The following is a 113,238-nucleotide window of genomic DNA, read 5'->3' as shown; positions in this document are numbered from 1 at the left end:
GCGTTGAAGTTGCACTGGCCAAGGTTCGTCGTGAGCGCATGGCGCACATCGAGCTGGCCTCGCCGGTTGCCCACATCTGGTTCCTGAAATCGCTGCCGTCCCGTATCGGCCTGCTGATGGACATGACCCTGCGTGATATCGAGCGCGTTCTCTACTTCGAGAGCTACGTTGTTATCGATCCAGGCATGACCACCCTGGAAAAGGGTCAGCTGCTGAACGACGAGCAGTACTTCGAAGCGCTGGAAGAGTTTGGTGATGACTTCGACGCCCGCATGGGTGCCGAGGCTGTCCGCGAGCTGCTGCACGCTATCGACCTGGAGCACGAGATTGGCCGTCTGCGTGAAGAGATTCCGCAAACCAACTCGGAAACCAAGATCAAGAAGCTGTCCAAACGTCTGAAGTTGATGGAGGCCTTCCAAGGCTCCGGCAACCTGCCAGAGTGGATGGTGTTGACCGTTCTGCCGGTTCTGCCGCCAGATCTGCGTCCACTGGTTCCGCTGGATGGCGGTCGCTTTGCGACTTCCGACCTCAACGACCTGTATCGTCGAGTGATCAACCGTAACAACCGTTTGAAGCGCCTGCTGGATCTGTCCGCTCCGGACATCATCGTGCGCAACGAAAAGCGTATGTTGCAGGAAGCCGTCGACGCCTTGCTCGACAACGGTCGTCGTGGCCGCGCTATTACCGGTTCGAACAAGCGTCCTCTGAAATCCCTGGCTGACATGATCAAGGGTAAGCAAGGTCGTTTCCGTCAGAACTTGCTCGGTAAGCGCGTTGACTATTCTGGTCGTTCGGTAATTACCGTAGGTCCGACCCTGCGTCTGCACCAGTGCGGTCTGCCGAAGAAGATGGCTCTCGAGCTGTTCAAGCCGTTCATTTTCGGCAAGCTGGAAATGCGTGGCCTGGCCACGACCATTAAAGCTGCCAAGAAGATGGTCGAGCGCGAGCTGCCAGAGGTTTGGGACGTTCTCGCTGAAGTGATTCGCGAACACCCAGTGCTTCTCAACCGTGCACCGACCCTTCACCGTCTGGGTATCCAGGCGTTTGAACCGGTACTGATCGAAGGTAAGGCTATCCAGCTGCACCCTCTGGTCTGTGCGGCGTACAACGCCGACTTCGACGGCGACCAAATGGCCGTGCACGTTCCGCTGACGTTGGAAGCCCAGCTGGAAGCGCGTGCGTTGATGATGTCGACCAACAACATTCTGTCGCCAGCCAACGGTGAGCCAATCATCGTTCCGTCGCAGGACGTTGTATTGGGTCTGTACTACATGACCCGTGAAGCGATCAACGCCAAAGGCGAAGGTCGTGTGTTCGCCGACCTGCAGGAAGTCGACCGTGTATTCCGCGCCGGCGAAGCTGCTCTGCACGCCAAGATCAAGGTTCGTATCAACGAAACCGTCAATGATCGCGATGGCGGCAGCGTGAGCACCACCCGTATTGTCGACACTACTGTCGGCCGTGCGCTGCTGTTCCAGGTTGTGCCAAAAGGCCTGTCTTTCGACGTCGTCAACTTGCCGATGAAGAAGAAAGCGATCTCCAAGCTGATCAACCAGTGCTACCGCGTGGTGGGTCTGAAAGAGACCGTGATCTTCGCTGACCAGTTGATGTACACCGGTTTTGCTTACTCGACCATTTCCGGCGTTTCGATCGGCGTTAACGACTTCGTTATCCCGGATGAAAAAGCCCGCATCATCGGTGCTGCCACCGACGAAGTGAAGGAAATCGAGAGCCAGTACGCCTCCGGCCTGGTAACCCAGGGCGAGAAGTACAACAAAGTGATCGACCTTTGGTCGAAGGCTAACGACGAAGTATCCAAGGCGATGATGGCCAACCTCTCGAAAGAGAAGGTCATTGACCGTCACGGCGAAGAAGTCGAGCAAGAGTCGTTCAACTCGATGTACATGATGGCTGACTCGGGTGCGCGGGGTTCCGCTGCACAGATCCGTCAGTTGGCCGGTATGCGTGGTCTGATGGCCAAGCCGGACGGCTCCATCATCGAAACGCCGATTACTGCGAACTTCCGTGAAGGTCTGAGCGTACTCCAGTACTTCATCTCGACTCACGGTGCTCGTAAAGGTCTGGCGGATACCGCGTTGAAAACTGCGAACTCCGGTTACCTGACTCGTCGTCTGGTAGACGTGGCGCAGGATCTGGTTGTAACCGAGATCGATTGCGGCACCGAGCACGGTCTGCTGATGACTCCGCACATTGAAGGCGGTGACGTTGTAGAGCCTCTGGGTGAGCGCGTTCTGGGTCGTGTTATCGCCCGTGACGTATTCAAGCCGGGTACCGAGGACGTCATCGTTCCTGCGGGCACTCTGGTCGACGAGAAGTGGGTTGAGTTCATCGAGCTGAACAGCATCGACGAAGTAATCGTGCGTTCGCCGATCAGCTGCGAAACCCGTTATGGCATCTGCGCCAAGTGCTACGGTCGCGACCTGGCTCGTGGTCACCTGGTGAACATCGGTGAAGCGGTTGGCGTAATCGCTGCCCAGTCCATCGGTGAGCCGGGCACCCAGTTGACGATGCGTACGTTCCACATCGGTGGTGCGGCAAGCCGTACCTCGGCAGCGGACAGCGTACAGGTGAAAAATGGCGGTACCGTCCGTCTGCATAACCTGAAGCACGTTGAGCGGGTGGATGGTCACCTGGTTGCCGTGTCGCGTTCGGGCGAGCTGGCAATTGCCGACGACTTCGGTCGTGAGCGCGAGCGCTACAAGCTGCCTTACGGTGCTGTGATTTCGGTGAAGGAAGGCGATAAGGTCGACGCTGGTGCCATCGTGGCCAAGTGGGATCCGCACACTCACCCAATCGTTACCGAAATGAAAGGTACCGTGACCTACGTGGGCATGGAAGAAGGCATCACGATCAAGCGTCAGACTGACGAATTGACCGGTATGACCAACATTGAAGTACTTGACGTCAAGGACCGTCCAGCTGCCGGTAAGGACATTCGTCCAGCCGTGAAGATGGTGGGTATGGATGGCAAGGATCTGCTGCTGCCAGGTACCGACGTACCGGCCCAGTACTTCCTGCCGGCTAACGCCCTTGTGGGTGTTGCCGACGGTGCGCAGATTGCGATCGGTGATGTTATCGCTCGTATTCCGCAAGAAACTTCGAAGACCCGTGACATCACCGGTGGTCTGCCGCGTGTTGCTGACTTGTTCGAAGCTCGTCGTCCGAAGGAAGCCTCGATTCTGGCTGAAGTCAGCGGCACCATCGCGTTCGGTAAAGAGACCAAGGGCAAGCGCCGTCTGGTCATCACTCCGAACGACGGTAGCGATCCGTATGAGGAGCTGATTCCGAAGTGGCGTCACCTGAACGTCTTCGAAGGCGAACAAGTGAACCGCGGCGAAGTTATTTCCGACGGTCCGAGCGATCCACACGACATCCTGCGTCTGCTGGGTGTGAGTGCGCTGGCCAAGTACATCGTTAACGAGATCCAGGACGTTTATCGTCTGCAGGGCGTGAAGATCAACGATAAGCACATCGAGACCATCCTGCGTCAGATGCTGCGTAAAGTTGAGATTGCCGAATCCGGCGACTCCAGCTTCATCAAGGGCGACCAGATGGAACTGACTCACGTACTGGTAGAAAACGAGCGTCTGAGCGCTGAAGACAAGTTCATCTCCAAGTTCACCCGCGTACTGCTGGGTATTACTAAGGCGTCCTTGTCCACTGAGTCGTTCATCTCGGCGGCCTCTTTCCAAGAGACCACTCGTGTTCTGACCGAAGCGGCAGTGACCGGCAAGCGCGACTACCTGCGCGGCCTGAAGGAAAACGTGGTCGTGGGTCGTCTGATCCCGGCCGGTACCGGCCTGGCTTACCACAGTGAGCGTAAGCGCCGTCGTGATGCAGACAAGCCACTGCGTGTAAGCGCAAGCGAAGTCGAAGCAGCACTGACTGAAGCGCTGAACTCCAGCGGTAACTGAGGTCTGCAGTAGATTGAGATGAGGCCCCGGTTTTTCCGACTGAGAATCGAGACATTTTTTGTCGCGGTTCACTGATCGGAGTGGCCGGGGCCTTGCCTTGACTGGGGACGGGATCCTCTTTAGACTCTTGTACCCCTAAATTTGGTGGAGCTCCTGCTCTGCCATTTTGTTTATGTCGAAAGACAACAGTGGAGCTAGTAGATGGCAACTATCAACCAGCTGGTACGTCAGCCGCGTAAGCGTATCGTCGAGAAATCCGACGTGCCTGCGCTGCAGAACTGCCCGCAACGTCGTGGCGTGTGCACTCGCGTGTATACCACTACGCCGAAAAAACCTAACTCGGCACTGCGTAAAGTATGCCGTGTGCGTCTGACCAACGGTTTCGAGGTTTCCTCGTACATCGGTGGTGAAGGCCACAACCTGCAAGAGCACAGCGTCGTTCTGATTCGCGGCGGTCGTGTAAAAGACTTGCCAGGTGTTCGTTATCACACCGTTCGCGGCTCCCTGGATACCTCCGGCGTTAAAGGTCGTAACCAAGGTCGTTCGAAGTACGGTACCAAGCGTCCGAAGTAATCGGCCGTTTTGCAGTTTTTAATTATATTGAGTCGATAAGAGTAAGGTCGGGCACGCGTCCATTGGATCAACTGTCCCGAGCTAACCTGAAGACCGTTTGAGGGCTTATCAATGCCAAGACGTCGCGTAGCAGCCAAACGTGAGATTCTGGACGATCCGAAATACGGAAGCCAGATCCTCGCCAAGTTCATGAACCACGTAATGGAGAGCGGCAAGAAAGCCGTTGCCGAGCGTATCGTTTATGGCGCGCTGGAAAAAGTTAAAGAGCGCAAGAACAGCGATCCCCTGGAAATCTTCGAGAAAGCTCTCGACGCCATCGCTCCGCTGGTCGAAGTGAAGTCGCGCCGTGTAGGCGGTGCTACTTACCAGGTTCCGGTCGAAGTTCGTCCGTCCCGTCGTAACGCTCTGGCAATGCGCTGGTTGGTAGACTTCGCCCGCAAGCGCGGCGAGAAGTCTATGGCTCTGCGTTTGGCTGGCGAACTGCTGGACGCTGCCGAAGGCAAAGGTGCTGCAGTTAAGAAGCGTGAAGACGTTCACCGTATGGCTGAAGCCAACAAGGCTTTCTCGCACTACCGCTTCTAATCTCAGCATCATTCATTTTGCGAGGGCTTTATGGCTCGTACTACAGCAATCAACCGCTACCGTAACATCGGTATCTGTGCCCACGTTGACGCGGGCAAGACTACCACTACCGAGCGGATCCTGTTTTACACAGGTCTCAGCCACAAGATGGGTGAGGTGCATGACGGCGCTGCTACCACCGACTGGATGGTGCAGGAGCAGGAGCGTGGTATCACCATTACCTCCGCTGCTGTAACTACCTTCTGGAAAGGTTCGCGCGGCCAATACGATAACTATCGTGTCAACGTTATCGATACCCCAGGCCACGTAGACTTCACCATTGAAGTAGAGCGCTCTCTGCGCGTACTCGACGGCGCGGTCGTTGTGTTCTGCGGTACTTCCGGTGTTGAGCCTCAGTCCGAAACCGTATGGCGTCAAGCCAACAAGTACGGCGTCCCACGTGTTGTTTACGTGAACAAGATGGACCGTGCTGGTGCTAACTTCCTGCGCGTTGTTGGTCAGATCAAGAATCGCCTGGGCCACACCCCGGTTCCGGTTCAGCTGGCTATCGGCGCTGAAGATAACTTCGAAGGTCAGGTTGATCTGATCAAGATGAAGGCTATCTACTGGAACGACGACGACAAGGGTACTACCTATCGCGAGGAAGAAATTCCTGCTGATATGCTGGACCTGGCTACCGAGTGGCGCTCCAACATGGTTGAAGCCGCTGCTGAAGCCAACGAAGAGCTGATGAACAAGTACCTTGAAGAAGGTGACCTGACTCCAGAAGAGATCAAGGCTGGCCTGCGTGCGCGCACCCTGGCGAGCGAGATCGTTCCGGCTGTCTGCGGTTCTTCGTTCAAGAACAAGGGTGTTCCCCTGGTTCTCGACGCCGTTATCGACTTCCTGCCTGCTCCTACCGAGATCCCGGCGATCAAGGGCATCCACCCGGACCTCATCGAGAAGCCGAAGGATGAGCTGGTAGAGGCGGATTACGACGAGCGTCACGCTGATGATGCTGAACCGTTCTCGGCTCTGGCATTCAAGATCGCTACCGACCCGTTCGTTGGTACTCTGACTTTCGTGCGCGTTTACTCGGGCTTCCTGAGCTCGGGCGATTCCGTGATCAACTCGGTCAAGGGCAAGAAAGAGCGCGTTGGTCGTATGGTGCAGATGCACGCCAACCAGCGTGAAGAGATCAAGGAAGTACGTGCAGGCGATATCGCTGCCCTGATCGGCATGAAGGACGTCACCACTGGTGATACTTTGTGCGATCTCGACAAGCAGATCATTCTTGAGCGTATGGACTTTCCTGAGCCTGTAATTTCGGTGGCAGTAGAGCCGAAAACCAAGCAGGACCAGGAGAAGATGGGTATTGCACTGGGCAAACTGGCTCAGGAAGACCCGTCGTTCCGCGTCAAGACTGACGAAGAGACTGGTCAGACCATCATTTCCGGTATGGGTGAGCTGCACCTGGATATCCTCGTTGACCGCATGAAGCGCGAGTTCAACGTCGAAGCCAACATCGGCAAGCCGCAGGTTTCGTACCGCGAGAAGATCACCAAGAGCAACGTTGAGATCGAAGGCAAGTTCGTTCGTCAATCGGGTGGTCGCGGTCAGTTCGGTCACTGCTGGATCCGTTTCTCGGAGCCGGACGTCGACGCGAGCGGCAACATCACCGAAGGTCTGGTCTTCACCAACGAAGTTGTTGGTGGTGTGGTTCCTAAGGAATACATCCCGGCTATCCAGAAGGGTATCGAAGAGCAGATGAAGAACGGCGTCGTTGCCGGCTATCCGCTGATCGGCCTGAAGGCTACCGTGTTCGATGGTTCCTACCACGACGTCGACTCCAACGAGATGGCGTTCAAGGTGGCGGCCTCCATGGCGACCAAGCAGCTGGCCCAGAAGGGCGGCGGTGTTGTGCTCGAGCCGATCATGAAGGTTGAAGTAGTAACCCCAGAGGACTACATGGGTGACGTGATGGGTGACCTGAACCGTCGTCGTGGTCTGATTCAGGGTATGGATGACTCGGTGTCCGGCAAGGTGATCCGCGCCGAGGTACCACTGGGTGAAATGTTCGGTTATGCAACTGACGTTCGTTCCATGTCTCAGGGTCGCGCGAGCTACTCCATGGAATTCTCCAAATACGCCGAAGCTCCGTCGAACATCGTCGAAGCTCTCGTTAAAAAACAAGGCTGATTCAGTCTCCCCTTTAGGCTAGGAGTTTATTGTCGTGGCTAAAGAAAAATTTGAACGTAACAAACCGCACGTCAACGTTGGCACCATCGGTCACGTTGACCACGGTAAAACCACTCTGACTGCTGCTCTGACTCGCGTTTGCTCCGAAGTTTTCGGTTCGGCTCGTGTTGACTTCGACAAGATCGACAGCGCCCCAGAAGAAAAGGCTCGTGGTATCACCATCAACACTGCTCACGTAGAGTACGATTCGCACATTCGTCACTACGCGCACGTTGACTGCCCAGGTCACGCCGACTACGTCAAAAACATGATCACCGGTGCTGCCCAGATGGACGGCGCGATCCTGGTTTGCTCGGCTGCCGATGGTCCGATGCCACAAACTCGTGAGCACATCCTGCTGTCCCGTCAGGTAGGCGTTCCGTACATCGTTGTCTTCCTGAACAAGGCTGACATGGTTGACGACGCTGAGCTGCTGGAACTGGTTGAGATGGAAGTGCGCGATCTGCTGAGCACTTACGACTTCCCAGGTGACGACACTCCGATCATCATCGGTTCGGCTCTGATGGCTCTGAACGGCCAAGACGACAACGAAATGGGTACCACCGCTGTTAAGCGTCTGGTAGAAACTCTGGATACCTACATCCCAGAGCCAGAGCGTGCTATCGACAAGCCGTTCCTGATGCCAATCGAAGACGTATTCTCGATCTCCGGTCGTGGCACCGTGGTAACTGGCCGTGTTGAGCGTGGTATCGTTCGCATCCAGGAAGAAGTTGAGATCGTTGGTCTGCGCGACACTCAGAAAACTACCTGCACCGGCGTTGAAATGTTCCGCAAACTGCTCGACGAAGGTCGTGCTGGCGAGAACTGCGGCGTTCTGCTGCGTGGTACCAAGCGTGATGACGTTGAGCGTGGTCAGGTTCTGGTTAAGCCAGGCACCGTTAAGCCTCACACCAAGTTCACCGCTGAAGTTTACGTTCTGAGCAAAGAAGAAGGCGGCCGTCATACTCCGTTCTTCAAAGGCTACCGTCCACAGTTCTACTTCCGTACTACTGACGTGACTGGTAACTGCGAGCTGCCAGAAGGCGTTGAAATGGTAATGCCAGGTGACAACATCCAGATGACTGTCACTCTGATCAAAACCATCGCGATGGAAGATGGTCTGCGTTTCGCTATCCGTGAAGGCGGTCGTACCGTCGGCGCCGGCGTCGTAGCCAAAGTCATCGAGTAATCGACGACTCATGAAGAAGCCCCCGCTTGCGGGGGCTTTTTTATTGGGTTGACACTCTGTGGGGCCGTCTATAGAATTGCGCCTCCTTTTAACGGGCGTATTGCGCCCGGTGGGAATAGCAGCCTGGAGTCTGAAATCCAATGCAAAATCAGCAAATCCGTATCAGGTTGAAGGCTTTCGACCATCGCCTGATCGACCAATCCACCCAGGAAATCGTGGAAACCGCGAAACGTACTGGTGCTCAAGTGCGTGGTCCAATTCCACTGCCTACCCGTAAAGAGCGGTTCACCGTTCTGGTCTCTCCGCACGTCAACAAAGACGCGCGTGACCAGTACGAGATCCGTACTCATAAGCGTGTCCTGGACATCGTCCAGCCAACGGATAAAACCGTTGACGCACTTATGAAGCTTGATCTTGCGGCAGGTGTGGAAGTGCAGATCAGCCTCGGCTAAGACTCGGTCTTAGTCGTGTAACGCTCTGAAATGGGCGGCCATAGCGGGTGAAAGCCCCGTACACTCATGAGGTTTACAACATGACTATTGGTGTAGTCGGTCGTAAATGCGGTATGACCCGTATTTTCACCGAAGAAGGTGTCTCCATTCCGGTCACGGTCATTGAGATCGAGCCGAATCGCGTCACCCAGTTCAAAACTGAAGAAACCGATGGCTATCGTGCAGTGCAAGTCACTGTAGGTGAGCGTCGTGCTTCGCGCGTGACTGCTGCTCAAGCAGGTCACTTCGCTAAAGCGAACGTTGCTGCTGGTCGTGGCGTTTGGGAATTCCGTCTTGAAGAAGGCGAATACCAAGCTGGCGATCTGATCAATGCAGAAATCTTCGCAGCTGGCCAACTGGTAGATGTTACCGGTCAGTCGAAAGGTAAAGGCTTCGCCGGTACCATCAAGCGTTGGAATTTCCGCGGTCAAGATAACACCCACGGTAACTCCGTTTCCCACCGCGTCCCGGGCTCTATTGGCCAGTGCCAGACTCCTGGTCGTGTATTCAAGGGCAAAAAAATGTCCGGTCATATGGGCGCTGAGCGCGTGACCGTGCAGTCCCTGGAAGTAGTGCGCGTCGACGCTGAACGCAATCTGTTGTTGGTCAAGGGTGCTGTTCCTGGCGCTACTGGCGGCAACCTGGTTGTACGTCCGGCGGCCAAGGCTCGCGGTTAAGGGGAAGCTGACATGCAATTAAATGTAAATGACGCTCAAGCGATCGAAGTTTCCGAACTGACATTTGGCGGCGAATTCAACGAGACGCTGGTTCACCAAGCAGTCGTGGCCTACATGGCCGGCGGCCGTCAAGGTAGCAAGCAGCAAAAGACCCGTTCCGACGTTTCCGGTGGCGGCAAGCGCCCATGGCGTCAGAAAGGTACTGGCCGTGCTCGTGCCGGTACTATCCGTAGCCCAATCTGGCGTGGCGGCGGTACCACTTTCGCAGCTCGTCCTCAGGATCACTCCCAGAAGCTGAACAAGAAGATGTATCGCGCAGCAATGCGTTCCATCCTTGCTGAGCTGGTGCGTACTGATCGTCTGGTCGTGGTTCAGGATTTCGCTGTTGAAACTCCGAAGACCAAAGATCTGCTGGGCAAACTGAACAACATGAGCCTGACCGACGTTCTGATCGTGTCGGACGCTGTTGATCAGAACCTGTACCTGGCTGCTCGTAACCTGCCTCACGTTGATGTACGTGACGTGCAAGGTTCCGATCCAGTTAGTCTGATCGCATACGACAAAGTGTTGATCACTGTGTCGGCCGTGAAGAAATTCGAGGAGCTGCTGGGATGAACCAGGAACGCGTATTTAAAGTTCTGCTTGGCCCGCACGTTTCCGAGAAGGCTACGGTTCTGGCAGACAAGAAAGGCCAGTTCGTTTTCAAGGTTGCTACTGATGCAACCAAGCTGGAAATCAAGAAGGCCGTCGAAAGCCTGTTCAGCGTGAAAGTGGAGCGCGTTACTACCCTGAATGTTCTGGGTAAGAGCAAGCGTACCGCTCGCGGTCTGGGCAAGCGTAATGACTGGAAGAAGGCAGTTATCTCCCTTCAGCCAGGCCAAGATCTCGATTTCAGCAGCAGTGCTGAGTAAGGAAGGGGTGCATCATGGCAATCGTTAAATGCAAACCGACTTCCCCTGGCCGCCGTTTTGTGGTCAAGGTGGTCAACCAGGAGCTGCATAAAGGCGCTCCTCACGCACCGCTGCTCGAGAAGAAGTCGAAGTCTGGTGGTCGTAACAACAATGGCCGTATTACCACTCGTCACGTTGGTGGTGGTCATAAGCAGCATTACCGTCTGGTCGACTTCCGTCGCAACGACAAAGATGGCATCGCTGCCACTGTCGAGCGTATCGAATACGATCCAAACCGTACTGCTCACATCGCTCTGCTGCTGTACGCAGATGGCGAGCGTCGCTACATCATCGCCCCTAAGGGTGTGAGTGCTGGCGACCAGCTGATCGCAGGTGCTTTGGCGCCGATCAAGCCGGGCAACGCTCTGCAACTGCGCAACATCCCAGTTGGTAGCACCGTACACGGCATCGAACTGAAGCCAGGTAAAGGCGCGCAAATCGCTCGTTCGGCTGGTGCTTCGGCTCAGCTGGTCGCTCGCGAAGGTGTCTACGTGACCCTGCGTCTGCGCTCTGGTGAGATGCGTAAAGTGCTGGCTGAGTGCCGTGCGACCCTGGGCGAAGTCTCGAACTCCGAGCACAGCCTGCGTTCGCTGGGTAAAGCTGGTGCCAAACGCTGGCGTGGCGTTCGCCCAACCGTTCGTGGTGTTGCCATGAACCCGGTTGACCACCCACATGGTGGTGGTGAAGGTCGTACCTCTGGTGGTCGTCATCCGGTATCGCCATGGGGCTTCCCGACTAAGGGCGCGAAGACTCGTGGTAATAAGCGTACCGACAAAATGATCGTCCGTCGTCGCAAGTAAATAGAGGGATACGACAGTGCCACGTTCTCTGAAAAAAGGTCCTTTTATTGATCTTCACCTACTGAAGAAGATCGAAGTGGCGGCGGAAAAGAACGATCGCAAACCAGTTAAGACCTGGTCGCGCCGTTCCATGATCCTGCCACAAATGGTCGGTCTGACCATTGCTGTGCATAACGGTCGTCAACATGTTCCAGTTCTCGTGAACGAAGACATGGTCGGCCACAAACTGGGCGAGTTCGCCGGTACCCGTACATATCGCGGGCACGTGGCTGACAAGAAAGCCAAGCGTTAAGGGGTAAGGAATGATGGAAGTAGCCGCTAAGTTGTCGGGCGCTCGAATCTCCGCCCAGAAAGCCCGCTTGGTCGCCGACCAGATCCGCGGGAAGAAGGTGGGCGAAGCGCTCAACCTGTTGGCTTTCAGCAGTAAGAAAGCCGCCGAGATCATGAAGAAAGTGCTGGAGTCGGCCGTAGCCAACGCCGAGCATAACGAAGGCGCAGACGTTGATGACCTGAAGGTCTCCACCGTTTTCGTCAACGAAGGGCGTTCGCTGAAGCGCATCATGCCACGTGCCAAAGGCCGTGCTGATCGCATCGTCAAGCGGTCTTGCCATATCACTGTCAAGGTTGCTGACAAGTAACGGAGTCGAAGAGATGGGTCAGAAAGTACATCCCATTGGCATTCGCCTGGGAATCGTCAAGGAGCACACCTCCGTCTGGTACGCAGACGGTCGGACTTATGCGGACTATTTGCTCGCAGATCTGAATGTGCGTGAGTATCTCCAAGACAAACTAAAAAGCGCGTCCGTAAGCCGTATCGATATCCATCGTCCGGCTCAAACTGCACGCATCACCATCCACACCGCTCGTCCCGGCATCGTGATCGGCAAGAAAGGTGAAGATGTTGAGAAGCTGCGTCAGGACCTGACCAAGCAAATGGGTGTGCCTGTGCACATCAATATCGAAGAGATCCGCAAGCCGGAGCTCGACGGTATGCTGGTTGCGCAGAGCGTAGCTCAGCAGCTGGAGCGTCGCGTAATGTTCCGTCGTGCTATGAAGCGCGCTGTACAGAACGCCATGCGCATTGGTGCCAAAGGCATCAAAATCCAAGTGAGCGGTCGTCTCGGCGGTGCTGAAATCGCACGTACTGAATGGTATCGCGAAGGTCGTGTGCCACTGCACACCCTGCGTGCCGATATCGACTATGCCACCTACGAAGCTCACACCACTTACGGTGTGATCGGTGTGAAGGTTTGGATCTTCAAAGGCGAAGTAATTGGTGGTCGCCAAGAAGAGCTGAAGCCGCAAGCACCTGCGCCTCGTAAAAAAGCTGCTAAGTAAGGGGTACGCCAAATGTTGCAACCAAAGCGTACGAAGTTCCGCAAGCAAATGACCGGCCACAACCGTGGTCTGGCATTGCGCGGTAGCAAAGTCAGCTTCGGCGAGTTCGCGCTGAAGTCTGTTGCTCGTGGTCGTCTCACCGCTCGTCAGATCGAGTCAGCGCGTCGTGCTCTGACCCGTCACGTAAAACGTGGTGGCAAGATCTGGATCCGTGTATTCCCGGACAAGCCTATTTCCAAAAAACCACTCGAAGTTCGGATGGGTAAAGGTAAGGGTAACGTCGAATACTGGGTTGCCCAGATTCAGCCAGGCAAAGTCCTGTATGAAATCGAGGGTGTTTCTGAAGAGCTGGCGCGTGAGGCTTTCGCCCTGGCTGCTGCAAAGCTGCCGCTCGCCACCTCCTTTGTTAAACGGACGGTGATGTGATGAAAGCGAATGAACTTCGTGAAAAATCCGCACAGCAGCTGAACGAGCAACTGCTCGGCCTGCTGCGCGACCAGTTCAATCTGCGTATGCAGAAGGCAACTGGCCAGTTGGGGCAGTCTCATCTGCTCTCGCAAGTTAAGCGTGACATCGCTCGCGTGAAGACTGTGCTCAACCAGCAGGCAGGTAAGTAATCATGGCTGAAGCCGAAAAAACTGTCCGTACGCTGACTGGCCGTGTTGTCAGCGACAAGATGGACAAGACCATCACCGTTCTGATCGAGCGTCGCGTTAAGCACCCTATCTACGGTAAATACGTTAAGCGTTCGACTAAGCTGCACGCGCACGACGAAACCAATCAGTGCCACATCGGCGACAAAGTCACTATTCGTGAAACTCGTCCGATGGCCAAGACCAAGTCTTGGGCCCTGGTTGATGTTCTCGAACGCGCTGTGGAAGTCTAAGGGCTAGGGGTCGGAGAAATTATATGATTCAGACTCAATCCATGCTCGATGTGGCCGATAACAGCGGCGCTCGCCGCGTTATGTGCATCAAGGTGCTGGGTGGCTCCCATCGTCGTTACGCTGGTATCGGTGACATCATCAAAGTGACCGTCAAGGAAGCAATTCCTCGCGGTAAGGTGAAGAAAGGCCAAGTGATGACTGCTGTTGTAGTCCGCACTCGCCACGGTGTTCGTCGTGCAGACGGCTCCATCATCCGCTTTGATGGCAACGCTGCTGTTCTGTTGAACAACAAGCAAGAGCCGATCGGCACCCGTATCTTTGGGCCAGTGACCCGTGAACTTCGTACTGAGAAGTTCATGAAGATCGTCTCGCTCGCCCCAGAAGTGCTGTAAGGAGATCCGACATGCAAAAGATTCGTCGTGACGACGAGATCATCGTGATCGCCGGCAAAGACAAAGGTAAGCGCGGTAAGGTGCTTAAGGTTCTGGCTGATGACCGTCTGGTCGTCGGTGGCCTGAACCTGGTCAAGCGTCATACCAAGCCTAACCCGATGTCGGGCGTACAGGGCGGTATCGTCGAGAAAGAAGCGCCACTGCACGCTTCCAACGTCGCCATTTTCAACGGCGAAACCAACAAGGCTGACCGCGTTGGTTTCAAAGTAGAAGACGGCAAAAAAATTCGTGTCTTCAAGTCGACCCAAAAAGCGGTTGATGCTTGAACACTGCTAGGTAGAAGACCATGGCACGACTAAAAGAGATTTACCGGAAGGAAATCGCTCCGAAACTTAAGGAAGAACTTAAGCTTTCGAACGTGATGGAAGTTCCGCGCGTTACCAAAATCACCCTGAACATGGGTCTGGGCGAAGCGATCGGCGACAAAAAAGTCATCGAGCATGCTGTTGCTGACCTGGAAAAGATCACCGGCCAGAAAGTCGTTGTGACCTACGCTCGTAAATCCATCGCTGGCTTCAAAGTCCGCGAGGGATGGCCGATCGGCGTCAAAGTGACCCTGCGCCGTGAGCGTATGTACGAGTTCCTGGATCGTCTGCTGTCGATCTCCCTGCCTCGGGTTCGCGACTTCCGCGGCCTGAATGCCAAGTCCTTCGACGGTCGTGGCAACTACAGCATGGGTGTCAAAGAGCAGATCATTTTCCCGGAAATCGATTACGACAAGATCGATGCTCTCCGCGGTCTGGACATTACCCTGACCACCACTGCTAAGAACGATGACGAAGGCCGCGCTCTGCTGCGTGCTTTCAAATTCCCGTTCCGCAACTGATTGGAGTAGGAAAATGGCCAAGAAGAGCATGAAAAACCGTGAGCTGAAGCGTCAGCTCACCGTTGCCAAGTACGCCACCAAGCGTGCAGCGCTGAAAGCTATCATCGTGGATCTGAACGCAAGTCCAGAAGCTCGTTGGGAAGCTACCGTAGCTCTGCAGAAGCAGCCACGTGACGCCAGCGCCTCGCGCATGCGTAACCGCTGCCGCCTGACTGGTCGTCCGCACGGCGTTTACCGCAAGTTCGGCCTGGGCCGTAACAAGCTGCGTGAAGCTGCAATGCGTGGTGACGTACCAGGTCTGGTTAAAGCCAGCTGGTAATAGCTATCGAAGTCGCGGTGTTCGGGCTCGCAAGATCTCGATCACCGGTGGCCTTGAACGTGAATCAAGCCCCTTTTGGGGCTTGATTCATTTCTGGGGTGTGTCTAGAATGACCGGCTCGCCTGAGCCCGTGTTTTTTGCCCGGAATTTCTCGGCGACAGTTGTAGCCGCAAGGCTAATTCTTTTTGTATCAGGAGCATCTAGCCCATGAGTATGCAGGACCCGTTAGCGGACATGCTAACTCGAATCCGTAATGCCCAGATGGCTGAAAAGTCCGTCGTAAGCATGCCGTCTTCCACGCTGAAGGTGGCTGTAGCAAAAGTCCTGAAGGACGAAGGTTACATCGCGGGTTATCAGATCAGCAGCGAAATCAAGCCTCTGCTGTCCATCGAGCTGAAGTACTTCGAAGGCCGTCCGGTCATCGAAGAAGTGAAGCGCGTTAGCCGTCCAGGCCTGCGTCAGTACAAGTCCGTTGAAGAGCTGCCGAAAGTTCGTGGCGGTCTTGGCGTGTCTATCGTCTCCACCAACAAAGGTGTGATGACTGATCGTGCTGCGCGCGCTGCCGGTGTCGGCGGCGAAGTTCTTTGCACTGTGTTCTAAGGGGGGATAAGCATGTCTCGCGTCGCTAAGAACCCCGTTAAGCTGCCAGCTGGTGTCGAAGTTAAATTCGCCGGCCAACAGCTTTCGGTGAAGGGTGCCAAGGGCACTCTCGAACTGAACGTTCACTCGTCCGTTGAAATTGTTGAGGAAGCTGGTGAGCTGCGTTTCGCTGCTCGCAATGGCGATCAACAAACTCGTGCAATGGCCGGTACCACTCGTGCTCTGGTAAACAACATGGTCCAAGGCGTAAGCCAAGGCTTCGAGCGCAAGCTCCAGCTGGTCGGTGTTGGTTACAAGGCACAAGCAAAAGGAACAGTGCTGAACCTGGCCCTCGGCTTCTCGCATCCAGTGGATTACGAACTGCCGGAAGGCATCACCGCTGAGACTCCTAGCCAGACCGATATCCTGATCCGGGGCATCGATAAGCAGCTGGTAGGTCAAGTGGCCGCTGAGATCCGCGACTTCCGTCCACCAGAGCCTTACAAAGGTAAAGGTGTGCGCTACGCGGACGAAGTCGTCCGTCGTAAAGAAGCCAAGAAGAAGTAGGGCATAGCAAATGACCGACAAAAAAGTTACTCGACTGCGTCGCGCTCGCAAAGCACGCCTGAAAATGCACGAACTCGAAGTCGTGCGTCTCTGCGTGTTCCGCTCTTCGCAGCACATCTACGCCCAGGTCATTTCGGCCGACGGCAACAAAGTCCTGGCAAGTGCCTCGACTTTGGATAAAGAACTGCGTGATGGCGCCACTGGCAACATCGACGCGGCCACTAAGGTTGGCCAGCTGGTCGCTACGCGTGCAAAAGCCGCTGGCGTCTCGCAGGTGGCTTTCGACCGCTCTGGCTTCAAGTACCACGGCCGCGTCAAGGCGCTGGCTGATGCTGCTCGTGAAGCTGGGCTGGAGTTCTAAGTTATGTCAAATAACGACCAAAAGCGCGACGAAGGCTACATCGAGAAGCTGGTTCAAGTTAACCGCGTAGCCAAAACCGTTAAAGGCGGCCGTATCTTCACTTTCACCGCGTTGACCGTGGTTGGTGACGGTAAGGGCCGTGTTGGCTTCGGCCGTGGCAAGTCGCGTGAAGTGCCTGCTGCGATCCAGAAGGCAATGGAAGCTGCTCGCCGCAACATGATCCAAGTTGATCTGAACGGCACCACTCTGCAATACGCTATGAAGTCCGCTCACGGCGCTTCCAAGGTGTACATGCAGCCTGCTTCTGAAGGTACCGGTATCATCGCTGGCGGCGCTATGCGTGCTGTTCTCGAGGTTGCTGGTGTTCAGAACGTTCTGGCCAAGTGCTATGGCTCGACTAACCCAGTAAACGTGGTTCACGCCACTTTCAAGGGTTTGAAAGCAATGCAGTCCCCTGAATCCATTGCCGCCAAGCGTGGCAAAAGCGTCCAGGAGATCATCTGATCATGGCTACCGTTAAAGTAACGCTGATCAAAAGCATGACCGGCCGTATCCCTAACCACAAACTGTGCGTTAAGGGTCTGGGTCTGCGTCGCATCGGTCACACTGTAGAAGTCCAGGATACTCCCGAGAACCGCGGGATGATCAACAAGGCTTACTACATGCTGCGTGTCGAGGGTTAATCGATGAAACTCAATGATCTGAGTCCAGCGCCGGGTTCCCGTCGCGAAAAGCATCGTCCGGGCCGTGGTATCGGTAGTGGTTTGGGTAAGACTGGTGGCCGTGGTCACAAAGGTCAGACTTCCCGCTCCGGTGGCACCATTGCTCCAGGCTTTGAAGGCGGACAACAGCCGCTGCATCGTCGCCTGCCAAAGTTCGGTTTCGTTTCCCTGAAAGCCATGGACCGCGCAGAAGTGCGTCTGTCCGAGCTGGCTAAAGTGGAAGGCGACATCGTCACTGTGCAGTCCCTGAAAGATGCCAACGTGATTAACCAAAACGTTCAGCGTGTGAAAATCATGCTGTCCGGCGAAGTTACTCGCGCTGTGACCATCAAGGGTATCGCCGCCACCAAAGGTGCGCGCGCGGCTATCGAAGCAGCTGGCGGCAAGTTCGAGGAATAAATGGCTAAGCAAGGTGCTCTCTCTGCGCTCGGCAAAGGCGGTATGTCTGAACTCTGGGCTCGTCTGCGTTTTCTGTTCCTGGCGATTATCGTCTACCGAATAGGCGCACACATCCCGGTACCAGGTATCAACCCTGACCGACTCGCAGACCTGTTTCGACAGAATGAGGGGACCATTCTTAGCTTGTTCAACATGTTTTCCGGCGGCGCGCTGGAGCGGATGAGCATCTTTGCGCTGGGGATCATGCCGTATATCTCGGCATCGATCATCATGCAACTGATGACAGCCGTCAGCCCGCAGCTGGAGCAGTTGAAGAAGGAAGGTGAAGCTGGCCGTCGCAAGATCAGCCAGTACACCCGCTACGGCACTGTCGTCCTAGCTCTGGTTCAGGCCATCGGCATGTCCGTTGGTCTGGCGGGGCAGGGCGTTGCGTTCACTGGTGACTTTGGCTTCCATTTCGTCGCGGTATCCACTTTTGTGGCTGGTGCGATGTTCATGATGTGGCTGGGTGAGCAGATTACTGAGCGTGGTGTTGGCAACGGTATCTCGATGTTGATTTTCGCAGGTATCGTCGCCGGTCTTCCGAGAGCGATCGGGCAGTCTTTCGAGTCTGCACGTCAGGGTGATATCAATATTTTTGCCCTGGTTGCGATCGGTTTGCTGGCAGTAGCGATTATCGGTTTCGTGGTGTTCATTGAGCGTGGCCAGCGTCGTATTGCTGTTCACTACGCCAAGCGTCAGCAGGGCCGTAAGGTGTTTGCTGCGCAGACCAGCCACTTGCCGCTGAAAGTGAATATGGCCGGTGTTATTCCTGCTATCTTCGCGAGCAGCATTTTGCTGTTTCCGGCTTCGTTGGGTGCCTGGTTCGGTCAGTCTGAAGGTATGGGCTGGTTGCAGGACATCTCGCAGTCGATCGCTCCTGGTCAGCCGTTGAATATTCTGCTGTTTAGTGCAGGGATTATTTTCTTCTGCTTCTTCTATACGGCGTTGATGTTCAATCCGAAAGACGTAGCGGAAAACCTGAAGAAGTCCGGTGCCTTTATTCCGGGCATCCGTCCAGGCGAGCAGTCGGCGCGCTACATTGATGGCGTACTGACCCGCTTGACCATGTTCGGTGCTCTATATATGACGGCCGTGTGCCTGTTGCCCCAGTTCCTGGTGGTTGCTGCAAACGTTCCGTTCTACCTTGGCGGGACCTCGTTGCTGATCGTGGTCGTGGTTGTTATGGACTTTATGTCGCAAGTACAATCGCACCTCGTTTCCCACCAGTACGAATCCCTGATGAAGAAAGCCAACCTGAAGGGTTACGGCAGCGGAATGCTGCGCTAATCCATAAGGTTCGAGGAGTTGGTGATGAAAGTTCGTGCATCGGTGAAAAAGCTGTGCCGTAACTGCAAGATTATTCGCCGCGAAGGTGTTGTTCGAGTAATTTGCAGCGCGGAACCGCGTCACAAACAGCGCCAAGGCTGAGTGTGATTGTGCTTCAAGCCCGGCAGCTAGTGCGCTGCCGGGTTGATTATTTGTTATTACAGCGATATTATCTCGCGCCCTATTTCTTGGCTTCCGGGGCGTAGGTAGCTGTCAATTGGAGTCCCACTGAATGGCCCGTATTGCAGGCGTTAACATTCCAGATAACAAGCATACTGTTATCTCGCTGACCTACATCTATGGTGTTGGTCGCACTACTGCACAGAAAATCTGTGCGGTGACTGGGGTCAACCCAGCTGCGAAGATCAAGGATCTGAGCGACGAGCAAATTGAACAGCTGCGTGGCGAAGTGGCGAAGTTCACCACTGAAGGTGACCTGCGTCGCGAAATCAACATGAAAATCAAACGCTTGATGGATCTGGGCTGCTACCGCGGTCTGCGCCATCGTCGTGGTCTTCCAGTGCGCGGTCAGCGTACCAAGACCAACGCGCGTACTCGCAAAGGTCCGCGTAAGCCGATCCGCAAGTAATCGCACCAGCGAATCGACAGGAATTTAGTCATGGCAAAACCTGCTGCTCGTCCTCGTAAAAAGATTAAAAAGACAGTGGTTGATGGCATCGCCCACATCCACGCGTCTTTCAACAACACCATCGTGACCATCACCGACCGTCAAGGTAACGCTCTTTCCTGGGCAACCTCCGGTGGTTCGGGTTTCCGCGGTTCTCGCAAGTCCACCCCGTTTGCTGCTCAAGTAGCTGCTGAACGTGCTGGTCAAGCTGCGCTGGAATATGGCCTGAAGAACCTCGACGTTAACGTCAAGGGCCCAGGTCCAGGTCGTGAATCCGCAGTCCGCGCTTTGAACGGCTGTGGCTACAAGATCGCCAGCATCACCGACGTGACGCCAATCCCGCACAACGGGTGCCGTCCGCCGAAGAAGCGCCGCGTGTAATCCAGGAGATTGTAAAGAATGGCTCGTTACATTGGTCCAAAATGCAAACTGGCTCGTCGCGAAGGCACCGATCTCTTCCTGAAGAGCGGCGTGCGCGCTATCGAATCCAAGTGCAACATCGAAGCAGCTCCTGGCATCCACGGCCAGCGTCGTGGTCGTCAGTCCGACTACGGTACTCAGCTGCGTGAAAAGCAAAAAGTCCGTCGTATCTACGGCGTACTCGAGCGTCAATTCAGCGGCTACTACAAACAAGCAGCTGGCAAGAAGGGCGCAACCGGCGAAAACCTGTTGCAACTGCTCGAATGCCGTCTGGACAACGTTGTATACCGCATGGGCTTCGGTTCTACTCGTGCCGAGTCCCGTCAGCTGGTATCGCACAAGTCGATCAGCGTAAACGGTCAGACCGTTAACGTTCCGTCCTACCAGGTTCGTGCTGGTGACGTGGTCGCTGTTCGCGAGAAAGCAAAAAATCAACTTCGCATTGTCCAAGCTCTCGATCTGTGTGCTCAACGTGGCCGCGTAGAATGGGTAGAAGTAGACACTGAGAAGAAGTCGGGCGTTTTCAAGAACGTTCCAGCTCGCAGTGATCTGTCCGCCGACATCAACGAAAGCCTGATTGTCGAGCTCTACTCCAAGTAAGGGCTAGAAAATAGGTGCATCCATGCAGATTTCGGTAAATGAGTTCCTGACACCCCGCCACATTGATGTGCAGGTTGTCAGTCCAACCCGCGCCAAGATCACTCTCGAGCCTCTCGAGCGTGGCTTTGGCCACACCCTGGGCAACGCGCTGCGCCGCATCCTGTTGTCCTCAATGCCCGGCTGTGCAGTAGTCGAGGCCGAGATTGACGGTGTGCTCCACGAGTACAGCGCCATCGAAGGTGTACAGGAAGACGTAATTGAAATCCTGTTGAACCTTAAAGGTCTGGCTATCAAGCTGCACGGCCGTGACGAAGTTACGCTGACCTTGTCGAAGAAGGGTTCGGGGGTGGTTACCGCTGCCGATATTCAGCTGGATCATGATGTCGAGATCGTTAACCCCGATCACGTAATCGCTAACCTGGCGTCTAACGGCGCCCTGAACATGAAGCTCGTAGTAGCTCGTGGTCGTGGTTATGAACCGGCCGACTCGCGTCAGAGCGATGAAGACGAAAGCCGCAGCATTGGTCGCTTGCAGCTCGACTCTTCGTTCAGCCCGGTTCGCCGCATCGCATACGTGGTGGAAAACGCCCGTGTCGAGCAGCGTACTAACCTGGACAAGCTGGTTATTGATCTGGAAACCAACGGTACTCTGGATCCTGAAGAGGCTATCCGTCGTGCTGCAACCATCCTGCAACAGCAGTTGGCTGCGTTCGTCGACCTCAAAGGTGACAGTGAGCCAGTGGTAGTCGAGCAGGAAGACGAGATCGATCCGATCCTGCTTCGCCCGGTTGACGATCTGGAACTGACTGTACGTTCGGCTAACTGCCTTAAGGCGGAAAACATTTACTACATCGGCGACCTGATTCAGCGTACCGAAGTAGAACTGTTGAAGACTCCGAACCTGGGTAAGAAATCCTTGACCGAAATCAAGGACGTTCTGGCCTCCCGCGGTCTGTCCCTCGGCATGCGCCTCGACAACTGGCCGCCTGCAAGTCTTAAGAAGGACGACAAGGCGACTGCCTGATCGTCGTAATCACCGAACGTTGTGTTTGGTAAGGAATGAACCATGCGTCATCGTAAAAGTGGGCGTCACCTGAGCCGCACCAGCTCGCACCGCAAGGCCATGTTCCAGAACATGGCGGTGTCGCTGTTCGAGCACGAGCTGATCAAAACTACACTGCCGAAAGCTAAAGAACTGCGCCGCGTTGCCGAGCCGCTGATCACTTTGGCCAAGACAGACAGCCTGGCTAACCGCCGTCTGGCTTTCGACCGTACTCGTTCGAAAGCTATCGTTGGTAAGCTCTTCAACGACCTGGGCAAGCGTTACGCTACCCGTGAGGGTGGCTACCTGCGCATCCTCAAGTGCGGTTTCCGCGCTGGCGACAACGCTCCTATGGCGTACGTTGAACTGGTTGATCGTGCTGTCGGCGGTGAAGCTGTATCCGCTGAGTAAGACGTCAGTCTGAAACAAGGAACCGGGCCTAGTGCCCGGTTTTTTGTGTCTGCATGTATTAGATATTTCTATCGTTAACTAATGTGTAATGCATTGGATGTTGTAACACTGGTGGTCAATACTCCTTGTCAGCCGATTAGCCGGCAGTTTCACAGACTGACAGAGGAAGATTGTGCATGAGCCAGACCAAAACTCTTACAACCGCTAGTGGCGCTCCTGTCGCTGACAACCAGAATTCCCGCTCCGCCGGCCCTCGGGGCCCGCTGCTTCTCGACGATTTTCACCTGATCGAAAAGCTTGCCCATTTCAACCGTGAGAATATTCCTGAGCGTCGTGTGCACGCCAAGGGTTCGGGCGCCTATGGCACTTTCACTGTCTCTCGCGATATCACCCAATACACCAGCGCGAAGCTGTTTGAAGCAGTTGGCAAGAAGACTCCGACCTTCCTGCGTTTCTCCACCGTGGGCGGTGAACGTGGCTCGGCTGATACCGAGCGTGACCCTCGCGGCTTCGCCCTCAAGTTCTACACGGAGGAAGGCAACTGGGACATCGTGGGCAACAACACCCCGGTATTCTTCATTCGCGACCCACTGAAGTTTCCCGACTTTATCCACACCCAGAAACGCCTTCCCCAGAGCAATCTGAAAAGTGCCCAGATGATGTGGGATTTCTGGTCGCACTCGCCTGAGGCATTGCACCAGGTGACCATCCTGTTTTCCGATCGCGGTATTCCAGACGGCTACCGTCATATGCACGGCTTTGGCAGTCACACCTACAGCCTGATCAACGCCAAGGGAGAGCGGCACTGGGTCAAGTGGCACTACAAGACCAAGCAGGGCATCAAGAACCTCGCGCCGACAGAGGCGGCACGCCTGGCCGGTACCGACCCGGATTACGCACAGCGCGACCTGTTCAATGCGATCGAGCGCGGCGATTTTCCGAAGTGGAGCGTGTGCATTCAGATCATGACCGAGGCACAAGCCGCGGCGCACTACGAGAACCCGTTTGATGTGACCAAGACCTGGTCGCAGAAGGAGTTCCCGTTGATTGAGGTGGGTGAGTTGGAGTTGAACCGCAATCCGCTGAACTACTTTGCCGAGGTCGAACAGGCCACCTTTGGCCCAAGCAACATGGTGCCAGGTGTCGGGCTTTCGCCGGATCGTATGCTGCAGGGCCGGGTATTCGCTTACGCCGATGCGCACCGCTACCGCGTGGGCACCAACCACCAGCAGTTGCCGGTGAACGCTCCATTGAGTCCGGTAAACAGCTACCAGCGCGACGGCTCCATGGCGTTCGGAAGCAATGGTGGTGCTGCGCCGAACTACGAGCCCAATAGCTACAGCGATGCCCCGAAGCAGGCTCCACGCTACGCAGAGCCGCCCCTGGCGCTTAGCGGTGCGGCAGACCGCTACGATCATCGTGAAGACACCGACTATTACAGTCATGCAGGGGCTCTGTTCCGCCTCATGAACGATGAGCAGAAGGCTCTGTTGATCAACAACATTGCCGGTGCCATGACCGGGGTAACGGCTGATGTGGTTGATCGTCAGCTGCAACATTTCTACAAGGCTGACCCGGCTTACGGCGAGGGTATCGCCAAAGCTTTGGGCGTATCGCTCAAGTAAGTCTAAATAAGAAGCAGAACCGCCCTCATTAGGGCGGTTTTTGCGTTATTTCTACTGGTTTTCTCGGATATTCTTCACTTTTATGGCTCTTTCTAAGTGACCTGCAAGTCAGCTTGGTTCAAACTACCCACTTTCAAGCAGGGAGATTTAGGGCGATGCAAGGTCACCCGGACGTAATCGATTACCTCAACACGTTGCTGACGGGCGAACTGGCAGCACGCGACCAATATTTCATTCATTCGCGGATGTACGAGGACTGGGGCTTCACCAAGCTCTACGAGCGTATCAACCACGAAATGGAAGAAGAGGCGCAACACGCCGATGCCCTGATACGCCGCATTCTGATGCTCGAAGGCACACCGCGCATGCGCCCCGACGATCTCGATACCGGAACCACGGTGCCGGAGATGCTGGCCAGCGACCTGCGTCTGGAATACAAGGTCCGCGCCGCGCTGTGCAAAGGCATCGAGCTGTGCGAGCTGCACCAGGACTATGTCAGCCGCGACATTCTGCGTATCCAGTTGGCAGATACCGAAGAAGATCACACCTACTGGCTGGAGAAGCAGTTGGGCCTGATCAAATCCATCGGTCTGGAAAACTACCTGCAGTCGCAGTTCTGATTGCGTGAGGTTTGGTTGCCGTTCGCGAGCGAGCTCGCTACTACGGGAAACGCAGCAATCCATAGAGACAAAAAAGCCCCTGGCACTGTGAAGTGCCAGGGGCTTTTTCATGGGCCTCAGGCGCGGTCGCGAGTCAGCAACGGCTTGAGGTAATGCCCGGTGTGGGATTGGGGCATTTCCGCAACCTGCTCCGGGGTACCGACGGCGATGATCTGGCCGCCTTTGGAGCCGCCTTCCGGCCCCAGGTCCACCAGCCAGTCGGCGGTCTTGATCACATCCAGGTTGTGTTCGATCACCACCACGGTGTTGCCGTGATCGCGCAGGCGGTGCAACACGTCCAGCAGTTGCTGGATATCCGCGAAGTGCAGGCCAGTGGTCGGCTCGTCGAGGATATACAGGGTTTTGCCGGTGTCGCGCTTGGACAGCTCACGGGACAGCTTGACCCGCTGGGCTTCGCCGCCGGACAAGGTGGTCGCCGACTGGCCAAGCTTGATGTAGGACAGGCCCACATCCATCAGTGTTTGCAGTTTGCGCGCCAGGGCCGGAACCGGATCGAAGAATTCACGCGCTTCTTCGATGGTCATTTCCAGCACTTCGTGGATGTTCTTGCCCTTGTACTTGATCTCCAGCGTCTCGCGGTTGTAACGCTTGCTCTTGCACACGTCGCAGGGCACGTAGATGTCCGGCAGGAAGTGCATCTCCACCTTGATCAGACCATCACCCTGACAGGCCTCGCAGCGGCCACCCTTGACGTTGAAGGAGAAGCGGCCAGGGCCATAGCCCCGGGAACGGGACTCCGGAACGCCGGAAAACAACTCGCGAATCGGGGTGAACAGCCCGGTGTAAGTCGCCGGGTTGGAGCGCGGAGTACGACCGATCGGGCTTTGATCGATGTCCACCACCTTATCCAGGTGCTGCAGGCCGTTGATGCTGTCGTGCGGTGCCGCTTCCAGAGTGGTGGCACCGTTGAGCGCTGTGGCGCTCAGGGGGAACAGGGTGTTGTTGATCAGCGTCGATTTGCCCGAGCCGGATACCCCGGTAACGCAGGTCAGCAGACCAATCGGAATTTCCAGGTCGACATTGCGCAGGTTGTTGCCGCGCGCGCCCTTGAGGGTCAGGGAAAGCTTCTTGTTGCGCGGCGTGCGCTTGGCCGGCACCACGATCTTCACCCGGCCGGACAGGTACTTGCCGGTCAGGGAGTCCGGGTGCGCCATGACTTCTGCCGCAGTACCTTCGGCAACGATTCGGCCTCCATGCACACCGGCGCCCGGGCCGATGTCCACCACGTAGTCGGCCAGGCGGATCGCGTCTTCATCATGCTCGACCACGATGACCGTGTTGCCGATATCCCGCAGGTGCTTCAGGGTGCCCAGCAGTCGGTCATTGTCCCGCTGGTGCAGCCCAATGGATGGCTCGTCGAGGATGTACATCACCCCCACCAGGCCGGCACCGATCTGGCTGGCCAGGCGGATACGCTGGGCCTCGCCGCCGGATAAGGTATCGGCGCTGCGATCCAGGGTCAGATAGTCGAGCCCCACGTTCACCAGGAACTGCAGGCGCTCGCGGATCTCCTTGAGGATCTTGTCGGCGATTTCGCCGCGTCGCCCGGTGAGCTTCAAGGTACCGAAGTAGTCGGTGGCATCGCCGATGGGCAGGCTGGTGACCGCCGGCAGGGTTTTCTCGCCGACCCAGACATGACGGGCCTCGCGGCGCAGGCGCGTGCCGCGGCAGTCCGGGCAGGGCTGGGTGCTGAGGAACTTGGCCAGTTCCTCACGCACCGTGGCCGACTCGGTTTCCCGGTAGCGTCGCTCCAGGTTCGGCACTATCCCCTCGAACGGGTGGGAGCGCTTGACGATATCGCCGCGGTCGTTGAGGTACTTGAAGTCGACATTCTGCGTACCGCTGCCCTGCAGGATGACTTTCTGCTGGTCCGCCGGCAGCTGGTTGAACGGCACCTCCAGGCTGAACCCGTAATGCGCAGCCAGCGAGCCGAGCATCTGGAAGTAATAGACGTTGCGCCGGTCCCAGCCGCGAATCGCGCCTTCGGCCAGGGTCAGTTCGCCATTGACCAGACGCTTGATGTCGAAGAACTGCTTGACCCCCAGGCCATCGCAGGTCGGGCAGGCGCCGGCCGGGTTGTTGAAGGAGAACAGCTTGGGTTCCAGCTCGCTGATGGCATGGCCGCAGATCGGACAGGCAAAGCGTGCGGAGAAGATCATTTCTTCCCCCGGCTCGTCGTCCATCGGCGCCACCAGGGCAATGCCGTCAGCCAGCTTCAGTGCGGTCTCAAAGGATTCCGCCAGGCGTTGCTGCAGATCGCCACGCACCTTGAAGCGGTCGACCACCACATCGATGGAATGCTTCTTCTGTTTATCCAGCTTCGGCAACTCGTCCAGCTCGAACAGCTTGCCGTTGACCCGCGCGCGGACAAAACCCTGGGCTCGCAGCTCTTCGAAGACCGACAGGTGTTCACCCTTGCGCTCGCGAATCACCGGGGCCAACAGCATCAGCTTGCTGCCTTCGGGCTGGGCCAGCACCAGATCGACCATCTGGCTGACGGTCTGGGCTTCCAGCGGGATGTCGTGATCGGGGCAGCGCGGAGTACCGACGCGGGCATAGAGCAGGCGCAGGTAGTCGTAGATTTCGGTGATGGTGCCGACAGTGGAGCGCGGGTTGTGGGAGGTGGATTTCTGCTCGATGGAAATCGCCGGCGACAGACCTTCGATGGTGTCCACATCGGGCTTTTCCATCATCGACAGGAACTGTCGGGCATAGGCCGACAGCGACTCGACATAGCGGCGCTGGCCTTCGGCATACAAAGTGTCGAAAGCCAGGGACGACTTGCCGGACCCAGACAGCCCGGTGATGACGATCAACTTGTCCCGCGGCAGGGTCAGGTCGATGTTCTTCAGGTTGTGGGTGCGGGCCCCACGAATCAGAATCTTGTCCAAAAGTGGCCTCGATCGGCGGGCGTAAAGGCAGGAGTATAAAACCAAATACTGGATGGATGCACACTATCGTGCGTGGCTTTTTCGGTTGCCGCTCAGGGCTGCGCGGCAAAGCGTCGCCATATACCCCCTCTACCGATCCGACTGGTAGAATCGCCGCCGGTTCACACGAGGTTTTTCCATGCACGATCCCCACAGCGAACGCATGAGCGGCAGCGAGACCCGCGCAGCAAGCGGCCTGGCCCTGGTGTTCGCCTTCCGTATGCTTGGCATGTTTATGGTACTGCCGGTCCTGGCAACCTATGGAATGGATCTCGCAGGAGCGACCCCGGCCCTGATCGGCCTGGCCATTGGTGCCTATGGCCTGACCCAGGCGATTTTCCAGATTCCCTTCGGGATCATTTCCGATCGCATCGGGCGCCGCCCGGTGATCTACCTGGGGCTGATCGTGTTCGCCCTGGGCAGCGTGCTGGCGGCTAATGCCGACTCGATCTGGGGCGTGATCGCCGGCCGGATCCTGCAGGGCGCCGGGGCGATTTCCGCAGCGGTGATGGCGTTGCTCTCGGACCTGACCCGGGAACAGCATCGGACCAAGGCCATGGCCATGATCGGCATGACCATCGGCGTCTCCTTTGCCGTCGCCATGGTGGTCGGCCCGCTGCTGACCCGCAGCTTCGGCTTGTCCGGGCTGTTCCTGGCCACCGGTGGCATGGCCCTGGTGGGGATCCTGATCATTGCCTTCATGGTGCCGCGCGCCACCGGGCCCCTGCAGCACCGCGAGTCCGGAGTGGCGCGTCAGGCGCTGATTCCCACCCTCAAGCATCCGGACCTGCTGCGCCTGGACCTGGGGATCTTCGTGTTGCACGCGATGCTCATGTCGAGCTTCGTTGCCTTGCCCCTGGCGCTGGTGGAAAAAGCCGGCTTGCCCAAAGACCAGCATTGGTGGGTGTACCTCACCGCACTGCTGATCTCCTTCTTCGCCATGATCCCGTTCATCATCTACGGCGAGAAGAAACGCAAAATGAAACGAGTTCTGTTGGGCGCGGTCAGTACGCTGCTGCTCACCGAGCTATTCTTCTGGGAGTTCGGCGACAGTTTGCGGGCGTTGGTGATCGGCACCGTGGTGTTCTTCACCGCGTTCAACCTGCTGGAAGCGTCCTTGCCGTCGCTGATCAGCAAGGTGTCGCCAGCAGGCGGCAAGGGCACGGCGATGGGGGTGTATTCCACCAGCCAGTTCCTCGGTTCGGCACTGGGCGGCATCCTCGGCGGCTGGTTGTTCCAGCATGGCGGTTTGTCGGTTGTGTTCCTTGGAGGGGCAGGTCTGGCTGCACTCTGGCTGGCCTTTGCTGTTACCATGCGCGAGCCCCCGTATGTGACGAGCCTGCGCTTGCCGTTATCGCCCGAAGCGATCCGCGAAGCCGGCCTGGTCGAGCGCCTGAAGGCCGTTGTTGGGGTAACAGATGCCGTAGTGGTGGCCGAAGAAGCCGCCATTTACATCAAATTGGACACCGAATTATTGGATCGCACGACCCTCGAGCAGCTGGTCAATCCAGCGCCGTCGGCGCGCGAAGCCTAGGAGAACGTTATGGCCCGTGGGGTTAACAAAGTCATATTGGTCGGCACTTGCGGCCAGGATCCCGAAGTTCGCTACCTGCCCAACGGTAACGCCGTGACCAACCTGAGTCTGGCCACCAGCGAGCAGTGGACCGACAAGCAGACCGGTCAGAAGGTCGAGCGCACCGAATGGCACCGTGTGTCGATGTTCGGCAAGGTGGCCGAGATCGCCGGCGAGTACCTGCGCAAAGGTTCGCAGGTCTACATCGAAGGCAAGCTGCAGACCCGCGAGTGGGAAAAAGACGGTATCAAGCGCTACACCACCGAGATCATTGTCGACATGCAGGGCACCATGCAGCTGCTGGGCGGCCGTCCACAGGGCGACCAGCAGGGCCAGGGCGGCATGTCCAACTCGGCACCGCGTCCTCAGCAGTCCCGTCCTGCGCCGCAACCGCAGCGTGAGTCGCGTCCGGCACCACAGCAGGCCGCTCCGCAGCCGGCACCGGACTTCGACAGCTTCGATGACGATATTCCGTTCTGAACCACCGCTTTTCAGCGTTCAGCACCGATGAAAAAGGGGCCCTGCAGGGCCCCTTTTTTATGCCTGGCTGATCAGGCGCAGGCTCATGGCTGCACCCGGCGCAAGCGCCCGCTCAGGGCCACCACCTGCTGATCCGCCGTGGGAATCGGGCGTCCGCTCAGGCCCATGCCTTCGCTCACCAGCACGGCATTCGCCACGCAGCACAGGTTGGACGGCGTATCCAGGCCCTGGGCCAGTACCTGCACCGAGCGTTGCTGCAGGTCGCAGCGCAGCAGGCGTCCGCTGAATCGGGCAAAGCCGCCGTGCAAGGTCTCGCCGGACCAGTCGGGCTGCAGGGGTTGCAACAGCCGGTCGCACAGTTCCAGCACCAGAATCCGTCCCTGCGGGTCCAGCGCCAGTCCGGTGGGCAGTTGCAGCCCGCGAATCAGCACCTCGATCCTGCCGCTGGCGGGCCAGACCCGAATCACCTGGCCGGCCTTGTCGGCGAAGTCGATGCCCTTGCGCGCCGGATCGCGATGCAATTCTCCGGAGAACAGGCTGATCAGCACCGCATCGGTCTGCGCTTCGTGGACCAGGGTCACGGGGACCGCTTCCTGGCCCTGATCCAGATCGGGCAACTGGGCCAGCACCTGTTCGCCGTCCTCGGTGAACTCCACCAGCTGGTTGGTATCGGGCTTGACCGCCAGCCAGCTGTGACGCGAGGGGTGATAGCACAACGAATTGAGGTTGCCGCGGCTGTGAAACACCGGCTCGGGCGGGCGGTATTGCAGGTCCAGCAGTTTGGAGCCGGCCACGTAATCGGTCTGGCTGGCCAGGTAGCGGCCGGCACCGAAGGCGATGTCCGACAACCCCATGATCTCGTCGCGCAGCATCCGCGCCTGCATGTTCATCGAGCGAAAGCCCTCGGCCAGGACCTCGGGCGGCAAGTAGGCGCCGGGGGCCTGGGGATCAGGTCGCAGGCGACTGATGCGACCACTGAATGCCTGGTCCGGCAGGCCTGAGCCAGCCTCCACCAGCAGCAGGCTGCCATCGTCTTCCACGCAGATACCGCGAGGGTTCAACAGCCCCTCGGCGATGATGCTGCTTGGGCACGACAGCCGTTGCGGCTGGGCGGGAATGAGTAAAGCAACGGGCATGATCGTCTCCTTGTTCAAGGCTGCCAGGGGGTGCCATTGAGATAGGCCGTCAGCAGGGCGCGCTGGCTCGGCGACATCGAGCGCACCACCGACATGTACAAGGTGGTGTTCTGATACTCGGGCGATATCCGGGCCAGGATCGCCTGCTTGTAGCCCATGACCGCGTCGGGCTGGTTGAGCTGGATGTAGCGCGACATGGCAGGGAAGGCCAGGTAATGGAAGCGCAGCACGTTTTGATACGCCTGTTCCCAGGTGACGATGCTGCCGGCGGGAATGCCGAAGTCGCTCCAGGCATATTTGCGAAAGTTGCTGAAGCTTTGGGTCAGGGGATTGCCGCCGATGCTGTAGGTCAGGGTGGTGAAGCCGGCCTGAGTCCTGGACCCGGCGACGGGGACGACGCTGAAGCTCGCCGAAGGCTGGCCGGCGGTCACGGTGATCGCGCTCGGCAGCTCCAGGAAGTCCCAGTAGCGCAGGGCCTGATAGACCGAGGTCGCCGAGGCCTGAATGCGGATCAGCGTATCCTGCTGCACCGGGGCTCCCAGGTAACGGACTTGCAAGGTGACCTGCACGCCGGGGCTGTCCGGGTCGAGGTAGGTGTTGCGCTGATCGCTGTAGACCCGGTACGGGCACTCCGGGGCCGATAGGGCTGGATTGCGGGCACTCCCGGGAGCGCTGATGCACAGGGGCGTGCTCTGCACCAGTTGGGTCTGGGCGGTGTCCAGGGGCACGTCGATGATGCCGCCGTAGCGGTAGTAGTCCTGCAGGATCGGGGCGCTGGGCTCGAAGCTCGCCAGGGCGCTCGTGCCCGCGGCGATGGTGACGGTCCCGTAGTCGGCGTTGGGGCCGATGGGGCTGGTGATATCGTCACGCACGGCCCTGAACCTCTGCTTGGGGATCAGGTTGACCATGTCGATGCTCAATAGCCCGTTGGCCACCTCGGCGTAGGCGACGCTGGTGATGTTCAGGTCCTCGTCGGCGTTGATGATCTGGCGGCCCGGCGGGCAGATCTGCGGTTCATCGGCGTAGGCCGTGGCCAGGGTGCCGATGACCCGGCCGATGCTCGGGTTGGGGCTGAACTGGTTGGCGGCGTAATCCGCGTTCAGTTGCTCGGTGGTCAGGGTCGGGCACATTTCGAACATCACGAAACGCAGCACGATCCCGGTGGCGTTGGGCGCTTCGATCAAGGCCTTGAGCCCGGCGCTGTCCTTGTTGTAGCTGACGATGCTGCTCAGGGGGAACGTCAGTTGAAAGGTGCCGCTGCCGTGAAAGGAGCCGGGGGAATCCATCTTCCCGGGCTCCAGGACTCGAGTGTTGACATCAAAACTGCTGCAGACCGCGTTCCAGCGGATCAACAGTTGGGGACTGTCGCTGCCGCCGATCTGCAAGCCGCCGACAAAGATCTGGGTGGTGGTGGTTGCCGTGGGATCCAGGTCGACCATCATCGGGCCGGAATACGGACCTTGTCCGGTGCCTGGCGTCACCGATCCCAGCAGGTACACCGGCTGGCCCACCAGATCCCCTTCCAGCGCAATGTGCCCCGGGGTGCCCTGGGAACTGATCAGTGCGTTGTGCAGGGTCACCACGTGTTCGCCGTAGTGGTTCCAGCCGCCGGCGGTGTAGCGGCTGTCGGAATCGATCCTGGGGTCCGGGGCGTTGATCAATTCAAACAGCTTGTCATCGCTGTAGGTCCGGGCCTGTTCCGCCACGGTGGAGGTGGTGAGGTCGAACAGGTCCAGGGACGATTCGATGCCATCGGGCAGGGTTGGCGAGTTGTTCGGCACGCTGACGTCGGTGGAGATGCCGCCCCAGAAGTTCAGTCGGGGTCCGTTCAATATGCTCATGGTCTATTCCTTATCCTTGGCGACGCTGGTGACGGGGGCATGGGCGAATCTGAACAGGAAGGAGAAGTCGCTCTTGTACTGGCTGTTGAGCGGTGTCGCCATGGAGTGACAGTTCATGCAACTGCTGTTGGGCTGGATGTAGCTCTCCATGGTGACGTTGGCCGACAGCGATGGCATTGGCTGCCCCAGCGGGTTGCCCGGATTGTCCGGCGACTGGGGGCGTTGGGTGGTGATCAACTGGTAGTACTTGAACACGCTCTGCTGTACCTGCGGATTGCCCTGGTACTGGGTATTGATCTGCTGGGTCGCGTCGGCGATCGGGGTGACCCGGTTCAGCGGGTCCGGGGTGCTGAAGCTGGTGCCGGGTTTGGGCGTGCAGACCATTTTCCCGGCCTGCTGCTGCCACAGGCAGGGGGATTGGTTGAGGCGGTCGGCGGGGGCCTTGGCGTTGAAGTAGGAGTAGAAGATCCCCGAGACCGGCTGGTCCACCCACTTGCCCTCGATCCTGGCCTTGGGAGGCACGTTGTCGACCTGCTCGAAGGTCGACCAGATCCACTGCGGGAAGCCCTCCACCTTGCTGATGATGTGCAGCCCCACCAGCCCCAGGTTGGCGGTCTTGGTGCCGTTGGGCCGTCCCTGGCTGTCGAACTTCGTCACCAGGGCTTTCATCGTCAGGTAGCGGCGGCTGTCGTCGGCGCTGGTGAGGATGCGCCAGCTGGCCTTGATCTCGCTGGCGTTGCTGGGAAAGTTGATGTTCTGCGCGGCATCGACGATCGCCGCGTTGTAGAAGTCGTTGGCGACGATGTAGTTGTAGGACACCTCGTTGGCGGCGATGTCGTAGTAGGTCGGGTTGCCGCGCTGATCGATCAGCCAGCCGCCCACGGCCTGGTTGTCCGACTGCACCACCTGGGTGTTCTTGAGCGCGGCGATGTTGATCAGGCTGAGGTTCCTGCGCGGCAGTTGCGAGTTCCAGGGGCCCGGGTTCTTGGCCCCGGGCAGAAAGGTTTCGCTGACGCTCTTGTAGGTCTGCCACACGGTATTGCCCGGGCTGCCCAGGGACTTGCTGCAATCGGCCACCCCGCGCTGCCCGGCCTTGGCCGGCCAGTTCAGGTTGATGAACATCTGCCAGCTGTATTGATCGAAGGCTGCTTGCGAGGCGCCGGCCGCAGGCACCACGGCGCTGGGTGGGCAAGTGGTCTGCGGTCCGGGCGCGCTGGGCTGCAGGGCATGGGCCGGCAGGCTGCCGAGGCCGAGCAGCAACAGGGCGGTGCAACGGTTCCAATGGTTCATGGCGCGGCTCCTGTCACTGCGGGGTGGGCGAGAGTTGGTTCCACTGCGGCCGGGCACCGTTTTTCAACGAGGGTGGCGGGTTGAAGAGCTGGCAGTCCGGTGGGTTGGCCGGGCACATCTTCGCCACCTGGTCCCAGGTCTTGGCCGGGTCCGGCTTCTCGTTGCGCCAGTTGCGATAGTTCTGGCTGACGATCGGTGCATTGGCGACGCTGGCATCGCCGGAGAAGTAGAACGACTGCGGATGCTGATAGGGCGGCTGGCCCTGGCCGTCGCTGGTGGCCTGCTTGTAGAAGGCGTAGCCGAACAGAATCGGACTCGGCTTGACCGGAATCTCCAGGGCGTAGGCCTGCACGCTGCCGTCCAGGTGCTGGCTGCGGGCGGCGCTGTAGGGCAGGTGCTTGATGAAGTCGCGGCGTGGCGGGTGGTTCATCGGCGAGAACATGCAGCAGGCCGGCATGTCCTTGGGCCGATCCTCGGGGTAGGTGAGGAAGTAGGCCTTGTTGCCCAGGGAGACGAAGGAGCAGGTGTAGTTGTTGTTCTTGATCGGGAAGATCGGCAGGCAGTACTTCTCGTAGTGCTCCATCATCGCCCCGGAACCGTCGCCGTCGGCCGGCACATAGTCGTTGTCGTAGTAGCTGGTGCCCTGGGACACGGTGTAGTCGGCAGGCTTGAGGGTGCTGGGCGGGCTGCTGTAGGGCGGCGGGTTGTTCTTGTAGTGGGCGGTGACCCGGTACATGGTCCAGTCGCTGACCCAGGTCGCCGGGTAGAGCGGATCGGCCGGATCGCCCGGGTGGCGCTTGGCGATGCAGTTGTTGGTCTTGGCGTCGCAGCCCTTGTTGTTGTGCACGCCCATGTTGAAGTAGACGTTATCGGGGTATTCCTGGGCCCAGGATGCCTGGCTGGCGCACAGCAGGGTGGCGGCCAGCAGCAGGCGCTTGAGTGGATTGGCGTTCATCTGACTCTCCTTTGCAAAGCCGGGCGACTCGGGTCGCCCGGTGTTCCAGTGCCTGAGCGTTGCGGCTCAACCTTGCTGATAGGCGTTGAGGTCGAGCGGGGTCGGTGGGTAGCCCGTGCTCACCAGATCCTTGGCCCAGATCTCCAGCACCTGGCGCCGGCTCTGGGGCAGGTCCCGGGTGATGGGCATGGCCAGGGTGCTGGCCTCCTGGTACTCCTTGCTGATCAGGGTGATGAACTGCTCGATCGCGCCCTCGATGCGCTGCAGGGAGTTGAGCGGCATGTACTTGTTCATGATCGGGTAGAGGTAATAGAAGGGCTGCAGGATTTGCGGAAAGATGAACTCTTTCCAGATCCGCACATTGGCGTCGTCGAACTGGTACACCCGGTTCCAGCAGTCGATGAAGTCCTTGAGCATCTGCGGCTCTTGCGGCAGCACCCGCAACGGCGAGAGGAAGTCGGTGAAGGCGTCGGTGTAGGAGAAGCTGAACGGAATGCCCGTCGGATCGTCCTGAATGAAAAAGCGCAGGGTGGGAAAGCCCGGCGCCACGGCTTGCACCGTCAACTGGGCGATGCCGTCGGCATTGGTCTTGATGCTGGTCAGGCTGTAGTTCACGGTGGCGCCCAGGCCGGCGTCATTGTCCAGCTTCCCGGTCATCGGCTGTGGCTTGTCGAACTTCAGGCACGGCCTCAGGTCGACGGCGGCCGGTGTTTTCAGGAACTCCTGATAGGTGATGGGGGTGCTTACCGGCTCATCGCACGCGGTAGCCTTGACGATCATGGCGCTCAGGCGCCTGCCGCTGCCCTCCCTGAACAGGCTCGGATGCTGCGAACTGTCGACGAACTGGGGCATGCCCGGCTCGTTCTTCGCTCGCATGTCGGGAAGGTCTTTGATCAGCACGAAGTCCGCCGGGTTGCTGAACGCCAGGTAGTAGTTGCTGGTGGTCAGCATGAAGGCGTTGTTGTACTCGGCGACCCACAAGGTGGTGCCGGCCGGCGCGGGCTTGCCGTTGTACTGCACCATGATGTTCAGCGTCCGGCTGTCACCGACGTCGATGAAACTGCCGCTCTCGATGACTTCCGCGGTCCACATCTGCTGTTGAGCGGCGATGGTGTCGGTGCCCTTGAGCCGCAGCGCCAGGTTGCCGTTTTTCAGCAGGGCCTGGGCGCCGGCATCGAGGGGCAGGTCCAACAGGCCGGAACGCTTGTCAAAGTTCGATTGCTGATACTGGTCGAAGCTGATGCCGGTCAGGGGCTCGAAGTTGCCGCCCTGCTGGACCCCCAACTCATAGTCGCCGACATGGAACTTGGCGGCGACCGGAATAGCGTTGTTGCGGCCATCCAGGTCAGGGGCGGCCGGAAGGTCATGGACAGCCGGGTAGCTCGGAAAGGTATTGCCCAGGTCCAGCGACAGCGTACTGCCGTTGAGCTGGGCGCTGAGCACGCCCAGGTTGACCACCTGTTCCGGCTTGTGGATCACCGTGTCGCCCGGAACCTTCTTGTAGAAGTCCACCGGGGTCAGGGGCGTCAGGCGCTGGCCGGCCGGGGCGGTGGGGAACTCGTTGTTGAGCCACAGGCCCAGGGTGCCGGCGGTGCGGCTGTAGGCCGGGTTGAAGAAGGTTTCGGTCGGGTTGTCCAGGCCTATTTGATAGAGCATCTGCAACCTGGACATGTCCCAGGGCGCCTGGGAGTGGCTGTTGACGATCTTGAAGTCGTTGAACAGGCCGTTCTTGTCGTAGACGGTCAGGTAGGTGGTGAACCTGAGCATCAGGCCCTGGGCGTCCTTGTTCTGCTCCATTTCATCCTTCAGGTTCTGCAGCAGTTGCGAACCGCCGAGGAACCAGTCCACCTGGTCTTTGGTAAAGCAGGTCTGCCAGGTACAGGTCACGTAGACCAGGCCGCCGAATGCCCCCCAATTGAAATCCAGGAAACGGTTGAGCATGCGGCAGCCCTGTTTCAGGGTCACTCCGCAGGTGGTATCGCCCAGGGTGATCTTGTCGAAGTACAGCGCGGTGAAGGTGTTCTGCCAGGGGCTGATGTCGACAAAACGTGCCGCGGTCGGGCTCGGGTTACCGAAGGAATTGCCCAGCAGTTGGTAGGACTTGTTGATCAGCGGATCGTTGTCGATGTAGCTGTCGACCTTGGATTCCCCGCCGATGATCACCGAGCGAAACTGTTGATAATCCACGGTGCCGCAAGCGTTGTCGCCGAACAGGTCCCACTCGGCGGGAATCATCGGGTAACTGTTGGGATCGCCGTTGGTCGGCACCTGCAGCACATAGTCCGGGACATTCTGGTAGGCCAGCGGGGTGATGCCCCAGGGCATCAGCGTCTGCGGGGCATTCTTGTCGTTGATCCCGTACTCGCTCAAGAAACGCCAGTTCATCTGCATCTTCACCGCGTCGTACAGCGGCAGCACATCGTTGTTGTTGAAGGTCGGCGGGTTCCAGAACATGAAACCGTTGAGGTAGATCCGGGGAAAGTTCAAGACGCTCATGGTGGCTCTCCTTAGCGTTTCCACTGGGCGCGTTTGAGCGACCAGACGTAGTCCAGTTTTTGATAACCGACGAAGTCTTTGTCCGGCAGTACGCTGGTGGGGTAGAGGATTCCGCCTGTGTGGTCGATGTTGAACGAGAAGAAGTTGTTCTTCTGTGTCGAGTAGGCCGCGGTGCTGTGGCAAGCCAGGCACGAAGAGCTGCCCTGGAAGGCCGATTCCAGCTGGGAGTTGGCCAGCAGCTTGGGTTCGGCCTGGTGCTGGTCGTACTGCACGCCGATCAGTTCGTACTGGGCCAGGTTCGAGTACTGCTGCTGGAAGCTGATGTTCACCGGTTTGGCGGCATCGGTGGGGCCGGTGATGTTGGTCATCGGCTTGGGTGGGGTGTCATTGGTGACGGTGTACTTGGGATTGTTGCGATTCTCGAAGGTGGTCCAGACCCAGTCCGGGGTCAGCTTGTTGATCACATGCATGCCGCTCAGGGCGGCGTAGCCCACCTGATACTGGCCGGTGCTGTCCACGTAGTAGGCCTGGGAGATGTAGTAGCCATCTTCGGCCAGCAGGGTCTTGAAGCCCTGGTCGGTGCCGATCCAGAACCAGGAGGTCTTCAGCTCCCAGGCGGTGGCCGGGAAATCCAGGTTGCTGGTCAGCTTGGCAAGGCCATCGCGGTTATAGACCTTGTTGGCCACGATGTAGTTGAAGGTGTCCTTGCCCATCATCAGGTGGAAACGCACCAGTTGTTCGTGCTTCGACGGCGGGACCGGGGCACCGCTGCGCATTTTCAAGGCCAGGCCATCGACCTGCTGAACGCCGTTCTGCGGGCTGCCAGCGGTGTCGTTGCCCAGGAACTGGAACAGCCCCTTGGGGTCCATGCCCTGCTTTTGCGCCAGCTCCGGCACCTCGCTCGGCAGATTCTCGCGCTCGGAGTAAGGCAGGGGCTCGGCGCCTTTCAACCGGTAGACCTGATCGGAAGGCTTGAAGGTCTCCCAGACCCGGAGGCCGCCGTTGCTGCCGTCGGCCTGGTTGAGGCAGACGAACCAGTTCCAGGCCATGGTTTCCGGGCTCTGCTTGAAGGTGCTCAGGGTTGTGCTCTGATCACCGTTGAAGGTGAGGAAGTTGTTGCAGTTGAACGGGCTGGTGGTCTGGGCCTGGGCTAGGCCGCTCAACACACTCAGCACGACTATAGGGATGGTTCGCCGCATGGAATCTCCTTGGCCTGAGCCGTATCGTCATTGGGGCGCCCTAGGAAATGCTCTAGGAGCAGGTGCTTTACCGCGGTGGCCGGCAGGTGGTCCGGCAGTGGTAAATCGCAGTCGGTGATCAGCAGGGGGCCCACCTCGGGGGTGCTCGGCAAGCGTCCGTGGCTGCCGCGAATCAGTGAGGTGTCCAGTGGAATCAGGTCCATGTAGTAGCGAAAGCCGAGCTTCTTCTGCAGCAGGCGCCGCGCTACCCGTAGCTTGGGAAAGCGGATCGCCGGGTCGATGAACAACTCCAGCGGGTCGTAGCCCGGCTTGCGGTGGATATCCACGGTGCGGGCGAAGTCCGGGGCCAGGCGATCGTCGAACCAGTAGTAGTAATCGAACCAGAAGCCCGCGGCGGCCACCGCCACCAGCTCGCCGCTGCGCGGGTGATCCAGCTGCCAGGCCCGCTGCTCGGTCTTGTCCAGCACCTGTTCGATGCCGGGCTGGCGCTGCAACAGCGCCTTGACCCGGGCGATGTCCTTGGGCTCGCGCACATAGATGTGGGCGATCTGGTGATCGGCCACGGCAAAGGCGGCGCTGGCGCCGGGATCGAGCAACTCCCAGCTCAGGGAGCGACGCACCTGCAACAGGCCCTGTTCACGCAGCACGCGGTTGATGGAGATCGACTGCTGTACCGCTTCGATGCCGTATTCGGACACCAGCATCACTGCCGCGCCCTGCTGCCGGGCAAAATCCAGCAGGCGTCCGACTTCGTGGTCGATGGCCCGCACTTCATCGCTGATGGACGGATGCTCCGGGCCCAGGCGCTGCAGGCTGTAGTCCAGGTGCGGCAGGTAGATCAGCTGCAGGTGCGGCCGGTTGATCTGGAACTCGGCGATGGCGCAGTCGACGATCCAGCGGCTGGAAGCAATCCCCGCCGCCGGGCCCCAGAAGCCGGGAAAGGGAAACTCGCCGATCTGCTGTTCAATGCGCTCGTGCAGTCCGGGCGGTGACGAATAGAGGCCGAACACTTTGCGCCCGTCAGCCGGGTAATGTGGCCGCGGAGTGATGGCCGCGTTCACCTGGGCATGCATGTTGAACCACCAGAACAGCTGGCTGCAGCGCAGGTCAGGGATCTGCCGCTGCAGGCTCTGCCAGATCTTCTCGCCCTGAATCAGCCCGTTGGGCTGCAGCCAGAAACGCACTTCGGCCTGATCGCGCCAGTACCAGCCGTTGCCGACGATGCCGTGTTCCGAGGGCGGCAAGCCGGTGAGGATCGAGGCCTGCACCGTCGAGGTCACGGCCGGGAACACCGGTTGCAGTCTGGCCATCCGCGCCCGTTGCAACAGGGCGTTGATGCGCGGCGTGGCCGGGCCCAGCAGGCTCGGCGTCAGGCCCACCACATTGATCAGCAGCAAGGGCTGGCGCAGGGTTTCAGAGGGCATGGGTGGGGGTCTCCATGAGCGACGCTTGCCCGTGCAGCAAGTGCCGTTGGCGCAGTTGTTCCTCGACCCATTGCAGTTCCGCAGCGATGCCGTGGAGCAGGGCCTGCTCGGTGTCCGGGCGCAAGGCGCCGGGCAGCACGTTCCAGCTGTAGGTCTCGACCTCCAGCACCGGCTGGAACTGTGGGTGGGCGGCTAGAAAGTCGAAGGTGCGCATCAGTGCCTGCTGGCTGCCATGGAGCTCCGGCAGCAGGAACTGCTGGCTGAACAGGGGCACATGGAAGTGGATCCGCAGCTCCGGGCAGTGCCCCTGCTGCGGCTGCGCCGCCTGCAGCGCCTTGGGCAGGTCGGCCCAGGCCAGCAGTTGCCCCGCGCGGTCCCGGGCCTTGACCTGATGCAGGTAGGTGGCTTCGACGAAGCTGCCCAAGGCCTGCAGCACCTGCTGGCGGCGTTGCGGGTCGCCCTCGGGCAAGTGGCAGATCAGCGCATTGGACAACTGGATCTTGCCCACCGGTATGCGCGCCTGCAGCAAGCGTTGCAGCGACTGGTAGCAGTCTTCGAAGACCACCGCCTGGTGGCAGACGTCGAAACACAGCGCCAGGTACTGATGGTGTGGGTCGCAGGTTTTCCAGCGTTGAAAGAAGGCGATGGCCTGATCGGTGTTTTCCAGGACGCAGTCCGGCTCCATTTCCAGGCACAGGAGGATCTTCTTGCCGCTGCGCCGATGCAGGCTGGCCAGCCCGGCGGTCAACTGCAACAGCTGAGCCTCGGCCTGTTGCTGCTGGGCAGCGTCCCACTGCGCGGCATAACCCAGGGGCACGCTGGAAATCACCCCCTGGGGACAGTCCAGGGGCAGGGCGGCAGCCAGCAGTTCCGCCAGTTGCAGGCTGTATTCCAGGCGCTGCGGCTCGGCCCAGGTCGGCCGATAGACCTCGGCCTTGACCGCGCCCTGATGGAATTGGCCATAAGGAAAGCCGTTGAGGGAGGTCAGGCGCAGCCCGCAGTCGTGGAGCAAGCCGAGGAACGCCTCGCGCGCTGCGGGCTGTTGCAATTCGCCGGCCGCCTGGGCGCTGATCCACAGGCCGCTGTCCTGCACCGCCAGCCCGCGCTGGCGGCGCACGCCCTGGAAGTGCTGCTGGATCGACGCCTGCAGATCGGCCACGCTCCGGGCCGGGTGCACGTTGCTGCAGTAGCCGACCTGCGCGGCGCTCCAACCGGCCCGGGCGCTCATTTGACCACCGGTTCCTGACCGCGCAGGGCCGAGTTGTCCTGCCACTGGCGGCGCTGGTCGATGGGCAGCGGGGTGCTCACCAGCTGTTTGTCCAACTGCCCGCTCTGGGCGAAGAAATCCACCGGGTTGTGGAACAGCACCTGTTCCACCTGGGCCTCGTTGAACCCGGCGGCGAGCATGGCCTGGCCGGTCTTGGGCACCTTGAGCGGATCACTGATGCCCCAGTCGGCGGCGCTGTTGACCACCATTTTCTCGGTGCCGTACTGCTGGAGCAGGGCCACCATGCGCTGTTCCGACATCTTGGTGTTGGGGTAGATCGAGTGCCCGCGCCAGCAATCGCTGTCCAGCACCAGGGGCAGGGTCAGTTCATTGAGGTGGTCGATGATCACCAGGTGCTCGGCAATGCCCACCTCGCGGATCACCGCCAGGGTGCGCTTGGTGCCGCCGATCTTGTCCCGGTGCGGGGTGTGCACCAGTACCGGCAGGTTGAACTGCCTGGCCAGTTCCAACTGCGCGGCGAGAAAACGGTCTTCCTCGGGGGTGATGTCGTCGTAGCCGATCTCGCCGACGGCCACCACGCCGTCCTTGACCAGGTAGCGCGGGAGGATCTCCAGCACCTCGTTGGCCACTGACAGGTCATTGGCCTCCTTGGGGTTCAGGCCAATGGTGCAGAAATGGTGAATGCCGAACATGCTGGCGCGAAAGCGTTCCCAGCCCAGCAGGGTGTCGAAGTAATCGATGAAGCTGCCGACGCTGGTACGCGCCTGACCTTGCCAGAAGGCCGGTTCGATGACTCCGGTGATACCGGCGGCGGCCATGTTCTGATAGTCGTCGGTGGTGCGGCTGACCATATGGATATGCGGGTCAAAGTACTTCGGCATGGTGAGTTCCTGATGCAGTGGTGAAAAATCGGTGCGGCCTGTCCCGGGGTGTTTCAGGCGCCGGGCGGCACGTGTTCGAGCCAGTGCGCGGGCAGCCGGCGCTGCTGGCACAAGCCGCGCAGGCGCTGGCACTGGGCCTGGCTCAAGAGTTCAAAGGCGATGGCCTGAGGCAGCGTGTCGCTGACGCTGCGGAACGCGGCCAACTGCTCTTCCATGTGTTCCAGGGCCAGCTGGTTGAGGTCGACGCTGCGGCGCTGGGCCAGGCCGACGATGCGTCCAGTGTCCAGGCCCATGCCCAGGGTCTTGAGCACCAACTGGTGGAAGGCCCGCTCGGGGTAGTGGCGGGCGGGGAAGGGGTTGTCCAGGGCGATGGCGGCGAACACTTCGCGGTTGTTGGTGCGCCCGGCCTGCAGCGCCAGCTCCAGGCTGCGGCCTTCGCTGTCCAGGTCATCCAGAACCTTGAGCAGCACGCTCTTCTCCTGGTCGTCCCCCCAGAGAAACAGCTGGCGCAGCAAGGCCAGTTGGTCGCTGCCGGCCTGTTGCTCCAGCAACTGCGCCAGGAGCAGGGCCCGGGCCAGCTGAATGCGCTCGTTGCCCGGGTCGGTGAGCGGCGCCGGCTGGCCAAGCCGGCGTTTGCACTGGCTGCTGAGCAGCACCAGGGTATTGGCCGAGGGCTGCTGCGCCAGTTGTTCCTGGGCCGCGTGCCACCAGTGCCGGCTCGAGTCGTCGAGCTGTCGTTCGAGTTGCCGGCGGCGTTCGGCAAAGGCTGCATGGCGCAGGGCAAGCGCAGGTGAGAGCGGGGAAATGACGTCCAGGTTCATGTCGGCTTGATCCAACGTTGAAGGTGGGGAAGCAGGAAGAACACCAGTACGCACAACAGACTGCCCAGGGGCTGATTGGCCAGGGCCAGCACCAGGGCGTCGAACAGCGGCAGGGCCGCGAGGCCCGCACCGATGAAGGCGCGGATCTGCCGCTGCCGTGGGTTGGCCAGGTGGCGCCGGTAGTGCCAGCCCAGCCAGCCCAGCCACAGCAGCAGGACCAGCCAGAACACGCCGTTGTCGGCGTAGAAGGCCAGCACCAGCGGGCTGAGCATCAGCAGCAGCGGCAGGCGGCTGAGCAGCTGGTTGCGGTGCTCCAGCCGGGCCAGGTAGGTCAGGCCGGCGATGTAGGTGCCCAGCAACGCGGCGCACAGCCACAGCGGTTGCGGTGGCAGCGCCAGGCAGGCGGCGGCGGTCAGGTACAGGGCCGAGCGGCAGCCGCCCATCAGCCAGACGCTGTGGGGATAGTTCTTGTGCAGCAGGTTGTAGGCGAGGATGAACAGCAGCAGCAATCCGGCACTGGCCAGCAGCCAGTGGGGCTGGGCGATCAGCTGGCTCAGGCCCAGCACCGCCAGGCTCGCCAGCAGCAACAGCGCGGCGGTGGCCAGGCTGACCTGGGTGCGAGTGACCAGGCCGAGAACAATCGGCCGCGGGTTCTGATGCCGCAGGTCCCAGTCGGCATCCAGCAGGTCGTTGAGCAGCATGCCGGCCAGGTACAGCGCCGAGAGCGCCACCAGCAGCAGGGTCCAGACCAGCGGTGAAGGTGGCGCCTGGGTGGTGGCGCTGCTGGCCAGCAGGGCGGCGGCCAGGGCGTTGGTCCACACCGTCGGCAGGTTGGAGACTCGGCCCAGGGTCAGCCAGGTGGTCAATGAGGAATGGCTCATCGGGCGCAGTCCTCGGTCCAGGCGAAGTCCGGGCCGCCGAAACTGGCCAGGCGCAACAGCGCCTGTTCCATCAGTGGCATGTCGATGTGATGCACATCGATGGAGTGTCCGAGGCGGTTGAGCATCGGGATCGACAGCTGGCCGCCCAGATGCTGGCGGAACTCCTCCAGGCCGATCAGGACCAGGGAGCGGCCCTGGGCATCCTTCAGGCCGAGCTCCGGTGGGCACAGGTTGAAGCCGAGCCGCTCCAGCAGTTGCAGCAGGCGCTGGGTCTCGGTGTCGCTCAGCAGGCCGCTGGCATTGGCATAGAGCGCGTCCAGGGCCATGCCCACCGCCACTGCCTCGCCATGGCGCAGACGATGCCGGCTGAGGTTCTCCAGCTTGTGCGCTGCCCAGTGTCCGTAGTCCAGGGGCCGGCCATTGCCCCGCTCGAAGGGGTCGCCGGCGCCGGTGATGTGCCCCAGGTGCAGTTCGGCACAGCGGTGGATGGCGTAGCGGCTGGCGCTGTGTTCGAAGGTGGCCAGGGCCTGGGCTTGCTGCTCCATCCATTGGAAGAACGCGGCGTCCTTGATCACCGCCACCTTCACCGCTTCGGCCAGCCCGGCGATCTGGTCCCGGGGCGACAGGCTGAGCAGCCACTGGAAGTCGTTGATCACCGCCGTGGCCGGGTAGAAGGCCCCCAGGAGGTTTTTCTGGGCAAAGGCGTTGATGCCGTTCTTGACCCCGATGCCGGCGTCGTTCTGGGCCAGCACCGTGGTCGGGATGCGGATCAGGCGCATGCCCCGATGGAAGGTGGCGCAGGCGTAGCCCACCGCGTCCAGCAGCGCGCCGCCGCCCAGGGCCAGCACATAGCAGTGGCGGTCCAGGCCGTGTTCGAGCATCTGGGCGTACAACTGCTGCAAGACCTCGGGGGTCTTGCTCAGCTCGCCTGCCGGCACCGGGATCGGCGCGGCCTGCAGGTGCAGGTCGGCGGCATGGGCGGTGAAGTAGGCGTCGATCTGTTGCGGCAACTGCGGGGAGCACTGCAGCAGTTGTTCATCGACGAAGACCAGCACTGTGGTGCGCCCCGTCCGCGGCTGGGCCAGTTGCTGGTGCAGGCAGGGGTTGTCGACCTGGAAGACGTGATCGGTGAACAGCACCGGGTAGTGGTAGCTCACCTCGAAGCGGCCTTCCAGGGCCTGTGCCTGATCGCTCCGTGCCGGGGCCTCGCGTGGCTTGAGCAGGCTGCGGGCGCCGAGGAATAGCCCCGGCAGGACCATGCTGGCGAGAATCGTCGCCAGCAAGGCGTTCTGTTCCACCAGCAGGCTGCCGATGGCCGCATAGGCCAGGGCCAGTCCGGCATTGGCCAGGGTGGTGACCAGCAGGAACTGGCGCAGTGGATAGCGCTGCATGCCGGCGGCCAGCACCGAGGTTTCCGCCAGCACCGGCACGCCACGCAGGCAGATCAGGGACAGGGTGCTGAGGCGATAGGCCAGTTGTCCGGGTTGCCAGCTTCTGAGTCCCAGCCAGGTGGACAACAGGCGAAAGTAACCGGCCCCCAGCCAGTAGCCCAGGGCGGCCCCCAGGCACAGCCCGATGAAGATCACCAGATAGCCGCCGATGGCGCCCAGGGCGGCCACGGCCAGCAGCGCGACCAGGCTCGAAGGCACCGGCAACAGCACATCCAGCGCCAACAGGGTGATCAACAGCAGGGCCAGGCTGGTGCGTTGCACGGGATCGGTCGGGAGAAAGCCGCCGAGGTGATTCAGCAGTTGCTGGATCTGTTGCTCGAACAGCAGAAAGCTGGCAACCACCAGGGTCGAAAACAGCAACAAGGAAAGCCAGTAGTTTTCCGCCGTACCCTTCAGTGAGAAAGCACGAGGCAATGAGCTGCGCTTCATCAAGCGTCCCTCTTGATTGATATGACTAATTCCGTGTCAGTGTCAGCTGGGTCAGGCAGGGAGGGTGTCCGGTTATTCAATTCCTCGGCGGTTCTTATTGGTCTTCTGGCAGCAGAAGCGCACTTGTGTGGCGAGTAGCTATCAACTTAGTCAAGGCCACCGGATTTGCAAGCAGGCTCAAAGAAGTGGCCTGCAAGGAAAATATATGGCTCGTTGAGAAAGTCTGGACTAGATGGGTAAACAGCCTGGAAAACCAGCTGCTACGGGGGAGCGTGGTTGTCTTTGCGAGGCCTTTGCCTCAACAAATACGGGGTGCTGCGGCAACAACATGTTCCTGCTTGCTATATGTTTTATTTCTTTTTGTTATATGTGGTTCAAGTAACTCTTGGAAGTAAGTGTGGGGGCTTTTATGCAGTTGTTATGGGACGAAAGTACAAGGTTAAAAGTCTTGGGCAGTATTCCAGATAATGCGCGGGTTAATTGTTTTTATTAGTCAGCTATTGAGTAGTCGGCTTGTTAGTGACGTTGGTTATTGGGTTCTCATGGGTTGTTTGATGGGCGTTATTGCAACAAGTAATGATTTAAAGGTTAATCGGAATCATTCGTAACTATTCGCAGTTGTGGTACTTGCCGCGTCATGCCGTGAGTGATTGCGGTGGGGCGCGCCCACCGCCAGGCCGAAGGGCTTCAAGCCATTCGTTACGCCGCCAGAAACTCGTCAGTGGACAACACGCTGGCGTAGGCGAAGGCCAGGGCCGCCATCACCGCGCTCTGCACTTGCGCCGCGGCCACGCGCTGACCATTGAATTCCAGGTCGAGGGTGGCGCAGGCATCGTGGATCACCTTCACCGGGTAGCCCAGGTCGGCCGCGGCACGGGCGGTGCCCTCGACACACATGTGGCTCATGTTGCCGACGATCACCAGCTCCGCGATGCCCTGCTGCTCCAGGATCGACTGCAGTTCGGTGTCGCGGAATGAATTGACGAAGTGCTTGAGCACCACCGGCTCGTCGCCCTGGTTCAGCACCTTGGGGTGCAGGCGTGCGCCCTCGGAGCCCGGCGTGAAGAACGGCGCGCTGTCGGAGGTGAATTCATGGCGGACATGCACCACCGGATCGGCGTTCCGGCGAAAGGCCTGGATCAGCCGGGCGGCGTTGTCCGCCGCCGCGTCGACGCCGACCAGCGGCCACTTGCCGCCGGCGAAGTAGTCGTTCTGGATATCGATTACGATGAGCGCCTGTTTGGCCATGGGTGTTGCCTCCAAGTGAGTGTTTGCTGTGGGAGCCAGTATCGGCACCCGCTGTCCCTTGGAGGATTGGCCGCAACGACATTAACGGGGGGAAAACTGACAGTGGGCATTCAAGGCACGGTCGTTGAGCTTGGCGTACTGCTGTATCCCGGGGTGCAGATGGCGGCGGTGCACGGCCTGACCGATCTGTTCGAGGTGGCCAACCGAATCGCCGCAGAGCAGCCGCAGGCCGCGCTGCCGCGCTTGCGCGTGAGCCATTGGCAGGGCGACGACCTGCACGCGCCGAGGCGGGTCCATGACAGCCTGCCAGGGCCGGACAACGGCTTGCAGGCCGTGGTGATACCCCCGTCGCTGGCGGGATTTTCCGCCAGTCAGGCGTCTGCCGCCCTGGTGACCTGGCTGCGCCAGCAGCATGCCGCCGGCGCCACCCTCGGCGGCGTGTGCGTGGGTTCGATCCTGCTGGCCGAAAGCGGCCTGCTCGACGGCCGCAGCGCGACCACCCACTGGACCTCGGCCCGGGCTTTTGCCGCGCGTTATCCCCAGGTGCGGCTGGAAGCCGACCAGCCCATCGTCGATGACGGCGACCTGATTACCACCGCCGGATTGATGGCCTGGGCCGAACTGGGGCTGCGTCTGGTGGACCGCATGCTGGGGCCGAGCATTGCCAGCGCCACCGCGCGCTTTCTGGTGATGGAGCACAGCGCCAGTGCCAGCCAGTGCGGCAGCAATTTTGCGCCGATCCTCAACCATGGCGACAGCGCGATCCTCAAGTTGCAGCACTGGTTGCAGGCCAATGGCGCGGTGGATGTGTCGCTGCCGGTGATGGCGCAACAGGCGGGGCTGGAGGAGCGCACCCTGTTGCGGCGGTTCCGCGCGGCCACCGGCCTCAAGCCGACTCAGTACTGCCAGCACCTGCGGGTGGGCAAGGCCCGGGAGTTGCTCGAATTCACCAAGGGCACCATCGATCACATCGCCTGGACCGTGGGTTATCAGGACCCGGCGACCTTTCGCAGCCTGTTCCGGAAAATCACCGGTCTGGCGCCCAGCGAATACCGCAGTCGCTTTGGCGCGGCGCCCGGTGCCAGCAGCCGCAGCTAGTGCGGGCTGCGTTTAACGCAGCGGTTTTCACACCGCCCGGGCCCTGGACCTTGCACCGGGCTCGGGAGGCCAACGGCCGGTAGTGAGAGTGGCAGCAAGACTCAGCGCTGTACCAGCTTGTTGCGCAAGGCTTGGGCTTCATGGGGCGCCAGTTCCATCCACAGCTGCTGGGTGCCGGCAATCTCGGCGGCGGCGGGCAGGCCGTCGCGATACACCAGGCGATTGCCGCTGAGGGCCGCCACCTTGGGCCCGGGCAGCAGCGTGCCCGCCAGGTTCAGCGGATCGACTCCGCACACGGCGACCAGGCTGCCGTCATGGGGACGCCGGCGGACTTCCCGCAGCAAGGGGATGGCCTCCGGCAAGGCGAACTGTTCGCCGGCCAGGCCGCTGACAAAGCGTCCACCGCGGATGTCCCCCCGGGCCTCCAGGCGATGGAAGGTGCGCAGCAGATCGCGCCAGCTGGGCAGCCAGTCCGCCTCGCGCTCCAACAGGCGCCAGAACACTACGCCGTAACGCCGCAGCAAGGTCATGGCCACCTGTTCCAGGGTGGCGGCCGGATCCTCGGGTGTGGCGCGCCGCAGCAGGGCCCAGCGTCCGGCATCGTCCATGCCGCCGACGAAGGCGCCACGGCCGCGCCGGCTGCTGCGGTTCTGACGTTTGCTCGCCGGGGTGATCAGGGCGCGCAAGCCGGCGAAGCTGTCGGCGTTGACCAGACCGGCCCCCACCAGCTCCTGCAGGACGCTTTCCAGCTCGCTGCGCAGCAGGTGGGTTTCATGCAACAGCTCATCGAAAAACAAGGCGCCCTGCTGGCTCAGTACGGCGTGGACCTTCTGGGCCTTGGGCGAGAGTTCGTGCCGCTCGACCGGACAGGTCAAAGCGCTCCAGAGTGCCACCCGGGCACGTGGCAGCAGCACGATCGGTGTGCTGCGCAAGGCACTGCTGGCGGCCTTGCCGGTGCTGTTGATCCGACTCCAGACCACCTTGCCGCTGCGGCACAGTTCATCCAGCCAACTGGCGGAGTAGTCCTTGATCCGTGCTGGCAGCAGGTCGCTGTCCCAGGCCGAAGCCGCGGCCGGGTAGCCTTCGAGTTGGCCGACCACTTCGGCGAGCATGGCGCTGCCCCGGCCCTGGGTGGCGGGTGACAGGTGCTGCCAGTCGAACAGGAAGCGCATGAAGTCCTGCAGCGCCACCGGCTCGATTTCCCGGCGCAGGCGCTTGACCGTGTAGCGATGAATCCGCGCCAGCAGGTGGCGTTCGCACCACTGTTCTTCGCTGGCGCCGGGGGTGAAGTGGCCGCGCAGCACGTAGCCTTGGCTTTCCAGCTGAACCAGGGCCTGGCTGACCTGGGCGCCGGGCAGTGCCAGGGGCGCGGCGATCTGCGTCAGGGTCTGGGGGCCGAAGCCGCTGAGGCGGGCGCGGATCAGCTCCACCTGCGCCGATTCCGCGTCCCAGGCCTGGTCGAAGCCGGGCACCGGCTGCAAGGCCGGTCGCAAGGGGGCCTCGGGGTACAGCGCGCGCAGGCAGGTGATGCGCTCCAGGGCCAGCCACAGATCGCCGGCCGCGCTGTGCAAGCGGCAGGCGCGGCCCTGGGTGGCCAGGGTGTCGAGCCATTGGGGCCAGCGGGGATCGGCCCGGGCTTCGGCCTCGCTGATGGCGGCGAGGCTCATCAGCGCCTCGTGCATTTCATCGGCGCTGGCCGGGTTGGGCCAGGCTTCTTCGGCCACCGCGGTTATGGCGTCCGCGTCCAGGGCCGCGAGGTCGTCGCTGGCTTGTGGGTCGCTCCAGCGTCGCGCCAGTACCGCCTGGGTGCGGCGCTCTTCCAGGGGCGCGTCATCGAGAAAGGTGTAGGGCTTGGCGCTGAGAATCTCCGCAGCCAGTGGCGAGGGCGCCGGCAGATCGCGGCTGAGCAGGCGCACCTGCCCCTGTTCCATGCGCCGCAGCAGGTGCAGCCAGCCTTCGCTGTCCATGGCCTGGTGCAGGCAGTCATCGAGGGTCTGCTGCACCAAGGGGTGGTCGGGAATCTCGCGCTCGCCGGCGAGGTTTTCCAGGCAGGCGATCTGATCGGGGAACACGCTGGCGATCAAGTCTTCGCTTTTCATCCGCTGGATCTGCGGCGCCACTTTGCGTCCGCCGCTGTAGCGCGGCAGGGCCAGGGCCACTCCGGCGTTCCAGCGCCAGCGCACGCCGAACAGCGGAGCGTCCAGCAGGGCCTGGATCAGGATGTGTTCGGCACTCTGGCTGTGCAGGTAGCGCCAGACTTCGTCCAGGGCAAAGCTGTGGCTGGTGGACAGCGACAGGACGATGGCGTCTTCGCTGGCGGCGGCCTGCAGTTCGAAATTGAAGGTGCGGCAGAAGCGTTTGCGCAGGGCCAGGCCCCAGGCGCGGTTGATGCGGCTGCCGAAGGGGCTGTGGATCACCAGCTGGGTGCCGCCGGACTCGTCGAAAAAGCGCTCCATGATCAGCGTGTCCTGGGACGGCAGCGCGCCCAGGGCCAGGCGCGCCGGCGCCAGGTAGTCCACCAGTTGCTCGGCGCTGGCCGGGTTCAGCCCCAGTTCGTGATGCAGCCAGTGGATGGCCGGTTGCAGGTGCCCGGGCGTGGCGCCAAGCAGCTCGTCCAGTTGGGCCAGCAGGCGCGCCACTGCGCTGGACAGCTCGGCGCTGCGGCCCGGGGCCTCGCCGAGCCAGAAGGGGATGTTCGGCGGCTGGCCCTGGGCATCCTCGACCCGCACCTTGCCGGTTTCCACCCGCAGGATGCGATAGGACGTGTTGCCCAGCTGGAACACGTCGCCGGCAATGCTTTCCACGGCGAAGTCTTCGTTGACGCTGCCGATGTTCAGGCCTTGGGGTTCGAGCAGCACGCTGTAGTCGGCGTTGTCGGGGATGGTCCCGCCGCTGGTGACCGCCGTCAGCCTGGCCCCGCGACGGCCGCGCAGGGTGCGGGTCAGGGCGTCGCGATGCAGATAGGCGCTGCGCAGGCCCTGACGGCCGTTGAACCCTTCGGCAAGCATCTGCAGCAGGGCCTGATAGTGGGCCTGATCCAGATCGGCGTAAGGCGTGGCCCGGCGCAGCAGGCTCAGCAGGGCGGCTTCCGACCACTCCTGGCAACTGACCTCGGCGACGATCTGCTGGGCCAGCACATCCAGTGGCGCATGGGGGATCAGCAGGCTGTCCAGCTCGCCGCGGCGCACGCAGTCCAGCAGGGCGGCGCATTCGATCAGGTCGTCCCGGCTCAGGGCGAACAGCCGGCCTTTCGGCGTGCCGCCCACCTGATGGCCGGAGCGCCCGACCCGCTGCAAAAAGGCCGAGATCGAACGGGGCGAACCGATCTGGCACACCAGGTCGACATCGCCGATATCGATTCCCAGTTCCAGGGACGCCGTGGCGATCAGCACTTGCAGCTCGCCGGCCTTGAGTCGTTGCTCGGCGTCCAGGCGCTGTTCCTTGGCCAGGCTGCCGTGATGCGCGGCCACCGCCGGCTTGCCCAGGCGTTCGCTCAGGTGCCGGGCCAGGCGTTCGGCCAGGCGCCGGGTGTTGACGAATATCAGCGTGGTGCGGTGCTCGCGAACCAGTTCGGCGAGGCGTTCGTACAGCAGTTCCCAGACATCGTTGGCCATGACCGCCGACAGCGGCACGGGCGGTACTTCGATGTCCAGATCCCGCGGGCGGGCATGGCCGATGTCGACAATTGCACAGGGCCGCTCATGGCCTACCAGGAACCGCGACACGGCCTCGATGGGTTTCTGTGTGGCGGACAGGCCGATGCGCAGCAGAGGCTCGCTGCACAGGGCCTGCAAGCGTTCCAGGCTCAGGGCCAGGTGGCTGCCGCGCTTGCTGCCGGCCAGGGCGTGGATCTCGTCGACGATCACCGTGCGGGTGCTGGCCAGCATGCTGCGGCCGGAGTCCGAACCCAGCAGCACATAGAGGGATTCCGGCGTGGTGACGAGAATCTGCGGCGCACGCTTGCGCATGGCGTTGCGGTCTTTTTGCGGGGTGTCGCCGGTCCGCACTGCGGTGCTGATGGACAGGTCCGGCAAACCCATCCGGCGCAGCTGCTCGGTGATGCCGAGCAGCGGCTGCTGCAGGTTGATCTGGATATCGTTGCTCAGGGCCTTGAGCGGCGAGACGTAGACCACCAGGGTGGCGTCCGGCAATCGCCCCCCGGCGGCCAGGCCCTGGCGGACCAGATCATCGATCACGGCGAGAAAGGCGGTGAGGGTCTTGCCTGAACCTGTGGGGGCGGCGATCAGGGTCGAGCGGCGCTGGGCGATCAACGGCCAGGCGCGGGCCTGGGCCGTGGTCACGGCGGCAAAGGTGCGCTTGAACCAGGCGCTGACGGCGGGGTGAAAACCGTCCAGGCCCGGGCTCACGGATTCGGCAAGGTTCATGGAAGGTTTTATGCGGCCGCTGCGGCCAACTTGCAAGTACCGCGCGCCTTGCCGCCGCTGCCGTCGCCGTGGACAGCAACTAGAGTTGAGGCAGGGGATGCATCGGCGCGCACCGACACTTTCTCAGTGACGGTTGCGCCACAAACCCGCAAAATGCAACGATTCCGGCAATTCTCGACGGTCGAAACCACGGGATTGGCCGATCCAAACCATCGTTCTGAACAGACTGGGCCTGCTGACTCTATGCGAATGCGCCTTATGTTACTGGGCGGCGGAAATGCCCTTGGGCAGGCGCTGATTCGCCTGGGTGCGGAGGAAGACATCGGTTTCCTCGCTCCCCGTCCCCCGCAAGACGGTTGGGACGCCGCGAGCCTCACGCAACTGCTTGATGACACCCGTCCGGATGCCTTGATCAATCTGGCTTACTACTTCGACTGGTTTCAGGCGGAGACGGTGGGCGAGACCCGCTTGAGCGGCCAGGAACGTGCGGTCGAGCGCCTGGCGGAGCTTTGCCAGCATCACAACATCATTCTCCTGCAGCCTTCGAGCTACCGAGTGTTCGACGGCTCTCGAGCCACCGCCTACAGCGAGAAAGACGAGCCGGTGCCTCTGGGGCTGCGCGGCCAGGCGCTGTGGCGGATCGAACAGAGCGTTCGCGCCACTTGCCCTCAACACGTGCTGCTGCGTTTCGGCTGGTTGCTGGACGACAGCGCCGAGGGCATTCTCGGGCGTTTCCTCGCCCGGGCCGAGTCTGCCGAAGAGCTGTTGATGGCGGACGATCGTCGGGGCAACCCGACCCCAGTAGACGACGCCGCGCGAGTGATCATCTCGGTGCTCAAGCAGCTCGATTGCGCCGCGCCGCTGTGGGGCACCTACCACTATGCCGGCCAGGAAGCGACCACCCCCCTGGCCCTGGGGCAGGCGGTGCTCAGCGAGGCCCGGCAACTGCACCCGCTGGCCATCGAGGCCCCCACCGCCCAGGCCCACGCGGCCTGTGCCGATGCCGCCGAAGAACCGCAGCACGCGGTACTGGCCTGCAAGAAGATCCTTCACACCTTCGGGATCAAGCCGCGCGCCTGGCGTGCCGCGCTCCCGGCCTTACTGGATAGGTTTTATCGTCATGGCTGATGGCCCTGTACTGATCACCGGCGGTGCCGGATTTATTGGCTCGCACCTGACCGATGCGCTGCTTGCCCAGGGCTACTCGGTGCGGGTGCTGGACGACTTGTCCACCGGCAAGCCGAGCAACCTGCCACTGGATAACCCGCGGCTGGAGCTGATCGAGGGCGATGTCGCCGATGCGGCGCTGGTGAACCGTGTCATGCAAGGCTGCAGCGCGGTGGCGCACCTGGCGGCGGTGGCTTCGGTGCAGGCTTCGGTGGACGACCCGGTGCAGACCCACCAGAGCAACTTCATCGGCACCCTGAATGTCTGCGAGGCCATGCGCCTGCATGGCGTCAAACGGGTGCTGTTCGCGTCCAGTGCAGCGGTGTACGGCAACAACGGCGAAGGCCAGTCGATCGATGAGGACACGGCCAAGGCGCCGTTGACCCCTTATGCCTCGGACAAGCTGGCCAGCGAGCACTACTTCGATTTCTACCGGCGTCAGCACGGCCTGGAACCGGCGATCTTCCGGTTCTTCAACATCTTCGGTCCACGCCAGGACCCGTCGTCGCCCTATTCCGGGGTGATCAGCATCTTCAGCGAGCGGGCCCAGCAGGGGCTGCCCATCACCGTGTTCGGCGATGGCGAGCAGACTCGGGACTTCGTCTACGTCGGTGATCTGGTGGAGGTGCTGGTACAGGCCATCCAAGCGCCGCAGCTGGAAGTGGGGGCGGTCAACGTCGGCCTGAACCAGGCCACCACCCTCAAGCAGATGCTTGCGGCCCTGGCCGAGGTGGTCGGCGAGTTGCCGCCCATCAGCTACGGTCCGGCCCGTGCCGGCGATATCCGTCATTCCCGGGCCAGCAATCAGCGGCTGCTGCAGCGCTTCAGGTTCCCCGAACCCACGCCGATGAGTGTCGGCCTGGCGCGCCTGATGGGGCGTTGAGGGGCATTGCAGACATGAAAAAGGCGCCTTGCAAGGCGCCTTTTTTCATGACTGACGGGCTTAGAACTTGTAGCCCAGACCCACCATGTAGACCATCGGGTCGACGTCAACGTTGACCTTGGCGCGAGTGCCGGGAGCCACGCTGTTGTTGTCCACGTAGGCGGTGGTGTTGATGTCGATGTAACGCACTTGGGCGTTGAGCATCAGCTTGTCGGTCAGCATGTAGTCAGCACCCACCTGCCAGGCCAGGCCCCAGGAGTTCTTGGCGCGGAAGTTGTCGAAACCGGCTGCGTTGGCACGGCTGCCGACGTGTTCGTCGTAGATCCAGGTGTAGTTGATACCGGCGCCGACATAGGGTTGGAACACCGACTTGGAGTCCAGCGGGTAGTAGACCACGCTCAGGGTTGGCGGCAGGTGCTTGAGGGTACCGAGCTTGCCGTTGGCCGCGGCCAGGGAGGTGTCCTTGAGCTTCACATCGTGTTCGAACGGAGTGGCGGCCAGCAGTTCGATACCGATGTTGTTGGTGAGCATGTAGGCGAAGTTCAGACCCAGCTGAGTGTCGCTGCTCATGGTGGCCTTGCCACCCAGGTTGGTGCCTTCTGCCGGGCCGCGGTCCACTTTGACGCTGCCGCTGTCGGCTTTCGGATTGACGGTGATGGCACCGGCGCGGACGAGAATGTCGCCCGCTTCGTGGGCGTTGGCAATCGGGGCGGCGATGGCGAGCGCGATCAGGGAAGCGCTAAGCAGAGACTTGTGCATGGGAGCTCCAAAGGACGATTCAAATTGGCTATGTCCAATGGTAAGGATCGTCAAGTTGACCGCCTTGACTCAGCTCAATGAAATGACAAACCCCGGTGGCAGGGCTGAACTATTCTTTTGTTCTGCACTCTTTTGGCCTCGTGCCCAGGCCCTGTCGGCGCCGACTCGCCGGCGCCGCTGCCGCCTTCACTCCTGCAACTCGTAGACATAGATCTTCTGCGCCGCCATCTGGTAGCCGGCGTCCGCCAGCTCGCTGCTAGAGGGCTTGACCTGCATGTCGCCCTCGATCCAGTAAGGCTGATACAGCTCGTCGAGCTTGACCCCCAGCTCGCTGGTGACGTGGACGATCTGGTTCGACGGCGGTGGCGGCACGTGGATGCAGGCGCCGAAGTAGGGCACCAGGAGAAACTCGGTGGTGCGGCCGTCCTCGTTCACTTCCAGGGGCACGATGTAGCCGGGCAGGCGCACCGACTGGCCGTCCAGGCTCTTCACCACCGGCGCATTGGGCAGGTCCTGCTTGGCGGCGGGGGCCGATTCGGCGGCCAGTGCATCGCTCATCTGCGACAGGTCGTGCAGCGGCTTCATGTTCGGCACTTCCGGCGGCGCGTCCGGCGGGATCATTTCCGACCAGGTCAGATCCTTCGGCGCCGCCGCCCACAGCGGCGAGCTGAACAGCAGCGACAGGGCAAGCAGGGAGCGCAGCAAGCGTTGGGTCTTCATAAGGCAGGGCTCATAAACGAATCGACAGGCCGTCGGCCAGGGATTGCCGGTAGGCGCGCCAGGCCGGCACGCTGCCCATCAGCAAGGCGGCGATCAGGATACCGCCCAGCAGCGTCCACTCATATTGGCTGGGCCAGGACAACGGCAGGTACAGGCCGTAGTTCGATTGCACATAGCCCTGGGCCAGGGCGATGCCCAGGTACAGCAGGCCAAGCCCGGCCAGAACCCCGGTCAGCGCCAGGGCGAACGCCTCCAGTACCAGCAGGGTCGCGATATGCCAGGGCCGGGCCCCCACCGAACGCAGAATGGCCATCTCCCGACGGCGCTCGTTGAGGCTGGTGAGGATCGCCGTGAGCATGCCGATCAGGCCGGTGAGCACCACGAACAACGACACCACGAACAGGGCCTTCTCGGCGGTACCCATCAGGCTCCAGAGCTCCTGCAGGGCCACGCCGGGCAGGATCGCCAGCATCGGCTCGCCGCGGAACTCGTTGATCTCGCGCTGCAGGGCGAAGGTTGAGATCTTGCTGTTGAGGCCGAGCATGAAGGCGGTGATCGCCTGGGGCGTCAGGTCCATGTTGCGCGCCTGATCGGCACTGATACGGCCATCGCCACGGGCCGGCACGCCGTTGTGCCAGTCGATGTGGATCGCTTCCATGCCGCCCAGGCTGATGTGCAGCGTGCGGTCCACCGGAGTGCCGGTGCGCTTGAGGATGCCGACCACGGTGAAGGGCTTGTCGTCATGCTTGACCAGGCTGATGGCCGCAACGCCATGGGCCAGCACCAGCTGGTCCCCCAGTTTGTAGTGCAGGGCTTCGGCGACTTCGGCACCCAGTACCACCTCGAAAGGGTCGCTGGCGAAAGCCCGGCCCACGGCCAGTTGCAGGCTTTGCTGATGACCGTACTGGTAGTGCTGGAAGTAGGCCTCGGTGGTGCCCATGACCCGGTAGCCGCGGTGGGAGTCGCCCAGGGAAATCGGGATCGCCCACTTCACCTTCGGGTTGCTGGCGAAATGCTCGAAGCTGTCCCAGCGGATGTTGTTGGTGGCGTTACCGATGCGGAACACCGAGTACAGCAGCAGATTCACCGAGCCGGAGCGGGCGCCGACGATCAGGTCGGTGCCGCTGATGGTGCTGGCGAAGCTGGCTCGGGCTTCGGTGCGTACCCGTTCCACCGCCAGCAGCAGGCAGACCGAAAGGGCGATGGCAAAGGCGGTGAGGATCGCGGTGAAGCGGCGGTTAGCCAGGCTGGCCATGGCTAGACGGAACAGATACATCTCAGACCTCTGCAGGCTTGGCGGCGCGATTGAGTTCGGCCAGCGACAGGTTGCGATCGAACAGCGGCGCTAGGCTCTGGTCGTGGCTGACGAACAGCAGGCTGGCCCCGGCCTCGCGGCACTCGGCGAAGAGCAGTTGGATGAAGGCTTCGCGGGCGTCGTAGTCCAGTGCCGAGGTCGGCTCGTCGGCGATCACTAGCTCCGGCTGGCCGATCAGCGCCCTGGCCGCGGCGACCCGTTGCTGTTGGCCGATGGACAAAGAGTCGGCGCGACGGCCGAGCAGATCGGGGTCCTTCAGGCCCAGGTGGGCCAGCAGGGTGGACGCGGCCTGATCGACGCTGCCGTGGCGCTGCAGGGCGCGACTGGCCCGCAGTTTGGAGAAGTGGCAGGGCAGTTCGACGTTCTCGCGCACCGAGAGAAATGGCAGCAGGTTGAACTGCTGGAAGATGTAGCCGGTGTGATCGACACGAAAGCGATCGCGGGCCCCGGCGGACAGCTCGGTCAGTTCCTGGCCCAGCAGGCGGATGCTGCCGTGGCTGGGTTTCTGTACCCCGCCGAGCAGGCCCAGCAGGGTGGTCTTGCCACTGCCGCTGGGGCCCTTGAGGAACAGCGTCTCGCCGGCTTCCAGGCGGAAGGCCGGGATGTCCAGCAACTGAGGGTGGCCGGGCCAGCTGAAAGTCAGGTCGGACAGTTCGATAAGTGCTTGGGTCATGTTGGGCCGATCATGCAGTGAGTGGTGTAGCCGCCACCGCGGGCGGCTACAGGTGCAGCGCTCAAAACTTCAGGGTGGCAGCCTTGGCCGTGGCTTCGACACCTTGCTGGCCGCTTGGCGAAATCAGTTGTACCTGAATTTTCTGGGTGGCGGGGAAGGTCTTGAAGATCTGCCCCAGGTCGAGGCTCTTCAGGGCGTCCGGCTTGGCGCAGGTGAACTGGTAATGAGCGTGGATTTCGCTGTGCTCATGGTGATGCTCATGGCCGTTGGCGTCCTTGGCCTCTTCGTCGTGGTCGTCGTCATCGTGATCATCGGCATCGGGCTTGTCACCGAACAGCGGGCTCTGCAGTTCCTGCTTGGCTACCACGCACGCGGCCGCCTTGGGCAGGCTGAACAGCACCAGGGGTTGTTCCAGCTGGGCGCGGGCGGCCGCTACCTTGGCCTTGTCGGCGTCGGTGCTGGGGGCGTGCTCGAAGCCCACCAGGTTCATCGCCGGGCTTTCCAGCTCCAGCTCCAGGGCCTGGCCGTCGAGTACCGCGTTCAGGCGGGCGACCCCATGTTCATGGGCGCCGAGGCTGCCGTGTTCATGCTCGTGTTCATGGGCTTGCACGGCCTGAGCAACAGCCAGTGGCAACAGGGCAAACGGCAAGGCGAGGAGCAGACGGCGCATAGCAAGTCTCCAGGGCGAGGATGAAAAAAATGTTATGTAATCTTATAACAATGGGCCGCAGAGTTTGACCGTCTGCTTGGCGTTGCGCAAGACGCGTGGGAGCATGCTCGTCAGAAAAAATCGGGAGTGCAGCGATGTTGCGAATTCGTGGAAGCATCGGCGACTGGCCGGTGGATTTGACCCTGGAACTGGACGAGGGCGATTGGGCGCAACTGGGCGCGCAGTTGCAGGCGGCCAGGCCTGAAGCGGCGGCACCGACGCCGGTGAGCAAGCCGGCCAGCCAGGACGATGCCTTGTGGCAGACCGCCAAGGATCTGTTGCGCAAGGCGGGCCAGATTAGCGGGCCCGAGTTGCTGGAGCAGTTGGAGGGGCTGACCGGCAGCGCCGCGTCGGGCAAGCGCCTGCTGGTGCGCTTGCGCCACTGCACCGAGGTCAAGGTGGTCAGCGGCGCCGATACGCCGATCTACAGCTGGGTGCAGTGAGCCTGTAGGAGCCAGCTTGCTGGCGAACGCGTTAGGTCTGTCAGAACGCTTTCGCTGGCAAGCCAGCTCCTACACACGCCGGCACATCCTGCTCAGTACAGGGCGGCGAACAGTTTGCGGCGGTAGGCGGTTACCAGCGGATGATCGTTGCCCAGCAGGTCGAACACCTGCAGCAGGGTCTTGTGGGCAATGCCTTCGTTGTAGCTGCGGTTGCGCATGAACAGCTTGAGCAGGGCCTCCAGCGCCGCTTCGTATTGCTGGCGGGCCAGTTGCTGGATCGACAGTTGGTACAGGGCTTCGTCGTCTTGCGGGTCCTTGGCCAGGCGCGCCTTGAGGTCGGCGGCATCTGGCAGATCCGCGGCCTGCTTGAGGAATGTGATCTGCGCCTTGGCGCCGGCCAGGGCGGCCTTATGCTCATCGCTCTTGACCGCGTCGAGCACGGTCTGGGCTTCGTCCAGTTCGCCGCGCTCGGCCAGGCAGCGGGCGTAAAGGATGAGGGCCTTGGCGTTGCTGTTGTCTTCCCCCAGCAGCACTTTGAGGAGGGCTTCGGCGTCGCCGATACGGCCTTCGCCAAACAGTGCTTCGGCCTGTTCCAGCGGGTCGGCAGCGGGCGGTGGCGGCATCTGCACATGGGGTTCGAGCATGGCCCGCACCGCGGATTCCGGCTGCGCGCCGGCAAAGCCGTCCACCGGCTGGCCGTCCTTGAACAGCACCACGGTGGGCAGGCTGCGGATGCCGAAGCGGGCGACGATGTCCTGCTCGACATCACAGTTGACCTTGGCCAGCAGCAGCTCGCCCTGATAGCTCTCGGCGATCTGTTGCAGCATCGGCATCAGCGCCTTGCAAGGCGCACACCATTCGGCCCAGAAGTCCACCAGGACCGGCTTGTGGAAGGAGTTCTCGATGACCGACTGGTCGAAGTCGGCGGTGCGGGCGTCGAAGATATACGGCGTGTCCTGACTCATGGGGTATCTCGAATAAGCGGGAATGGAAGCACTATAAAGTTGCCCGGGACAGATCGCTATCGCCTGCGGGCGCCGGTTTGCCGGCCAATGGCCGCTGCGCGTGATACAGGCTCACCTTGCGAAACTCCCAAGGCTCGGCCAGGTCCGGCAGGGTCAGGGCATTGAGCGTTTCCAGGCGCTGATACAGCGGGTGCTGGAAGTCCCTGACCCGGGAGTCCGCCACCAGGGCCTGGCGGCCACGGCTGAGAAACTGGTCCAGTAGCGGCAGGTTGGCCCGGTTATAGAGCACATCCGCCACCAGGATCAGGTCGAAGCGATCGGCCTCGGCGAAAAAGTCCGTGGAATAGCTCAGCTCGACGCCGTTGAGTTCGGCGTTGGCCCGGCAGGCGGCAATGGCCAGCGGGTCGAGGTCGCAAGCCACCACTTCCAGGGCTCCGGCCCAGGCTGCGGCAATCGCCGCCACCCCGGAGCCGGCGCCGAAATCCAGCACCCGCTTGCCTTGCACCCAGTGCGGGTGTTCGGCCAGGTAGCGGGCCAGGGCCAGGCCGCTGGCCCAGCAGAAACTCCAGTAAGGCGGCTCGTGGAGAATGCGCCGGGTTTCTTCCGGGGTGAAGGCGCGGTCCATGTTCCGGGCGTCGATCAGCCAGAGTTTCAGCTGGGTATCGGGCAGCTCGCAGGCCACCAGTTGCGCGTCCCCCAGCAGTTCGCTGAGGGCGTCTTGCAGGTCGAGCGGTGGGTTCATGGGGCTTTGACGAATTGCAGTGGTCCCAGAGCCTGGGTGGTGGGTTGGTCGATGCGTACCGCCGGCAGGTGCAGGATCAACTGGCCGGATTGGCTGGCGCGGCCACGCAGTTCGACCCGGGCTCCGCTCGGGAATGCCTCGGCGGCGAAACGCAGGCGAAACGGCAGAGCCTGACTGGTGCCGTTGAGGTTGCTGCTGGCCAAAAGGCGTTGCGGGCGACTGCGTTCATCGATCACCAGCAGGGCCAGTTCCACGTCGGCGCCGGCCGGCACGCCCTCAAGGGTGCCGCTCAGTTCGCGCTGATAGGCCGGCAAGGGGCCGAGATCGACAGGTTGCTGATTTTTTTTCACCGTCTGTGGCGAGGAGGAGACGGGGGCCGCAGGTTTCGGGGCATCGCTGCTGCAGGCGACCAGCAGGCTGACAAGACTGAGCAAAACGAGCGGTCTGAGCGGCATCTGAAGCTCCAACAAGGCGAATTTCCGTGTGCGAAACATAATAGTCGGTCTGTATACCGTAAAGGCTATGGCTTGTCTTGCCAGTGGGATGCGCTACCATGGCCCTCCCTTTTTTTGTTGCCTGCCACCATGCACTGTCCCTTCTGCGGTGCCAACGACACCAAGGTCATCGACTCGCGTCTGGTCGCCGAGGGCGAACAGGTGCGCCGCCGGCGTGAATGCCTGGCCTGTGGTGAGCGTTTCACCACCTTCGAAACCGCCGAACTGGTGATGCCGCGCCTGATCAAGACTGACGGCAGCCGTCAGCCCTTCGACGAAGAAAAACTGCGCGCCGGCATGCAGCGCGCCCTGGAAAAACGCCCGGTGAGTGTCGAGCGCCTGGAAGCGGCGCTGGTGCACATCAAGCACAAGCTGCGGGCCACCGGCGAGCGTGAAGTCAAATCCCTGGTCGTGGGTGAACTGGTGATGACCGAGCTGCAGAAGCTCGATGAAGTCGCCTATATCCGTTTCGCGTCGGTGTACCGGCGCTTCCAGGACCTCAACGAATTCCGCGAAGAGATCGACCGCCTCGCCCGCGAGCCGGTCAAGCCATGAGCCAGTCCCCGGAGCAAGCGGTGCTCGACGCGCACTACATGGCCCGCGCTCTGGAACTGGCGCGCAAGGGGCGCTACTCCACCCATCCCAATCCCCGGGTCGGTTGCGTCATCGTGCGCGACGGCCAGGTGGTGGGTGAGGGCTGGCATGTCCGGGCCGGCGAACCCCACGCCGAAGTCCACGCCCTGCGCGCGGCCGCTGACCAGGCCCGTGGCGCCACGGCCTATGTGACCCTGGAGCCTTGCAGTCATCACGGACGCACGCCGCCTTGTGCCGATGCCCTGGTCAATGCCGGAGTGGCGCGGGTGGTCGCGGCGATGCAGGACCCGAACCCGGAAGTCGCCGGGCGTGGCTTGCAGCGCCTGGCCCAGGCCGGTATCGACACCCTCAGCGGTGTGCTGGAGGCCGAGGCCCGGGCGATCAACAAGGGTTTTCTCAAGCGCATGGAACACGGCCTGCCTTATGTGCGGGTCAAGCTGGCCATGAGCCTTGATGGTCGAACAGCGATGGCCAGTGGTGAAAGCCAGTGGATCACCGGACCTGCGGCGCGCTCTGCGGTGCAGCGCCTGCGGGCCGAATCGTCCGTGGTGCTGACCGGTGCCGATACGGTGCTGGCCGATGATGCGCGGCTGACCGTGCGCGCTGCCGAACTGGGCCTGGACGCCGAGCAGACGGCCTTGGCCATGAGCCGGCCGCCGCTGCGGGTGTTGATCGATGGTCGCCTGCGAGTGCCCCTCGATGCACCGTTCTTCAAGGCCGGCCCCGCCCTGGTAGCGACCTGCGCGGCGGTGGAGGAACAGTATGCCAACGGTCCGGAATGCCTGATCGTGCCCGGCCCCGATGGCCTGGTGGATCTGCGTCGGCTGTTGCTGGAGCTCGCCGCCCGAGGTGTCAACGAGGTGCTGGTGGAAGCCGGTCCGCGATTGGCCGGAGCCTTTGCCCAGCAGGGCCTGGTGGACGAGTACCAGATCTTCGTCGCCGGCAAGTTCCTCGGCTCCTCTGCGCGGCCGCTGCTGGACTGGCCGCTGGCGCGGATGAGCCAGGCGCCCTTGCTCAAGATCATCGAAATGCGCGCGGTGGGCGATGACTGGCGAGTCACTGCCATCCCGGCCCCACCAGCGAGCGTATAATTCCCGACTTTCGCCTACCCGGCGGCCCGTTCTCGAGGAGGACTCCATGTTCACCGGCATCATCGAATCCATCGGCAGCATTCGCGCATTGACCCCAAAAGGCGGAGATGTGCGGGTCTATGTAGAAACCGGCAAGCTTGATCTGGCCGACGTCAAACTGGGCGACAGCATCGCGGTGAACGGCGTCTGCCTGACCGCGGTCGAGCTGCCGGGCGATGGTTTCTGGGCCGATGTCAGCCGCGAGACCCTGGATTGCACCGCCTTCCATCAGTTGAAAACCGGCAGCCGGGTCAACCTGGAGAAAGCCCTGACCCCGACCACCCGCCTGGGCGGTCACCTGGTCAGTGGTCACGTCGACGGCGTCGGTGAAGTGGTGGCGCGGGAGGAAAATGCCCGGGCCATCCAGTTCCGCATCCGCGCACCGAAGGAGCTGGCCAAGTACATCGCCCATAAAGGCTCGATCACCGTCGACGGCACCAGCCTGACGGTCAACGCGGTGAATGGCGCCGAGTTCGAGCTGACCATCGTGCCCCACACCCTGGCGGAAACCATCATGGCCGACTACCGGCCGGGTCGGCAGGTCAACCTCGAGGTCGACCTGCTGGCACGCTACCTGGAGCGCCTGCTGCTGGGCGACAAGGCGGCCGAGGCCACTGGCGGCACCATTACCGAAAGTTTTCTGGCCGCTAACGGCTATCTCAAATCCTGACTCAAGGGGGTGCCGCGTGGCGCTCAACAGCATCGAAGAACTGGTTGAAGACATCCGCCAAGGCAAGATGGTCATCCTCATGGATGACGAAGACCGCGAGAACGAAGGCGACCTGATCATGGCCGCCGAGTGCTGCAAGGCCGAGCACATCAACTTCATGGCCAAGCACGCCCGTGGCCTGATCTGCATGCCCATGAGCCGCGAGCGTTGCGAGCTGCTCAAGCTGCCGCTGATGGCGCCGCGCAACGGTTCCGGCTTCGGCACCAAGTTCACCGTCTCCATCGAGGCCACCGAAGGCGTGACCACCGGCATCTCGGCCGCCGACCGTGCGCGCACCGTGCAAGCGGCGGCCGCCAAGGACGCCAAGCCCGAGGACATCGTCAGCCCGGGCCACATCTTCCCGCTGATGGCGCAGCCCGGCGGGACCCTGGCCCGTGCCGGCCACACCGAAGCCGCCTGCGACCTGGCGCGCATGGCCGGTTTCGAGCCAAGCGGGGTGATCTGCGAGGTGATGAACGACGACGGCACCATGTCCCGTCGCACCGAGCTGGAAGCCTTCGCCGCCGAGCACAACATCAAGATCGGCACCATCGCCGACCTGATTCACTACCGGATGATCCACGAACGTACCGTTCAGCGGATTGCCGAGCAGCCCCTGGACAGCGAACTGGGCCAGTTCAACCTGGTGACCTATCGTGATTCCGTGGAAGGCGACGTGCACATGGCCCTGACCCTGGGGGACATTTGCGCAGAGGAACCGACCCTGGTGCGGGTGCACAACATGGACCCGCTGCGCGACCTGCTGATGGTCAAGCAGCCGGGCCGCTGGAGCCTGCGCGCGGCCATGGCCACCGTGGCCGAGGCCGGCAGTGGTGTGGTGCTGTTGCTGGGGCACCCGCTGGATGGCGATGTACTGCTGGCGCACATCCGTGAAACCGCGGAACACCAGCCGGTGAAGAAACCCACCACCTACAGCATCGTGGGTGCCGGTTCGCAGATCCTCCGCGACCTGGGCGTCCGCAAAATGCGCCTGATGAGTGCGCCGATGAAGTTTAATGCGATATCCGGTTTCGACCTGGAAGTTGTAGAATACGTGCCCTCCGAATAACAGCCGGTCGTTTGCGGCTTGAAATTCGCGGTTCAAATATCACTGAAGAGCGTGTGCTAGACACGCTCTGGCTCTTTAAGAGATTTGTCGAATGACCCTGAAGACCATCGAAGGTACCTTCATCGCCCCTAAAGGCCGCTATGCCCTGGTGGTCGGCCGTTTCAACAGCTTCGTCGTCGAAAGCCTGGTCAGTGGCGCGGTTGACGCCCTGGTTCGCCACGGCGTGAGCGAAAGCGACATCACCATCATCCGTGCCCCTGGCGCCTTCGAAATTCCGTTGGTTGCACAGAAAGTCGCACAGAAGGGTGAATACGCGGCGATCGTCGCCCTGGGCGCGGTCATTCGTGGCGGCACTCCGCACTTCGAATACGTGGCCGGCGAATGCACCAAGGGCCTGGCCCAGGTGTCCATGGAGTTCGGCGTGCCAGTGGCCTTCGGCGTGCTGACCGTTGATTCGATCGAACAAGCCATCGAGCGTTCCGGCACCAAGGCCGGCAACAAAGGTGCTGAAGCTGCCCTGTCCGCCCTGGAAATGGTCAGCCTGCTGGCGCAGTTGGAGGCCAAGTGATTAGCGACGAAAGCGATCGTTTCAACCCGCGCGATCCCAAGCCTGCCAACGCCGGCAAGCCATCCAAGAGCGCCAAGCGTCGCGAAGCCCGTCAGCTCGCGACCCAGGCGCTGTACCAATGGCACATGGCCAAGCATTCGCTGAACGAGATCGAAGCGCAGTTTCGGGTCGACAACGATTTCACTGATATCGACGGCGCCTACTTCCGGGAGATCCTGCACGGGGTTCCGGCCAACAAGAACGAGATCGACACCGCGCTCGTGCCTTGCCTGGACCTCGCCATCGATGAGCTGGATCCGGTTGAACTGGCGGTTCTGCGCCTCTCCACCTGGGAGCTGCTCAAGCGCGTCGACGTGCCTTACCGCGTTGTGATCAACGAAGGTATCGAACTGGCCAAGGTCTTCGGTTCCACCGATGGCCACAAGTTCGTCAATGGTGTTCTCGACAAGCTGGCACCGCGCCTGCGCGAAGCTGAAGTGAAGGCGTTCAAGCGCTGATCCGCGCTTGCAGCTGCCATGGGCGAGTTTGAGCTGATCCGTCATTACTTCGCTGCCGCGCCCTGTGCGCAAGGCGGCGAGGGTATTGCCCTGGGGATTGGCGATGACTGCGCCTTGCTGGCGGTTGCACCCGGCGAGCAGTTGGCGATTTCCACCGACACCCTGGTGGCGGGTGTGCATTTCGCCGATCCCTGCGAGCCCTTTCTTCTAGGTCAACGCTCTCTGGCGGTGGCTGTCAGCGACCTGGCCGCCATGGGCGCCACGCCGCTGGCCTTTACCCTGGCCCTGACCCTGCCGACGGTGAGCACCGATTGGCTGCAGGCCTATGCCCGCGGCTTGAACCTCATGGCCCAGGACTGTGGCGTGCGCCTGATCGGCGGCGACACCACCCGCGGTCCGCTGACCTTGACCCTGACCGTGTTCGGACGGGTTCCCGGCGGCCAGGCCCTGACCCGCAGCGGCGCCCGTGCCGGCGACCTGCTGTGTGTCGGTGGCGAGTTGGGCAATGCGGCCGGCGCCTTGCCGCTGGTACTGGGGCAGCGCCGCGCCGAGGCGGCGGTGGCCGAGCCGTTGCTGGCCCACTACTGGTCGCCCCGACCGCAGTTGGCCCTGGGTCAGGCCCTGAGAGGCAAGGCCAGCGCCGCCCTGGACATTTCCGATGGCCTGCTGGCCGATTGCGGGCATATCGCGGCCGCCTCGGCGGTTGCCGTGCAACTGGACCTGGAAAAACTGCCCCTGTCTCCGGCGCTGCTCAGCTTCCTGGGGCTGGAAGGTGCTCGCGCTGCCGCCCTGAGCGGGGGCGACGACTATGTCCTGGCCTTCACCCTGCCGCCTGCCGAACTGGCGCCGCTGCGGGCGGCGGGGTGGCCGGTGCACGTGGTGGGGCGAGTGCTGGCGGGGCAGGGGGTGACCCTGCTGGATGCCGGCGGCCAGGACATCACCCCCGGTATCCGGGGTTATCAACACTTTCCGGAGACACCGTGACAGATCATCCCAAGCAGGTCCCGGCGGAGTTCGTCCCGCCGTCGGTCTGGCGCAATCCCTGGCACTTCCTGGCTTTCGGCTTCGGCTCCGGCACCTTGCCCAAGGCGCCCGGCACCTGGGGCTCGCTGGTTGCGCTACCCTTTATCCCGCTGTGGCAGATGCTGCCGGACTGGGGCTATTGGCTGATGCTCGGCATCACCATGCTGTTTGGCTTCTGGCTGTGCGGCAAGGTGGCCGATGATCTGCGGGTGCATGACCACGAAGGCATCGTCTGGGACGAAATGGTCGGCATGTGGATCACCCTGTGGCTGGTGCCTGAAGGCTGGTACTGGCTGCTGGCGGGTTTCCTGATGTTCCGCTTCTTCGACATTCTCAAGCCATGGCCGATTCGCTGGGTCGACCGGCATGTGCACGGCGGTGTCGGCATCATGCTCGACGATGTGCTGGCCGGTGTGTTCGCCTGGCTGGCGATGCAGGGGTTGGTGTGGTGTTTCAGCTGAGAGGTTAGGCATGGATGTGCGCCGCGTGCTGCTGGTATTGCTGGTTGTCTGGAGCTGCGGCGTCCGGGCCAATGAGTTGCAGGCGCAACCCCAGCAGATCCGCATCGCCAGTGAAGAATGGAGCCAGTACACCGAAGCCAATGGCGAAGGCCTGGCCTGGGACATTCTGCGGGAAGTGTTCGAGCCCCAAGGGGTGCGCATCGAGCGCAGCAGCGTGCCTTACACCCGCTCGGTGGGCCTGGTGCAGCGTGGTGAAGCGGATGCGCAAGTGGGCGCCTATCGCGACGAATCTCCCGGGTTGCTTTACCCGCGCTGGAACTACGACACCGACCACATCTACTCCCTGGGGCTGGCCAGTCATCCCGAGCTGACCCTGGCCAACCTCGGCAGTTACCGTCTGGTCTGGGTGCGTGGCTACAAGTACCAGGACTACCTGCCCAATGCCCGGCGCTACAACGAGATTCGCCGGCGCATCGGCATCCTGCCGATGTTGCAGTACGGCCGGGCCGACTATTACATCGACGCCCAGACCGAGATCAGCTACGTGCTCGCGCAAGCCCAGGACCCGAGTCAGTTCAAGATCAGCCACCTGGCCGAGCTGCCCCTGTACCTGGGCTTTGCCGACAACCCCCGCGGTCGTGCCCTGCTGGCCCTGTATGACCGGCGCATGGAGCAGTTGGTGAAAGACGGGGTCCTGCGCCCGATCTTCCAGCGTTGGAAGCAGCCTTATCCCTTTGACGAGAGCCGGCAGCCGGCGGTCCGTTGATCAAACTTATCGATCTTTATCTCCGATAATTCAGCCTAAGCGTGCAGTGGAGGCTGCTGTTACAATGCCGCCTCTGCGAATCTCCAGTCCTCATACAGATCAGGAGCACAACAGTGCCCGTCGTTTTTGTTGCCGCTTCCAAGCTGCCTACGCCTTTTGCGCAATTCACCATGCATGGTTTTCTTGATGAAGCCACCGGTCGCGAGCACGTGGTGCTCAGCCTGGGGGACATCGCCGATGGCGCGCCGGTTCTCGGCCGCCTGCACTCCGAATGCCTGACCGGCGACGCCCTGTTCAGCCAGCGTTGCGATTGCGGCTCGCAACTGGAAGCCGCGCTGCGGGCCATCGCCCGGGAAGGTCGCGGGGTGCTGCTGTACCTGCGTCAGGAAGGTCGCGGCATTGGCCTGCTGAACAAGATCCGCGCCTACGAGCTGCAAGATGGCGGCGCCGATACCGTGGAAGCCAACGAGCGTCTGGGCTTTGCCGCGGACCAGCGTGACTACGCCATGTGCCTGCCGATGCTCGAGCATCTGGGGGTCAAGTCCCTGCGGCTGATGACCAACAACCCGCGCAAGGTCAAGGCGTTGACCGACATGGGCATCCAGGTTGCCGAGCGGGTGCCGCTGCACACCGGGCACAACCCCCACAACAAGCTGTACCTGGCGACCAAGGCCAGCAAGCTCGACCACATGATGGGCAACGAGCATCAGGGCGAGGTCGACCGCGCGTGACTCGGGGCCAAGTCAAGCGGCGCCTGGCCGTCAGTTGGTGGAAGTACCTGGCCCTGGCCTTGCTGCCGCTGTTTGTGATCAACCTGGTGTTTGGCCAGGGCGAGGCCTTGATGCCGGTGCTGGCGATGCCATTCTTTATCGCCGGTACGGCCTCGATGTTCGTCAGCCTGCGTTTTTTCAACGGCTACAAACATGCCTTGATCGCCGCCGGCAAGGCCCTGGATACCCCTGAGGAGCCTGCCGCCTGGATCGCCCTGGCGGCCCGTCGTCGTGCCGCCTTCCTGGCGGCATCCTTGCCAGCCTGGATCGGTGCCCTGGCGGTGTTCGTCGGCCTGGAAGCGGTGCCGCTGATGCTCCTGGCCCTGTCCACCGCCGTGCTGTTCTACCTCTACCGTATTCCTCGTCAGCTCGGCTGATGTGGCGCTGGCTGGCGGTCCTGTGCCTGCTGGTCGGCACACCGGCACTGGCGGCGCAGCGGGTGGTCAGCCTGGCGCCGTCGCTCTCGGAAATCGTCGTCGAGCTGGGGGCTTCCGACTTGCTGGTGGGCGTGCTGGATGCCGGTGAGCGGCCGGCACCGCTCAAGGACCTGCCTTCGGTAGGGCGTTATGGCCAGTTGGATATCGAGCGTCTGCTGAGCCTTCGACCGGATTTGCTATTGCTCTGGCCGGGCAGCGTCGGCCCGGCCCAGCGCGATCAGCTGGCGCGCCTGGGGATCCCCACTTATGTCGCCGAGCCTCATGATTTCAAGCAACTGACGGCGCAGATCGCCGAAATCGGCGAGCGTCTGGGGCGCTCGGCGGCCGCTCGTAAACTGGCCGCCGAGTTGGACGGGCAACTGGCCGGTTTGCGTGCCCGCTATCACCGCGAACCGGCGTTGCCGGTGTTCTACCAGGTCTGGGACCGGCCGCTGTATACCGTGGGCGGTGGCCAGATCATCAGCGAAGCCCTGAGCGTCTGTGGCGCCCGCAATGTGTTTGTCGACCAGTCGTTGCCGGCGCCCCAGGTCAGCATCGAATCGGTGTTGCAGCGCAACCCGCAGGCAATTCTGGCCACCGCGCAAGGGCAGCTGGATGCCTGGAAAGCCTGGCCGCAGATTGCGGCGGTGCAGCAGGGGCGGCTGTTGTTGGTGAGGGACAAGGGGCTGGAGCGACCCAGCGGGCAGATGATCGCGGCGACGGCCAAGCTCTGTGCGTTGATCGCGCCTGAGCGCTGAGTCCCTTCGCCGGCAAGCCGGCTCCTACGGGTTCAGCAGGAGCCGGTGTGTGGGCGAGGCGGGGGGTTACAACTCGGGCGTCCAGGTCACGCCGAACATCCAGGCGCGGCCTTCGGTGCGGTAGCCATAATCGTTGCCGTCGTACTCGTAGAGCGCGCGGCTATAGGCCTTGTCGAAGAGGTTGTCGAGCTTCAGGTCCAGCTTGAGTTCCTGATTGACTGCCCAGCTACCGCGCAGCCCGAACACGCCATAGCCGCCCACAGGCACCTGTTTCTTCACGCTCAGGTCTTCATAACTCCTGCTCACCAATTGCCAGCTGGCGCCGAACGCCAGGTCGCCGAACTGCCGGTCCAGATCCAGATTCAAGGTACGGCGGGCTCGACGTGGCAGTTGATGGCCATCCTGACGATTGCGCGGATCGATGAACGCGGCACCGAGGCTGCTTTGCCAGCCGAACAGTGTTTGTTTCAGGGTTGCCTCGAAACCGTTGATCCTCGCGGCGCCGACGTTTTCCGGGCGCTGGGCGACGCGGTCATAAATAATCGCGTCCTTGATATCGGTACGGTAGATCGAGGCTTCCAGGCGGCTGTCTGGCGTCAGCTGGCTGCGCCACTGCAACTCATAGCTTTTTGAGTGTTCCGGCTTGAGGGTCGGGTTGCTGAAACCCGGGTAATACAGGTCGCTGAAATTCGGCGCCCGAAAGCCTTCGCTGTAGGACAGCAGCAGGTCGTTGTCCGGATTCAGCGGCAGAGTGAAGGTGCCGCTCCAGGTGTTCTGGCTGCCGTACTGCTGGTTCTGGTCGCGGCGCAGACCCAGTTCGGTGGAAAAACTGTCGCCGTGAAAACGATGCTGAATAAAGGCGGCGCGGTTCCAGCGGCTGTCTTCGGCAAAGCGGACCGGGCTGGTGTTGAGTCGATCCTCGTACCAGTCCGCCCCCAAGATCAGGCTGTTGTCTTCATCCAGGCGCAGCGTTCTGCCAGTTCAGCGAGTCGCGGTAGGTGTTGAACACGCTGCGCTCATCACTGAGCTTGTCGCGCTTGAGGTCACGGTTTTCGCTGTGTCCGAGCTCGACCCGCGATTGCCAGTTGTCATGGATGTTCGCGTCGAGATAGCCGCTGAGGCTGCTGACACTGAAGTCGGTGTAAGGGTCTTGGGCGAAGACGTTGTAGTTGGAGTCGTAGCGTCCGAAAGGGTTGTCATAGCGGCTGCGACCACGGTTATCCAGCAGGTTGAAACCCAGCTCCAGGTCATCGCTCAAGGCGTGGCTGAGGGTCAGGCTCAGGGACCTGTTGCGATAGCCATCGTGGTCGGCATCGCTGGGAAACGACGGGCGAGTCCAGTCGATACCGGCACTTTCATCCAGGTTGGCGCCGAGGCTGAATCGGGTCTGGGCGTCGCCGCCGGACAGTCCCAGGCTGCGCTCCCAGGTCTGGTTGCTACCGGCGGCGATGCGCATGCGCCCGTGCAGTCCCGAGTCGGCGCCGCGCCGGGTGAAGATCTGGATTACCCCGCCAATGGCATCGCTGCCGTAGATCACCGAGCGCGAGCCGCGCAGCACTTCCACCCGCTCGATCTGCTCGACGCTGATGAATTGCAGGTTGCTGTCGCCGGAGGATGAACTGCTGATGCGCTGGCCATCCACCAGCACCAGGCTCTGGGCCGAGTTGGTGCCGCGAATGAAGATGTTCGGCAGGTTGCCGCGTCCGCCGCTCTGGGCAACCTGCACCCCGGGCACCCGTTGCAGCAGGTCGGTCAGGCTGGTGGGTTGCAGGCGGTCGATATCTTCCCGGGTGAATACCGTGTTCGCCGCGCTGCTGTCGTTGCGAGCTTCCACCTGTCGGTTGGCACTGATCAGCATCTCGGGCAGTTTCAGGGCCTGGTCGCGCTCGAGGGGCTCGGCCAGAAGTTCGGTACAAGGCAGGAGGCAAAGGGGTAGGGCAAAGCGAGCAAGTTGCATGGCTATTCCATTAGCGCACTGCGGCCTTGGCCGCGGGCAGCGAAAGGGCAGGTCGTGCAGCGGACGCCCGCGTGGCGGGCGTCCGCAGTCGCGTGTGGCGATTACAGGCCCAGCAACTCCAGGCGCTGGCGCACCGAGGCTTCGATGCCGGCTTCGTCGAGCCCGCATTCGGCAAGCATCTGCGCCGGTTTGGCGTGCTCGACGTAGGCGTCGGGCAAGCCCAGGTGCAGGATCGGCTTGAGGATGCTTTCGCGGGCCAAAAACTCGCTGACCGCGCCACCGGCGCCGCCCATGATGGCGTTCTCTTCAATGGTCACCAGCAGTTCATGGCTGCCGGCGATCTCGCGCACCAGGGCTTCATCCAGGGGTTTGACGAAACGCATGTCGACCACGGTGGCGTCGAGCTTTTCGGCCACTTGCAGGGCTTCGGCCAATTGCACGCCGAACACCAGCAACGCGACCTGTTTGCCCTGGCGACGGATCACGCCCTTGCCGATCTCGATCGGTTCCAGGTCCTTGTCGATCGGCGCGTTGGGGCCGGTGCCGCGCGGGTAGCGCACGGCGGCGGGGCCGTTGTACAGGTGCCCGGTGCTGAGCATCTTGCGCAACTCGTTCTCGTCGCTCGGCGTCATCACCAGCATGCCGGGGATGCAGCGCAGGTAGGACAGGTCGAAGCTGCCGGCGTGGGTCGGGCCGTCTTCGCCCACCAGTCCGGCGCGGTCGATGGCGAACAGCACGTCGAGGTTCTGCACCGCCACGTCGTGGATCAGTTGGTCATAGCCGCGCTGCAGGAAGGTGGAGTAGATCGCCACCACCGGCTTGGCGCCTTCGCAGGCCATGCCGGCCGCCAGGGTCACCGCATGCTGCTCGGCAATCGCCACGTCGAAATAGCGCAGCGGGAAACGCTCGCTGAAGGCCACCAGGTCCGAGCCTTCCTTCATTGCCGGGGTGATGCCCACCAGGCGCGGGTCGGCGGCGGCCATGTCGCACAGCCACTCGCCAAACACGCCGGAGTACTTCGGACCGCCGGCCTTTTTCGGCGCGGCCGCCGGAGCATCCAGGGGTTCCAGCTTGGTGATGGCGTGGTAGCCGATCGGGTCGACTTCCGCCGGGGCGAAGCCCTTGCCCTTCTTGGTCACCACATGCAGGAACTGCGGGCCCTTGAGGTCGCGCATGTTGCGCAGGGTGGCGATCAGGGTCGGCAGGTCGTGGCCGTCGATGGGGCCGATGTAGTTCCAGCCCAGCTCTTCGAACAGGGTGCCGGGCACCAGCATGCCCTTGGCGTATTCTTCGGTGCGGCGGGCGATTTCCCAGGCACCGGGCAGGCGCGACAGCACTTTCTTGCTGCCTTCGCGCATGCTGGCGTAGGTGCGGCTGGAGAGAATCTTGGCCAGGTAGTTGGACAGCCCGCCGACATTGCGTGAGATCGACATGTCGTTGTCGTTGAGGATCACCAGCATGTTGGCGTCCACTTCCGGCGCGTGGTTCAGCGCCTCGAAGGCCATGCCCGCGGTCAGGGCGCCGTCGCCGATCACCGCGATGGCCTTGCGTTCGCTGTGCTGCAGGCGGGCGGCGATGGCCATGCCCAGCGCGGCACTGATGGAGGTGCTGGAGTGGCCGACGCCGAAGGTGTCGTACTCGCTCTCGGAGCGCCGCGGGAAGGCCGCCAGGCCGTCTTTCTGGCGCAGGGTGGCCATCTGTTCGCGACGACCGGTGAGGATCTTGTGCGGATACGCCTGGTGACCCACGTCCCACACCAGCCGGTCGTCCGGGGTGTCGAACACGTAATGCAACGCGATGGTCAGCTCGATGACGCCGAGGCCGGCACCGAAGTGCCCGCCGGTCTGGCCGACCGTGTAGAGCAATTCCAGGCGCAATTCATCGGCCAGGGTTTCCAGCTCGGCTTCACCTAACCGGCGCAGGCCGTCCGGCGTCTGGGCACGGTCGAGCAGCGGCGTGGTCGGGCGTTTGCGGGGAATCTCATGAAACGTCGTGGGCATCAGGCGAATCGTTATAGGTATAGAAAGAGGCGGCAGTTTACCTTATGCATCGCAAGCTGCCCACGCAGAGCGCCGAACTTGGCCGATATGCGGCGCGTCGATCAGTGGCGGCGCTCGACGATATACCGCGCCAGCTCGCGCAGGGGCTCGGCCGCTGCGTCAAACGGACGCAGCGCATGCAGCGCCTGGTCCCGCAGCTCCAGAGCGTATTCCTTGGCCGCGGCCAGCCCCAGCAGTGCCGGGTAGGTCGGTTTGTCCCGGGCGATGTCGGCGCCCTGGCGCTTGCCCAGGGTGGCGGTATCGCTTTCGACGTCGAGGATGTCGTCCTGCACCTGGAACGCCAGGCCGACAGCCTGAGCGTAGGTCTGCAGGGATTTGAGCTCGTCTTTCTCGGCCCGGCCGCTGGCCAGGGCGCCGAGGATCACGCTGGCTTCGATCAGCGCGCCGGTCTTGTGCCGATGCATGTATTCCAGGGCTTGCTGATCGAGCTTGAGGCCTACCGAGCCCAGGTCGATGGCCTGGCCGCCCACCATGCCCGCCGGGCCTGCGGCCTGGGCCAGGGTGGTGACCATGCGCAGCCGGATCTCGGCGCTGGCGTCGCTCAGGCCCGGGTCCAGTAGGGCACTGAACGCCAGGCTCTGCAGGCCGTCGCCGGCGAGAATCGCGCAGGCTTCGTCGAAGGCTTTGTGGGTGGTGGGCTGGCCGCGCCGCAGATCGTCATCGTCCATGGCCGGCAGGTCGTCGTGGACCAGGGAGTAGGCGTGAATCAGTTCCACCGCGCAGGCCGCGCCGTTGGCTTGTTCGGGCCGACCGCCCAGGGCCTCGCAGGCGGCATAGGCCAGCAGCGGGCGCACGCGCTTGCCGCCATTCATCACGCTGTAGCGCATGGCTTCATAAAGACGGGCAAGTTCGGGGCTGGGAGCGGTGAACAGGGTGTGCATTGCAGCGTCGACGCGGGCCTGGCTGGCGGCCTGATAAGCGGCAATCATTCTGGCTGTTCCGCATCGAAGGGTTGTTCGGCCAGTTCGCCGTCGCGTTCCAGCAGGATCTGCACCTTCTGCTCGGCCTGGGCCAGGGCGGCCTGGCAATCACGGGTCAGGCCGATGCCTTGTTCAAAGGCGGTCAACGAGTCTTCCAGCGACAGCTCGCCGTTCTCCAGACGCTCGACCAGGGTTTGCAGGTCGGCGAGGGATTGTTCGAAATCTAAGGCAGCTTTTTTGCGGGCCATGGCGGCTATCCCGGTTGACGTTAAACCGGCGCGACACTAGCAGACACCGGGGTTTCGGGCAAATGAGAAGCGCTCGCTGGCACACTCGGACCCGGGTGGCGCCAGGCGCCCTGCGGGCCGGTGCAAGGAGGCGTTTTGGAGGGGCTTTGACGAGCGATCCGGCTTGACCTTCACTTGCACCGCGGCGGTATCAGGGGGAACCGGTATCGGCCTCGCCCCGAAATTCCTCGCTGACCTTGCTCGGTTGTACCCGCCAGGCCAGCAGCAGGGCGAACGCCGAAAACATCAGGTAGAAGACGTGGTGCCCGTAGAGGTCCATCAGGGCGCCGCTGAGCAAGGGGCCCAGGCAGGCGCCAACACCGCGGGTGGCCAGGAGCATGGCGCTCAGGGCCACGCGTCGGGATTGTTCGATGTGCTCGTTGGCCAGGGCGACTGCCAGTGGGTAGAGGCTGAACAGCAGCAGGCCGCTGAGGCAGGCGAACAGCAACATCCAGGTGAACGACAGACTGAACAGCCCCCACAAAGGCACGCTCACCAGGCACAGCAGCAGTGCGCAGGCGCGGATCAGCCGCGCGCGGTCGAGGCGATCCGAAAGCCAGCCGAGCGGCCACTGGCCGCACAGGCCGGCGAGGATCGCCACGGCGACGAAGGTGCCGGCCTGGGCCGTGTCCAGGCCGCTCAAGGTGATGAACACCGGTGCCAGGGCATAGAACGAACCCACCAGCAGCCCGGTGACAAATACCGTGCTCAGGGCTTGCGGCACCCGCTGCCAGAAAAAGCCGATCTGCAGCGGCGCCGCCTCCAGTCTGGCCGGGTGCAGGCGCCGGGTCAGGGCGACGGGCAACAGGCAGGCGGCGAAACACAGGGCGACGATCAGTAGCGGCTTGAAGTCCAGCTCGGGGCGCCAGATCAGCACCCCCTGGCCGAGGATCAGGCCCAGGGACACCGCCACCATGTAGCCGGCGAATACCGCGCCACGCTGCTGGTTGCCTGCCTGCTCGTTGAGCCAGCTTTCGATCACCATGTACTGGTTCATCATCACCAGGCCGGTGATGAAGCGCAGCGCCAGCCACAGCCACAGCGCCTCGAACAGCATGTGCAGGAGCACGATCATGGTCGCGGCACCTGCGCAGGCGACGTAGGAACGGATGTGGCCAACCGCGGCGATCATCCGATGGCCGAACTTGGCGCCGCCGACCATGCCGGCGTAGTAGGCCGCAGTCAGGCCGCCGATCCACAGTTCACCAACCCCGTCGCCGGTCAGGCGCAGGCCGATATAGCTGAAGAACAGCCCGTTGCCGGTGAGCATCAGGAGGGTGGCGCAGTACAGCGCGGGAAATGTCAGCAGGGTCAGGTTCATGAAGTCGTCAGGTCTGGGCGGTCAAGGACCGGTTTCGTGGGCCAGATGGGCATGCTCCAGCAGCCATTGGCGAAAGCGGCGCACGGCGGTGGGCGGATTGCGGTGGTGCGGTTGCATCAGGTTCAGGCGCCCGCGGCTGGGCATGCGCTGCGGCAGTGCGCGTTGCAGGCGTCCGGCGGCGAGTTCGTCCTGCAGCAGGCTTTCCCAGCCCAGGGCCACGCCCTGGCCCATCACCGCCGACTGCATCAGCAACTGGTAGCTGTTGGTGCGCAGGGCGTGTTGCGGGGAGTGATAGGTCGCGCCCACGGCGCTGAACCAGTCGGACCAGGTCAGCCAGTCGTGATAGTGGTCCTCGACGATCAGCAGCCGGTGTTCCTGCAGCAGGTGTTGCGGGTCGCGAATCGGCCCCTTGCGGCTCAGGTAGTCCGGGCTGCATACGCAGATCACCTGCTCCCCGGCAAATACCGGGGTCAGCTCCAGGCCCAGGGGCGCCGGCAACTCGTCCAGGTGATAGAACAGTCCCAGGTCGTACTCGCTGACATCCAGGTGCAAGGGGCTTTCACTGCAGAGGATGCGGATGTCCAGCTCCGGATACAGGCTCTGGAACGCCGGCAGCAGGCGCGCCAGCCAGATCGAGCTGATGGTCGGGGTGCTGGCCAGGGTCAGTTGGCGCTCGGCGCCGCGGCGGCGCAGTTCCGCGGACTCGCGGTCCAGCTCGCGCAGCAGGCGCTGGATGGTGCGAAAGTAGCGCTCGCCCGCCGGGGTCAGGCTGATGCCCAGGTTGTGGCGGTGGAACAGCGGCCGGGCGAGGTTTTCCTCCAGCCGCTTGATCTGGCGGCTGACCGCGCTCTGGGTCAGGTTCAGTTCCTGGGCGGCCCGGGTAAAGCTCAAATGACGGGCCACGGCCTCGAAAGGCTGCAGGCAGTTGAGAGGGGGCAGATCGACGTTTCGATGCGACATGCGGGTACCAGTCTGCAGGGGGCGGGCGCTGTGTCCTGCGTCCCGCCGTGTCTCGGAGATTGGGCATCCTGCCACGCTTTACAGCGTGGATCGGGCGATCCGTTTGTGCCACTGGCGTTGATGGATCTGCCGGCCATCGAGTCGCGCAACCTGGGTGGCGCGCAGGTAGAACCATTGCGCGTCGGCGTGCAGGCCCAGGGTGCTGTCCACCTCCACCGACCAGGTGCCGCGGCCGGCCCGGTAGTGCCATTGGATGTCGGCCCGGGTCGACAGCGGGTCCCAGGGCAGGGTGCGGTATTGCTCGGTGCAGCGCTGGTCGACCCACAGGCCGTGATCGAGCAAGCGCATGGCGCCCAGATCGTCATCGATACGCACGCAGACTTCGCCGCTGGCCACGTCTTCGCTGAGGGTGCGCTTGGGGGCGGCGGCGCGGATGATTTCCAGGTTGGCCGGCGGCGCGCTTTGCGGGGCTTCGAACGGACACGCCACGGGTTTGCCGATGAACACCGGCAATTGCACGCTCTGCAGCTCGGGCAGCAGGGTCAGGGTGGTCAGCTCCCGGGCTGGCCACAGCAAGGGGAAACTGGCGGTGCTCAACGCCAGGCGCAGGCGATAGCCGGCCGGCAGGCGATAACCGACATGGTCGAGGTTGAAGCGCACCTGCAGGGGCGCGCCGGGCTCGGGTGGGCTGGCCACGGCGAAGTCGTCGCGCAGCGCCAGGTTCAGGGTGCTGTAGGTGATCTGCGCCACCTGACCGTCCGGGGCCACGGCATTGAGCCGGGCGACGATCTGCCCGCAAGGCCGGTCCGAGGTCAGGCGCAGATCCAGGCGCACATCACCCAGCAAGGCCAGGGGCTCGCTCAAGGGCTGGCTGTCGAAGCACAGCGAGTGGGCGTCGTCCCGGCGCTGGTCGGTGGGGCCGTCCGGGCCGAACCAGATGGCGCAGTACTCGCCCTGATGCAGGCCGGTGGTCAGGGGCGAGCAGATGCTGCGTCTTTCGCTCAGCGCTTGCTCTCCTGCGCTGAGCCCGCTGGCGCTGAGGCTGAAGGTCTGCCACTGGATCTGTGGATCGGGCCAGCCGGCAGTCCGGACCCAGACGCCCGGGCGTTCGGCGTAGCTGGCCTTGGGCGGCACGGCGTCCTGCAGGTAGAAGGTGCAGGCGGGCTCGTCCATCACCCCGTTGTCGATGCCCTTGAGCCAGTGGTCCCACCAGCGCTTGGCCTCCTGGAGAAAACCAATGGCCGGGTTGGGCACGGCAAAGTGCGGGTACTTGTGGATCCAGGGGCCGAGCAGGGCTTTCTTCGGGCCATTCAGGTGCTGCATCAGGCGCGGCACGCTGTTCTTGTAGGCATCGCCCCAGCCGCCGATGCAGTACACCGCGGCCTTGATCGCCGCGTAGTCCTCGCACACCGAGCCCTGGCGCCAGTAGTCGTCACGGGTCTGATGCTGCAGCCAGGTTTCCGCCAGCAGCGGCATGGCGTCCAGGCGTTGCTGCCATTGCGCCTGCCAGTCCGGTACCAGCAGCGGGTCGGGTACGGCGGCGCTGAAGTTGAGCATGGTGGCGGCCCAGCCCTGGTTCTCCATCAACAGGTTGCCGCCCTTGTAATGAATGTCGTCGGCGTAGCGGTCGTCGGTGGAGCACAGGGTAATGATGGCTTTCAGTGCTGGGGGTTGATGGGCGGCCACCTGCAGGCCGTTGAAGCCGCCCCAGGAGATGCCCATCATCCCCAGGTTGCCGTCGCACCAGGGTTGGGCGCAGAGCCAGTCGAGCACTTCCAGGGCGTCCTGTTGTTCCTGTGGCAGGTACTCGTCGGCCATCAAGCCTTGGGATTCGCCGTTGCCACGCATGTCCACGCGCACGCAGGCGTAACCCTGGCCCGCCATCCAGGGGTGGGTCAGGGCATCGCGCACGGCGGTGCCGTCGCGCTTGCGGTAGGGCAGGTATTCGAGAATCGCCGGATAACGCCGGGTGCCGGCATCGGCCGGCAGCCAGATACGCGCGGCCAGTTGGGTGCCGTCACGCAGAGGGATCAGGCAGTGCTCGATCTCGCGGATCGGATGGGGAAAGTCGCGGATGACGTCCATGGGCTACTCCAGTCGAAAAAGGGGCCGGCACCGGGCCGAGCGCGGTGGATCACAGCAGGCTGAAGGGGTATTCGGTGACCAGGCGGATGTGGTCGACATCGCCGTTCGAGGTTCCGTGGATGCGATAGGTGCCCTGGCGCAGGCTCAGGGACAGGTCCCTGGCGATGCCGCTCTGCACCCGGTAGCTCAGGTCGATGTCCCGCTCCCATTGGCGCTCCTTGTCGGCGTAGTAGCGGTAGGGGCTGTCCCGGGGGATCCGCCGGCCGTCGACATGGCTGCCACGGATGTAGCGGGTGCCCAAGGACAGGCCGGGCAGGCCCAGGTGCTCCAGGTCGAGTCGGTAACCCAGGCTCCAGGAGCGCTCGCCGGGGCCGTTGAAGTCGGCGATCAGCGAGGCGTTGGCCAGGTAGATCGAACCGTGGAAGCCGCCGCCACTCAGGGCCAGGTAGTCGAAGGGCTGCTGGCCATGGATGCGTTGGTGGGCCAGGGTCACGGTGTGCGGACCCTCCTTCAGGGCCAGCGCCGCCGACCAGGCCGTTACCGCGATGTCTCCGGCCAGGGCCTTGCCATCGTCCAGGGAGCGGTAGAGCCGCAAGTCCAGGTTCAGGCTGCGCCGATCCTCGGCGTCCAGGGGCTGGTCGAGGTTGAGGTTGAGGTAATGCTGGCGCCACAGATCCTGGTAGCGCGAGCTGTAGAGCCCCAGCTCGACCTGGGGATGCAACTGGTAGGTGCCGCCCAGATAGCTGGCGTCGCCGCCCTCGACCCTGGCGTAACCGGCGTGGAAACCGCCCCGATGACCGGTCTGGTTGAAGTCCCGGGAGGCGGTGAAGTGTCCGCCCTCCAGCAACAGGCCTTCCACCTCGCGGCTGCTGAAAGCCAGGCCGGTGGCGGTCGCCGGCATCAGCCGGTTGTCGGCCAGGGCCAGCACCGGGGTCTGTGGCCGCAGGTCGCCGTACTTGAGCTCGGTATTGGACAGGCGCATTTTCAGCGCGGCCCCGGCGGTGGCCGATTCCCGGCGGCTGCTGCCGTCGCTGTCGCTGACCAGCATCATGGTGCGCGCCCGGCCGCCGCCGCTGTCGAGCCGGGTGGCGAAATAGGCATGGGCATCCAGGCCCCAGCCCAGGGTGCCTTGGGTGTAGCCGGAGGCGTAGTCCAGCTGCAGGCCCTGGCCCCACTCGCGGGCATCCAGGTCCAACTGACGATGGTCGTTGTTGCGGTAGTTGTTGCGCACCAGGCCGTTGATTCGGCTGTCTTCGACAAAGCCCCGGGATTGCGCCTGACTGGCGTGGGCCAGCGCCGGGCAGAGCAGCGTCAGGCCCAGGCCGCCCAGGATCAGGAGACGGACGTTCATGGGGTAGGCCCTCGTGGCGAGTGGCTTTCCCCGAGCTCGTCCGCTGGCAGCGGCGGCGTCAGCAAGGACGGGGTTTTCATCCAGATGATCAGTGCGCTGCTGGAGAGCAGGACGATCAGCATGCCCGGCAGCCCGCCCAGGTTGGAGAGCATCTTGACCCCGTCGATGCCGACGTAGGCCACCATCACCCAGGACACGCAGCCGATGATCGCGCCCCAGATCACCTTGAGCAGCGGGCTGCCGTCCAGATCGGAATCGGCAGTGACCCCGCGACTGCACAGATTGCCGATGACGTCGGTGCTGGAGTCGGCAGCGGTGACGAAGGAAATGAAGGCAATGAACAGCAGGAAGGCAATGATCAGTCCGCTCGCCGGCAACTGCTGGAACACCTGGTACAGCACGTGCTCCACCCCTTGCTTGTTGAGCACGCGGTTGAGTACCCCATCACCCTGGGCGTCGAAGTACAGGCTGCTGCCGGAGAAGATGCAGATCCACAGGGCGGTGAACAGCGCCGGGTAGAGCATGGAGATGTGGATGAACTCGCGCACGGTGTAACCACGGCCGATCTTGCCGAGGAACATGGCGCTCACTGGGGCCCAGGCGAACCACACCGACCAGTAGAACACCGTCCAGCTCTGGGGCCAGTGGTCGCCACTGGCCGCGCCGGTGAACAGGCTGCGGCCGAAGAAGGTCTGCAGGTAGGTGCCGAAGGACTCGATGCCGAGGCTGAAGATGTACAGGGTCGGCCCGCAGACCAGAACGAACAGCCCCAGGGCCAGCATGATCCAGGTGTTGAAGGTGGAGAACTTGACGATGCCCTTCTGCAAGCCGCTGGCGGCGGAGAACACGAAGGTGGCGACGATCACCGCGATGATCAGTCCCAGGCGCAGCGGTGTGGTTTCTCCGCCGATGTACTGGCTCAGGCCGCCGGACAGGGTGAGCGCGCCGGTGCCCAGGGAAGAGGCCATGCCCGCCACCAGGGCGAACATCGCCAGGGTGTCGATCAGCCCGGCATGGCGCTTGACCCATGCCTGGCCGAGCAGGGGCTGCAGCATGGCGCCGATGGAGAAGTGGCCGCGCAGGTTGTAGAAAACCAGGGCGAACACCAGTGAGGGCACCAGATAGATGGCGTAGGGCGTCAGGGTCCAGTGCAGGAACATGCTGGACATGGCGAAGTGCTTGGCTTCGCTGCTGCCGGCTTCGATGTTCAGGCTCGTGGGCGGGCCATACAGGTGATAGAGCGGCTCGGCGGTGGTCCAGAACAGCACGCCGACCGCCAGGGTGGTGCACAGGGCCACCATGAACCAGCGCGGCTTGCTCAGCAGGGGCTTGGCGTCTTCGCCACCGATGCGCACCCGCCCCAGGGGCGAAAAGTAGACGATGGCAGTCAGTACCAGGAGGAAGAAGCTGCCGGCGCTGAACAGCCAGGAAAAGTTGTCGAGGATGATCCGGTTGAGCTGCCTGCTCACCGCCAGGAAGCCCTGCAGATCAAGGTGACTGGCAATCACCGCTGCCAACAGAATCAAGAAGGTGGGCCAGAAGACCCAGGCTCTTAACGGATACTTCATCAGTGAGGCACTCCCGTTGCTTATCTTTTTTATGGCCAGGCGAGGCCGCAGTTGCAGGGCGCCGCCGTGCAGCGCTGCGACGGTCCTAGATAAGCGTTGAGCGATGCGCGGTGGCAATCGACTAATGGGTATGGGGTCATTCCTTGAGGGAATGGGCGATGGCACCCGGCTGCCGGGGGCGATGGCCGGGTCGATGGGCGCAACAGGCATTCCAGAGCACTTGCCGCAGGGGCCAGTGGCAAGCCGTCGGTGGTTGATGGCCGGGCGCCTGCGGGTGCTGAAGAGGCGGACGCTCCGGGGCAGATTCGTACTTGAACTAAGGGCGGGGCTTGGCGGCCTGTGAGGCGGGCAAATAATGGCTTAAAGCCACCTTTCTGCAGGGGTGTGATGTCGCCGTAATGGCACTTGCGGGGCGGAATTCGGCGGGGTGTCGATTGCCCTGCAAAATCCCTTTTCGCCAATTGTGTAACAGGCACCAAATCGCTAATCTGCGGCCTTTCCAACGCCCGTTGTCGCCGGGCGCTCCCATTGTGAATATTTGCAGCCGCGCCGAGGATCTGGCGCCAGGGTTTCCCCATGCATGGCAGGACGCATTACATGCGCGTTTTCTCCTCCCTTCTGCTGACTTTGCTGCTGGCCGGCACGGCCCTCGCCGAGCCTTCCGCCGAGCTGCAGGAACCCCTGGCCGGCTGGCGCTATTCCGGCTTGCTGGACCGCACCGAGCAGGACCGGGTGGCCTACCCGACGCCACCTATCGACCGCGGCGTCCAGCGCAATCGCACCCTGATCGAGGGCCAGCTCAAGGCCATCGGCCATTTGCGCCAGCCCCACAGTCTGTCGGTCAACGGCAATCCGCTGAATCTGTACACCGACGAACAGGGTCGCTTCGCCCGCCCCTATGCGTTTGGCGCCGGCTCCAACAGCGTCGAAGTGCGCAGCTCAGAGGGCAAGTCCCTCAAGCGCGTGCAGTTCTACGAGGCCAACCCGAACAAGACCCCGCCGCGGATCCGTGTGGTGCTGGGCTGGGACGATCCCAAGGCCGAGCTGGACATGCACATCATCACCCCCGACGGCCAGCACGCCTTCTTCGGCCATCCCGGCCTGAGCAATGGCGGCGGCCTGGACCCGGACGGCGTCGACGGCCCGGGCCCGGAAATGTTCACCATGACCGCGCCGCTGCGGGGTACCTATCTGATCTACGTCAACTACTGGGGCAACTTCGGCAGTGGCGGGTACAACTTCGACGAAGGCAGCAATCAGAACGAGGTGATCACCTCGCAGATCAACCTGATCCTTAACGAAAACACCGTCGATGAGAAACGCGAGACCTTTATCGTGCCCATGCGGGCCATCGGCGACCTGTTGCTGGTCAAGTCTTTCAACTATTGAACATCCCGCACCACGGATGAATTGGGCTTTGTGAATCATGAGCGAAAACACCGCATCCCCGGTGGCCGGCGTGCCCGGCCCTGAACAATCCGGCAGCAAACGGCGCTGGCCGGCTCTGGTCGCGGGCCTGTGCCTGGTGGCGGCCGCCATCGCGGGCGTGGGCTGCAAGCCCAAGACCCCGCAGGCCGATCTGGCCGGCGACAAGCTGGGCCTGAGTCGTCCTGACGGGCTGCTGGAAACCCATTCCCTGACGCAACTGCCCAAGGACCTGCTGGCGGTGCCTTTCCTCAAGGAAACCCTGACCGAGGACTTCGTCTTCTACTACCAGGCCCACGCCGACCGCCTGGGGCTGATCGGCAGTCTGCGGCGGATCATCTACGAGCATGACCTGAAACTGCAGGACAACCTGATCGAACAACTGTTCGACCAGCCGGCGGACGTGGCGTTGTGGCGCGGTGCCGACGGGCGCCTCAAGGACTTCCTGCTGGTGATGGACCGCGGCGGCCTGGCCAAGCTGCTGGAGCCTCTGGCCAAGGTCGCCCTGGACGACACGCAACTGAGCAAGCTGGCCGAGCTCAAGGTCGGTGGCGATGCGGTGACGCTGTACCAACTGAACTACAACGCCGGCAAATCCCTGGCGTTCGCCTCCCACGGCGACAAGCTGGTGGTGTTGTCCAACCCGAGCAAACTGTACGACCTGAGCCAAGGTGCCGACGATCAACACGGCGCCGTCTCCACGGCGGCCCTGGAGGCGCTGCTCAACGGTGACAAGCTGTTCCCCGAGGCGTTCGGCCTGGAGGCGCGCAAGCCCGAGGTGCAGCAGCGGCTGGCGGTCAACGCCGGTGTCCTGGCCATGGGTTACCAGCGGTTCATCCCCAACTTCGCCGGTCTGCGTTTCGACATGGACGACAAGGGCTGGCACAGCTATCTGGCCCTGCAGGAGCAGGACAACCAGCCGGACTTCGACTTCAAGCCGATCTGGCAGGCCATGCCCATGGGCGCCAGTGCCTGCGTGGCGCTGCCTCTGGCGGCGGAGCAGCAGAAGCCCTTGCTGGTCAAGCTCGGTGCTGAAGAAACGATGGCCACGACCCTGACCGAGCACATGGCCGGCACCGCCGGGCTGTGCTGGTACGCCGATTCCCGGCTGTACACGCCGCTGTTGGTGGCCAGCCTCAAGGACAAGGACAACACCCGGCTCGATGGAGAACTGGGCAAGCTGTTCGGCTCCATGGTCGGGGCCCGGGAAAGCAAGGTGCCGGAGCGCCTGTTCCCGGTGGTCGAGCAACACAATGGCGAGGTGCACCAGTGGCAGCGCCAGGTCAGCTCCAACTTCGGCCAGTACCCGGCCAAGGAGGCCAAGGACCCGCAAGCCATCACCGGCCGCGCCTTCATGCAGGTCAGCCTGGCCCGCCACGGTTCGACCCTGGTGTTCTCCCTGGACGACAAGCTGGTGACCAAGGCCCTGGGCACCCTGGACAAGCGCTTCCCGCCCCTGGCCGACGTGGTGCCCAAGGATGCGCTGATGCCGGTGTACCTGGGCCCGCAGTCCCTGGCGCAGCTGATCCAGCAGGAAACCTTCGACAGCCTGCCCCAGGACATGGAGCCGGTGTTCAACAACGCCGCGCAAACCTACCTGGTGCCCAAGCTGCGCACCCTCGGCGGTTATGGCAAGTACGCCCTGACCCTGCCTGAAGGCAGTGAGCCCAACGGCCACTGGCAATGGCTGCCCCTGCAATGGCGCGCGCTGTGAGTGCATGGCGCAAGAGTCTGTCCAGCCTCGGCCTGTTGGCCCTGTTGCTGAGCAATGCCGTGGGCGCGACCCAGGTGCCGCCGCTGGACGTGCAGCAGTCCCAGGTGTTCCGTGCCTGGTTCGTGCGCATTGCCCAGGAGCAACTGAGCCAGGGGCCGAGTCCGCGCTGGTATCAGCAGGACTGCGCGGGGCTGGTGCGCTTTGCCGCCAACGAAGCGCTCAAGGTCCACGACAGCAAGTGGCTGCGGGCCAACGGCTTGTCCAATCGCTACCTGCCGCCGGAGCTGCAATTGAGCGAAGGCCAGCGTGGCCTGGCCCAGCAGTGGCAGCAGGGCGGCGGCCAGACCGGGCCCTACGTCAATGCGATCAAGCTGATCCAGTTCAACAGCCACCTGGTCAGCCGTGACCTGGGCCAGGCGCGCCCCGGCGACCTGCTGTTCTTCGACCAGGGCGACGACCAGCACCTGATGATCTGGATGGGCCGCAACATCGCCTATCACACCGGCACCACCACCCCCACCGACAACGGCATGCGCTCGGCCAGCGTGCAGCAACTGATGACATGGAAGGACACCCGATGGATACCCGACCCCGCCAACCCCAACTTCATCGGCATCTATCGACTGAACTTCCTCACCCAATGAGCGAATCGCGTATGTGGCGTTTTCTGTTTCGACTGACTGTTGTTCTGACCCTCGCGGCCCCCGCGAGCCTGGTCAATGCCGAAGACTCGGTGCCGTCCAGCGATTACGCGGCGGTCTCCGGCGAGAGTTTCTTCCTGCTGGCCGACAGCAGCTTTGCCAGCGACGAGCAGGCCATGGTGCGCCTTGAGGCCCCGGGCCGGGATTACCGGCGCTTTCGCATGGAGCCCTACGGCGGCGCGGACATCCGGGTGTACCGGATCAACCAGCCGCTGGACTTCCTCAAGCGCCAGAAGAACCTGCACCGGGTAGTCAGTGACGGTCAGTTCAAGGGCGAGGGCCTGTCCAACACCCTGGCCTACCTGTGGGACAATTGGTATCGCAAATCCCGGCGGGTGATGCAGCGGGCGTTCTCCTACGAGTCGCGCAAGCAGGTGACCGAGGAGGTGCCGGAACTGAAGGTCGGCAACTCCCTGCTGGCGCCCACCCCCTATGACGCCCAGCCGCAATTCGCCCTGATCCCGGGGCTGCCGCTGGTGACCCAGTTCCGTTATCCGCTGTGGCAGGCCAAGCCGATCCAGCCGCCGGCCGGGGTTGACCTGTCCGGTTCCTCCAGCCAGTTCATCAACGTCGCGCCGGGCAACGTCTATATCCCCTTGGGGCAACTCAAGCCGGGCCTGTACCTGGTGGAAGCCCTGGTGGGCAAGTACCGCGCCACCACCATGGTCTTTGTTTCCAACACCGTGGCGGTGAGCAAGATCGCCGGCGATGAACTGCTGGTCTGGGCCGCGGGCAAGCATGAAGGCAACTCGGTGTCCAAGGTCAACGTGCTGTGGACCGACGGCCTGGGCGTGATGAACAGCGGCGCCACCGACGAGCAGGGCCTGGTGCGCCTGAAACACGTCAGCCCCGAGCGCTCCTACGTGATCGGCGAGGACCAGGAAGGCGGGGTATTCGTCTCCGAGAACTTCTATTACGACAGCGAAATCTACGACACCAAGCTCTATGCCTTTACCGACCGGCCGCTGTATCGCCCGGGGGACTGGGTATCGCTGAAAATCGTCGGCCGCGAGTTCAAGAACGCCCGGGATTCGGTGCAGCCGGGGGCCGGCACGGTGAATGTCAGCGTGCTGGATGCCGCCGGCACCGCGCTGCAGAACCTGACCCTGAACCTGGATGCCAAATCCGGTACCCAAGGCCGCTTCCAACTGCCGGAAAACGCCGTGGCCGGTGGTTATGAGCTGCGTTTTGCCTACAAGGACCAGGTCTACAGCAGTGCCTTTCGCGTGGCCGAATACATCAAGCCGCATTTCGAGATTTCCCTGAGCCTGGCCAAGCCGGATTTCAAGACCGGCGAGCCGGTGAAGGGCAATCTGGTGCTGCTCTATCCGGACGGCAAGCCGGTGGCCAATGCGCGCCTGCAGCTGAGCCTGCGGGCCCAGCAACTGTCGATGGTGGACAACGAGCTGCAGTACATGGGCCAGTTCCCGGTGGAACTGACCAGCGCCGAGTTGACTACTGACTCCAAGGGCAGTGCCACCCTCGATCTGCCGGCGGCCAGCAAGCCGAGCCGCTACATGCTCACCGTGTTCGCCAGTGACGGCGCGGCCTACCGGGTCAAGACCACCAAGGAAATCCTCATCGAGCGCGGCGCTGCAAGCTTCAGCCTGAGTGCGCCACAGCGCTTCAGCGCCGCTGGCGACAAGGTGCAGTTCAGCTACGTCAACCAGAACACCGGCGAGCAGAGCCAGAAGGTTTCCCCCAGCCGCTACAGTTGGGTGCGCCTGGAAGACCAGTCCACCGGCGAGGGCAAGCTGGGCGAGGCCGACAAGGGCTTTGCCCTGGCCTTCGAGCGTCCCGGCACCTACAACCTGACCCTGAAGGACGAACATGATCGGGTCCTGGGCGGCACCAGCCACTCGGTCACCGGCGAAGGGGTGAAAGCGGTGCCGGGCACCGTGGAAATCGTTCTCGACAAGCCCGAGTACCAGGCCGGTGACGAAGCCCTGGCGCTGATCACCTTCCCCGAGCCGATCAACGATGCGCTGCTGTCGCTGGAGCGCGACAAGGTCGAGGCCACGGCGCTGCTGTCCAAGGGCGGTGACTGGCTGAAGGTGGAAAAACTCAGCCCCACCCAATACCGCGTGCGGGTACCGGTGAAGGACAGTTTCGCGCCGAACCTGACCTTCTCCGTGCTCTACACCAAGGGCGGGGAATACAGCTTCCAGAATGCCGGGATCAAGGTGCTGACGCCGCAGATCGATGTGGCCATCCACACCGACAAGGACAAGTACCAGCCGGGTGACCTGGTCACCGTGGACCTGTCCACCCAGTTCGCCGGCAAGCCGGTGCCGGCGCACCTGACGGTCAGTGTGGTGGACGAAATGGTCTACGCCCTGCAACCGGAAGTGGCGCCAAGCATCGACCAGTTCTTCTATCACCCACGGCGCAACAATGTGCGCACCAGCGCCAGCCTGTCGTTCATCAGCTACGACGTGGCCCTGCCGGGCAGCCCCACCGCACCAGGCAAGGCCAACCGCAGCGAACGCGGGGTCAAGGTGCTGGAGCGACCACGGCGCGAAGACGTTGACACCGCTGCCTGGCAGCCGGAGCTGGTGACCGATGGCAGCGGCAAGGCGCGTTTTACCTTCCGCATGCCCGACTCCCTGACCCGCTGGCGCATCACTGCCCGGGCCATCGCCGATGACGGCCAGGTGGGGCAGAAGAAGCAGTTCGTGCGCTCGGAAAAAGCCCTGTACCTGAAGTGGAGCGGCCCGACCCGCTTCCGCAGTGGCGACAAGCCGGAGCTGGGGGTGTTTGTCTTCAGCCAGTCCGAGCAGACGGTCAAGGCCGAGCTGGTGGTTCGTTATGCCGGGGAGTCCCAGCGTCTGCCGCTGACCCTCAACAGCGGTATCAACTACGTGGCCCTGCCGGCCATTGCCCCGGGCAACGGCGAGTGGAGCGCCGAGCTGGTGCAAGGCGGCAAGACCGTGGATGCCCTGGCCGTGCGCCTGCTCAGCAGTGCCGCCGGTTGGCAGACGGTGCAGACCCAGAGCCTGGACGTGGCCGGCACCAGCACGCCGTTGGGCCTGCCGGCCGATGCCGCGCAGATCCGCCTGCGCCTGGACGACAGCCCGCAAGCGCTGTTCCGTTCGGCCCTGGACGACCTGCTGGAATACCCTTATGGCGGCGTCGAACAGACCGCCAGCCAACTGCTGCCGTTGAGCGTTGCCTACCCGGCGCTGGCCAGCAACCCGCAGATTCGCGATCGCTTGCGCCTGATCATGCAGAACAGTCGCCTGCGCCTGGTGCACATGGCCGGGCCGGAAGCGGCGTTCACCTGGTGGGGTGAAGACGCCGATGCCGATGCCTTCCTCACTGCTTACGCCTATTACGCCGATTGGCATGCCAGCAAGGTCATGGACCTGAACCTGCCGCCGGAGCACTGGCAGCGGGTGCTGGAGGTCTACGCCAAGCAGGCCGGCAATACGCCGTTGCTGCAACGGGCGCTGATCCTGTCCTTCGCCCGTGAGATGAACCTGCCGATCGCGACGCTGGTCAGGGGCCTGATGGACGATCTGGCCAAGGTCGGTAGCGGTCCGGCTGACAGCGTGGACGCTGGCAGCAGCGACAGCCTGGTGATGGCGGATGCGGATTCGGCCCTCGGTCTGGCTGCTGCCCGGGTGTTGACCGCGGCCCTGGCGCGGGACGCCAAGGTCACCCCGCCACCGGCCTTCGTGGCGCAGTTGGACGCGGCCCAGCAACAGCTCGACCTCAGTTCGCAGCCGTTCGCTCAGGCCCTCAACCTGTCCTTGAAGCCTTTCGATCAAGCGACGGCGCGCGCCCTGCTGCAACGCCTGCTGCCATCGCAACCGACCCTGGACCGGGCCCTGGCCCTGACCTGGCTGCAGCGTAGCGTGGCTCAGGCCGCACCGGCCGTGGCCCTGAACCCGGGGCAGGGCTGGCAACAGCAGCAAGGCGCCAGCGGCGAACGCTACTGGCTGTGGCAGGGGCCGCAGGTGCCTGCGGTGCTGACCCTGGACCCGTTGCCGGAGCGGCCGTTGCGTGCGTCGCTCAGCTACCAGAGCCAACTGGAGGCGGGCACGCCCTTGCCGGTGAACATCACCCGTCGTCTGTTGCGCCTGGTACCGGGCGACGAGGCGTTCACCTTCAAGCTGGAACCGGTGGGCAACAAGCCGATCGCCAGTGACGGCCTGTACCTGGACGAAGTGATCATCGCCAACGAGAGCAAGCGGCCGCTGCTGTACGGCATGCTGGAAGTGCCGTTGCCGCCGGGTGCCGATGTCGAGCGCACCACCTGGGGGATCAAGCTGGCCGGTCCTGCGGGCACGGAAGCGGCGTCCCTGGAGAAGGCCCGCTTCGAACCCGGGCAGATGAGCTACGCGGTGCCGCTGGATGCCTTGAACGACAGCAGCGAAGTGCGTTTGCGGCACTTGATTCGCTTCTCCCAGAAGGGTCAGTTCAACCTGCCTGCGGCACGTTTCTATCAGGTCTACGCGCCGGAGCATCAGGCTCGGGAGCGCACGCCGGCACTGGGTCAGGTCACGGTCAAATAACATGACGCGGTGTTGGGCCTGGTTGTGCCTGTGTCTACTCCCTGGGCTGGTGACAGCCCAGGACGAGCCTCTGCGCCTGGCCTGGAAAACCGCCCCGGACAGCGAGCTGGTGAGCCTGAGCAAGACCCAGGTGCTGGCTCGCGAGCCGTTGCCCCAGGACCTGCAGGCCCCCCTGGGCAGTGTCTGGAAGCTCTTTGTCTATGCCTGGTTGGCGGATACCGGCGCGCAAGAGCCGGCCTATGCCTGCCAGGGCAAATCCAAGGACGAGGTCTATTGCTGCACGGCCGGTGGCAGCATCGCCCGGGATCAGGCCCTGGTCCGTTCCTGCGGGTTGTACTTCGAGCCGCAACGCTTGCAGCTGTCCAGCGCCGACTGGCGCCAGTACTGGCAAGCCCGCCATGCGCCCGAGTGGTTGCGCGATCTTGACCGCCTGCAGCCGCAGACCCGGGTGCCGGTGGCGGAGCTGTTGCAGGTGCTGGCGCAGTTGCCGGCCCAGGAGACGGCACGCCGGGTGCTGCTGGATGTGGTGCTCAACGCCTCCGATGGCGCGGTGTTGGGAGCCTTGGGCGGGCGCCTGCGGGTCAAGACCTGGAGCTGGCTGGCGGACCAGGACCCGCAGTCGCGCCAGGGCGGTTTTGCCGGTTGGCTGGTGGACGGCACACCCCTGTGGGTGGGGGGACGAGGCACCAGTCAGCGGGTGTTGAAGGATTACGCCCAGGTTCTGGACCAGGTACTGCCGCAGCGTCCGGCCCTGGACAAAGGCCGTTGCGTCGAGGTCAGCCTGTTCTCCCGCTATCCGCTCAAAAGCGTCAGCCAGAATGCCCGGGCCGCCAGGCCAGGTGCCCTGCAAGGGGATTACCAGGTGGAATTCGCCAATGGCAATCAATTGGATATCCACAGTGGCGGCGAGCTTTTCCTGCAAGCTGACGCCTCGGCCCTGCAACTGGTGGCCCGCCTGGACCGCGAGGAATACGTGGCCCGGGTGCTGCAGCGCGAGGCCTCCAGCGAACCCCGGGAAGCCGCCAAGGCCCTGGCCGTGGCCATACGTACCTATCTGTTGCAGAACGCCGGGCGCAGTGGTGAATGCCTGAGCATCGATGACAGCAGCAACCGCCAGCGGGTCGCTCCGCGTCCGGCCACCGCCGAGGCGCGGGCCATCGCCGCCTGGACTGCCGATCTGGTGCTGGCCGGAACCCAGGTCACCTACCATTCGGATCTGCAGGCGCCGGACAAACTGTCGTGGCAACAGGCGGTAGAACAGGCCCGGGCCGGCCAGGGCTACGACGCGATCCTGCTCCACGCTTACCCGCGGGCCAGCCTCAGTCGCTGGGACAATCCACAGGCTTCCTGCGAGCCCTTGCCGGCCGCTCAGGACTGGCTGCTGAACCAGCGTCGGCGCTGGCGCCAGCCCCTGGAACAGGAGGTCGGCTACAACGAAATCAGCCAGTTTGCGGTGTGCCGCCTGAGCTTCGGCCGGCCCTACGTCGACCGTGAACGGCAGCGCATCTACGTGCGTGGCGTGCTCTCGCTGCAAGACCGCCTCGACCTGACTCACGAATACCTGCACCTGGCCTTTGAAGCTCATCCCAATGGCCAGGATGAAACCTACATCGAAGGGCTCGCCCGTCATCTTTTATTGGAATAGGCCATGAAACTTCCTGCTCCCCCGGTCCTCCTGTTCCTTTGTGGAATGTTCAGCCTGCCCATGGCCCTGGCCGACAGCGGCATTCGGCTCGACACGCCCAAAGGCGGCTGGCGGACCCGCGCCGTCGATGGCGAGCAATACATGCAGGAGGTCAATTACCCGGCCTCCTCGGTGAACACGCCCCAGGGCCAGGCCGATAGCGCGCGCATCAGCGGGCAGATAAAAGGCGCGCCGAAGGCCAACAAGGCGCCAGGCAAGCTGATCGTCAACGGCGTCAGCATGCCGCTCAAGTTCGATGAACAAGGCGGTTTCGACCGGCCTTATGCCTTCCCCAACGGCAGCAACAGCGTGGAGGTGCGCAGCCCCGACGGTCAGCAGCGCAAGCGCGTGCAGTTCCTCAATACCGGCGGTGGCGTGACCCCACCCAAGTTGCGCGTGCTGCTGTCCTGGGACAGCGACAACACCGACCTCGACCTGCACCTGGTGACCCCCGATGGCGCGCACATCTGGTACGGCGATCGCGTGGCCCCCAACGGCGCGACCCTGGACGTGGACGTGACCACCGGCTACGGCCCGGAGATCTTCTCCATGCCGGCGCCGCTCAAGGGCCAGTACCTGGTGTATGTGAACTACTACGGTGGCGGCTATCGCAGTGACGAGGATGCAGACGGCGGCCAGGAAAACGCCGTGCAGCCGCTGACCACGGCCCAGGTCACGGTGATCACCGAGGAGGGCACGCCGGATGAGAAGAGCGAATCCTTCATCGTGCCGATGCGTGCCCCCGGAGAGCTGACCCTGGTGCGCAGTTTCAGCTATCCATGATCGGGCTCAATCGCTGCGCCTGCCCGGGCATTGCTTCATTGCCCTGAGACAATACGAGCGCCCGGCGTTTGCCTTGCAATGAAGCACCATTCATTGGCAGGGAAATGCGCAACATGGGTGCTTTTCAATCGTGGTTGAAGTGCTGTGTGATGGCCGGCAGCTGTGTCTCCGGCCTGGTGTTGGCCGCGGGCGCCGACGGGTTGCAGCGGGTCAAGGTGGATCTGGTGACGCCGCCTCAGGTGCATGCCCATGAACAGGTGGTCAGCGGGCCACCGAAGGTCGTGCAGTTCCACATGCAGGTGGAAGAGAAAAAGATGGTGGTCGATGACCAGGGCACCACGCTGCAGGCCATGACCTTCAACGGCTCCATGCCCGGTCCGACGCTGGTGGTGCACGAGGGCGACTACGTCGAACTGACCTTGAGCAACCCGGCCAGCAACAGCATGCCCCACAACATCGATTTTCACGCCGCCACCGGCGCCCTGGGCGGGGCCGCGCTGACCCAGGTCGTGCCGGGCCAGGAGGTGGTGCTGCGGTTCAAGGCCGATCGCAGCGGCACCTTTGTCTACCACTGCGCGCCGTCGGGCATGGTGCCCTGGCACGTAGTCTCGGGCATGAGCGGAACCTTGATGGTGCTGCCGCGCGATGGCTTGAAAGACCCTGCCGGCAAGCCCTTGCACTATGACCGGGCCTACACCATCGGTGAGTTCGATCTGTATATCCCCAAGGACAAGGACGGGCATTACAAGGACTACCCGGACCTGGCCTCCAGCTACCAGGACACCCGTGAAGTGATGCGCAAGCTGACCCCGAGCCATGTGGTGTTCAACGGCCGGGTCGGGGCTCTGACCGGGGCCAATGCGTTGACCGCCAAGGTCGGGGAAAGCGTGCTGTTCATCCACTCCCAGGCCAACCGCGACAGCCGTCCGCACCTGATTGGCGGCCATGGTGACTGGGTCTGGACCACCGGCAAGTTCGCCAATGCCCCTTTGCGCAATCTGGAAACCTGGTTCATCCCCGGCGGTTCGGCGCTGGCCGCGCTCTACACCTTCAAGCAGCCCGGCACCTACGTGTACCTCAACCACAACCTGATCGAGGCCATGGAGCTGGGGGCCCTGGCTCAGGTCAAGGTCGAAGGCACCTGGGACGATGACCTGATGACCCAGGTGAAGGCCCCGGGGCCCATTGTTCCGGCCAAGCCTTGACCTGAAGCCGCGCCGTGGCCGCGGGGTTTAGGCCGCGGCGCCGTGGCTTGGCGTCAGAGGTTCAGGGCGAACTTCAGGTAGCCCGGGTACGCCTGACGCCAGTCGTCCTGGAAGGTATGGCCCTCGGCATGCTCATGGCTCTGGACCTGGTTGCCGGGCGCCAGGGCCTGCTGCGTGGTGGCGGTGAGCTTCTGGTTGCTTTCGTGCTCCTGGGCGCCGTGGACGATGACGATGCGCTTGTCCCGGGCCCGGGGTTCGCCGAACGGAATCCGGTAGCCGCCGGGGGATAGCAGCAACGCGCCGCTGTATTGCTGCGGGTACTCGGCGATCAGGTGCGAGGCATGTTCGGCGCCTTGGGAGAAACCCATCAGGGCGATGCGCGAGCGGTCGATGCGGGTCTGCTTTTCCAGCTTCTTCAGGGCGGCGCTGACCGCCTCCTGGGTGCTGTCCACCGAATGCGGCTGCCACATGAACTGGTGCTCGTCGCGCTTGAGGGTGCCGTTGATGCCCACCAGCACCGCCTGCTCGCCCACAAGGTCGGCGCGCATGTCGATGCCGTCGCTGCCCTCGGTGCCGAATCCCGACAGCCAGACCACCACCGGCCAGCCTTCGGCGGGGGCCTTGCCCTTGGGAATGCTGAAGGCCGCCAGGCCGGCATCCTTGGCCTTGGCCGGGTAGTTCTTCTCGGCGGCCTGCAGCAGCTTCTGGTAGGCCGGGGTCTGCTGCAGGGATTGCAGTTCGTCGTCTTCCTTGAGGATCACCCACTGCCAGAAGCCACGCTCGCGGGCCTGATCGAGGAACTCGGCGGCGCGCGTGTTCTTGTTCATGGCGGCCAGGCTGCCAGCTGCCTGGTAGGCGGCGTAGGCATTCTTCGGGTCGAGACGGGCGGCGGTCAGGTAGTAGGCGAGGGCGCCGGCGTAGTTGTCGTGCTGGCTCTTTTCGTTGTCCCCGGCTTCGATGAAATCGGCCGGCGTGGCGTCGTCCAGGTACAGATTGGCCATGGCCGCCAGGCCTTGCCAGCGGCCTTTGGCGACGTCCTGCTGGTCTTCGGCGTGGACGCTGGTGAGGCTGAGGGCGGTAAATAGGCAGAGGAACGACAGCGGCAGGCGTACAGCGGCCGGCAACGACATGACTGAGAGTCCATTTTCAGTGGAAGACGCCTCGGGCGGGTGCCCGAAACGGCGCGCAGCTTAACATGGCAGGTCGCGTCCCTCGACGACCTGCGCATTTGCCGTTGTCAGTCTTGCAGCGGGGCAGAGCTCGTCGTTCAGTCGCTCTGATCGGTGGTGGAAAGCACTTCGTCGATCTTCCAGCAGCCCTTGTCCTTGATCATCCGCACATCGACCACCTGAGTGGTGTCCGGGGTGCTGCCCAGCGTGACCTGTTCCTTGGCGCTGGAACCCTTGATCTGCGGCTCGCTGACCTTGATCTGGGTCAGCCACTCATCCATGTAGTCCTGGGCCTTGAGGAAGTAGTCCTCTTCCAGGCCATCGGGGCTGGCCATCTGCTTTTTGATCTTGGCGATCAGCGAGTCGGAGACGTACTTCTTCATCTCCGGGACGCTGTCGGTGATCGGGTCCTTGTCTTCGCTGAAGGTTTGCAGGTACCAGCTGTAGAACGCCTGGGTGACAGGCTTGGGCGAACTGGCGCAGTCGGCCAGTGCCAGTGGCTGATGCAGGGCGACGGCGGCCGCGGCCAGCAGCGAGCAGAACAGCATTCTCATGGAGGACCCCTTACGGATGGCGATAGATTTTGTAGTCGGGCTTGTGCACCCGATAGGAGTGCCCTGGGTAGAAACCGTGCAACTGCTTGAAGTCTGACACCCAGAGTGAACCGTTGAACATCGCCATGTGCCCATGGGGATGGCCGGGAATCGGCTGAATGATCACTACATCGCCGGCCTGAGGCGTCTGGCCAGCGGGTTGCTCGACGAATCCGGCCGAGGTCAGGGATGAGCCGAAGTCCTTGGCCGAATGCTTCCTGTGCAGAATCACCCCACCGCCGCCAGCCTCGATCGCCTGGCGGGTGTAGGCGGCACAGCGTCCGGTACTGCCGGCGTGAGCATGCGCGTTCAAGTGATCGATAGCGGCTTGTTTATTCCACATTCCTTGTCATCCGAGAGTCCTTGAGAGCGGCGATTTTATTCTTGCGCGGGGATGCCGGAAATACTGGCTAAGTGCCTTGTGAGTGGGCATTGGGCTGTGGGTCACAATTATGCCGCCGGATCCTGGCGTCGTGCTCATGTCGGCCGGGGATCGGCCGTTTTGCCTGTGCTTCACGCCGTTCAGCTCAACTGCAGCACTGACGCCCCCCGCGTAACGCTCTGGACCCGGTTACGCCCTTGATCCTTGGCGCCATACAGGGCCTCGTCTGCCTGGGACAGCAGGCGCGAGAGCTCGTAGCCTGCGGTTTGGCTGCTTACCACACCAATACTGACGCTGAGCAGGCCGGGGGCCAGCAACGGCAGGTGGGCAAAGCCCTCGCGGATTCGCTCGGCCACTTGAATGGCGGTCTGTTCATCAGCCGTTGCCAGGAGGCAGGCGAACTCTTCGCCGCCGATCCGAGCGAACACGTCCTGCTTGCGCAGGGTCTGCGTCAGCACCTGGCTGAAGGCAATCAGCGCCTGATCGCCGGTCTGATGACCGAAGGCATCGTTCAAACGCTTGAAGTGGTCCAGGTCGCACAACAACAAGGCCACCGATTCGCCGCGACGGCGGCATTCGATCAGCATCCGCTCACCGTTGACCATGAATGCCCGGCGATTGCCGATGCCGGTCAGAGCGTCACAAAAGGCCGCAGCCTTGAGGCGCAGTTCGACCTGCTCCTTGACCATGGACAAGGTCACGTAGGCGATGCCGATCACATACAGCATCGACTCGAACAGCATGAAGGAGAAAAACGGCACCCCGGCGCCGTAGCCTTTGAGGGCCTGATCCAGCCCCAGGCCCTGATCGATGACGGCGCGCACGCTGTAGAAAACGGTATGCAACAGGGTCAGGGCCAGGGCGGGCAGATAAGCGACCTCCAGGCGCTGGCGGCTGCGCCAGAACTCCAGCATTGTGAGCAGGCCATAGCTGGCGACCAGCAGCGAATAGACCGAGACTCGCACCGTCATCGATTGATAGAAGGACGGAACCAGGCACAGGCCCAGCCAGACGGCGGCCCCGGCGAGCATGCCCGGCAGATGGGGCGCACGCCCGGTGAAGACGCGCATTGCCGTCCAGTTGAAGGCTGCGCTGAGCAGCAGGGTCATGTTGCCGAGCACCTTGGGCACGTAATCCGCTCCCTGGTCGCGCAAGCTCACCAACACCATGCCCACCGCGGCCAGCAGCATCATGCCGCCCAGATAGGCCAATGGGCGCTCGCGGGTTTCCCGTAACCAGGCATGGAAGGTCAGCAGACTCATCAGGAAGAAAATGAAGACCGAGACTACGAGCAGGGTTGGGATGTGCAGGACCATGTCCTAAGGTTCTCGTTTGCGTCGTCTCAAGGGCGCGGCATCGAAGCCCGCTGCCGGAAGGTTGGCGAATTGCCATCAAGGGACGGGATTGTAGCGAGAACTCAGGGGCCACGGGGGATGTTGCTGCAACAACGGTCCGAGCCTAGCGGAACACCCCGCAGACCGCGTTGCCCTGGTATCCATGCATGATCGGCCCGAGGAACATGAACGGGCCGCAGGCGTAAAACTCCGAGCTGATTTTGTGGCTTGAGTACAGGAGGGGGGCTTCGATGCCGCCTATATCATTGCCGTATGAGGTGGCGCTGTAGGACTCGCAAACCGGCAATTTCAGCGGGATGGGCAGGATGACCGCCCAGACGGTGGTGCCACACCACTGGCGTTCGGCAGTGCTCTTTTGCGTGCGGGTGATGACCGGTGTCATCGAGTTGCCGATGAGCGTCTGGTGAGCCGCGGTCTTTGTGACCTGTTCCTCGGGCATGTCCACCCAGGCACCGACACAGCCGCAGAGGCCAAGGGCTGCCAGCGTGGTCATCAGCGTGCGTGTGCTGGCCAGCCACAAGGGGCGCGCGGTGATGGCGTTGCGCTTGATGGCTTGAGGTGGGAGCGGAACTGCAAAGCTGGGTCGGTCGTGCATCCTGCACCTGCTGTGGGAGTGGCCAGTTCTTCCCGTGCCCGGGTTTCAGGCATTAAAAAGCCGGCTTGTGGCCGGCTTCTCGGGGACTGGCTTGGTTCATTTTTGGTAAACCGCACCAGCCTTCAAAACGTACACCCAGCTCTTGCGGCTGGCTGTGGGACTGGGCGGGAAAGTCATCCGCTTCGTCGGGCGATCTGACCGCAGAAAGGGTCGATGCGCAAATGTGGGGCGCAGCATACGCAGGTTCGCCGGGAATTCCCAGTGCAAAGCGCAATCCAGAGGCCTTGAGGGTGAAAATAGTGCGTGGGAATGTGTTGCGCGATGCGTATTTGGTGCAAGCCCGTTCGCCGGCAAGCCGGTTGCTGCGGGAAATCGCGGGCACAAAAAAGCCCCGATCACTCGGGGCTTTCTCTTGAAGCTTGTCGCTCGAAGCCTGCAGCTGCTTCTCAGCCTTTGTAGGCCGCGACCGACTTCAGGATCTCGGCACGGGCCGCGTCAGCGTTGCCCCAACCGTCGATCTTCACCCACTTGCCTTTTTCGAGGTCTTTGTAGTTCTCGAAGAAGTGCTTGATCTGTTCCAGCAGCAGGGCTGGCAGGTCGGTGTATTCCTTCACGTCGACGTACAGCTGGGACAGCTTGTCGTGAGGAACCGCGATCACTTTGGCATCGCCGCCGCCGTCGTCGGTCATGTTCAGGATGCCCACTGGACGGGCGCGGATTACCGAGCCTGGCGCTACTGGGTAAGGGGTCACGACCAGCACGTCGAGGGGGTCGCCGTCGTCAGCCAGGGTGTTGGGGATGAAGCCGTAGTTGGCCGGGTAGAACATGGGGGTGGCCATGAAACGGTCAACGAACAGGCAGTCGCTGTCTTTGTCGATTTCGTACTTGATCGGCGCGTGGTTGGCCGGGATTTCGATAGCGACGTAGATGTCGTTCGGCAGGTCTTTGCCCGCCGGAATCTTGCTGTAGCTCATTGGGCGTTGCCCCCGTTAGTTGACCAAATGACTTGGCCGGATTGACCAAAAAGTGGCGGCGATTATAGACACACTCCGCTACCGATGCCACGTGCCAAGGGTCGTAGAACCTTGGTTGTACTGTCGCGCAGAGCGGTTCGGCTGTACCGCGCGACCGGTGGTTTTACCATCGGTCGCCAGGCGGGGAAGTTGTCTTTCAACCGGCCTGCAGATGAACAACGTAATAGCGCGACAGGAACTTAGTGGTGCGTTTGATAGACCGGGTCTTCAGCCTGAAGTTGCTGTAGCCGGGCCAGGGGATTCTGCCGATAAAACAGCTGCAACTGTGCATAGACTTTCGGATAGGCCGCCACCAGCAAGTCCGGGGCGCTGAAGAAGTATTCGCTGGTGACGGCGAAGAACTCGGCCGGGTTTTCCGCTGCGTAGGGATCGATGGCGGTTTCGGCGTCCGGGTCGTGGTCGAGTTGACGGTTGAGGTCGTCGTAGGCGCTCTGCATCACCTGGGCCCAGTCGCTGACCCGCATGTCGCTGTGCAGCGGCGGCAGGCCATTGGCGTCGCCGTTGAGCATGTCCAGCTTGTGGGCCAGTTCGTGGATCACCAGGTTGTAGGCTTCCCAGCCGCCGCTGGCTTGCACCCCGGGCCAGGCAAGGATGATCGGTCCCTGTTGCCAGGCTTCGCCACTGTGCTCGCCATCCCACTCATGCTCGATACCGCTGGCATCGCGGTGGCGCTGGGGGCTGAGGAAGTCGTCGGGGTAAAGGATGATTTCGTGGAAGCCCTGGTACCAGTTCAGGTCGCCCAGGTGCAGCAGCGGCAGTTGCGCCTGGGCCGCCAGCAGCAGGCGCTGTTCCTGATGCAGTTCCACGCCGGGCAGGGTGGTGAGGTGCTTGTCGTCCAGGAACAGCACGCTGGCTTCGCGTAGCCACTGGTCCTCGGCGGCGCTGATGCCGTCGAGGAACGGTAGTTGCTGGCGTACCCGCTGCCAGGTGTCATCGCTGACCGGATGCTTGGCCAGCCGGCGCTTGCGGCGCCAGGCGCTGAGGGACCACATAAGGTTTAGCGGGTTTCGACTTTTTCAGCACTGCGGGCCAAGCGGCTGCGCAGCACGCCAATGATCATCGGCACCAGGGACAGGAGGATGATGGCGACCACCAGCAACGAAAGGTTTTTCTTGATGAACGGCACGTTGCCGAAGAAGTAGCCCAGGGTCACCAGGCCGCCGACCCAGAGAATGGTGCCGGCCACGCTGAAGGCAAAGAACCGCGGGTAGGGCATGCGGGCCACGCCGGCGACGAAGGGCGCGAAGGTGCGGATGATCGGCAGGAAGCGGGCCAGGGTCACGGTCTTGCCACCGTGTTTCTCATAGAAGTCGTGGGTTTTCTGCAAGTAGTCGCGGCGGAAGATCTTCGAGTTGGGGTTGCTGAACAGGCGTTCGCCCGCCGTGCGCCCGATCACGTAGTTGGTGCTGTCGCCAAGGATGGCCGCCAGCATCAGCAGGCCACCCAGCAGCACCGGGTCCATGCCGCCGCCCGCAGCGACTGCACCGGCGATGAACAGCAGGGAGTCGCCCGGCAGGAACGGCGTCACCACCAGGCCGGTTTCGCAAAAAATCACCAGGAACAGGATGGCGTAGATCCAGGGCCCGTAGTTGGTCACCAGCATGTCGAGGTAAACGTCGAGATGAAGGATTAGGTCGATCGGGTTGAAATCCATGGGGGCACCTGTGGTGACAGCCTGGCTCTGCAGGCCTGTGCGATGACTCGAAGAAAGGGACTACAAGGGGGATGTAGCTTTTCTTACGATCCGAAAAGTTCGGCATTATAAAGGCTGACAGGTGAAATGCGCGTTCAGATTGTAGCCGGGCGTTTCGGTTTGCGAGGGGGAGCAAACGCAGAGGATTTGATGTTCACCGCAGCTGATAAAGCGGCCCGGAGGCCGCTTTTTTGTGGGTCAGTCATCGCTCAGCGGCAATATGTAGTTCTTGAATTCGGTGTCTTCGCGAAACCCCATGGACTCATAGGTTTTCTGTGCCACGGCGTTGTTGCTGCTGGTGGAAACCCGCAGCCGCACGGCATTGGATTCCTTGGCCATTTTCTTCGCGGTGCGCATCAGGTTGTCGGCCACCAGTTGGCGGCGGGCGTCTTCGGCGACGTAGATGTCGTTGAGAATCCACACGCGCTTGAGGGACAGCGAAGAAAAACTCGGGTACAGCTGGCAAAAGCCCAGCAACTTGCTGCTGTCATCATCGGCCAGGGCCAGGTAGATCACCGATTCCTTGCGTCGCAGGCGCTTTTCCAGAAAGGCCCGGGACGAGTCCGGATAAGGCAGGGCGCCATAGAACTCACGGTATTTGACGAAAAGCGGGGTCAACAGATCCAGGTGCTCGAGGGTTGCTTGAGTAATCCGCATGGGTAGCTCTCAACTTCAAGTGGATGTGACGGCACAGGTTGGATGACTCGGGCAGCCGTGTCCCGATGCTGCCCAAAGCGCTGAAAAAGCGCAATCGTCTTGCAACGTCACGCTTGAGACGGGCCCAGCAGGAAATTGCCCTTCATATTCGCCGGAGAATCGCTGTCCAGGGTCTGTATCTGTGCCTCGTCCTTGAGATTCACCCCCGACAGTTGCCGACGACAGGCTTCGCGCATCAGGTACAGCAGGCGGTGGGCGGCCATGCCGTAGCTCAGGCCCTCCAGGCGCACGTTGGAGATGCAGTTGCGGTAGGCGTCGGTCAGGCCGACTTTCGGCTGATAGGTGAAATACAGCCCCAGGCTGTCGGGCGAGCTGAGGCCGGGGCGCTCGCCGATCAGGATCACGGTCATCTTGGCCCCTAGCAACTCGCCGATTTCGTCGGCCACCGCCACCCGGCCTTGCTCCACCAGGATCACCGGCGACAGCGACCAGCCCTCGGCGGCGGTCTGCTCTTCCATGCGTGCCAGGAATGGCAGGGTATGGCGATGCACCGCCAGCGCCGACAAACCGTCCGCCACCACCACCGCCAGGTCGACCCCGCCGGGATGGGCACTGGCGTAGTCGCGCAGGCTCTGGGCCGATTCATCACTGAGCCGGCGCCCCAGGTCGGGGCGTTGCAGGTAACTGTGGCGATCCGTGGCGGCGCTGTGCACCAGCAGGCTGTCACGGCCGCGCTCGGCCAATTGGGAGCGCAGGTTCGCGTGGTCGAAAGGCAGGTGCACCGCATCCCGGGCCTGGGCGTGGGCGAACTGGAAGTCCAGCTGGGCGCCGGTGGGCAGGCTGGTGCCGGTACGGCCCAGGGCAATGCGTGCCGGGGTCAGGCGGCGCAGCTCCAGCCAGGGGTTTTGCGAGTCGCTCGGATGTTTTTGCATGAGCCTGTTCCTTATCCCAACTGGGCCAGCGCCTGGCGGAACGCCGGCGGCAGGTTGTTGCCGAAATGCACCTTGCCATCGGCCTGGGTGAAGATGCCGGTCCTGGCCAGCCACTGCTCGAATTCGGGGGCGGGTTTCAGGCCGAGGGTCTGGCGGGCGTAGAGCGCGTCGTGGAAGGACGTGGTCTGGTAGTTGAGCATGATGTCGTCGGAGCCGGGGATGCCCATGATGAAGTTGATCCCGGCCACGCCCAGCAGGGTCAGCAGGGTGTCCATGTCGTCCTGGTCGGCCTCGGCGTGGTTGGTGTAGCAGATGTCGCAACCCATGGGCACGCCCAGCAGCTTGCCGCAGAAGTGATCTTCCAGCCCGGCGCGGATGATCTGCTTGCCGTTGTATAGGTATTCCGGGCCGATGAAGCCGACCACGGTGTTCACCAGGAACGGCTTGAAATGCCGGGCCACGGCGTAGGCGCGGGTCTCGCAGGTTTGCTGGTCGACGCCGAAGTGGGCGTTGGCCGACAGGGCGCTGCCCTGGCCGGTCTCGAAGTACATCAGGTTCTGCCCGAGGGGGCCGCGGTTCAGGCTCAGGCCCGCTTCGTAGCCTTCCTTGAGCACGTTGAGGTTGATGCCGAAACTGGCGTTGGCCGCTTCGGTGCCGGCAATCGACTGGAACACCAGGTCCAGGGGCACGCCGCGGTTGATGGCTTCGATGGAAGTGGTGACGTGGGTCAGCACGCAGGCCTGGGTCGGGATTTCGTAGCGCTGGATGATGGCGTCGAGCATTTCCAGCATGGCGCAGATCGAGGCGATGCTGTCGGTGGCCGGGTTGATGCCGATCATGGCGTCGCCGTTGCCGTACAGCAGGCCGTCGAGAATGCTTGCGGCAATGCCCGCCGGCTCATCGGTGGGGTGGTTGGGCTGCAGGCGGGTGGACAGGCGCCCGCGCAGGCCCAGGGTGCCGCGAAACTTTGTCACCACGCGAATCTTCTGCGCCACCAGCACCAGGTCCTGCACGCGCATGATCTTCGACACCGCGGCGGCCATCTCCGGGGTCAGGCCTGGGGCCAGGGCCCGCAGGCTCTGCTCGTCGGCGGCGTCGCTGAGCAGCCAGTCGCGAAAGCCGCCCACGGTCAGGTGGCTGACCGTGGCGAAGGCCTGTTTGTCATGGCTGTCGATGATCAGCCGGGTGACTTCGTCGGTTTCGTAGGGAATCAGCACCTCTTCGAGAAAGTGCTTCAAGGGGATGTCCGCCAGGGTCATCTGGGCGGCGACCCGCTCGCCGTCGTTGAGGGCGGCAACCCCGGCCAGAAAGTCGCCGGAACGGGCCGGGCTGGCCTTGGCCATGACGTCCTTGAGGCTGTCGAAGCGATAGGTCTGAGAACCTACGCTGTGGGAAAATTGGGCCATCTCAGTCTCCGTTTCAACGATATAGGGGCGTTGCCGAGTGCTGGCGGATCATCAGGATGCCACCTTCTTCAGCAGGTTTTCCAGGCGGTTGCCGGCAGCCCTGTGCTGGAGGATGGCAAAGGCCTTTTCCGCCACCAGGCTGCCGCCTTCCAGCGGTGGCAGGCCACCGCGGTAGATGTTCGAGATCACGGTGTATTCGTAGCGAATGTCCGGGTTGCCGCTGAACTGCGCGGCGGCGCGGCGGGCCTGGTCGTCCGGCAGGCGGTAGCCCAGGTAGGCGGACATGCTGCGCGAGGCCAGGGCATCACCGCCGGGGCGCTCGCCGATCAGCACGATGATCAGTTGCGGTTGCAGCGCTTCGCCCACCGATTCCGCCAGCTTGACCCGGCCATAGGGCGCGAGGATCGGCTGGCCGATGCGCAGCTCGCGGCTCTGCAGGCCATCCAGCAGCACCGGCAGCAGTTCGGGAATGTTGTGGTGGATGGCTTCGGCGCTGAGGCCGTCGGAAATCACGATCTGCACATCGTTGTATTCCGGTTGCAGGCGCTGCAGCACCTCCTCGGTCAGCCGCGCCCCCAGTTCCGGGTCTTGCAGGTGAGCCAGCTTGTCCGGGGCCGCGGTGCGCAGCTCGCGCAGAGCGATGGCGGCGATTTCGGCGGGGCGCAGGTCGACGTAGATCGCTTCCCGGGCCACCGCCAGGTTGGCCCGCACCGTGCGCGACACCCTGTTGGCCGGCCGCGGGCCGGCGTTGTCGAAGCCGTAGGTGGCCGGGGTGGATTCCAGCAGGCGCTGGAAGTCGATGTCCGACGCGCAGAAGATCCTCGGATTGCCCCAGTTCGGCCCGCGCTCCACGTTGCCGTGGGCATCCTCCTGGAAAATCCCCTTGCCCAGGGCCCAGCGCAGGTATTCCGGGGCCGGTGCCAGGTCGTGGACTTCGCGCAGGGTCTGGTTGTCGTGGGCGCTGGTGTCAAAGTAGGCGAGCATGCGATCGGTGCTCAGGTACACGTCCATGAAGAAGTTGGCGCCGGCGGCGGTCAGCAGTTCGGTGGCCATCTGCTGGCCTTCCAGGGTCACCTGGGAGTGCAGGGTGTAGCAGGGCGCCATGCCCATGGGCAGCCCCAGCAGCTTGCCCATGAACTGGTCCTGCAAGCAGGAGTAGGTCATCTCGAAGTTGTCGAGGTGGGTTTCCGGGCCGATGAAGCCGGTGACGTTGTTCACCATGTACGGTCGATAACGCCGGGCCAGCCCGTAGCACAGGGCCTCGCAGGTGGCCATGTCGATGCCCTCGTGCTTGCCGTAGGTCAGCTCGCTGCCCTGGCCGGTCTCGAAGTACATGAAGTTTTCCGCCACCTCCCGCAGCGGGCCGCGTTCGGCCATGGTCTGCCAGGCCTGGTCGAGCAACTGCACGGTGACGTCGAATTCGTCGGTCAGGGTGCGTTCGGTGCCGGCCAGGCTCTGGAACATGATCTCCACCGGCGCGCCCTGGTCGAGGCAGGCCAGTTGGGTCTTGATGTGGGAGAGCACGCAGATCTGCGTCGGCGCCCCGGTTTCCCGGCGCAACTTGTCCAGGTGGTGCAGGGTGGCGCTGATGTTCTCCACGGTGTCGATGGCCGGATTGAGGCCGATCAACGCATCCCCCGAGCCCATGCTCAGCCCGGTGTAGACCAGCAAGGTGATGCCGCTGAGGTTGTCGGTGGGATGGTTGGGCTGCAACCGTGACGACAGGGTGCCGGGCAGGCCCACCAGGGTGCGGGCCTTGGCCGCCGCGCCGCTCTTGAGTTTTTTCGACAGCAGGATCAGCTCGTGCACATCCAGCAGCTTGGCCAGGGCCGCCGCCATCACCCCGGTCAGGGCCGTGCCGATACGGCGTATTTCGGTGCCGTGGCTGCGCAGCAGGCGATCTTTCAGGGCGCCCAGGGTCAGTGGGGCGATCTCGTCGAAGACGCCGTGGTCGATGTCGTAGTTGACCTGCATGACGCTGTCGATGCGCCCGTGGCGATCGGTCAGCGGATGCTGGAAGTAGTGATCCAGGGTCAGCTCGGAGAGCACCTTGCGCGCCGCCTCGCGGGTGATTTCATCAGCCGCCGCGAGCCCTGCCACCCGGTCGCCGGCCTTGCTGATGTCGGCGGCGCCGAGCACCGCCTTGAGGCTGCTGAAGGCGATCTCGCGATCCAGCACCCGGGTGCTGTAGCCACGCTCGGCCGGGACGGCGGGAAGGCGGATGTGCTGCAGTTCGGTGAGTGACATGGCAAGAGGCTCCTTGGCCGGCATCGGCATCAGTGCACGCCGTAAAAGGCGACGGGCACGATGTGCCGATGGGGTGTTCCCAGATTGATGAAATGCGCCGAACGCTCGCGCACTTCATCGATGACGATCAGGTTGCAAGAACTGCGCCCCCAATCCGTGGCGTAGTTGCCCAGGACCTTGCCGACGTTGCTTTCCAGCAACAGCACCAGCGGCCATTGAGGTTCGGGCTGGGCGGCGCCCAGGGCCCGGCACAGCAGGGCCCCCAGTTGGCGGATTTCCTCCAGGTCCGGCGCCTGGCCGCTATCGAGCAGTTGCAGGCAGGCACCGTCGCGGCTGCTCAAGGCCAGGGCCAGGGCGTCGTCCAGTTGTTGCCGTGAGGCGTTCATCGGCAGGCGGGCGACGATGGGCAGGTCCTTGAGCGGCAGCACTTCGGGCCGGGGCAGGAACAGGGTGCTGCCGGAGATTTCGGTGTTGTGCAGGGTCAGGCCGTAGACCGTGGCCCGGCCGCGGTTTTCCGGCTGCAGGTGGCCGGCATCCCGGACCAGTCGTGGGTGGCGGGCGATGGCCAGGGCCAGATCGATGCCCAGGTCGCCGTAATAGGTAATGCCCGGCATGGCTTCGCCTTGCAGGTGGCGATAGAGCAGTTCGCCCACACCACCGGAAAAGGTCAGGGCCGGGTGGGCGTTGTGTTCGGGGAGGATCAACGGCAGTTGCTCGGTCAGTTGCCCCAGCGGGCCGGCAAAGAAGGTGCGATCACCTTCGGCGATGGCGACCAGGGCGTCGACGTACCAGCTGACCACCGCATCCCGCTCCGGGTGGTCGAGCGGCTGGCCAACAGTCTTGTGGATCTGCAGGTGATCGAGCAGCGCCCGGCCGAATTCCGACAGCGCGCTGAGGCGATAACCACCCGGTTCGAACTGCAAGTGCCGGGCGCCGATGAAGTGGCAGCCGCTGGCCAGGACATTGCCGTCCAGGCCCCAGGCTGCGTTGGTGGTGCCGCCGCCGATATCCAGGTTGAGCAGCGGTTGCCCCGGATGACAGCGGCTCAGGGTCGAACAGCTGCCCATGAACGCCAGCCAGGACTCCAGCCCGCCGTCGTCGGCGCGGGAGACCAGTACGTTGCCGATCAGTTGCTCCACCCGTCGTGTCAGGGCCTGGGCGTTGTGCCGCCGCGCCGCCAGGCCGGTAATGATCACGCCGGCGGAAAACAGCTGTTCCGGGCGCACCCCGGCCTGCTCAAGCCAGCATTCGATCAGGCCCTGGATCGCCGCTTCATCGATGATCCGCTCCTTGAACGGGGTAAACACCGGCTCGCCGCGAAACAGCACCCGGGGTTCGTTGAGGGCCATGCGTCCGGTGACGCAATGGCTGCTCAGGCTGGCCTGGGCGATCAGCGCGCTGCTGGTGGTGGAGCCGAAGTCCAGCCCCAGCAGCAACACCGATGTGCCGCCCGTGATGGCTTGCATGCTGGCGTTCCTCGCCGCGCCGGAATCAGGCCGTGGCCTTCTGGCCCGCAGGCTCCGGAGTTTCCAGTGCGGTGCCGCCCAGGTACTCGCCCGGGGCGATGATCCCCGCTGCCCGATCCTGGGCTTCCAGTTGCAGCGCCTTGGGCACCGACAGCCAGTAGGCCAGGCCGACGGCGACGAAACCGGCGCTGATCTTGCCGATCAGCACCGGCAGGATGATGGTCGGCTGGAAGTTGGCGGTGAACGACAGGTGGTCCCCCAGCAGGAAAGCGGCGCAGACCCCGAAGGCGATGTTCACCACCTTGTCCTTGGGCGGCATCAGGCGCACCAGGCGGAACATGGCGAGGATATTGGCGATGGTCGCCAGCATGCCGGCACTGCCCACGGCGCTGAGGCCGATCTTGCCGCCGAGGTTTTCCAAAGGCTTGCCCAGGTATTTGCGCAGCAGGTAGACCATGGGGAAGGCACCGGCCAGCATGATGCCGATGTAGCCGGCGGTTTCCAGGGCGCGGGTCTGGTCTTGGGCGTCGGCGATGATCGGGTGGAAGCCCCAGCTGCCGAACACCGCGGAGAAGGCCCCGGTGAAGTACTCGACGATGGAGAACACCAGCACCAGCTTGATCGCCGCGTCCATGGCGCGGCCGAAGATGATGAAGCCCTTGATCATCATGTCCGGCAAAAAGCGCAGGCCCAGGGCCAGGGCCACGACGAAGATCAGGATCGGCAGCAGGTTGGCGAAGATGCTGCTCAGGCCCAGGGCCAGTTGGTAGCTGGCTTCACCGTTGGTGCTCACCAGTTCGCGTACTACCGGGTTGCTGAAGGCCAGGATCAGGCTGGCGATCATCACCCCGACAGGGATGGTGAGGATGCCGGACATGATCCCCAGGGCCATGTACTTGTGGTCGCGCTTGTCGAGCATCGCCAGGCCCATGGGGATCGAGAAGACGATGGTGGCGCCGCCCATGAAGCCGGTGATCAACGCCATCACCAGGGCTTCCTTGCTCGCGGCCAGGGCCGAGGCCAGCTGATAGCCGCCCATGTCCGAGGCGATGATCATGGTCGCTGCCAGGGCCGGGTCGGCGCCCAGGGAGTTGAAGAACGGCCCGAAGACGGTTTCGATGACCACGGTGAGATAGGGGATGGAAGCCATGATTCCCGCCGCCGGCACGAAGATGTAGCCGGTGGCGTGGATGCCTTCCATGAATTCTTTGCCCAGGCCCCGCTCGCTGTCGTAGATGGCGGCGAAGGCGCCGAGTACGGCGCAGAGCATGATGAGGTAGAGCACGTAGTTGCCGATCTGATCCATTGCGTTTGTCCCTTGTTATTGTTTTTCAAGCAGGGTCTGTGCACGACTGGTTTGGCGCAGAACTTCCGACAGCAGTGTCCCGTCCGGCCAGCCTTCGGCACCGGATCAGAGCAGGTGAACAATTGCGGCAAGGCCGCGAAAAGGCCTCCCGGCGACCGGGGTCGCCGGGAGGATCGATCAGAAGAAGCCCAGTGGGTTGATGTCGTAGCTCACCAGCAGGTTCTTGGTCTGCTGGTAGTGGTCGAGCATCATCTTGTGGGTTTCACGGCCAACGCCGGACTTCTTGTAGCCACCGAACGCGGCGTGGGCCGGGTAGAGGTGGTAGCAGTTGGTCCACACGCGGCCGGCCTTGATCCCGCGGCCCATGCGATAGGCGCGGTTGATGTCGCGGGTCCAGACCCCGGCACCCAGGCCGAACTCGGTGTCGTTGGCAATCGCCAGGGCTTCGGCTTCGTCCTTGAAGGTGGTGACGCTGACCACCGGGCCAAAGATCTCCTCCTGGAACACGCGCATCTTGTTGGTGCCCTTGAGCAGGGTCGGCTGGATGTAGTAGCCGCTGGACAGGTCGCCTTCGAGTTTTTCCACCTTGCCGCCGGTGAGCAGCTGCGCGCCTTCGTTCTTGGCAATGTCGAGGTAGGAGAGGATCTTGTCGAACTGCTGCTCGGACGCCTGGGCGCCGACCATGGTGTCGGTGTCCAGCGGGTCACCGCGCTTGATCTGTTCGATCTTCTTCATCACCACTTGCATGAATTCGTCGTAGATCGACTCCTGCACCAGGGCGCGGGACGGGCAGGTGCAGACTTCACCCTGGTTGAAGAACGCCAGCACCAGGCCTTCGGCGGCCTTTTCGATGAACTTGGGTTCGGCCTGCATGATGTCTTCGAAGAAGATGTTCGGCGACTTGCCGCCCAGTTCCACGGTGGACGGAATGATGTTCTCGGCGGCGCATTTCATGATGTGCGAGCCCACCGGGGTCGAGCCGGTGAAGGCGATCTTGGCGATGCGCTTGCTGGTGGCCAGGGCCTCGCCGGCTTCGCGGCCGAAACCTTGCACCACATTGAGCACGCCCGGTGGCAGCAGGTCGCCGATCACTTCCATCAGTACGGTGATGCCCAGCGGCGTCTGCTCGGCGGGCTTGAGCACCACGCAGTTGCCGGCGGCCAGGGCCGGGGCGAGTTTCCAGGCGGCCATCAGGATCGGGAAGTTCCACGGGATGATCTGTCCGACCACGCCCAGGGGCTCATGGATGTGGTAGGCCACGGTGTTGCCGTCGATTTCCGCGGCGCTGCCTTCCTGGGCCCGCAGGCAACCGGCGAAGTAGCGGAAGTGGTCGGCGGCCAGCGGGATGTCGGCGTTCAGGGTCTCGCGCACGGCCTTGCCGTTGTCCCAGGTTTCGGTGATGGCCAGCAGTTCGAGGTTCTGTTCGATGCGGTCGGCGATCTTCAGCAGGATCAGCGAGCGGGCCTGCACCGAGGTGGCGCCCCAGGCATCGGCGGCGGCATGGGCGGCGTCCAGCGCCTTGTCGATGTCTTCGGCAGTGGAGCGGGGGAATTCGGCAATCGGCTGGCCATTGACCGGCGACGTGTTGGTGAAGTACTGGCCTTTGATCGGCGCGACGAATTCGCCGTTGATGTAGTTACCGTATTTGCTCTTGAACGAAACGATGGCGCCTTCAGTACCGGGGTGTGCGTAACGCATGGTGGGTATCTCCTGGCTTCTTATGCTTATGGGGGAGGACGCGCTTGAGCGCATGTCAAGCGTAGAGCAAAGGTCGGGCCAGCGTGGTGGGGGCCATGTGCATCAAGGGTTTGCGGATGTTTCACCGGCGCGGCGCAGGCACGCTGTGGCGGAACTGGTACAGCGCGAAGTGACAGTTTGTAACCTTTATGGCACAGCCTGTGACTTGCGGGTCAAACCGGCATTGCAATGCAACAGTGGCTGGAGGATGCTGGTTCGCGTGTCGATTCTTGTCAGACAAATCTGATGAGCATCCACCCTTTTGCGGTCGCTGGCAGTCCGGCTGTGGCGATCGAGTTCCGTCTGAGCGTGACAGCGCAGCAGGAGAATAATAAGAAATGCACAGCAGTAATCACTTGAGCCGACACGCCCAGCAGGTGTTGACGGTGGCCCGGGGCAAGGCCCATCTGCAGGGGCCGGGCAGCGATCCTTCCATTGCCCGTTCCTGGTTGCGTTGCCTGGAGGACTATCACCTGGATCCAGCCCAGGTCATGGCACCCACCGTGCTGGAGCACGGTCGTCTGCTGGAGAGTCGCGAGCGCCTGCAGGATGTCCTGCAGATCGCCGGCACCGAGATGACCAACCTGCATCAGCAATTGTCCGGCGCCGGGCACGCGGTGCTGCTGACCGATGCCCGCGGGGTGATCCTCAACTGCATCACCGCCCCCAGCGAACGCAAGATCTTCGAGCATGCCGGGCTCTGGCTCGGCGCCGACTGGAGCGAGGCTCGCGAAGGCACCAATGGCATCGGCACCTGCCTGGTGGAGCGCCAGTCGCTGACCATTCACCAGGGCGAGCATTTCCGCGGCCGGCACACGGGCCTGACCTGCTCGGCGAGCCCGGTGTTCGATCCCCATGGCGAGTTGCTGGCGGTGCTCGATGTGTCCTCGGCGCGCCAGGATGTCTCCCGGCAGAGCCAGTTCCACACCATGGCCCTGGTCAACCTCTCGGCGAAGATGATCGAGAGCTGCTATTTCCTGCGCTATTTCGAGAACCAGTGGCTGCTGCGCTTTCATTTGCAGGCTGAGTCGGTGGGGCTGTTCAGCGAGGGCTTGCTGGCGTTCGACGGCGAGGGACGGATCTGTGCGGTGAACCAGAGTGCCCTGAATCTGTTGGGGCATATCCGCGGGGGGCTGTTGGGCAAGCCGGTGGATAGCTTTTTTGACTGCTCGCTGGATGAGTTGCTCAGTCGCGCCAGTATCAATGCCAGCGCCAGTTGGCCACTGCGCACCCGGGATGGGCGGCGTCTGTTTGCGCTGTTGCGCGGCCAGCCACCAGCTGCCGCGCAGCCGGTGCTGCGGGCGCCGGTCGGGGTTACGCTGCCGCGCCCTGCGGGTATCTGCCTGGGGGATGAGGGGCTGCAGAACGATTTTCGCCGGGCCTCGCGGGTATTCGAACGGGATGTGCCGCTGCTGATCAATGGCGAGACCGGTTCGGGCAAGGAGGCTTTCGCCAAGGCGGTGCATCAGGGCAGTGCCCGGGCCGAACGGGCCTTTGTCGCGCTCAATTGCGCGGCGATTCCGGAGAGCCTGATCGAGAGCGAATTGTTCGGTTATCGCGGCGGCAGTTTTACCGGGGCGCGCAAGGAAGGCATGCGCGGCAAGTTGCAACAGGCCGATGGCGGCACCCTGTTCCTGGATGAAATCGGCGATATGCCCCTGGCCTTGCAGACCCGCTTGCTGCGGGTGCTGGAGGATCGCCTGGTGGTGCCCATTGGCGGCGAGCCCCAGGCGGTCAACGTACGCATCATCAGTGCCACCCACCGGGATCTGCTGGAACGGGTGCGTGACGGCAGTTTTCGCGAGGACCTGTATTACCGGCTCAATGGCCTGGAGATCGCCTTGCCGGCCCTGCGCGATCGCAGCGATAAATCCCGGCTGCTGGATTTTCTCCTGGCCGAGGAGGCCGGCGAGCAAAGCGTGGTGCTGGACGATGGCGCGCGCCAGGCCCTGCTGAGCTATTCATGGCCAGGCAATGTGCGCCAGTTGCGCAACGTGCTGCGGACCTTGGCGGCCTTGTGCGAGAACGGTCGCATTGCTCTGGAGGATCTGCCGCCGCTGATCCGCGACAACCGCTCGGCGCCGATCAGCGAGCCGGTTGCCGAGGTGCAGGAG

107 protein-coding genes and 1 pseudogene (2 of these 108 running past the window's edge) are annotated in these 113,238 nt (G+C 62.6%); 61 read left to right on the top strand and 47 right to left on the bottom strand.

Annotation, left to right across the window (positions count from 1 at the left end):
• From rpoC to bfr, 35 genes are all read left to right on the top strand, one after another.
• Nucleotides 1-3,935: the 3' portion of a DNA-directed RNA polymerase subunit beta' gene (rpoC, locus tag POS17_RS27335; protein ID WP_060841341.1), read on the top strand. The gene continues 265 nt to the left of window position 1, outside the view; only the last 3,935 of its 4,200 coding nucleotides appear in the window; the start codon falls outside the window, past its left edge; the stop codon is at nt 3,933-3,935.
• A gap of 201 nt (nt 3,936-4,136) precedes the next feature.
• Nucleotides 4,137-4,508, top strand: coding sequence for a 30S ribosomal protein S12 (rpsL, locus tag POS17_RS27330; RefSeq protein WP_003186084.1), 372 nt, complete (start codon nt 4,137-4,139; stop codon nt 4,506-4,508).
• A 111-nt stretch (nt 4,509-4,619) separates the two neighbouring features.
• Complete coding sequence (gene rpsG, locus POS17_RS27325) at nt 4,620-5,090, top strand: 30S ribosomal protein S7 (RefSeq protein WP_007925959.1); 471 nt, start codon at nt 4,620-4,622, stop codon at nt 5,088-5,090.
• A 30-nt stretch (nt 5,091-5,120) separates the two neighbouring features.
• Entirely contained in the window at nt 5,121-7,268 is a 2,148-nt protein-coding gene (gene fusA / locus POS17_RS27320) for an elongation factor G (RefSeq protein WP_060841340.1), read from the top strand.
• A 34-nt stretch (nt 7,269-7,302) separates the two neighbouring features.
• Nucleotides 7,303-8,496 (top strand): elongation factor Tu, encoded by a 1,194-nt coding sequence (gene tuf / locus POS17_RS27315; RefSeq protein WP_060841339.1) that lies wholly within the window; start codon nt 7,303-7,305, stop codon nt 8,494-8,496.
• 140 nt (nt 8,497-8,636) lie between these two features.
• Nucleotides 8,637-8,948, top strand: a complete 312-nt coding sequence (gene rpsJ / locus POS17_RS27310) for a 30S ribosomal protein S10 (protein ID WP_003186070.1) — start codon at nt 8,637-8,639, stop codon at nt 8,946-8,948.
• An 80-nt stretch (nt 8,949-9,028) separates the two neighbouring features.
• Entirely contained in the window at nt 9,029-9,664 is a 636-nt protein-coding gene (gene rplC / locus POS17_RS27305; protein ID WP_007924205.1) for a 50S ribosomal protein L3, read from the top strand.
• A gap of 12 nt (nt 9,665-9,676) precedes the next feature.
• Nucleotides 9,677-10,279 carry a 50S ribosomal protein L4 gene (gene rplD, locus POS17_RS31325; RefSeq protein WP_007924200.1) on the top strand — a complete coding sequence of 201 codons (603 nt, stop codon included), beginning with the start codon at nt 9,677-9,679 and terminating at the stop codon, nt 10,277-10,279.
• A complete protein-coding gene (gene rplW, locus POS17_RS27295; protein WP_002555488.1) occupies nt 10,276-10,575 on the top strand; it encodes a 50S ribosomal protein L23 in 300 nt (99 codons plus the stop codon). The genes rplD and rplW overlap by 4 nt, the downstream gene beginning before the upstream one ends.
• Nucleotides 10,576-10,589: 14 nt before the next feature.
• Complete coding sequence (rplB, locus tag POS17_RS31320; protein WP_011063775.1) at nt 10,590-11,414, top strand: 50S ribosomal protein L2; 825 nt, start codon at nt 10,590-10,592, stop codon at nt 11,412-11,414.
• A 16-nt stretch (nt 11,415-11,430) separates the two neighbouring features.
• Nucleotides 11,431-11,706: a 30S ribosomal protein S19 gene (gene rpsS / locus POS17_RS27285; protein WP_002555486.1), complete on the top strand. Its 276-nt coding sequence runs from the start codon at nt 11,431-11,433 to the stop codon at nt 11,704-11,706.
• 13 nt (nt 11,707-11,719) lie between these two features.
• Nucleotides 11,720-12,052: a 50S ribosomal protein L22 gene (rplV, locus tag POS17_RS27280; protein WP_003103908.1), complete on the top strand. Its 333-nt coding sequence runs from the start codon at nt 11,720-11,722 to the stop codon at nt 12,050-12,052.
• Nucleotides 12,053-12,065: 13 nt separating this feature from the next.
• Nucleotides 12,066-12,752: a 30S ribosomal protein S3 gene (gene rpsC, locus POS17_RS27275; RefSeq protein WP_007924192.1), complete on the top strand. Its 687-nt coding sequence runs from the start codon at nt 12,066-12,068 to the stop codon at nt 12,750-12,752.
• A 12-nt stretch (nt 12,753-12,764) separates the two neighbouring features.
• Nucleotides 12,765-13,178, top strand: a complete 414-nt coding sequence (gene rplP / locus POS17_RS27270; RefSeq protein WP_003228729.1) for a 50S ribosomal protein L16 — start codon at nt 12,765-12,767, stop codon at nt 13,176-13,178.
• Nucleotides 13,178-13,369 carry a 50S ribosomal protein L29 gene (gene rpmC / locus POS17_RS27265; protein WP_002555481.1) on the top strand — a complete coding sequence of 64 codons (192 nt, stop codon included), beginning with the start codon at nt 13,178-13,180 and terminating at the stop codon, nt 13,367-13,369. The genes rplP and rpmC overlap by 1 nt, the downstream gene beginning before the upstream one ends.
• Before the next feature lie 2 nt (nt 13,370-13,371).
• Complete coding sequence (rpsQ, locus tag POS17_RS27260) at nt 13,372-13,638, top strand: 30S ribosomal protein S17 (RefSeq protein ID WP_003194644.1); 267 nt, start codon at nt 13,372-13,374, stop codon at nt 13,636-13,638.
• Nucleotides 13,639-13,661: 23 nt separating this feature from the next.
• A complete protein-coding gene (gene rplN, locus POS17_RS27255) occupies nt 13,662-14,030 on the top strand; it encodes a 50S ribosomal protein L14 (protein ID WP_002555479.1) in 369 nt (122 codons plus the stop codon).
• Between the two features lie 11 nt (nt 14,031-14,041).
• Complete coding sequence (gene rplX / locus POS17_RS27250) at nt 14,042-14,356, top strand: 50S ribosomal protein L24 (RefSeq protein ID WP_007896770.1); 315 nt, start codon at nt 14,042-14,044, stop codon at nt 14,354-14,356.
• A gap of 20 nt (nt 14,357-14,376) precedes the next feature.
• Complete coding sequence (gene rplE / locus POS17_RS27245; protein WP_003210069.1) at nt 14,377-14,916, top strand: 50S ribosomal protein L5; 540 nt, start codon at nt 14,377-14,379, stop codon at nt 14,914-14,916.
• A 13-nt stretch (nt 14,917-14,929) separates the two neighbouring features.
• Complete coding sequence (gene rpsN / locus POS17_RS27240; protein WP_003228726.1) at nt 14,930-15,235, top strand: 30S ribosomal protein S14; 306 nt, start codon at nt 14,930-14,932, stop codon at nt 15,233-15,235.
• Nucleotides 15,236-15,442: 207 nt separating this feature from the next.
• On the top strand, nt 15,443-15,835 hold the full coding sequence (gene rpsH, locus POS17_RS27235) for a 30S ribosomal protein S8 (protein ID WP_011063773.1): 393 nt from the start codon (nt 15,443-15,445) through the stop codon (nt 15,833-15,835).
• 12 nt (nt 15,836-15,847) lie between these two features.
• The gene (rplF, locus tag POS17_RS27230; RefSeq protein ID WP_016966733.1) at nt 15,848-16,381 is read left to right on the top strand and encodes a 50S ribosomal protein L6; all 534 of its coding nucleotides are present in this window, start codon (nt 15,848-15,850) and stop codon (nt 16,379-16,381) included.
• Between the two features lie 10 nt (nt 16,382-16,391).
• Entirely contained in the window at nt 16,392-16,742 is a 351-nt protein-coding gene (rplR, locus tag POS17_RS27225) for a 50S ribosomal protein L18 (RefSeq protein ID WP_003186037.1), read from the top strand.
• 3 nt (nt 16,743-16,745) lie between these two features.
• The gene (gene rpsE / locus POS17_RS27220) at nt 16,746-17,246 is read left to right on the top strand and encodes a 30S ribosomal protein S5 (RefSeq protein ID WP_007924184.1); all 501 of its coding nucleotides are present in this window, start codon (nt 16,746-16,748) and stop codon (nt 17,244-17,246) included.
• Nucleotides 17,247-17,248: 2 nt separating this feature from the next.
• The gene (gene rpmD / locus POS17_RS27215) at nt 17,249-17,425 is read left to right on the top strand and encodes a 50S ribosomal protein L30 (RefSeq protein ID WP_003176408.1); all 177 of its coding nucleotides are present in this window, start codon (nt 17,249-17,251) and stop codon (nt 17,423-17,425) included.
• A gap of 3 nt (nt 17,426-17,428) precedes the next feature.
• Entirely contained in the window at nt 17,429-17,863 is a 435-nt protein-coding gene (gene rplO / locus POS17_RS27210) for a 50S ribosomal protein L15 (protein ID WP_007924183.1), read from the top strand.
• The gene (secY, locus tag POS17_RS27205) at nt 17,864-19,192 is read left to right on the top strand and encodes a preprotein translocase subunit SecY (protein ID WP_007924182.1); all 1,329 of its coding nucleotides are present in this window, start codon (nt 17,864-17,866) and stop codon (nt 19,190-19,192) included. It begins immediately after the preceding gene.
• A 24-nt stretch (nt 19,193-19,216) separates the two neighbouring features.
• The gene (rpmJ, locus tag POS17_RS31995; RefSeq protein ID WP_002555468.1) at nt 19,217-19,333 is read left to right on the top strand and encodes a 50S ribosomal protein L36; all 117 of its coding nucleotides are present in this window, start codon (nt 19,217-19,219) and stop codon (nt 19,331-19,333) included.
• Between the two features lie 130 nt (nt 19,334-19,463).
• Nucleotides 19,464-19,820: a 30S ribosomal protein S13 gene (rpsM, locus tag POS17_RS27200; protein ID WP_003186020.1), complete on the top strand. Its 357-nt coding sequence runs from the start codon at nt 19,464-19,466 to the stop codon at nt 19,818-19,820.
• A 30-nt stretch (nt 19,821-19,850) separates the two neighbouring features.
• Nucleotides 19,851-20,240: a 30S ribosomal protein S11 gene (rpsK, locus tag POS17_RS27195; protein WP_007924177.1), complete on the top strand. Its 390-nt coding sequence runs from the start codon at nt 19,851-19,853 to the stop codon at nt 20,238-20,240.
• Nucleotides 20,241-20,258: 18 nt separating this feature from the next.
• Entirely contained in the window at nt 20,259-20,879 is a 621-nt protein-coding gene (gene rpsD, locus POS17_RS27190) for a 30S ribosomal protein S4 (protein WP_011063772.1), read from the top strand.
• Nucleotides 20,880-20,901: 22 nt separating this feature from the next.
• Nucleotides 20,902-21,903 carry a DNA-directed RNA polymerase subunit alpha gene (locus POS17_RS27185; protein ID WP_007970428.1) on the top strand — a complete coding sequence of 334 codons (1,002 nt, stop codon included), beginning with the start codon at nt 20,902-20,904 and terminating at the stop codon, nt 21,901-21,903.
• 42 nt (nt 21,904-21,945) lie between these two features.
• Nucleotides 21,946-22,332, top strand: a complete 387-nt coding sequence (gene rplQ, locus POS17_RS27180) for a 50S ribosomal protein L17 (RefSeq protein WP_007924175.1) — start codon at nt 21,946-21,948, stop codon at nt 22,330-22,332.
• A 176-nt stretch (nt 22,333-22,508) separates the two neighbouring features.
• Entirely contained in the window at nt 22,509-23,957 is a 1,449-nt protein-coding gene (locus POS17_RS27175) for a catalase (RefSeq protein WP_060841336.1), read from the top strand.
• Between the two features lie 155 nt (nt 23,958-24,112).
• Complete coding sequence (bfr, locus tag POS17_RS27170) at nt 24,113-24,577, top strand: bacterioferritin (protein ID WP_060841335.1); 465 nt, start codon at nt 24,113-24,115, stop codon at nt 24,575-24,577.
• A gap of 116 nt (nt 24,578-24,693) precedes the next feature.
• Here the strand turns inward: bfr and uvrA are convergent, their stop codons facing one another.
• On the bottom strand, nt 24,694-27,528 hold the full coding sequence (uvrA, locus tag POS17_RS27165) for an excinuclease ABC subunit UvrA (protein WP_060841334.1): 2,835 nt from the start codon (nt 27,526-27,528) through the stop codon (nt 24,694-24,696).
• 178 nt (nt 27,529-27,706) lie between these two features.
• Between uvrA and POS17_RS27160 the strand changes: the two genes are divergently transcribed.
• Together POS17_RS27160 and POS17_RS27155 are read left to right on the top strand one after the other, a co-directional pair.
• The gene (locus tag POS17_RS27160) at nt 27,707-29,101 is read left to right on the top strand and encodes an MFS transporter (protein ID WP_060841333.1); all 1,395 of its coding nucleotides are present in this window, start codon (nt 27,707-27,709) and stop codon (nt 29,099-29,101) included.
• Nucleotides 29,102-29,110: 9 nt separating this feature from the next.
• Entirely contained in the window at nt 29,111-29,620 is a 510-nt protein-coding gene (locus POS17_RS27155; RefSeq protein ID WP_011063767.1) for a single-stranded DNA-binding protein, read from the top strand.
• 83 nt (nt 29,621-29,703) lie between these two features.
• Here the strand turns inward: POS17_RS27155 and POS17_RS27150 are convergent, their stop codons facing one another.
• The 13 genes from POS17_RS27150 to POS17_RS27090 all read right to left on the bottom strand — a co-directional run bounded on the left by POS17_RS27150 (nt 29,704) and on the right by POS17_RS27090 (nt 46,900).
• Nucleotides 29,704-30,756, bottom strand: a complete 1,053-nt coding sequence (locus tag POS17_RS27150; RefSeq protein ID WP_060841332.1) for a hypothetical protein — start codon at nt 30,754-30,756, stop codon at nt 29,704-29,706.
• 14 nt (nt 30,757-30,770) lie between these two features.
• Nucleotides 30,771-32,597 (bottom strand): hypothetical protein, encoded by a 1,827-nt coding sequence (locus POS17_RS27145; protein WP_060841331.1) that lies wholly within the window; start codon nt 32,595-32,597, stop codon nt 30,771-30,773.
• Between the two features lie 3 nt (nt 32,598-32,600).
• Nucleotides 32,601-33,887, bottom strand: a complete 1,287-nt coding sequence (locus POS17_RS27140) for a hypothetical protein (RefSeq protein WP_060841330.1) — start codon at nt 33,885-33,887, stop codon at nt 32,601-32,603.
• A gap of 13 nt (nt 33,888-33,900) precedes the next feature.
• The gene (locus tag POS17_RS27135) at nt 33,901-34,842 is read right to left on the bottom strand and encodes a hypothetical protein (protein ID WP_060841329.1); all 942 of its coding nucleotides are present in this window, start codon (nt 34,840-34,842) and stop codon (nt 33,901-33,903) included.
• A 66-nt stretch (nt 34,843-34,908) separates the two neighbouring features.
• Complete coding sequence (locus POS17_RS27130) at nt 34,909-37,338, bottom strand: hypothetical protein (RefSeq protein WP_060841328.1); 2,430 nt, start codon at nt 37,336-37,338, stop codon at nt 34,909-34,911.
• 11 nt (nt 37,339-37,349) lie between these two features.
• Complete coding sequence (locus POS17_RS27125) at nt 37,350-38,537, bottom strand: hypothetical protein (protein WP_060841327.1); 1,188 nt, start codon at nt 38,535-38,537, stop codon at nt 37,350-37,352.
• The gene (locus POS17_RS27120; RefSeq protein ID WP_060841326.1) at nt 38,516-39,961 is read right to left on the bottom strand and encodes an alkaline phosphatase family protein; all 1,446 of its coding nucleotides are present in this window, start codon (nt 39,959-39,961) and stop codon (nt 38,516-38,518) included. Before POS17_RS27120 ends, POS17_RS27125 begins: the two co-directional genes overlap by 22 nt.
• Complete coding sequence (gene eboE / locus POS17_RS27115; RefSeq protein WP_060841325.1) at nt 39,951-41,189, bottom strand: metabolite traffic protein EboE; 1,239 nt, start codon at nt 41,187-41,189, stop codon at nt 39,951-39,953. Before eboE ends, POS17_RS27120 begins: the two co-directional genes overlap by 11 nt.
• Nucleotides 41,186-42,070: a TatD family hydrolase gene (locus POS17_RS27110; RefSeq protein WP_060841324.1), complete on the bottom strand. Its 885-nt coding sequence runs from the start codon at nt 42,068-42,070 to the stop codon at nt 41,186-41,188. Before POS17_RS27110 ends, eboE begins: the two co-directional genes overlap by 4 nt.
• A 53-nt stretch (nt 42,071-42,123) precedes the next feature.
• On the bottom strand, nt 42,124-42,891 hold the full coding sequence (locus tag POS17_RS31990) for an EboA domain-containing protein (protein WP_060841323.1): 768 nt from the start codon (nt 42,889-42,891) through the stop codon (nt 42,124-42,126).
• Complete coding sequence (locus POS17_RS27100) at nt 42,888-43,772, bottom strand: UbiA family prenyltransferase (RefSeq protein ID WP_060841322.1); 885 nt, start codon at nt 43,770-43,772, stop codon at nt 42,888-42,890. The genes POS17_RS31990 and POS17_RS27100 overlap by 4 nt, the downstream gene beginning before the upstream one ends.
• Nucleotides 43,769-45,652 carry a 3-dehydroquinate synthase gene (locus POS17_RS27095; RefSeq protein WP_060841321.1) on the bottom strand — a complete coding sequence of 628 codons (1,884 nt, stop codon included), beginning with the start codon at nt 45,650-45,652 and terminating at the stop codon, nt 43,769-43,771. Before POS17_RS27095 ends, POS17_RS27100 begins: the two co-directional genes overlap by 4 nt.
• 699 nt (nt 45,653-46,351) lie before the next feature.
• On the bottom strand, nt 46,352-46,900 hold the full coding sequence (locus tag POS17_RS27090; protein WP_060841320.1) for a cysteine hydrolase family protein: 549 nt from the start codon (nt 46,898-46,900) through the stop codon (nt 46,352-46,354).
• Nucleotides 46,901-47,059: 159 nt separating this feature from the next.
• Between POS17_RS27090 and POS17_RS27085 the strand changes: the two genes are divergently transcribed.
• Nucleotides 47,060-47,998 (top strand): GlxA family transcriptional regulator, encoded by a 939-nt coding sequence (locus tag POS17_RS27085; RefSeq protein WP_414159922.1) that lies wholly within the window; start codon nt 47,060-47,062, stop codon nt 47,996-47,998.
• 101 nt (nt 47,999-48,099) lie between these two features.
• Here POS17_RS27085 and POS17_RS27080 read toward each other — a convergent pair whose 3' ends face one another.
• Entirely contained in the window at nt 48,100-52,383 is a 4,284-nt protein-coding gene (locus tag POS17_RS27080; protein WP_060841318.1) for a DEAD/DEAH box helicase, read from the bottom strand.
• Between the two features lie 243 nt (nt 52,384-52,626).
• Between POS17_RS27080 and POS17_RS27075 the strand changes: the two genes are divergently transcribed.
• Nucleotides 52,627-53,511 (top strand): sugar nucleotide-binding protein, encoded by an 885-nt coding sequence (locus tag POS17_RS27075; protein WP_060841317.1) that lies wholly within the window; start codon nt 52,627-52,629, stop codon nt 53,509-53,511.
• The gene (locus POS17_RS27070) at nt 53,504-54,433 is read left to right on the top strand and encodes an NAD-dependent epimerase/dehydratase family protein (RefSeq protein ID WP_060841316.1); all 930 of its coding nucleotides are present in this window, start codon (nt 53,504-53,506) and stop codon (nt 54,431-54,433) included. The genes POS17_RS27075 and POS17_RS27070 overlap by 8 nt, the downstream gene beginning before the upstream one ends.
• Nucleotides 54,434-54,493: 60 nt before the next feature.
• Here the strand turns inward: POS17_RS27070 and POS17_RS27065 are convergent, their stop codons facing one another.
• From POS17_RS27065 to POS17_RS27045, 5 genes are all read right to left on the bottom strand, one after another.
• Nucleotides 54,494-55,192 carry an OmpW/AlkL family protein gene (locus tag POS17_RS27065; RefSeq protein WP_060841315.1) on the bottom strand — a complete coding sequence of 233 codons (699 nt, stop codon included), beginning with the start codon at nt 55,190-55,192 and terminating at the stop codon, nt 54,494-54,496.
• A gap of 186 nt (nt 55,193-55,378) precedes the next feature.
• Nucleotides 55,379-55,897, bottom strand: coding sequence for a DUF3299 domain-containing protein (locus tag POS17_RS27060; RefSeq protein WP_173655963.1), 519 nt, complete (start codon nt 55,895-55,897; stop codon nt 55,379-55,381).
• 25 nt (nt 55,898-55,922) lie between these two features.
• Nucleotides 55,923-57,188 carry an ABC transporter permease gene (locus tag POS17_RS27055; RefSeq protein ID WP_060841313.1) on the bottom strand — a complete coding sequence of 422 codons (1,266 nt, stop codon included), beginning with the start codon at nt 57,186-57,188 and terminating at the stop codon, nt 55,923-55,925.
• A 1-nt stretch (nt 57,189) separates the two neighbouring features.
• The gene (locus tag POS17_RS27050) at nt 57,190-57,900 is read right to left on the bottom strand and encodes an ABC transporter ATP-binding protein (protein ID WP_060841312.1); all 711 of its coding nucleotides are present in this window, start codon (nt 57,898-57,900) and stop codon (nt 57,190-57,192) included.
• A gap of 61 nt (nt 57,901-57,961) precedes the next feature.
• Nucleotides 57,962-58,570, bottom strand: a complete 609-nt coding sequence (locus POS17_RS27045; protein WP_060841311.1) for a DUF2796 domain-containing protein — start codon at nt 58,568-58,570, stop codon at nt 57,962-57,964.
• A 134-nt stretch (nt 58,571-58,704) separates the two neighbouring features.
• Between POS17_RS27045 and POS17_RS27040 the strand changes: the two genes are divergently transcribed.
• Nucleotides 58,705-59,052, top strand: coding sequence for a hypothetical protein (locus tag POS17_RS27040; RefSeq protein ID WP_060841310.1), 348 nt, complete (start codon nt 58,705-58,707; stop codon nt 59,050-59,052).
• 92 nt (nt 59,053-59,144) lie between these two features.
• Here POS17_RS27040 and trxA read toward each other — a convergent pair whose 3' ends face one another.
• Genes trxA through POS17_RS27025 form a run of 3 tightly spaced genes read right to left on the bottom strand, consistent with a single transcriptional unit; the run spans nt 59,145 to nt 61,214 of the window.
• Nucleotides 59,145-60,017: a thioredoxin gene (gene trxA / locus POS17_RS27035; protein ID WP_060841309.1), complete on the bottom strand. Its 873-nt coding sequence runs from the start codon at nt 60,015-60,017 to the stop codon at nt 59,145-59,147.
• A gap of 31 nt (nt 60,018-60,048) precedes the next feature.
• The gene (locus POS17_RS27030) at nt 60,049-60,759 is read right to left on the bottom strand and encodes a class I SAM-dependent methyltransferase (RefSeq protein ID WP_060841308.1); all 711 of its coding nucleotides are present in this window, start codon (nt 60,757-60,759) and stop codon (nt 60,049-60,051) included.
• Nucleotides 60,756-61,214 carry a hypothetical protein gene (locus tag POS17_RS27025; RefSeq protein WP_060841307.1) on the bottom strand — a complete coding sequence of 153 codons (459 nt, stop codon included), beginning with the start codon at nt 61,212-61,214 and terminating at the stop codon, nt 60,756-60,758. The genes POS17_RS27030 and POS17_RS27025 overlap by 4 nt, the downstream gene beginning before the upstream one ends.
• A 129-nt stretch (nt 61,215-61,343) precedes the next feature.
• On the opposite strand from POS17_RS27025, the gene nrdR reads away from it, so the two are divergent.
• The 12 genes from nrdR (at nt 61,344) to POS17_RS26965 (ending at nt 70,014) form a co-directional block, all read left to right on the top strand.
• Nucleotides 61,344-61,808, top strand: a complete 465-nt coding sequence (gene nrdR / locus POS17_RS27020) for a transcriptional regulator NrdR (RefSeq protein ID WP_060841306.1) — start codon at nt 61,344-61,346, stop codon at nt 61,806-61,808.
• Nucleotides 61,805-62,938 (top strand): bifunctional diaminohydroxyphosphoribosylaminopyrimidine deaminase/5-amino-6-(5-phosphoribosylamino)uracil reductase RibD, encoded by a 1,134-nt coding sequence (gene ribD / locus POS17_RS27015; protein ID WP_060841305.1) that lies wholly within the window; start codon nt 61,805-61,807, stop codon nt 62,936-62,938. The genes nrdR and ribD overlap by 4 nt, the downstream gene beginning before the upstream one ends.
• A gap of 46 nt (nt 62,939-62,984) precedes the next feature.
• On the top strand, nt 62,985-63,647 hold the full coding sequence (locus POS17_RS27010) for a riboflavin synthase (RefSeq protein ID WP_060841304.1): 663 nt from the start codon (nt 62,985-62,987) through the stop codon (nt 63,645-63,647).
• Between the two features lie 16 nt (nt 63,648-63,663).
• The gene (ribBA, locus tag POS17_RS27005) at nt 63,664-64,755 is read left to right on the top strand and encodes a bifunctional 3,4-dihydroxy-2-butanone-4-phosphate synthase/GTP cyclohydrolase II (protein ID WP_060841303.1); all 1,092 of its coding nucleotides are present in this window, start codon (nt 63,664-63,666) and stop codon (nt 64,753-64,755) included.
• Between the two features lie 91 nt (nt 64,756-64,846).
• The gene (gene ribH, locus POS17_RS27000) at nt 64,847-65,323 is read left to right on the top strand and encodes a 6,7-dimethyl-8-ribityllumazine synthase (protein WP_016968455.1); all 477 of its coding nucleotides are present in this window, start codon (nt 64,847-64,849) and stop codon (nt 65,321-65,323) included.
• Complete coding sequence (gene nusB, locus POS17_RS26995) at nt 65,320-65,820, top strand: transcription antitermination factor NusB (RefSeq protein WP_047306286.1); 501 nt, start codon at nt 65,320-65,322, stop codon at nt 65,818-65,820. Before ribH ends, nusB begins: the two co-directional genes overlap by 4 nt.
• An 18-nt stretch (nt 65,821-65,838) precedes the next feature.
• A complete protein-coding gene (gene thiL / locus POS17_RS26990; RefSeq protein ID WP_060841302.1) occupies nt 65,839-66,804 on the top strand; it encodes a thiamine-phosphate kinase in 966 nt (321 codons plus the stop codon).
• Nucleotides 66,801-67,304 (top strand): phosphatidylglycerophosphatase A family protein, encoded by a 504-nt coding sequence (locus POS17_RS26985; RefSeq protein WP_060841301.1) that lies wholly within the window; start codon nt 66,801-66,803, stop codon nt 67,302-67,304. Before thiL ends, POS17_RS26985 begins: the two co-directional genes overlap by 4 nt.
• A gap of 10 nt (nt 67,305-67,314) precedes the next feature.
• On the top strand, nt 67,315-68,070 hold the full coding sequence (locus POS17_RS26980) for a substrate-binding periplasmic protein (RefSeq protein ID WP_060841300.1): 756 nt from the start codon (nt 67,315-67,317) through the stop codon (nt 68,068-68,070).
• Nucleotides 68,071-68,183: 113 nt separating this feature from the next.
• On the top strand, nt 68,184-68,801 hold the full coding sequence (gene ribA, locus POS17_RS26975; protein WP_060841299.1) for a GTP cyclohydrolase II: 618 nt from the start codon (nt 68,184-68,186) through the stop codon (nt 68,799-68,801).
• On the top strand, nt 68,798-69,217 hold the full coding sequence (locus POS17_RS26970) for a hypothetical protein (protein ID WP_060841298.1): 420 nt from the start codon (nt 68,798-68,800) through the stop codon (nt 69,215-69,217). The genes ribA and POS17_RS26970 overlap by 4 nt, the downstream gene beginning before the upstream one ends.
• Complete coding sequence (locus tag POS17_RS26965; RefSeq protein ID WP_060841297.1) at nt 69,217-70,014, top strand: cobalamin-binding protein; 798 nt, start codon at nt 69,217-69,219, stop codon at nt 70,012-70,014. The genes POS17_RS26970 and POS17_RS26965 overlap by 1 nt, the downstream gene beginning before the upstream one ends.
• A 66-nt stretch (nt 70,015-70,080) precedes the next feature.
• Here POS17_RS26965 and POS17_RS26960 read toward each other — a convergent pair.
• From POS17_RS26960 to POS17_RS26920, 9 genes and pseudogenes are all read right to left on the bottom strand, one after another.
• Nucleotides 70,081-71,971 (bottom strand): annotated as a pseudogene (locus tag POS17_RS26960) (TonB-dependent receptor plug domain-containing protein).
• 101 nt (nt 71,972-72,072) lie between these two features.
• A complete protein-coding gene (gene dxs, locus POS17_RS26955; protein WP_060841296.1) occupies nt 72,073-73,971 on the bottom strand; it encodes a 1-deoxy-D-xylulose-5-phosphate synthase in 1,899 nt (632 codons plus the stop codon).
• 101 nt (nt 73,972-74,072) lie between these two features.
• Nucleotides 74,073-74,960 (bottom strand): (2E,6E)-farnesyl diphosphate synthase, encoded by an 888-nt coding sequence (gene ispA, locus POS17_RS26950; RefSeq protein WP_060841295.1) that lies wholly within the window; start codon nt 74,958-74,960, stop codon nt 74,073-74,075.
• Nucleotides 74,957-75,199, bottom strand: a complete 243-nt coding sequence (locus POS17_RS26945; protein ID WP_011063724.1) for an exodeoxyribonuclease VII small subunit — start codon at nt 75,197-75,199, stop codon at nt 74,957-74,959. The genes ispA and POS17_RS26945 overlap by 4 nt, the downstream gene beginning before the upstream one ends.
• 190 nt (nt 75,200-75,389) lie before the next feature.
• A complete protein-coding gene (locus tag POS17_RS26940) occupies nt 75,390-76,559 on the bottom strand; it encodes an MFS transporter (RefSeq protein WP_060841294.1) in 1,170 nt (389 codons plus the stop codon).
• Nucleotides 76,560-76,580: 21 nt separating this feature from the next.
• Nucleotides 76,581-77,519, bottom strand: a complete 939-nt coding sequence (locus POS17_RS26935; RefSeq protein WP_060841293.1) for a LysR substrate-binding domain-containing protein — start codon at nt 77,517-77,519, stop codon at nt 76,581-76,583.
• 78 nt (nt 77,520-77,597) lie between these two features.
• Nucleotides 77,598-79,604 carry a CocE/NonD family hydrolase gene (locus POS17_RS26930; RefSeq protein ID WP_060841292.1) on the bottom strand — a complete coding sequence of 669 codons (2,007 nt, stop codon included), beginning with the start codon at nt 79,602-79,604 and terminating at the stop codon, nt 77,598-77,600.
• A gap of 49 nt (nt 79,605-79,653) precedes the next feature.
• Nucleotides 79,654-80,955, bottom strand: coding sequence for an OprD family outer membrane porin (locus POS17_RS26925; RefSeq protein WP_060841291.1), 1,302 nt, complete (start codon nt 80,953-80,955; stop codon nt 79,654-79,656).
• Nucleotides 80,952-82,523 (bottom strand): BCCT family transporter, encoded by a 1,572-nt coding sequence (locus POS17_RS26920; protein ID WP_060841290.1) that lies wholly within the window; start codon nt 82,521-82,523, stop codon nt 80,952-80,954. Before POS17_RS26920 ends, POS17_RS26925 begins: the two co-directional genes overlap by 4 nt.
• A 597-nt stretch (nt 82,524-83,120) precedes the next feature.
• Between POS17_RS26920 and POS17_RS26910 the strand changes: the two genes are divergently transcribed.
• From POS17_RS26910 to nirK, 7 genes are all read left to right on the top strand, one after another.
• Nucleotides 83,121-83,912 carry a YfaP family protein gene (locus POS17_RS26910; protein ID WP_060841288.1) on the top strand — a complete coding sequence of 264 codons (792 nt, stop codon included), beginning with the start codon at nt 83,121-83,123 and terminating at the stop codon, nt 83,910-83,912.
• Nucleotides 83,913-83,949: 37 nt separating this feature from the next.
• Entirely contained in the window at nt 83,950-85,662 is a 1,713-nt protein-coding gene (locus tag POS17_RS26905; RefSeq protein WP_060841287.1) for a DUF2138 domain-containing protein, read from the top strand.
• On the top strand, nt 85,647-86,306 hold the full coding sequence (locus POS17_RS26900) for a DUF1175 domain-containing protein (RefSeq protein WP_060841286.1): 660 nt from the start codon (nt 85,647-85,649) through the stop codon (nt 86,304-86,306). Before POS17_RS26905 ends, POS17_RS26900 begins: the two co-directional genes overlap by 16 nt.
• A complete protein-coding gene (locus POS17_RS26895; RefSeq protein WP_082729935.1) occupies nt 86,303-90,880 on the top strand; it encodes an alpha-2-macroglobulin family protein in 4,578 nt (1,525 codons plus the stop codon). Before POS17_RS26900 ends, POS17_RS26895 begins: the two co-directional genes overlap by 4 nt.
• A 1-nt stretch (nt 90,881) precedes the next feature.
• On the top strand, nt 90,882-92,525 hold the full coding sequence (locus POS17_RS26890; RefSeq protein WP_060841284.1) for a DUF2300 domain-containing protein: 1,644 nt from the start codon (nt 90,882-90,884) through the stop codon (nt 92,523-92,525).
• Nucleotides 92,526-92,528: 3 nt separating this feature from the next.
• Nucleotides 92,529-93,347 carry a YfaP family protein gene (locus POS17_RS26885; protein ID WP_060841283.1) on the top strand — a complete coding sequence of 273 codons (819 nt, stop codon included), beginning with the start codon at nt 92,529-92,531 and terminating at the stop codon, nt 93,345-93,347.
• 113 nt (nt 93,348-93,460) lie between these two features.
• Nucleotides 93,461-94,552, top strand: coding sequence for a copper-containing nitrite reductase (nirK, locus tag POS17_RS26880; RefSeq protein ID WP_060842020.1), 1,092 nt, complete (start codon nt 93,461-93,463; stop codon nt 94,550-94,552).
• Between the two features lie 53 nt (nt 94,553-94,605).
• Here the strand turns inward: nirK and POS17_RS26875 are convergent, their stop codons facing one another.
• From POS17_RS26875 to exaC, 15 genes are all read right to left on the bottom strand, one after another.
• Nucleotides 94,606-95,682, bottom strand: a complete 1,077-nt coding sequence (locus tag POS17_RS26875; protein ID WP_060841282.1) for an alpha/beta hydrolase — start codon at nt 95,680-95,682, stop codon at nt 94,606-94,608.
• Nucleotides 95,683-95,819: 137 nt separating this feature from the next.
• Nucleotides 95,820-96,275, bottom strand: coding sequence for a DUF3828 domain-containing protein (locus POS17_RS26870; protein WP_060841281.1), 456 nt, complete (start codon nt 96,273-96,275; stop codon nt 95,820-95,822).
• 10 nt (nt 96,276-96,285) lie between these two features.
• Nucleotides 96,286-96,657 carry a hypothetical protein gene (locus POS17_RS26865; protein ID WP_060841280.1) on the bottom strand — a complete coding sequence of 124 codons (372 nt, stop codon included), beginning with the start codon at nt 96,655-96,657 and terminating at the stop codon, nt 96,286-96,288.
• Between the two features lie 179 nt (nt 96,658-96,836).
• Entirely contained in the window at nt 96,837-98,012 is a 1,176-nt protein-coding gene (locus tag POS17_RS26860; protein WP_060841279.1) for a GGDEF domain-containing protein, read from the bottom strand.
• A gap of 142 nt (nt 98,013-98,154) precedes the next feature.
• Complete coding sequence (locus POS17_RS26855) at nt 98,155-98,646, bottom strand: hypothetical protein (RefSeq protein WP_231978984.1); 492 nt, start codon at nt 98,644-98,646, stop codon at nt 98,155-98,157.
• A 446-nt stretch (nt 98,647-99,092) separates the two neighbouring features.
• On the bottom strand, nt 99,093-99,620 hold the full coding sequence (gene ppa / locus POS17_RS26850; protein ID WP_011063696.1) for an inorganic diphosphatase: 528 nt from the start codon (nt 99,618-99,620) through the stop codon (nt 99,093-99,095).
• Between the two features lie 239 nt (nt 99,621-99,859).
• A complete protein-coding gene (locus tag POS17_RS26845) occupies nt 99,860-100,672 on the bottom strand; it encodes a zinc-dependent peptidase (protein WP_060841278.1) in 813 nt (270 codons plus the stop codon).
• Between the two features lie 5 nt (nt 100,673-100,677).
• Nucleotides 100,678-101,334: a DedA family protein gene (locus tag POS17_RS26840; RefSeq protein WP_060841277.1), complete on the bottom strand. Its 657-nt coding sequence runs from the start codon at nt 101,332-101,334 to the stop codon at nt 100,678-100,680.
• Between the two features lie 237 nt (nt 101,335-101,571).
• On the bottom strand, nt 101,572-102,030 hold the full coding sequence (locus POS17_RS26835) for a GNAT family N-acetyltransferase (RefSeq protein ID WP_016966085.1): 459 nt from the start codon (nt 102,028-102,030) through the stop codon (nt 101,572-101,574).
• A gap of 107 nt (nt 102,031-102,137) precedes the next feature.
• Nucleotides 102,138-102,962, bottom strand: coding sequence for an ethanolamine ammonia-lyase subunit EutC (eutC, locus tag POS17_RS26830; protein ID WP_060841276.1), 825 nt, complete (start codon nt 102,960-102,962; stop codon nt 102,138-102,140).
• A gap of 11 nt (nt 102,963-102,973) precedes the next feature.
• Nucleotides 102,974-104,368, bottom strand: a complete 1,395-nt coding sequence (locus tag POS17_RS26825; protein ID WP_060841275.1) for an ethanolamine ammonia-lyase subunit EutB — start codon at nt 104,366-104,368, stop codon at nt 102,974-102,976.
• 51 nt (nt 104,369-104,419) lie between these two features.
• Complete coding sequence (locus POS17_RS26820; protein WP_060841274.1) at nt 104,420-106,615, bottom strand: ethanolamine ammonia-lyase; 2,196 nt, start codon at nt 106,613-106,615, stop codon at nt 104,420-104,422.
• A 29-nt stretch (nt 106,616-106,644) separates the two neighbouring features.
• On the bottom strand, nt 106,645-108,081 hold the full coding sequence (locus POS17_RS26815) for an ethanolamine ammonia-lyase reactivating factor EutA (protein WP_060841273.1): 1,437 nt from the start codon (nt 108,079-108,081) through the stop codon (nt 106,645-106,647).
• A gap of 25 nt (nt 108,082-108,106) precedes the next feature.
• Entirely contained in the window at nt 108,107-109,387 is a 1,281-nt protein-coding gene (gene eutH, locus POS17_RS26810) for an ethanolamine utilization protein EutH (RefSeq protein ID WP_060841272.1), read from the bottom strand.
• A 177-nt stretch (nt 109,388-109,564) separates the two neighbouring features.
• The gene (exaC, locus tag POS17_RS26805) at nt 109,565-111,085 is read right to left on the bottom strand and encodes an acetaldehyde dehydrogenase ExaC (protein ID WP_060841271.1); all 1,521 of its coding nucleotides are present in this window, start codon (nt 111,083-111,085) and stop codon (nt 109,565-109,567) included.
• A gap of 377 nt (nt 111,086-111,462) precedes the next feature.
• Here exaC and POS17_RS26800 point away from each other — a divergent pair, with 377 nt between their 5' ends.
• Nucleotides 111,463-113,238: the 5' portion of a sigma-54-dependent Fis family transcriptional regulator gene (locus POS17_RS26800; RefSeq protein ID WP_060841270.1), read on the top strand. It continues 144 nt past the right edge of the window; 1,776 of the gene's 1,920 nt are visible here — the first part of the coding sequence; its start codon is at nt 111,463-111,465; its stop codon lies beyond the right edge, outside the window.

It is taken from the genome of Pseudomonas sp. Os17 (genome assembly GCF_001547895.1).
Taxonomy (GTDB): Bacteria; Pseudomonadota; Gammaproteobacteria; order Pseudomonadales; family Pseudomonadaceae; genus Aquipseudomonas.
This window is presented reverse-complemented; position numbering and strand designations above follow the sequence as displayed.

Bases quoted from the DNA above. Each gene is read 5' to 3' on its own strand.
- rpsL (WP_003186084.1), top strand. From the start codon at position 4,137: ATGGCAACTATCAACCAGCTGGTACGTCAGCCGCGTAAGCGTATCGTC.
- rpsG (WP_007925959.1), top strand. From the start codon at position 4,620: ATGCCAAGACGTCGCGTAGCAGCCAAACGTGAGATTCTGGACGATCCG.
- fusA (WP_060841340.1), top strand. From the start codon at position 5,121: ATGGCTCGTACTACAGCAATCAACCGCTACCGTAACATCGGTATCTGT.
- rpsJ (WP_003186070.1), top strand. From the start codon at position 8,637: ATGCAAAATCAGCAAATCCGTATCAGGTTGAAGGCTTTCGACCATCGC.
- rplC (WP_007924205.1), top strand. From the start codon at position 9,029: ATGACTATTGGTGTAGTCGGTCGTAAATGCGGTATGACCCGTATTTTC.
- rplD (WP_007924200.1), top strand. From the start codon at position 9,677: ATGCAATTAAATGTAAATGACGCTCAAGCGATCGAAGTTTCCGAACTG.
- rplW (WP_002555488.1), top strand. From the start codon at position 10,276: ATGAACCAGGAACGCGTATTTAAAGTTCTGCTTGGCCCGCACGTTTCC.
- rplB (WP_011063775.1), top strand. From the start codon at position 10,590: ATGGCAATCGTTAAATGCAAACCGACTTCCCCTGGCCGCCGTTTTGTG.
- rplV (WP_003103908.1), top strand. From the start codon at position 11,720: ATGGAAGTAGCCGCTAAGTTGTCGGGCGCTCGAATCTCCGCCCAGAAA.
- rpsC (WP_007924192.1), top strand. From the start codon at position 12,066: ATGGGTCAGAAAGTACATCCCATTGGCATTCGCCTGGGAATCGTCAAG.
- rplP (WP_003228729.1), top strand. From the start codon at position 12,765: ATGTTGCAACCAAAGCGTACGAAGTTCCGCAAGCAAATGACCGGCCAC.
- rpmC (WP_002555481.1), top strand. From the start codon at position 13,178: ATGAAAGCGAATGAACTTCGTGAAAAATCCGCACAGCAGCTGAACGAG.
- rpsQ (WP_003194644.1), top strand. From the start codon at position 13,372: ATGGCTGAAGCCGAAAAAACTGTCCGTACGCTGACTGGCCGTGTTGTC.
- rplN (WP_002555479.1), top strand. From the start codon at position 13,662: ATGATTCAGACTCAATCCATGCTCGATGTGGCCGATAACAGCGGCGCT.
- rplX (WP_007896770.1), top strand. From the start codon at position 14,042: ATGCAAAAGATTCGTCGTGACGACGAGATCATCGTGATCGCCGGCAAA.
- rplE (WP_003210069.1), top strand. From the start codon at position 14,377: ATGGCACGACTAAAAGAGATTTACCGGAAGGAAATCGCTCCGAAACTT.
- rpsN (WP_003228726.1), top strand. From the start codon at position 14,930: ATGGCCAAGAAGAGCATGAAAAACCGTGAGCTGAAGCGTCAGCTCACC.
- rpsH (WP_011063773.1), top strand. From the start codon at position 15,443: ATGAGTATGCAGGACCCGTTAGCGGACATGCTAACTCGAATCCGTAAT.
- rplF (WP_016966733.1), top strand. From the start codon at position 15,848: ATGTCTCGCGTCGCTAAGAACCCCGTTAAGCTGCCAGCTGGTGTCGAA.
- rplR (WP_003186037.1), top strand. From the start codon at position 16,392: ATGACCGACAAAAAAGTTACTCGACTGCGTCGCGCTCGCAAAGCACGC.
- rpsE (WP_007924184.1), top strand. From the start codon at position 16,746: ATGTCAAATAACGACCAAAAGCGCGACGAAGGCTACATCGAGAAGCTG.
- rpmD (WP_003176408.1), top strand. From the start codon at position 17,249: ATGGCTACCGTTAAAGTAACGCTGATCAAAAGCATGACCGGCCGTATC.
- rplO (WP_007924183.1), top strand. From the start codon at position 17,429: ATGAAACTCAATGATCTGAGTCCAGCGCCGGGTTCCCGTCGCGAAAAG.
- secY (WP_007924182.1), top strand. From the start codon at position 17,864: ATGGCTAAGCAAGGTGCTCTCTCTGCGCTCGGCAAAGGCGGTATGTCT.
- rpmJ (WP_002555468.1), top strand. From the start codon at position 19,217: ATGAAAGTTCGTGCATCGGTGAAAAAGCTGTGCCGTAACTGCAAGATT.
- rpsM (WP_003186020.1), top strand. From the start codon at position 19,464: ATGGCCCGTATTGCAGGCGTTAACATTCCAGATAACAAGCATACTGTT.
- rpsK (WP_007924177.1), top strand. From the start codon at position 19,851: ATGGCAAAACCTGCTGCTCGTCCTCGTAAAAAGATTAAAAAGACAGTG.
- rpsD (WP_011063772.1), top strand. From the start codon at position 20,259: ATGGCTCGTTACATTGGTCCAAAATGCAAACTGGCTCGTCGCGAAGGC.
- POS17_RS27185 (WP_007970428.1), top strand. From the start codon at position 20,902: ATGCAGATTTCGGTAAATGAGTTCCTGACACCCCGCCACATTGATGTG.
- rplQ (WP_007924175.1), top strand. From the start codon at position 21,946: ATGCGTCATCGTAAAAGTGGGCGTCACCTGAGCCGCACCAGCTCGCAC.
- POS17_RS27175 (WP_060841336.1), top strand. From the start codon at position 22,509: ATGAGCCAGACCAAAACTCTTACAACCGCTAGTGGCGCTCCTGTCGCT.
- bfr (WP_060841335.1), top strand. From the start codon at position 24,113: ATGCAAGGTCACCCGGACGTAATCGATTACCTCAACACGTTGCTGACG.
- POS17_RS27160 (WP_060841333.1), top strand. From the start codon at position 27,707: ATGCACGATCCCCACAGCGAACGCATGAGCGGCAGCGAGACCCGCGCA.
- POS17_RS27155 (WP_011063767.1), top strand. From the start codon at position 29,111: ATGGCCCGTGGGGTTAACAAAGTCATATTGGTCGGCACTTGCGGCCAG.
- POS17_RS27150 (WP_060841332.1), bottom strand. From the start codon at position 30,756: ATGCCCGTTGCTTTACTCATTCCCGCCCAGCCGCAACGGCTGTCGTGC.
- POS17_RS27145 (WP_060841331.1), bottom strand. From the start codon at position 32,597: ATGAGCATATTGAACGGACCCCGACTGAACTTCTGGGGCGGCATCTCC.
- POS17_RS27140 (WP_060841330.1), bottom strand. From the start codon at position 33,887: ATGAACCATTGGAACCGTTGCACCGCCCTGTTGCTGCTCGGCCTCGGC.
- POS17_RS27135 (WP_060841329.1), bottom strand. From the start codon at position 34,842: ATGAACGCCAATCCACTCAAGCGCCTGCTGCTGGCCGCCACCCTGCTG.
- POS17_RS27130 (WP_060841328.1), bottom strand. From the start codon at position 37,338: ATGAGCGTCTTGAACTTTCCCCGGATCTACCTCAACGGTTTCATGTTC.
- POS17_RS27125 (WP_060841327.1), bottom strand. From the start codon at position 38,537: ATGCGGCGAACCATCCCTATAGTCGTGCTGAGTGTGTTGAGCGGCCTA.
- POS17_RS27120 (WP_060841326.1), bottom strand. From the start codon at position 39,961: ATGCCCTCTGAAACCCTGCGCCAGCCCTTGCTGCTGATCAATGTGGTG.
- eboE (WP_060841325.1), bottom strand. From the start codon at position 41,189: ATGAGCGCCCGGGCCGGTTGGAGCGCCGCGCAGGTCGGCTACTGCAGC.
- POS17_RS27110 (WP_060841324.1), bottom strand. From the start codon at position 42,070: ATGCCGAAGTACTTTGACCCGCATATCCATATGGTCAGCCGCACCACC.
- POS17_RS31990 (WP_060841323.1), bottom strand. From the start codon at position 42,891: ATGAACCTGGACGTCATTTCCCCGCTCTCACCTGCGCTTGCCCTGCGC.
- POS17_RS27100 (WP_060841322.1), bottom strand. From the start codon at position 43,772: ATGAGCCATTCCTCATTGACCACCTGGCTGACCCTGGGCCGAGTCTCC.
- POS17_RS27095 (WP_060841321.1), bottom strand. From the start codon at position 45,652: ATGAAGCGCAGCTCATTGCCTCGTGCTTTCTCACTGAAGGGTACGGCG.
- POS17_RS27090 (WP_060841320.1), bottom strand. From the start codon at position 46,900: ATGGCCAAACAGGCGCTCATCGTAATCGATATCCAGAACGACTACTTC.
- POS17_RS27085 (WP_414159922.1), top strand. From the start codon at position 47,060: ATGGCGGCGGTGCACGGCCTGACCGATCTGTTCGAGGTGGCCAACCGA.
- POS17_RS27080 (WP_060841318.1), bottom strand. From the start codon at position 52,383: ATGAACCTTGCCGAATCCGTGAGCCCGGGCCTGGACGGTTTTCACCCC.
- POS17_RS27075 (WP_060841317.1), top strand. From the start codon at position 52,627: ATGCGAATGCGCCTTATGTTACTGGGCGGCGGAAATGCCCTTGGGCAG.
- POS17_RS27070 (WP_060841316.1), top strand. From the start codon at position 53,504: ATGGCTGATGGCCCTGTACTGATCACCGGCGGTGCCGGATTTATTGGC.
- POS17_RS27065 (WP_060841315.1), bottom strand. From the start codon at position 55,192: ATGCACAAGTCTCTGCTTAGCGCTTCCCTGATCGCGCTCGCCATCGCC.
- POS17_RS27055 (WP_060841313.1), bottom strand. From the start codon at position 57,188: ATGTATCTGTTCCGTCTAGCCATGGCCAGCCTGGCTAACCGCCGCTTC.
- POS17_RS27050 (WP_060841312.1), bottom strand. From the start codon at position 57,900: ATGACCCAAGCACTTATCGAACTGTCCGACCTGACTTTCAGCTGGCCC.
- POS17_RS27045 (WP_060841311.1), bottom strand. From the start codon at position 58,570: ATGCGCCGTCTGCTCCTCGCCTTGCCGTTTGCCCTGTTGCCACTGGCT.
- POS17_RS27040 (WP_060841310.1), top strand. From the start codon at position 58,705: ATGTTGCGAATTCGTGGAAGCATCGGCGACTGGCCGGTGGATTTGACC.
- trxA (WP_060841309.1), bottom strand. From the start codon at position 60,017: ATGAGTCAGGACACGCCGTATATCTTCGACGCCCGCACCGCCGACTTC.
- POS17_RS27030 (WP_060841308.1), bottom strand. From the start codon at position 60,759: ATGAACCCACCGCTCGACCTGCAAGACGCCCTCAGCGAACTGCTGGGG.
- POS17_RS27025 (WP_060841307.1), bottom strand. From the start codon at position 61,214: ATGCCGCTCAGACCGCTCGTTTTGCTCAGTCTTGTCAGCCTGCTGGTC.
- nrdR (WP_060841306.1), top strand. From the start codon at position 61,344: ATGCACTGTCCCTTCTGCGGTGCCAACGACACCAAGGTCATCGACTCG.
- ribD (WP_060841305.1), top strand. From the start codon at position 61,805: ATGAGCCAGTCCCCGGAGCAAGCGGTGCTCGACGCGCACTACATGGCC.
- POS17_RS27010 (WP_060841304.1), top strand. From the start codon at position 62,985: ATGTTCACCGGCATCATCGAATCCATCGGCAGCATTCGCGCATTGACC.
- ribH (WP_016968455.1), top strand. From the start codon at position 64,847: ATGACCCTGAAGACCATCGAAGGTACCTTCATCGCCCCTAAAGGCCGC.
- thiL (WP_060841302.1), top strand. From the start codon at position 65,839: ATGGGCGAGTTTGAGCTGATCCGTCATTACTTCGCTGCCGCGCCCTGT.
- POS17_RS26980 (WP_060841300.1), top strand. From the start codon at position 67,315: ATGGATGTGCGCCGCGTGCTGCTGGTATTGCTGGTTGTCTGGAGCTGC.
- POS17_RS26965 (WP_060841297.1), top strand. From the start codon at position 69,217: ATGTGGCGCTGGCTGGCGGTCCTGTGCCTGCTGGTCGGCACACCGGCA.
- dxs (WP_060841296.1), bottom strand. From the start codon at position 73,971: ATGCCCACGACGTTTCATGAGATTCCCCGCAAACGCCCGACCACGCCG.
- ispA (WP_060841295.1), bottom strand. From the start codon at position 74,960: ATGATTGCCGCTTATCAGGCCGCCAGCCAGGCCCGCGTCGACGCTGCA.
- POS17_RS26945 (WP_011063724.1), bottom strand. From the start codon at position 75,199: ATGGCCCGCAAAAAAGCTGCCTTAGATTTCGAACAATCCCTCGCCGAC.
- POS17_RS26940 (WP_060841294.1), bottom strand. From the start codon at position 76,559: ATGAACCTGACCCTGCTGACATTTCCCGCGCTGTACTGCGCCACCCTC.
- POS17_RS26935 (WP_060841293.1), bottom strand. From the start codon at position 77,519: ATGTCGCATCGAAACGTCGATCTGCCCCCTCTCAACTGCCTGCAGCCT.
- POS17_RS26930 (WP_060841292.1), bottom strand. From the start codon at position 79,604: ATGGACGTCATCCGCGACTTTCCCCATCCGATCCGCGAGATCGAGCAC.
- POS17_RS26925 (WP_060841291.1), bottom strand. From the start codon at position 80,955: ATGAACGTCCGTCTCCTGATCCTGGGCGGCCTGGGCCTGACGCTGCTC.
- POS17_RS26920 (WP_060841290.1), bottom strand. From the start codon at position 82,523: ATGAAGTATCCGTTAAGAGCCTGGGTCTTCTGGCCCACCTTCTTGATT.
- POS17_RS26910 (WP_060841288.1), top strand. From the start codon at position 83,121: ATGCGCGTTTTCTCCTCCCTTCTGCTGACTTTGCTGCTGGCCGGCACG.
- POS17_RS26905 (WP_060841287.1), top strand. From the start codon at position 83,950: ATGAGCGAAAACACCGCATCCCCGGTGGCCGGCGTGCCCGGCCCTGAA.
- POS17_RS26900 (WP_060841286.1), top strand. From the start codon at position 85,647: ATGGCGCGCGCTGTGAGTGCATGGCGCAAGAGTCTGTCCAGCCTCGGC.
- POS17_RS26895 (WP_082729935.1), top strand. From the start codon at position 86,303: ATGAGCGAATCGCGTATGTGGCGTTTTCTGTTTCGACTGACTGTTGTT.
- POS17_RS26890 (WP_060841284.1), top strand. From the start codon at position 90,882: ATGACGCGGTGTTGGGCCTGGTTGTGCCTGTGTCTACTCCCTGGGCTG.
- POS17_RS26885 (WP_060841283.1), top strand. From the start codon at position 92,529: ATGAAACTTCCTGCTCCCCCGGTCCTCCTGTTCCTTTGTGGAATGTTC.
- nirK (WP_060842020.1), top strand. From the start codon at position 93,461: ATGGGTGCTTTTCAATCGTGGTTGAAGTGCTGTGTGATGGCCGGCAGC.
- POS17_RS26875 (WP_060841282.1), bottom strand. From the start codon at position 95,682: ATGTCGTTGCCGGCCGCTGTACGCCTGCCGCTGTCGTTCCTCTGCCTA.
- POS17_RS26870 (WP_060841281.1), bottom strand. From the start codon at position 96,275: ATGAGAATGCTGTTCTGCTCGCTGCTGGCCGCGGCCGCCGTCGCCCTG.
- POS17_RS26865 (WP_060841280.1), bottom strand. From the start codon at position 96,657: ATGTGGAATAAACAAGCCGCTATCGATCACTTGAACGCGCATGCTCAC.
- POS17_RS26860 (WP_060841279.1), bottom strand. From the start codon at position 98,012: ATGGTCCTGCACATCCCAACCCTGCTCGTAGTCTCGGTCTTCATTTTC.
- POS17_RS26855 (WP_231978984.1), bottom strand. From the start codon at position 98,646: ATGCACGACCGACCCAGCTTTGCAGTTCCGCTCCCACCTCAAGCCATC.
- ppa (WP_011063696.1), bottom strand. From the start codon at position 99,620: ATGAGCTACAGCAAGATTCCGGCGGGCAAAGACCTGCCGAACGACATC.
- POS17_RS26845 (WP_060841278.1), bottom strand. From the start codon at position 100,672: ATGTGGTCCCTCAGCGCCTGGCGCCGCAAGCGCCGGCTGGCCAAGCAT.
- POS17_RS26840 (WP_060841277.1), bottom strand. From the start codon at position 101,334: ATGGATTTCAACCCGATCGACCTAATCCTTCATCTCGACGTTTACCTC.
- POS17_RS26835 (WP_016966085.1), bottom strand. From the start codon at position 102,030: ATGCGGATTACTCAAGCAACCCTCGAGCACCTGGATCTGTTGACCCCG.
- eutC (WP_060841276.1), bottom strand. From the start codon at position 102,962: ATGCAAAAACATCCGAGCGACTCGCAAAACCCCTGGCTGGAGCTGCGC.
- POS17_RS26825 (WP_060841275.1), bottom strand. From the start codon at position 104,368: ATGGCCCAATTTTCCCACAGCGTAGGTTCTCAGACCTATCGCTTCGAC.
- POS17_RS26820 (WP_060841274.1), bottom strand. From the start codon at position 106,615: ATGTCACTCACCGAACTGCAGCACATCCGCCTTCCCGCCGTCCCGGCC.
- POS17_RS26815 (WP_060841273.1), bottom strand. From the start codon at position 108,081: ATGCAAGCCATCACGGGCGGCACATCGGTGTTGCTGCTGGGGCTGGAC.
- eutH (WP_060841272.1), bottom strand. From the start codon at position 109,387: ATGGATCAGATCGGCAACTACGTGCTCTACCTCATCATGCTCTGCGCC.
- exaC (WP_060841271.1), bottom strand. From the start codon at position 111,085: ATGCGTTACGCACACCCCGGTACTGAAGGCGCCATCGTTTCGTTCAAG.